The following is a 115,343-nucleotide window of genomic DNA, read 5'->3' on the forward strand; positions in this document are numbered from 1 at the left end:
AATTTAAAAAAGATGACCCCTGTTCAATACAGAGATCATCTTCTTAAAGCTGCCTAGGCTTTTTTTAAATGTCCTTTACAAAGGGTACATTTTAATCTATCTACAAGCTTTTTTATGTGAACAGAAAGATCGATTTAATTAAATTCTCGGTGTCTTGTCAGAGTTCAAACTTTGCAAGCTTTTTCGCCTTCTCCGTATTAGCAAAATGAAGCTTAGTAAACTGTCTGAGGGTTTCAAACCCATGCTTTTTCATTAATTTTGCTGCGGCAATATCCACTTGGGAACCTGCTCCTTTAGGCAGCAATATCCCAGCTTTTTCTGAAAGCTTTTCAAATTCCTTAACAAATGAATATCTTGCGATAATGGACGCTGCTGCGACTGCAAGATGAATTCCTTCCGCTTTTGTGCTAAAATAAGTATTCTCTTTTGTATAGGATTTTCCGTATAAATGCTTAAAATAAATAGCAGGGTCAACAAATTGATCGATCAGCACAGCTTCAGGCTCTTCGGGACCTATCTTCTCTTTTAAATGCCCGATGGCTTGATTATGCAGTAAAGCTTTCATTTTTCCTTGCGACATCCCCGATTGCTGCAAGGTGTTATATTTTTCATTATGTAAAACAAGCAGGCTGTATGGAATTGTATGGATCAAATCTTTTGCAATTGAAATGATTTGGGGATCCTTCAAGTTTTTTGAATCTTTAACCCCAAGCTCTTTCAACAACTCAAATTGTTCCCGCCGGACATATGCAGCTGTGACAGTGATAGGTCCAAAATAATCACCTGTTCCTACTTCATCAGAGCCGATAATAGAAAGCGTTGAAATATTTTTCGGCGGACTAAAAATCGTTGCCGGCTTCGAATGCTTCTTTATAGTCGTTTTTTGTTTTTGCTCAAGTGTTCCCCAAATGGCTGCTTCTGCAAGTGATGCGTTGCCTTGAAAAAGAACTTTTCCTGACTTATAAGCTGTAATCGTGGAACCGTTTTTTTTTGCAGTGAAGACAGCTCCTGGCGGTACTTTTGGCTGTACATATTCCTGGTAATGCTGTTTCATTTTGTTTAATGTAATTGGATCAACCATGATTACTTTATGTGACAAAAACAACAATCCTTTCTTCTTGTGTTTGTCCCGTTTTAAAGGGCAGTCACCCTCTGCCTCAACCTTTGAAGGAATCAAAGAAGGACGGTTGGGGATTTTTGGTTTTTCCCACTTTAACGGGCAATAAAACCCCTCCTCAATCTTCAGAGGAATAAAGAAGAAAGGTGGGGGATAACTTGCCGCAGGGGTCCGGGAAAAAGGCACACAGACTAAAAGCGCCTCGTCCGTGGCAAAGTCTGTGTGCCTCGGGCTCCCAATCAGTGGCGGATGAAGAAAACCCCGCTGATTGAGGTTTCACTTTATCTGAAGGAAGCTGATATTCGATTAGTTTGATGAAGCAAAAGTGTTTCTTCTCTATCTTAACTTGAATGGACACTTCTTTCCATATTGGAAAAAAACATGTTAAGATAAAGATTAGGATTTTCTAGAATGGAGGATTAACGTTGTCTAACCGCCCTAAAACGAAAACCACAGTTGATATATATGGACAGCAATTTTCAATTGTCGGTACTGAAAGCACTAGTCATATGCGCCTGGTAGCCTCAATTGTTGATGATAAAATGCGTGATATGAACAGTAAAAACCCTGCTTTAGATATGAATAAATTAGCGGTATTGACTGCAGTTAATACCGTTCACGAATACTTAAAGCTAAAAGAAGACTATGAAAAATTGGAGAGACAATTAAGAGAAAAGGATTGAACAAACTGATGCTTGATCTCGCTTTAATTGCCATACTGGTAATCGGAACATTGGTCGGATTAAAACGTGGATTTATCCTTCAATTTATCCATTTAACCGGCTTTATAATATCATATATAGTAGCTTATAAATATTATGATGACCTTGCCCCGAAGCTAACTCTTTGGGTACCCTACCCGACCTTTGGGGAAGGTTCAGAGGTAATTTCTTTTCTTAGTGGAGATAACCTCGAAAATGCTTATTATAATGCAGTAGCGTTTGTTCTATTATTTATCGGAACTAAAATTGTCATGCATATTGTTGGGTCAATGCTTGATTTTGTAACACTATTGCCTATATTAAAGCAGCTAAACAGGTGGGCAGGCGGTATTCTCGGGTTTCTAGAAATCTATTTAATTCTTTTAATATTATTATTTATTGGCGGACTTGTCCCAATTGAGCAATTTCAAACTGCATTAAATGGTTCTGTATTTGCTAATTTAATCGTTCATCACACACCATACTTTTCAGATATGATAAATGAATTATGGCTAAAATATGGCTTGAATTCATAGCTGTTCTCTAACTTCTCCGTAGTGAGAAGTTTTTTCGAGTTTTGGAAACATTCAGGCAAAGGTACGAACTGCATTGGTTTGTACGTAAAAAAAGCTTCTCCTATAAAACTTTATTAGGAAAACTCCACTCCTTTCTGTTTGACTTTATACCAGTGATCATAATGAAGTCTAATAGTGATCGATATGTGTTCATAAGCTGCTCATATTGTACTTTTTAAAAAAAGTTTGTATCATTTTGTTTAGTAGATCGTATGTTACCTAAGGAACTAGAGGTGAATGTAATGAATGTTCATAAAAAAGATGTTATTAAACTACTTGAATCCATAGCCATTTATATGGAGCTAAAAGGAGAAAATTCATTTAAAATATCAGCATTTCGGAAGGCGGCAAATGCTCTTGAACAGGATGATAGAAGCCTTTCATCAATTGAGGATTTTACGGCTCTTTCAGGCATAGGGAAGGGAACTGCAGCTGTGATTGAGGAGTTCGTAGATACAGGTGCAAGTCAAACATTTGAAAAATTAAAAGAAGAAGTACCTGAAGGGCTGCTCCCGTTATTAAAACTTCCAGGGCTTGGCGGCAAAAAAATTGCTAAGCTTTATCAAGAATTACAAGTTGATAGTTTGGATGCTTTAAAAGATGCTTGTGAAAACAACAGAGTCCAGCACCTCGCAGGGTTTGGCAAGAAGACAGAAGAGAAAATACTTGCCTCAATTGCTGAGGCAGGGACAAGACCTGAAAGAGTCCCGCTGGCTTGGGCATTGAAGGTGGCAGATCAAATCGAGCTTTCTCTTGAAAAGATGAAGGGGATTAATAGATACTCAAGAGCAGGATCCCTGCGAAGAATGAAGGAAACAGTGAAAGATCTCGATTTTATTATTTCTGCAGACGATGTTCAATCAGTACGAAAGCAGCTAGTTGAGTTACCTAATGTAACGAGTATTATAGCAAACGGAGAGACGAAAGTATCTGTTGATTTAGAATATGATTTTGAAATCAGTGTTGATTTCCGGTTAGTAAAAGAAGTAGAATTTGCAACAACCTTACATCATTTTACCGGCTCAAAAGATCATAATGTAAAAATGAGACAATTAGCAAAAGAACGGAAAGAAAAAATTAGTGAGTACGGAGTAGAAAATTCTCAAACAGGCGAAATCAAGACATTTAAGTCAGAGCAGGATTTTTATAAACATTTTGATTTGCCCTATATCCCTCCTGAACTAAGGGAGGATGGCAGCGAAGTAGAACACTATCAGCCTGATTCAACACTAATAGAGCTCTCCCATATAAAAGGCGATATCCATATGCACTCCACATGGAGCGACGGAGCGTTCACAATTGAGGAAATGGCGGAAGCATGCAGGCAAAAAGGCTATCAATATATAGCGATTACTGATCATTCACAATATTTAAAGGTTGCGAATGGGCTAACACCTGAACGTGTAAAAGCTCAAAGAGAAGAAATTAAGAGAATTAATGAAAAGTATAATGATTTTCACATTTTCACCGGAATTGAAATGGATATTTTGCCTAATGGGACTCTTGATTATGATGATGACCTTCTAGAGGGGCTGGACCTTGTCATCGCTTCCATTCATTCTAGTTTTTCACAGCCGCAAGAAGTGATTATGAGCAGGCTTAAAACAGCCCTTGAAAATAAGCATGTTGATATTATTGCCCATCCAACTGGCCGTCTAATCGGCAGAAGAAACGGGTATGATGTTGACATTGATATGCTCGTGAATTTAGCAAAAGAAACAGATACTGTACTTGAATTAAACGCAAATCCAAATCGGCTGGATTTAAACATGGAGCATTTAAAAAAAGCTCAAGAAGCTGGAGTTAAACTGGTCATCAATACGGATGCTCATAATATAGAGATGCTTGACCATATGACCATTGGTGTTTCAGCAGGAAAAAAAGCATGGTTAAAAGCTGAAAATGTTGTGAATACATGGGATATTGAAAAGCTAAAGAAATTTCTAAAACGCGGATCATAGTTCTTAAATGATCGAGGAGGTTTTAATCTTTGCAACCACGCGTACTTAAGGCGTTAGAATATGAAAAAATAAAGGAACAATTAGTCCAGCATGTATCTTCTTCCTTAGGAAGAGAAAAGGTTGATGAGCTTCTGCCTTTAACAAATTTTGAAGAAGTTGTATCAGCACAGGAACAAACAGACGAAGCTGCCAATGTTTTGCGATTAAAGGGACAAGCTCCATTAGGGGGTCTTGTAGATATTCGATCCTCAGCCAAAAGAGCCAATATCGGCGGAATGCTCAGCCCTGCAGAGCTTACAGAAATCTCTGGAACGCTATATGCTTCAAGACAAATGAAGCATTTCATTGAAGAGTTATTAGAAGAAGAGCTTCCGATTCCACATTTAGATAACCTTGCTCGCGGCATTGTTCCACATACTGATTTAGAACGAAAAATCAATCAATGCATTGATGACTATGGAGAAGTATTGGATCATGCAAGTGACACATTGAGAAATTTGCGGCAGCAATTAAGAACACTCGAGTCCAGAGTAAGAGACAAATTGGAATCAATGATCCGGTCTTCTTCTGCTCAAAAGATGCTTTCAGATGCCATTGTCACAATTAGGAATGACCGGTTCGTCATCCCGGTTAAACAAGAATACCGTTCATCCTACGGCGGCATCGTTCATGATCAATCATCATCTGGTGCTACATTATTTATCGAGCCTCAAGTAGTTGTCGATCTAAATAACACGCTGCAACAGACAAGGGTGAAAGAAAAAGTAGAAATAGAACGGATTTTAAGGGAGTTATCAGACAGAGTGGCTGAGCATACAGAAGAAATCCTTTTTAATGTTAGGATACTTGCAGATATGGATTTCATGTTTGCGAAAGCGAGATATGCAAAGCAAATTAAAGCGACTAAACCTGAAATGAACAATAAGGGCTATGTTCGCCTGATGAAAGCAAGACATCCCTTGCTTTCACCAGATGATGTCGTACCAAATGATATCGAGCTTGGAAAAGATTTTACTACGATTGTTATAACAGGACCAAATACTGGAGGAAAAACGGTTACTTTGAAAGTGATCGGACTGCTTACATTAATGGGACAATCAGGTCTGCAGATCCCGGCAATGGATGGATCAGAGCTTACCGTATTCAAGCAAGTGTTTGCTGACATTGGTGATGAACAATCAATTGAACAAAGTCTCAGTACTTTTTCTTCACACATGGTCAATATTGTTGAAATTTTAAAACATATGGATCATGAGAGCTTAGTTTTATTCGATGAACTAGGAGCAGGTACAGATCCTCAAGAAGGAGCTGCGCTTGCTATTTCGATTTTAGATGAAGTGTATAACCGGGGAGCAAGAGTTGTCGCAACTACCCATTATCCTGAATTGAAAGCTTATGGATATAATCGAGAAGGTGTTGTTAACGCAAGTGTTGAATTTAATGTCGAAACATTAAGTCCTACCTATAAACTTCTCATTGGTGTGCCAGGAAGAAGCAATGCGTTTGAAATATCAAAACGACTGGGGCTAATGAATTCTGTAATCAGCAGGGCAAAATCTCATATGAGTGCAGATCAAAATGAAGTCGATTCAATGATTGCTTCTTTAGAGGAAAGTAAAAAAGGTGCCCAAAGCGAACTTTCAGCTGCCCATGAGCTTAGAAAGGAAGCTGAACAGCTTCATAAAGAGCTTCAGCAGCAAATCCTTGAACTGAATCAACAACGGGATAAACTATACGAAGCAGCTGAGCGTAAAGCGGAAATGAAGCTAAATGAAGCGACTGAAGAAGCAGATAAGATTATCCGTGAACTGCGCAAGATGAAAAAGGAACATCATGCTGAGATTAAAGATCATGAATTGATTGAAGCGAAAAAACGGCTTGAGGGTGCTGTTCCTTCATTTGATAAATCAGCTAAGGCCATTTCGAAACAAAAAACGGCAGCGCAAAAGCTATTGCCTGGAGACGAAGTGAAGGTCCTTACATTCGACCAGAAAGGTCATCTCGTTGAAAAAGTTGGGGGCAAAGAATGGCAAGTTCAAATGGGCATTATGAAAATGAAAGTGAAGGAAAAAGATCTACAATACATTAGCCGTCCGCAAAAAGTAGAGCAAAAGCCTCTGGCGACTGTTAAGGGCCGGGATTATCATGTTTCACTTGAACTCGATTTACGGGGAGAACGCTTTGAAAATGCCTTATTAAAAGTTGAAAAGTATCTAGATGATGCTGTATTAGCTGGGTATCCAAGAGTTTCGATCATTCACGGAAAAGGAACTGGTGCTTTAAGAAAAGGTGTTCAAGAGCTGTTGAAAAATCATCGAAGCGTTAAAAATTTAAGGTTTGGTGAAGCTGGGGAAGGTGGAACCGGAGTAACGGTCGTAGAACTAAAATAGGGAGATAATTATGAAAACTTTTTGGGAAAATGATTTAGTTCAAAATGCAGCAAACTACAGTGTGGCCATCCTTTGTGCAGTTTTATTTCTTACCATTTTTGAGTTGGTAACAAAATATAAAAACTGGGAAGAAATTCAGAAAGGAAATATGGCCGTGGCGATGGCAACAGGCGGAAAAATATTTGGGATTGCAAATGTGTTCAGCCATTCAATTAGTCAGCATGATACATTGTTTCAAATGATCGGATGGGGACTTTTTGGCTTTGTGCTTTTATTGCTGGGTTATTTCATCTTTGAATTTCTAACTCTAAGGTTTAAAATTGACGAAGAAATAGAAAACGATAACAGAGCTGTAGGTTTTATTTCATTGGTTATTTCAGTAGGACTGTCCTATGTTATAGGAGCAGGGATTTAAGAGGAGGCTGTATGTGGAAACGTTGGCAAAGGTTTTGCTTACTTGTTGCGGAGCATTTATTTTAATCGGAATTATCTTTTTATTGTTTTTAGCCTAAGCTTGCGGGGGAATCCCCGCTTTTTTAAATTTGTGAAACGGCCTATCATACTCATAATCTAATTCAAGAGCTTCTCTTAAATTGCTCAAAAATCTAAAAATATTTATATTTCTGAATATACTCTGATATACTTAACTATAATCCGAAAGTCTTGAAAGATAATAAAGGGGAGGAATTCGGATGGACAAAGGGAAAATTTGGGCTAAAAATTACCCGGAAGAAATACCGTATGAGCTTGTAATTGAGCCTAAGCCATTGCAAAGCTATTTGACACGGTCCGCAGTAAATTATCCACATGAAACTGCTATTCATTTTATAGGGAAGGAATTAACCTTTAGAGAAGTCTACGAAAAATCGTTAAAGCTGGGGAATTATTTGCAAGAGCTTGGTCTGCAAAAAGGGGAGCGAGTCTCCATCATGCTTCCAAACTGTCCCCAAGCTGTGATTGCCTATTACGGTGTACTATATGCTGGCGGGATAGTTGTCCAAACGAATCCACTTTATATGGAACGAGAGCTGGAATATCAAATGAAAGATTGCGGGGCAAAGTATATCATTACATTAGATTTGCTTTATCCAAGGGTTTCAAAAGTGAAAGCGCTAACATCGTTGAAGCATATTATTGTAACCGGAATAAAGGATTTCTTACCCTTTCCTAAAAATATACTCTATCCTTTTGTTCAGAAAAAGCAAAATCAACTAGTAGTCAAAATTCAACACAATGATAATACTCACTTATTTACTTCAATTATGAAACAAGCAAAACCTTTTGTTAAGGAGATAGAAATAGATACAGAACAGGATGTGGCTCTTCTCCAATATACTGGCGGAACCACCGGTTTGCCAAAAGGTGTCATGCTCACACATCGAAATTTAGTTGCCAATACACAAATGTGTGCCGCATGGATGTATAAATGTGAAGAGGGAAAAGAAACAGTGCTGGGATTGCTTCCATTTTTCCATGTATATGGAATGACAACTGTCATGAATCTTTCGATCATGAAAGGTTTTAAAATGGTATTACTCCCTAAATTTGATGCTGCTGATACGTTAAGAGCGATTCATAAGCAAAAGCCAACCCTTTTTCCTGGAGCACCTTCTATCTATATAGCTTTATTAAATCATCCTGACCTTAAGTCTTATGACCTCTCTTCAATTGATTGTTGTATCAGCGGATCTGCACCTCTTCCTATTGAGGTTCAGGAAAGATTTGAAAAGCAAACAGGCGGGAGATTAGTAGAGGGCTACGGGTTATCAGAAGCATCTCCTGTTACTCATTCTAATCTTTTATGGGAAGAGAAGCGAAAGGGAAGTATTGGAATTCCTTGGCCAAATACAGATTCAATCATTATATCATTGGAAACGGGTGAAAAAGCTGCTCCAAATGAACTTGGCGAAATTGCCATCTCAGGTCCACAAATCATGAAAGGATATTGGGGAAAGGAAATGGAAACAAATGCTGTCTTAAAAAACGGATGGTTATTAACAGGAGACATTGGTTACATGGATGAAGATGGTTTCTTTTATATCGTTGATCGTAAAAAAGACATGATTATTGCAGGCGGTTTCAATATATATCCAAGAGAAATCGAAGAAGTTCTTTATGAACATGAAAAAGTTCAAGAAGTTGTTGTTGCAGGAATTCCAGATCCTTACCGCGGGGAAACGGTAAAAGCTTATATCGTATTAAAAGAGGATGTGAATGCAACAGAAGAGGAATTTAATGACTTTTGCCGAAAGCATCTTGCAGCGTTTAAAGTACCAAGAATTTACGAATTTCGCAGCAAATTGCCGAAAACAGCTGTCGGAAAAATTTTAAGAAGAGCTCTGATTGATGAAGAAAAAGAAAAATTAAAAAACGCGAATTAATCATTCGCCGTCTATTAGGCGGCATTGTTCTTTTATATAAAAAGCTTAATTAGCATCGAAGTAGCAATCGATGGCCTGCACTTTTCAACATAGCCCTCCTCTCCCCCTCCTGGGGAGCTCAAGCAAACAAAAGGTTAAGAATCCTTTCTGCCGACTCGTCTTATTCCGGATCACAAATGGACAATCGCTCTGTGATCATTATTTAATGAATTGACAAAAATAATGAAAAAATTGTTTCATGCTTGACAGAATAAGAAATCCTTTTTATGATTAATTTATGAATGACTATTCATTCATTATTTTGAAAGGTAGCGAGGATACATTGAGACAACAAAAACCGAAATATAAGCAAATAATTGATGCAGCTGTCATTGTAATTGCCGAAAACGGATACCATCAGGCACAGGTATCCAAGATCGCTAAACAAGCTGGAGTAGCAGATGGAACCATTTATCTTTATTTTAAAAATAAAGAAGATATACTGGTTTCACTGTTTCAAGAAAAGATGGGTGTGTTTATCGAGAAAATTCGTTCTGAAATAGCAGGAAAGACATCATCAGCAGAGAAATTATATTTGTTAGTTGAAAAACATTTTACCTGGTTTGCAGAAGAACCTCATCTAGCGATTGTCACACAGTTGGAATTGAGACAGTCAAACAAAGATCTTAGGCTTCGTATAAATGAAGTTTTGAAGGGCTATTTAGATGTTGTGGATGAGATTATTCAGTCAGGCAAAAGAGCTGGTGAATTTAGAGAAAGCCTAAACCTTAGGTTAACAAGGCAAATGATCTTTGGAACCATTGATGAAATGGTAACGACCTGGGTCATGAACGATCAAAAATATGATCTGGTAGCAACGGCGAAAGAAGTTCATGAACTGATTGTGTCAGGGTGCGGGAATCATTAATCCTGCATCCTAATAATTTATTGTTTTTATTCACCGATTTTCATAAAAAGGGGAATGTCTAATGCAATACTTGCGAGTAGAAAAGGAACAATACGTTGCAACAATAACAATTCAGCATCCTCCAGCTAATGCCTTGTCATCTAAAGTTTTGAAAGAGCTTTCATCTTTGTTGGATGATCTGGAGCATAACCGGGAGGTAAGGGTAATTGTAATGCATGGAGAAGGAAAATTCTTTTCGGCAGGTGCCGATATTAAGGAATTTACAACTGTAGAGAATGGAATTGAGTTTTCAAAACTGGCGAAAAGAGGCCAACAGCTTTTTGAAAGAATTGAAACTTATTCCAAACCGGTTATAGCTGCTATCCATGGAGCTGCATTAGGTGGCGGATTGGAGCTGGCGATGGCATGTCATCTCCGTTTGGTCACAGAGGATGCAAAGCTTGGACTGCCAGAACTTCAATTAGGATTGATTCCAGGGTTTGCAGGAACTCAGCGGCTGCCGAAATATGTCGGCACTGAAAGAGCAATTGAGATGTTGCTGACAAGTGAGCCAATTACCGGAAAACAAGCTGTTGAATATGGTTTGGCAAGTCGTACAGTATCGGAGGTCAAGCTATTAGCAGAAGCAAAGAAATTAGCTGAAAAATTTGCTTCGAAAAGCCCGATTTCAGTACGTGCAACTATCGACTTATTGAATGCAGCAAAGCCGCCATCATATCATGATGCTGTAACAAAAGAATCCGACTACTTTGGAGAAGTATTTGAAAGTGCTGATGCAAAAGAGGGAATACAAGCCTTCTTGGAAAAAAGAAAGCCGTATTTTAAAGGGGAATAATTGCTTTCAAATCAATTTGTTCTATTCATTTATTATTGTTTATAGGGTGGTTTATTGAATAAGGAGTCGGTTCTTTCGCCGATTTCATCAATTCCCACCTCTAATATAACTTCAAAGAAGACTCGAAAAGCTTTTTTCTAATAATATGTCTTAACGAATACAGGGGGAAAGACGATGAATATTTATGTCATTATGAAAAGAACATTTGATACAGAAGAAAGGCTGTCTGTGAGCAATGGACGAATTTCCGAAGATGGAGCTGAATTCATTATTAATCCATATGATGAATATGCGATTGAAGAAGCGATCACTATACGTGATGCTGAGGGTGGAGAAGTGACGGTAGTAACAGTTGGCGGAGAAGAGTCTGAAAAAGAATTAAGAACAGCTCTTGCCATGGGATGCGACAAAGCGGTTTTAATAAATACAGAAGATGACTTGGATGAAGGGGATCAGTATACAACTGCAACGATTTTAGGAGAATATTTTAAAGGCAAGGAAGTTGACCTTATTCTTGGCGGAAATGTTGCCATCGATGGAGGGTCTGGGCAAGTTGGGCCTCACTTGGCAGAATTGCTGGATATTCCGTATGTAACAACTATTACAAAGCTTACGATTGAGGGGAACAAAGCAACAATTGTTCGTGATGTTGAGGGGGATCAAGAAGTCATTGAAACCACTCTGCCTTTACTTGTAACAGCACAGCAAGGTCTTAACGAGCCTCGTTATCCATCCTTACCAGGAATTATGAAGGCGAAGAAAAAACCATTGGAAGAGCTTGAATTAGATGATTTAGATCTTAATGAAGACGATGTCGAGGCGAAAACGAAAACATTGGAAATTTTTTTGCCGCCAAGCAAAGAAGCTGGAAAAGTATTGCAGGGGGACATTGAAGACCAAGTAAAAGAATTAGTTTCACTCCTCCGTACAGAAGCGAAAGTTATTTAAGGGTGGCTTTTTTAATAGAAATTGGCTCATCGGCAAATTTTCTTAATATCAGAATGTTTAAGCTCACCATCAAGTATTAAAGGGGTAGGGTGGTTTTTAAAAAAGAAACCGGCATTTTCGCCGATTACATCACTTCACACCTCTGATTTCTAGAAAATGCGTCAGCATTTTTTCAGGGAGATAACACGGAGAATATTTTTACAGGGGGAAACCATTATGGCACGAAAAGTTTTAGTTTTAGGAGAAGTAAGAGAGCAAACTTTAAGAAATGTATCCTTTGAAGCGCTCGCTGCTGCAAAAACCGTTGCAGAAGGCGGAGAAGTGGTTGCTGCGCTTGTAGGAAAGAATATTTCAAGCTTAGCCGATGAAATGCTTCAATACGGTGCAGATAGAGTTGTCAAAATAGAAAATGAAAAGCTAAAAGCTTATACACCAGACGGATATTCACAAGCATTGCTGGCAGTAATCGAAAGTGAAAAGCCGGGCGGGATTGTATTCGGTCATACAGCCTTAGGAAAAGATTTATCTCCAAAATTAGCAGCCAAACTGAATACTGGATTAATATCTGATGCAACAAATGTAGAAATAGCAGGTGGAAACATAGTTTTTACCCGTCCTATCTATTCCGGTAAAGCATTTGAGAAGAAGATTGTAACGGGAGATATTATTTTTGCTACGATAAGACCAAACAATATTGCTTCCTTAGAAAAGGATGAGTCACATACAGGTGAGATCTCTTCCTTATCTGTTGATATTAAAGACCTTCGAACCATTGTAAAAGAGGTTATACGCAAAGCGACGGAAGGGGTTGACTTATCTGAAGCAAAGGTTATTGTTGCTGGAGGGCGCGGAGTGAAAAGCTCGAATGGTTTTGAGCCTTTAAAAGAGCTTGCAAATGTTTTAGGCGGGGCCATAGGGGCATCGCGGGGTGCTTGTGATGCGGATTATTGCGATTACTCTCTGCAAATAGGTCAAACTGGTAAGGTCGTTACGCCTGACTTGTATATCGCATGCGGGATCTCTGGTGCAATTCAGCATCTGGCAGGAATGTCCAACTCTAAAGTAATTGTTGCGATTAATAAAGATCCTGAAGCAAATATTTTTAAAATAGCTGACTATGGAATCGTAGGAGACTTGTTTGAAGTAGTACCATTATTAACACAAGAATTTAAAAAGTTAAATGTCCATTCATAAAAAGCAATCATAAACGGCTGCCAAAAACTTGGCAGCCGTTCCATCAATATGGTCACCAATGCTGCAATTCAACATCTCCGTCAATCATTGATTTAGCGGAATATCCTGCAATTACTAAAGAAATTGTTTTTTATCCTTTAAAATAGGGAATTATAAAACACGAGCATATTATTAGCGCTTAAAACCACAGAGGTGCTATACTTAAGACCATTATTTAAGCTTTAAGCTTTATAGGAGGTATTTTAATGGCGATTACAAATGTATCAGATCAAAGTTTCAGCACTGAAACTAGCGAAGGTGTTGTGTTAGCGGATTTTTGGGCTCCTTGGTGTGGTCCTTGTAAAATGATTGCTCCTGTATTGGAAGAGTTAGATCAAGAAATGGGAGACAAAGTTAAAATCGTAAAACTAGACGTAGACGAAAACCAAGAAACAGCTGGAAAATATGGTGTAATGAGCATTCCAACTTTACTTGTTTTTAAAGATGGTGAGGTTGTTGATAAAGCAGTAGGCTTCCAGCCTAAAGAAGCTTTAGCAGAATTACTTACAAAACATGCTTAATCAATTAATTGATAAAACAGTCTCTCTCTGGAGGCTGTTTTTTTATCTGTTAAGAATAGTTAATTAAAGTATTAACATGATAACGAGTGGTATCATTGTCCAGCGCAGGCGGACAGGACAGCAAGAACATCATTATTTCTGGGAGTCTTATGTGTGCTGGTCCTATGTTGGAGGAGATGTCCAGAGATTTAAATGATTCTATAGTCAAAACGACCTATTGCTTGGGAAATAAATAAAAATGGTTTTTTGATTCCAAAAGAAGAATTTTGGAGAGATTTCATGTAAAATAAAGGTCTATTATGTTATTTTGAGGGTGGTTTAAGGTGAATCAGCATATAAAAGAAAAATTGACTCTTTTGCCAGACCAGCCAGGCTGTTACTTAATGAAGGATCGGCAAGGAACGGTCATTTATGTAGGAAAAGCGAAAGTGTTAAGGAATCGCGTTCGTTCTTATTTCACAGGATCTCATGATGCTAAAACACAAAGGCTGGTCAATGAGATTGAAGATTTTGAATACATTGTAACCTCATCTAATATTGAAGCACTTATTTTAGAGATGAATTTAATAAAGAAATATGATCCTAAATATAATGTGATGCTGAAAGACGATAAAACCTATCCTTTTATTAAAATTACAGCAGAGAGGCACCCGCGACTGATCGTCACAAGAAAAGTCAAGAAAGATAAAGGGAAATATTTTGGTCCCTATCCTAATGTTCAAGCTGCAAGGGAAACAAAGAAATTGCTCGATAGACTTTATCCATTGCGGAAGTGCAATACTTTACCTGATAAGGTTTGTCTATATTATCACCTGGGGCAGTGTTTAGCACCATGTGTCAAATCTGTATCAGAAAAAACAAACAAACAGCTTGTAGAAGAAATTTCAAGGTTTTTAAATGGCGGATTCAAAGCGATTAAAGCAGAACTAACCTCAAAGATGCAAGAAGCTGCCGAGGCCCTTGATTTTGAGAGAGCAAAAGAATTTCGAGATCAGCTTGTTCATATTGAAGCGACAATGGAAAAGCAGAAAATGACATTAACGGATTTTGTAGACCGAGATGTGTTTGCCTATGCGTATGACAAGGGATGGATGTGTGTACAAGTTTTCTTTATCAGGCAAGGGAAATTGATTGAACGGGATGTTTCGATGTTTCCGTTGTATCAAGAGCCTGAAGAAGAGTTTTATACATTTATTGGTCAATTTTATTCGAAAAATGCGCATTTCTTACCGCGTGAGATTTTACTTCCCGACAGTGTTGACCACGAATTAATTCATCAATTATTACAAGTCCAAGTATACCAGCCAAAACGCGGAAAAAAGAAAGACTTGCTGCTATTGGCCCATAAAAATGCAAAAATGGCACTTCAAGAAAAGTTTTTTCTAATTGAGCGTGATGAAGAAAGAACAATCAAAGCAGTTGAAAGCCTTGGAAACGCTCTTGGAATTTATCCACCGCTTCGAATTGAAGCATTTGATAACTCGAATATTCAAGGAACAGATCCAGTTTCGGCAATGATTGTGTTTATAGACGGAAAGCCGGCTAAAAAAGATTACAGAAAATATAAAATCAAAACAGTCAAGGGTCCAGATGACTATGACTCAATGAGAGAAGTTATTAGAAGAAGATATACACGTGTATTGAAAGAAGGTTTGCCCCTGCCAGACATGATTTTAATAGATGGAGGAAAAGGTCAGTTAAGTGCTGCGAAGGAAATTCTTGAAAATGAACTTAACCTTGATATTCCAGTAGCTGGATTGGTAAAAGATGAAAAGCACCGGACCTCCAACTTGCTTATTGGAGATCCTCCTGAGCTAATTGGACTTGAAAGAAACAGCCAGGAATTTTACCTATTGCAAAGAATCCAGGATGAGGTCCATCGATTTGCTATTACATTCCACAGGCAGCTGAGGGGGAAGAGTGCGTTTCAATCTGTTCTTGACAATATACCCGGGGTAGGAGAAAAACGCAAAAAGATGTTATTAAAACATTTCGGTTCTATAAAAAAAATGAAAGAAGCAACCTTGGATGACTTGAAAAAAGCAGGCATTCCTGCTGCTACAGCCAAAGACATCCTAGAAAAATTAAAAAAATAGATTGCCATTTTTTAGATTGTCTGATAAAATCATAACTAATTTCATACTTTGATCGTTTAGTTCGTTAAATGAAGATAGAGGTGCGAGCTTCAAGAGTATGTTATGTGAGGTGAATGGAAGCCTGAGAGCATAACAGAAAGGGGAGAGTCGCCGAAGTGAAGGGAATTCCATTATTTCCCTTTTCTGGTTCTGTATTGAATAAGTGCAGAATTGTCAAGAATTTATTTCTTGGAGGGCTATCTCATTGTGTGAGCGGATAATTTATTCGTTTTATATGCAATGGGATTACAAGTCTCATTGCTTTTTTGCATTTACATAAGTTTCAGCTCAGCTGTTCTTAGGCATACGGTCAGGTGAAATAGGTTTTTTTCTAAGCAATTCGTTTCTTTTAGGCATCAATAAGGTTTATGAAAACATCTTTAAATAAGTAAAGAGGGTGAAAGGTACTAATGGGTCTAATTGTCCAAAAATTTGGAGGAACTTCAGTTGGTTCAGTAGAAAAAATTCAAAATGCAGCTAATCGGGTTATTCAAGAGAAACAAAATGGTCATAATGTCGTAGTTGTCGTTTCAGCAATGGGAAAAACAACAGACCAATTAGTCTCTATGGCAGAAACAATCAACAGCCATCCAAGCAAAAGAGAAATGGATATGCTATTAACAACTGGCGAGCAAGTCACGATTTCGCTCCTATCAATGGCATTAAAAGCAAAAGGGTTTGATGCAGTCTCTTATACTGGCTGGCAAGCTGGAATCGAGACAGAACCTATTCATGGAAATGCGAGAATTACCGATATTGATACAACAAGAATTCAAGATCAGTTAGGATGCGGTAATATCGTCGTTGTTGCTGGATTCCAAGGAGCCTCTATTGACGGTGAAATAACGACTTTAGGCAGAGGTGGTTCAGATACGACTGCTGTTGCATTGGCCGCTGCGCTAAATGCTGACAAATGTGATATTTATACAGATGTAACAGGTGTATTTACAACAGATCCGCGTTTTATTAAAGGAGCAAGGAAGCTTGCTGGGATTTCCTACGATGAAATGCTGGAGTTGGCAAATCTAGGTGCCGGTGTTCTACACCCCCGTGCAGTTGAGTTTGCAAAAAATTATCATGTTCCTCTAGAAGTTCGCTCCAGTTTGGAACATGAAAATGGAACTATAATTGAGGAGGAGACCACATTGGAACAAAACTTAGTTGTAAGAGGAATTGCATTTGAAGATCAGGTAACACGTGTGACTGTATGCGGGCTTCCAAATGAGCTCACCACATTATCTACAATTTTCACAACATTAGCGGCTAACGGAATCAATGTGGATATTATTATTCAATCTTCAACAAGCCAAGAAAAGACATCTATTTCATTTTCCGTAAAAACAGGTGACCTTGACGAAACTGTAAAGGTACTTGAACAATTTAAAAATAATTTGAACTATGAAAAAATCGAGACAGAAAAAGAATTATCAAAAGTTTCCATTGTTGGGTCAGGGATGATTTCGAATCCAGGAGTTGCTGCTGAAATGTTTGAGGTTTTAGCAAATGAAGGTATCCAAGTAAAAATGGTGAGCACATCAGAAATTAAAGTATCTACGGTAATTGAGCATGAAAAAATGGTAAGAGCAGTAGAAGTTCTGCATGAGGCATTCCAATTATCAAAACAAGAGGCTGTCGTTTAAACTAAAGCTTTATTCTAAGAACTTAATATATAAGAGAAGTTGAACGAAAAGCGCAAAGGGTTAATCGCATAAGATGAGCCGTCAAAAAGGTGCTTTTTAACCTTTTTGACGGATAAGGTTGTGACCTCAGGCGGGATAGGTGCTGGCCAACGAGGATTAACTTTAATGCATTAATTAACTGAAATATCCTGAACTATAATATTAAGGCAATCAGTGAAAATACCGATTGCCTCAAGTGATTCAAAAGTGTTTCAATCACAACAGAGCCTGCGTAAACAGCCTAAGAAATAGAGGGAGGCGCTATAGTAAGCCTGCCTCGTAATTGTGTGGAAGCCTATTACATATTAGTCAAATCTTTGTGATCCCACTTTACTGTAAAAACAGCTTTATTAGCTCGTCTTTTTATTTGTTCATATGTCTCTGTTATTTGGTTGTTGAGCTGCTCCATCTGTTGGGCTAGAAAGCCTGCTTCAAGCTGGAAGAAGGGCTCTTTTTTCGCTTTAAAGCGTGCCTGGATGAGTTCACCCTCCAGCTCAAATTCCATTTCTGTACCTTTTTTATGTACAATACTTAGTTTTCCCCAACCTGCACAATGGAAAAATGATATCACCTCTTCAAGTGAATTAAGAGGGTATTTGCGTGCAAGGTTTTTTCCAGCCCAATAAAGCATTTGGGAGCTTTCTTTGCCTAAGATATCTGGAATTAAAACTTCACGCATCAACTCAAAGCCAAAAGCAGGTACTTCTATGTCTTGTAGTTTTTCAAATTCAGACCGAAATAAATTTTTGTTCATTTTTTCCCCTCTTTCCTTCAATTTATTATATCGTATCTTGAAAAAAGAAAAAATGATACAAAAGTTAATTTCTATTTGGAAAACGACGGTAATAATATATTGATAAAGTAAAAATTAATACAAAAAATGATATTTCAAAAAATTAAAATTTATGAACACGTTTTCTTGACGCTATACCTGTATGGGAGTAAAATAAATTTGTCACATTTTATCAGTAAATATTTAAATTCTAATGAAAGAATGGACATTTGAATTCAGCAGGTGCTCTTCTTTTCCCGAAAAGGGACCCAAAGGTAGATCACCACTTGAATTTGTTTAATTCTTCACAAAAGAATCTTTTTGCTGAAAGATGGAAGTTTAAAAGAATCGATCTAAAGAGTGTACTTATTTGATTAGGGGGTAATGTAAGATGGCTGGAAACAAGGAGTTTATAAATCGAAGACTTCACTCTTTATTGGGAGTTATTCCGGTTGGTGTATTCTTAATTCAGCACCTTGTAGTAAATAATTTTGCTACAAAAGGAGAAGAGGCATTTAATAATGCTGCTCACTTTATGGAAAGTCTTCCATTTAGGTATTTATTGGAAATAGCAATTATTTTCCTACCGCTTTTATATCATGCAATCTATGGTATTTATATTGCTTTTACTGCTAAAAACAATGTAAGCAAATACGGATACTTTCGCAACTGGATGTTCATGCTGCAGCGTGTAACAGGAATTATTACGCTTGTGTTTGTTTCCTGGCATGTATGGGAGACGAGAATTGCGGCCGCATTTGGGGCAGAAGTAAACTTTGATATGATGGCTTCTATTTTTAGTAATCCATTTATGATCGGCTTTTACTTAGTTGGAGTTATTTCAACCATTTTCCACTTTGCGAATGGATTATGGTCTTTTGCAGTGAGCTGGGGATTGACGGTTACCCCGCGTTCACAACTTATTTCCACGTACGTCACGATTGGAATTTTCCTTGCACTTTCCTTCGTAGGTGTTCGGACTATCTTTGCTTTCGTTTAAATAGAGGGAATTAGCTAACTAAAGGAGTGGGCCTTATGAGTAATAATAGAGTAATAGTTGTCGGAGGCGGTTTGGCCGGCTTAATGGCGACAATTAAAGCAGCAGAAGCAGGCGTTCAAGTAGACTTATTCTCCTTAGTTCCAGTCAAGCGCTCTCACTCAGTATGTGCACAAGGCGGAATTAATGGAGCTGTAAATACAAAAGGGGAAGGAGATTCCCCTTGGGAACATTTCGATGACACAGTATATGGCGGAGATTTTCTTGCTAACCAGCCGCCTGTTAAAGCAATGACAGAAGCTGCACCAGCAATTATTCATCTCCTTGACCGTATGGGGGTAATGTTTAACCGTACACCTGAAGGTCTTCTAGACTTTAGACGGTTCGGAGGAACACAGCATCATAGAACAGCTTTTGCAGGTGCAACAACGGGTCAGCAGCTGTTATATGCATTAGACGAACAAGTTAGACGCTATGAAGTAGCAGGATTAGTTACAAAATATGAGGGATGGGAATTTTTAGGCGCAGTTGTTGATGAAGACGGTGTTTGCCGGGGAATAACTGGACAAGACTTAACATCGATGGAAATTAAATCATTCCGAGGGGATGCCGTTATTATGGCAACAGGCGGACCTGGAATTATCTTCGGAAAATCAACTAATTCTGTCATTAATACGGGATCAGCAGCGTCAATCGTTTATCAACAAGGTGTTTCCTATGCGAACGGAGAATTCATTCAAATTCACCCTACAGCAATCCCAGGAGACGATAAATTACGGCTTATGAGTGAATCAGCACGTGGTGAAGGCGGCCGTGTTTGGACTTATAAAGATGGGAAGCCATGGTATTTCTTAGAAGAGAAATATCCGGCGTATGGAAATCTTGTTCCTCGTGATATCGCAACAAGGGAAATCTTTGATGTATGTGTTGAACAAAAGCTTGGAATCAATGGTGAAAACATGGTGTATTTGGATCTTTCCCATAAGGATCCGAAGGAGCTTGATATCAAGCTGGGTGGAATTATTGAAATCTATGAAAAGTTTATGGGTGATGACCCTCGTAAGGTCCCAATGAAAATTTTCCCTGCTGTTCACTATTCAATGGGCGGGTTATGGGTAGATTACGATCAAATGACAAATATTCCTGGACTGTTTGCTGCTGGAGAGTGTGATTATTCAATGCACGGCGGTAACAGATTAGGAGCAAACTCCCTATTGTCGGCGATCTACGGGGGGATGGTTGCAGGTCCTAAAGCTGTACATTATATTAATGGCTTGGAGAAGTCTGCTGAAGATCTTTCTTCTGCTTTATTTGATGGCTATGTCAAACAAGAAGAAGAAAAATGGAATGATATATTAAGTCTTAATGGTACAGAGAATGCCTATGTTCTTCATAAAGAGCTTGGAGAATGGATGACAGATAATGTAACAGTTGTCCGCTATAATGACAAGCTTTTAAAAACAGATGAAAAGATACAGGAATTGTTAGAAAGATATAATAATATCAACATTAATGATACAGCTAGATGGAGTAACCAAGGGGCCACATTCACAAGACAACTGAAAAACATGCTTCATCTTTCTAGAGTAATTACAATTGGAGCTTACAATCGTAACGAAAGCCGTGGAGCACATTATAAACCGGAATTCCCTGATCGTAATGATGAGGACTTCTTAAAAACGACTATGGCTGCTTTTGCCGGCGAGCATGAAGCGCCGAAGTTTCATTATGAGGAAGTAGATACTTCACTTATCGAGCCTCGTAAACGTGACTATTCCAAAAAGAAAGGGGAGAAATAATAATGAGCGAAAATAAATTAGTTCGTTTTATTATTACAAGACAAAACAGTCCTGAAGAGGCCCCTTACGAAGAAACATTTGAAATCCCGTACCGCCCAAACATGAACGTCATTTCCGCCTTAATGGAAATTCGGCGTAATCCAGTCAATGCAAAAGGTGAGAAAACAACTCCGATTAACTGGGATATGAACTGTTTGGAGGAGGTTTGCGGAGCTTGCTCAATGGTTATAAATGGTAAGCCGCGACAATCTTGTACGGCCCTCGTTGATAAGCTGGATCAGCCAATTCGCCTTGAGCCAATGCGTACATTCCCAGTTGTTCGTGACCTGCAAGTAAACCGCAGCCGCATGTTCGACTCACTTAAAAAAGTAAAAGCATGGATTCCGATCGATGGCACCTATGACTTAGGACCAGGTCCGAGAATGCCTGAGAAAAAGCGTCAATGGGCTTATGAACTATCTAAATGTATGACATGCGGAGTTTGCTTGGAAGCATGTCCAAATGTAAACAGCAACTCTAATTTCATTGGTCCTGCTCCTCTATCACAAGTAAGATTATTCAATGCTCATCCAACAGGTGCTATGAATAAAGCCGAGCGTCTTGAAGCTCTTATGGATGATGGAGGTCTTGCAAACTGCGGTAATTCACAAAACTGCGTCCAATCATGTCCAAAAGGGATCCCGCTTACTACATCGATTGCAGCATTAAATCGAGATACATCCCTGCAAGCTTTCCGCAACTTCTTTGGAAGTGATCAAGTGTAAAAAATATAGAGTGAAACTTCCATCAGTGAGAGGTATTCTTCATTCCCACTGATGGTTTGTAATCCAATCCCTCACCTATCTTCTTTATTTCTCCGAAGATCGAGGCGGGGGTATTCCTGCTCATTAAGAGTGGAATAAATGGAAAAGTGCCTGGTTTTGTAACCAGGCACTTTTTAAATTAAGAAAAGGAGTAAAAAAATGAAAAGCATTATTTATATCCAACCTGATTATCAAACATGGAAAAATGGGTTCACCTTTTTCCAGCAAGTAAAAGTCAGATTTTCTGAAACAGACTTATTTGGTCATATGAATAACGTTTCACCGATTCTATACTTTGAAGAAGCACGAATAGAGTTTTTTAAGCATATAGGTATGATGGAAGAATGGATGAAAAAAGACAGCGAAACCATTCCAGTAGCCGCTAATATTCAATGTGATTATATGAAGCAAGTTTATTTCAATGAAGTGATTCAAATCTTTGTAAAAGCATTTGAAATCGGAAATTCTTCAGTCAACCTTCACTATCTAGGGTTGAATGAAAATCAGGAACCATGTTTTGCAGGACAGGGTACAATTGTCCAAATTTCAAGAAGATCTGGTAAGGCAGTTAATTGGCTGGAATCAGACAAGAAACGCCTGTTTGAAAAGAATAGTGTCAAGTTATAAAAATAGACGGAGTCCAATCTCTTAATTCCTTGTTAAAATCAGTCACAGCAGGCTCTACAGACACATATGATATGGTGACTAATTATATATCCATTCGCTATTACCAGCTCTCACCTTAGCAAGGAGGGTTACAATACTTGAAGGAGAAAGATTTTCAATCAAAGCCACTACTGACGAAAAGAGAGAGAGAAGTCTTCGAATTACTAGTTCAGGACAAAACAACAAAAGAGATAGCTAATGAGCTGTTTATCAGCGAAAAAACGGTTCGCAATCATATCTCGAATGCGATGCAAAAGCTTGGGGTTAAGGGGCGTTCGCAAGCGGTTGTAGAGCTCCTTCGTATGGGTGAACTTGAGCTCTAGTTTTCGACCGGCACACCTTATTTGATTTTGGTGGCCGGTCATTAATTTTGTTTCTTTCTATAGACCTTATTGTTCCTAAAGCAAAGATAATGAATGAAGAATTTTCCTGTGTGGAGATGTAGCGTATAGTAATTTAACGGTCGGTTATTCGTGTAATTGCCTTTCCTCTCAAACAGCAATAATCTTTTAGCATATGGGTGCACTTTGTTTATCAGATAAACAATCCCTAAAAAGTCAAACTTTAGACTTTTTATTGTCGATATTCATGGTCATATGCTAACATTATTGGTAAAACAGATGTGAGCCTGTTCATACATATCTGAAGAATTCATTAGTGAGGTATGTCAATGTTGAGTAAAAACCTAAACGGGACAAAGGTTGCAGAAATAGAAAAATCGTTGCGCCATATATCCGGTATTATCAAACAAAAAGGCAGAGAAATATTAAGTCAATATACAATCACCCCTCCTCAGTTTGTTGCATTGCAATGGTTAATGGAGCACGGTGATTTAACAATAGGGGAACTATCTTCAAAAATGTATTTAGCATGCAGTACGACGACAGATTTAATCGATCGTATGGAAAAAAATTCTCTCGTTGTAAGGGTTAAAGAGCCTAATGATCGGAGAGTTGTCCGAATTCATTTATTAGAAGAAGGCGAAAGAATAATCGAAGAGGTTATTGCAAAAAGACAACATTACTTAACAGATGTTTTAAATGATTTCACAGAAGATGAAGTAAATTCTCTTCAAAAATCGTTAGCAAAGCTGCAACAAGAAATGAAGGATGAATGAGGCGATTTTTTGAATAGACCAATTGGAGTAATAGATTCTGGAGTAGGCGGATTGACGGTCGCAAAAGAGATCATGAGGCAGCTCCCAAAAGAAGAAATTATTTATATAGGAGATACTTCTCGTTGTCCTTATGGACCTAGACCTAAAGATGAAGTTCACCAGTTTACATGGGAAATGACAAACTATCTATTAGCTCATCACCATATTAAAATGCTTGTAATTGCTTGTAATACGGCAACTGCAATTGTATTAGAGGATATAAAGGATAAGCTGGACATTCCTGTGATTGGGGTTGTAATGCCTGGAGCAAGAACGGCGATAAAAGTAACAAAAAAAAGGCATATTGGTGTGATCGGCACCGAAAATACGATTGCAAGCCATGCCTATGAAACAGCCCTCAAAACATTAAATAAAAACGTGGTTGTAGAAAGCCTGGCATGCCCGCTTTTTGTGCCCTTGGTTGAAAGTGGAGAGTTCGAGGGAATAGAGGCAGAAGAACTTGTCAAACGTTCATTAAAACCAATAAAAAATACAAAGATTGATTCGCTTATATTAGGATGTACTCACTATCCAATATTAAAGCAGCAGATTGAAAAATACATGGGGACAAATGTAAAAATCATTTCCTCTGGGGATGAGACTGCAAGAGAGGTCAGTACAATTTTATCTTATCAAGATCAACTAAATAAAGACGATATAAATAAACAACATATTTTCTTAACAACAGGTTCTAAACAATTATTTGAAAAAATAGCTTCTAAATGGTTCGGCCAGCCAGTTGAAAATGTCCATAAAATAACCCTAACCTAACTAATCACCTTTCCGAGTGCCAGGCACCTTAATCCATTTTTTTAGTAGTACTAAATTGGTGGATATGGTTCCTGGTACTTTTTTGTTTTATCAGAAAAGCAGTTTGAATTTATTTAATTAATAATGCAATATCGTTTCCCCGCTCCACAATCGACTGTCCCCAAGTCATAAGCCTCACCGTCAGCGAATTATTTGCACCGTTATCGAAATAAATTCACCATCAGCAAATTTGTTCCGTCAAAATCTCTATTCCAGGTTGTCTCATCAATTAAACGATTTGCCATTCCCTTCCGCCTATCAACGGAACTAAGGTCTTGTCCATGCTATGGATATTACTCAAGCAATTCAAGGTCAAATTAAGTAAAGTTTATTAAGTTAGCGCATATCTATCCAAAATTGTTTTTCAAAAACGGTCTAATTCAAAAAATAGCTCGTATACATAGTAGTACAAACTGCCTTAGGAGGGACCTTTATGGCGAAAAGCGGAAAAAAGAAAGTAGCAGCAACGGTTGTAGTATCAACAATGTTATTATCAGGATGTGGGATGTTTGGTGGTGAAAAGACTGCTAAAGAAGTAGATCCGCCTCAGGATGTCTCATATTTAGAAGAGGAAGATAAATCTGAGAAAGAATCTAATGTAGAATCTAGTCAGGAAGACACTAAGAGTGAAAAGAAAGAGGAGCAAGCTGCAGAAACAGTAAAAAGGGAATTGTATTTAATTGATAGCAAAGGACTTGTAGTTGCCCAAACTGTTGATCTCCCAAAACAGGATGGTGCAGCCAAACAAGTAGTCGAATACTTAGTTGAGGGTGGACCAATATCAAATATGCTTCCAGATGGGTTCAGAGCCGTTCTGCCTGCAGATACAGAAGTAAAAGGGGTTTCGATAAAAGACGGAACGGCCACTGTAGACTTTTCTAAAGAATTTGAAGATTATAAACCTGAGGACGAGCAGAAAATTCTTCAAGCAGTAACATGGACCCTTACTCAATTTGATTCTGTTAAAAACGTTAAATTTTGGATTAATGGTCATGAGCTTAATGAAATGCCTGTTGGGGGCACGCCAATCTCTGATGAACTTAACCGTGAAACTGGAATTAATTATGACACAAGCGATGTCATTGACATCACAAATTCTCATCCGGTTACAGTGTATTACTTAGCAGAAAATGAAGATAAATCCTACTACGTCCCAGTAACAAAGCGGGTTAGTAACAAAGAAGAAGACCCAATCGTTTCAGCTGTTAATGAACTGATCGAGGGGCCGGCAAATAGAAGCGGCCTGTTATCTGGATTCCAAAGCGAGGTTGAATTATTAAGCGCTCCTAAAAATGAGGATGGAAAAGTAACATTAGATTTTAATGAAGCCATTTACGGAGCTTTTGATGAAGATAAAAAGGTGATTTCTAAACATGTTTTAAATTCTCTTGTTCTAACCTTAACAGCGCAAGAAGGAGTAGAGAGTGTAGCCGTCACGGTCAATGGAAAAGCTGATTTAGTAAATGAAGACGGAAAGAAGCTGTCAGAACCAGTAACAAGAACTGATATTGTGAATACAGGTAGTTTTTAATCTTATATTTTTGATATACTATATAGTGCAAATAAAAGAGGTACGCTTACAAAAAGCTGCCTCTTCTTTCGTGTTCCATACAAGAAATTTAGGTAAAGGTGTTTTCGAAAATTTTGTAGTTTATTAAAAAAAGCACAAGGTGCTAGTCCTTCGATGACAAGCATAAGACTAGCCGGGTACTGCAGCCCCTGAGCTGGACAATTCTGAAATAAAGCCCTATCACTCTCAATGGCTTATGTATCTCAAGATGTGAGATTTCGGATGTGAGACTCGAAGCAGTATGGTATTTCACCAGCTGCCAGTAGTCTCTAATAAAGCAAAAGCTACAATTTCATAGAAAAGATACTTTTTACATGATTCTATGCTTAGCCTGGAGGTAAAAAAGATGAGAAATGATGGCCGACAATACGATCAAATAAGACCAGTAGAAATAAAGACAAATTTTATTAAGCATCCTGAAGGATCTGTCCTTATTACAGTTGGGGAGACTAAAGTCATTTGCAATGCCACAATTGAGGACAGGGTTCCTCCATTTATGCGGGGTGAAGGTAAGGGATGGATTACTGCCGAGTATTCCATGCTTCCACGAGCAACGGAGCAGCGGACGATCAGAGAATCTTCAAAAGGGAAAATTTCTGGAAGAACGATGGAAATACAGCGTTTAATAGGTCGTGCTCTTCGGGCGGTTGTAAACTTAGAAATAATCGGCGAGAAAACAGTTTGGATTGACTGTGACGTGATCCAAGCAGATGGAGGCACTCGAACCGCATCTATCACAGGAGCTTTTGTTGCCATGACTATTGCTTTGGGGGAGCTTTATAATAAGAATGGAATAAAAGAGTTTCCTATTCAGGACTACCTCGCTGCAATTTCTGTAGGGATGACTAAGCAAGAAGGAGAAATTTTAGATTTAAATTACATAGAGGATTCAGCCGCCGAAGTGGATATGAATGTTGTCATGACAGGTAACAGAGAATTTGTTGAGCTGCAGGGTACAGGAGAAGAAGCAACTTTTACAAGAGCACAGCTTGACGCTTTGCTCGAATTAGCTGAAAAAGGGATCGGCAGTTTAATTGAGATACAAAAACAGGCTCTTGGTGATCTTGCCTTAAAAATTGAAAGTAATTTGGGGGCGAAAAAAAAATGATAGATGAAGTGATAATCGCCACCAAAAATGAAGGGAAAGCAGCCGAATTTAAAACGATGCTTGCACCTCTTGGAGTAAAAGTACGTACATTATTGGATTTTCCTGAAATAGAGGATATTGAAGAAACTGGTCACACTTTTGAAGAGAATGCTGTTTTAAAAGCGGAGGAGACAGCTTTTGCTCTGCAAAAAATGGTGATCGCCGATGATTCAGGATTATCCATTGAATACCTAGGTGGAAAGCCAGGAGTTTATTCTGCAAGATATGCCGGGGAACAAAAAGATGACGCGAAAAACATTCAAAAAGTTCTACAAGAATTAAAAGGCGTTCCTCATGAAGAAAGATCAGCCCGTTTTCACTGTGCCCTTGCTATCGCAGCTCCTGGACAAGAAACAATAACGGTTGAAGGAACTGTAGAGGGCATTATTGCAGAAAAACCTGAGGGAATGGGCGGCTTTGGTTACGATCCCATTTTTATAGTTAAAGACAAGGGGAAAACTATGGCACAACTCACCAAAGAAGAAAAAAATAAAATTAGCCACAGAGCAAATGCGCTTAATAAGCTTCAGCTTCTCCTTCAACACGAGGATTCGGTCTTCAGAGGAAACAAAGAAGACAGGTGATGGATGTTATATGTCCTGTGGTTTTAGGTCTATTATGCCGAAGTTAGAATGGCATCCAACCTTTTAAATATAGTTACTATTTCGTATTTAGAAACTTCACTTTTAGGTGGATTGAAATTACAACTTAATTACGTGCGCAGACTGCCATTTTAATGTTAAAATTCCCATATGAACAGAATCATACCTAATTAGGGAGAGTTAAACATGAAAGCACTAATTATGAGCGACAGTCATGGTCTTACTGAAGAAGTTCAATTAATAAAAGAACGTCACCAGGGAGAGGTAGATGCCGTATTCCACTGCGGAGACTCAGAATTGCCTCTTTGTGAACCTACTCTAGAAAAAATTCATATTGTCATGGGGAATTGTGACTATGATCAAAAGCTCCCTGAGGAAATAATTGTTGATATAAAAGGAGTTCGCTTCTTTGTGACTCACGGACATTTACATAACGTCAAATCTACCTTAATGAATGTAAAATACCGAGCTGAAGAAACAAACGCACAAGTTGTTTGCTTCGGACATTCTCATATAGCTGGCGTGGATTATATAGACGGTATCTTATTTCTAAACCCTGGAAGCATTCACCTTCCCCGGGTGCGAAGGGAAAAAACCTATGCTATACTGGAAATAGAGGAAAATAAAGCTACTGTGCAATTTTTTGAAGACTCAGGTAAGCAAGTTAATGAATTAACACATCACTTTTCATTAGCATAAAAAGGGAGAGAAGAGAAAATTTCTCTTCTCTCAAAAAAGTTTTAAAAAATTATTGACTTTCTATTTGTATATGAATATAATAAAACTTGTCGCTGATACAACTTGATGAATGAAAACAAGTCCCAGTAGCTCAGCAGGATAGAGCAACGGCCTTCTAAGCCGTCGGTCGGGAGTTCGAATCTCTCCTGGGACGCCATATTCTATTACATATAAAACTCTTTTGGATATTCCAAAAGGGTTTTTTTATTTTTTAATCTAAGCTGAGTGGTCAATTCGCCAATCTTCTGTGAAGTATATACATAAAAAGGGGATTTAGCGGTTAAGTTAAGTGCATAAGTCAAAGTGTTTGTAATAGTAGGAAGAAAAAGTCTGAGACTCTAATCACATTTTAGCAACCTGACTAAATCAGGGTAGTTTTAGCATCTGTTCCAATCATTACCGTTTTGACACTAAAAAAAGGATCAATTATAAGGAAAGAAATTGGAAACCAACCCATAGAAAGGAAATTAAATAATCCAAATAATGATCCTCCCAAGACACAAAATGAAAATATTTATTATATACCAAATACCCTTTTCACTCCCTAACCTTGTAAGATAAGTTTACCTCAAAAGAAAATTCAAAAAAAATTTTAAATGGACGATCCGCATTAAATCAATGATGTAAGCGGATACAAATTGATAAACAAATCAAAATTATCTAACAATTCACGAAACTGGTGTTGACACTCGCTTGAAACGAGCGTAATATAAGCTCAAACATTAATTACATGAAGATGAAAGGTTACTCAAAAATATCCGATAACAAATGTTATAAGGATCTTTTTTACAACTTGTATTTCAATGATTTAAAGTGGTTTAACTTAAAAGGAAAGGTGTGCACATGATGAGTGACCAGTGGATCTTTCTAAACGATGATTTCGTAAAAAAAGAAGATGCAAAAGTTTCAGTATACGACCATGGCTTCTTATATGGAGATGGAGTCTTCGAAGGAATTCGAGTCTACAGCGGTAATATATTTAGAATGAAAGAGCACATGGATCGTTTATTCCAATCTGCAAAATCAATCCTCTTGTCAATTCCTTATACCCATGAAGAGCTGACAGATCTCGTTGTCAAAACAGTTGAGAAAAATGGATTGAAAGATGCATACATTCGACTAGTAGTTTCTAGAGGTGTTGGTGACCTCGGACTTGACCCATATAAATGTAAACGTCCTAACATAGTCATTATTGTAGAACCTCTGGCAATTTTCCCAAAACACCTTTATGATACAGGTGTTGACATTGTCACTGTTCCTACAAGGCGGAATCGTCCAGATGTATTAAGTCCAAAAGTGAAATCTTTAAACTATTTAAATAATGTATTAGTAAAAATCGAAGCCCATTTAGCAAATGTAAGTGAAGCTCTTATGCTCAATGATCAAGGCTATGTAGCAGAAGGCTCTGCGGATAATGTTTTCATTTACAAAAATGGAAAATTGCTGACACCGCCCGGCTACTTAGGAGCACTAGAGGGAATTACAAGGAATGCGATCTTAGAAATTGCAAATGAACTGGGATACGATGTTCGGGAAGAACCTTTTACCCGTCATGATGTATACACCGCAGATGAAGTATTCTTAACAGGTACAGCAGCTGAAGTCATTGCTGTTGTAAAAGTTGATGGCCGCGAAATTGGCGATGGAAAGCCTGGAGAACACACGAATCGATTACTCGAGAAGTTCAGACAAAAGGTTATAAAAGAAGGTGTAAAAGTTAACTATAATGACCAAGGATTAAATGTAAGTTAACTGCCTTTTAAGCTTAACAATTGAAAAAGTAAAACGGTGATGAGGATAAGTAGCGGTTAGGTAAAGTATCTCACAGAGAGCCGGGGTAGCTGAAAGCCGGTGATACCCCTAAACGTGAACTCGCCTCAGAGTGTCAGCTTGAAAAACAGTAGAGCTGGCCGAGTACAGACTTTGGTACTCGTTATCAAAACAGGATCTTACCTAAAGATCCATAAGGTGGTCACTTTTGACCATGAAAAAGGGTGGTACCGCGTAGAGTTAGTGAATAAACCTCTTCGCCCCTTTGACCTAGAAAATAGGTCTATGAGGGGACGGAGAGGTTTTTTATATTTTTTAAAAAACAATGAATGACAACCTTATTGGAAGAAGGGATTAAATATTAGCATTAAAGGAGGAAAAGAAATGAGCGCAAATGTACAGTTGGACCAATCAGCTGCCAAATGTACAATGACCATGTCAGGATCCAAAATGCTTATCGAGGCATTGAAAAAGGAAAAGGTGGAAGTCATCTTTGGTTATCCTGGCGGAGCTGTCTTACCGATTTATGATACTCTCTATGATTCAGGAATGTTTCATGTTTTAACAAGACATGAACAGGGAGGTATTCACGCTGCAGAAGGATACGCTCGTATTTCAGGTAAGGCGGGTGTTGTAATTGCAACTTCAGGACCTGGGGCAACGAACTTGGTTACCGGCTTAACAGATGCGATGATTGATTCCTTACCGCTTGTTGTTTTTACAGGTCAAGTTGCTTCATCTGTGATTGGTTCTGATGCTTTTCAGGAAGCAGACATATTAGGTATCACAATGCCGATTACTAAGCATAATTACCAAGTTAGAGATGTTAATGACCTGCCGCAAATTATAAAAGAAGCATTTCACATTGCAACAACTGGAAGACCAGGACCTGTGCTTATTGATATCCCTAAAGATATAGCAATTGCTGAAGGTAAATTTGATTACAATAAGCCAATTGACCTGCCGGGATATAACCCTAAAACAGAGCCGAATTACTTGCAAATTCGCAAGCTGGTAGAAGCTGTTAGCAGTGCTAAAAAACCTGTTATTCTTGCAGGAGCCGGTGTATTGCACGCGAAGGCTGCAAATGAACTGAAGGAATATGCAGAGCAGCAGCAAATTCCTGTCGCAAACACATTACTCGGACTCGGTGGATTCCCAGCAGATCATCCACTCTTTTTAGGAATGGCAGGTATGCATGGTACCTACACAGCAAACATGGCGATCTATGAAAGCGACCTTTTAATCAGTGTTGGTGCAAGGTTTGATGACCGGGTAACTGGTAATTTAAATCATTTTGCAAAGCATGCCACTGTCGCCCATATTGATATTGACCCTGCAGAAATTGGAAAAAATGTTCCAACGCAAATTCCTGTTGTTGGAGATGCAAAAAATGTGTTAAAACAATTGATTCAACAAAACGGAAAAGTATGTGATGCGAAGGAATGGCACGAAAAATTAAACAATAATAAAACAGAATTCCCATTATGGTATACAGAGGGCAAAGAAGAGTGCAAACCGCAGGAATTAATTAAATGGATCTATGAAAGCACAAAAGGTGAAGCAATTGTTACAACAGACGTTGGCCAGCATCAAATGTGGGCTGCTCAATACTATCATTTTAATCAAGCAAACAAATGGGTAACATCTGGTGGACTTGGCACGATGGGATTCGGCTTGCCAGCAGCAATTGGAGCACAGTTAGCAGACCGAAATGCCACAGTTGTATCAATCTTGGGTGACGGCGGTTTTCAAATGACTTCACAAGAGCTCGCAGTCATTCATGAACTTAACTTGCCGATAAAAGTAGTTGTTTTGAACAACCGATCTCTTGGGATGGTTCGACAGTGGCAAGAAATCTTCTACGAAGAACGGTATTCCCATTCAAAATTCTCTACACAGCCTGATTTTATTAAATTAGCTGAAGCATATGGGATGAAGGGTCTTCGAATTACAGCTAAAAATGAAGATGCTAAGCAGCAATTAAAAGAAGCACTGCAGTCTGATCAGCCAATGTTAATCGATGTTCAAGTTTGCCAAGAGGAAAATGTTTATCCGATGATTGCACCTGGTAAAGGTATACATGAAATGGTGGGTGTCAAAAAATGAAACGGATTATCACAATAACAGTTCATAACCATTCAGGAGTTTTAAACAGAATTACAGGTCTTTTTACAAAACGACACTATAATATTGAAAGTATTACAGTCGGTCATACAGAAGTTGAAGGAATTTCAAGGATGACTTTTGTTGTAAATGTGCAAGAAGAAAAAGAAGTTGAACAAATGACTAAACAGCTTAATAAACAAATTGATGTTTTAAAAGTAAATGATATTACGAATCAATCAATCGTTGCAAGAGAGCTGGCCTTAATAAAAGTAGTCTCGGCTCCATCGACTAGAATGGAGATATATGGTGTAATCGAACCATTCAGAGCGACTATCATTGATGTAAGTAAAGATAGTGTAGTGATTCAAGCTACAGGGGAATCAAGCAAAATCGAGGCATTAATCGATTTATTAAAACCCTATGGAATTAAGGAGATTGCCAGAACGGGTACAACCGCATTTACCAGAGGAACACAGAGACAGCAAAATTATGAAAAAACAATTTCAATTGTTTAACTAAAATATATGAATTCAGAATAATCAATCAAAAGGGAGCGAATTAAAAATGGCAAAAGTATATTATAACGGTGACGTAAATGATCAAGTATTAGCAGGTAAAAAGGTAGCAGTAATCGGATACGGCTCGCAAGGTCATGCACATGCTTTAAATTTAAAAGAGAGCGGTGCGGATGTTGTAGTTGGAGTTCGAAAAGGTAAATCATTTGATAAAGCCGTAGAAGATGGACACAATGTATACACAGTTGCAGAAGCAGCCGAGCAAGCAGATGTTATTATGGTACTTTTGCCTGACGAGCAGCAGCAAAAGGTTTACGACGCAGAAATCAAACAGCATTTAACAAGCGGAAAGGCTCTTGTATTTGCACACGGCTTTAATGTTCATTTCCATCAAATTGTCCCTCCAAGTGATGTAGATGTGTTTTTAGTAGCTCCAAAAGGACCAGGTCATTTAGTAAGAAGAACTTATGAAGAGGGAGCAGGAGTACCAGCACTCTTTGCCATCTATCAAGACGTGACAGGAAAAGCAAAAGATTTAGCCCTCGCTTATGCAAAAGCAATCGGTTCAGCCAGAGCAGGAGTTTTAGAAACATCGTTTAAAGAAGAAACTGAGACAGACCTATTTGGAGAACAAGCGGTTTTATGCGGTGGTTTAACATCTCTTGTTAAGTCAGGCTTTGAAACTTTAGTAGAAGCAGGTTACCAGCCTGAATTGGCTTACTTCGAATGTTTACACGAATTAAAGCTAATCGTTGACCTTATGTATGAGGGCGGACTAGAGGGAATGAGATATTCAATCTCGGATACAGCTCAATGGGGTGACTTCGTTTCTGGTCCAAGAGTAGTAGATGCAAAAGTTAAGGAATCGATGAAAGCTGTTTTAGAAGATATTCAATCAGGTAAATTTGCAAAAGATTGGATTGTTGAAAACCAAGTTAACCGCCCTCAGTTTAACGCAATCAACCAACGCGAAAATGAACATCAAATTGAAAAAGTCGGCCGTGAGCTTCGCGACATGATGCCATTTGTTAAACCAAAAAAGAAAGAAGCGGTGAGCGCTGGTGCAAAAAATTAATGTTTTTGATACAACGCTAAGAGATGGTGAACAATCTGCCGGAGTCAACCTAAACTCTCAAGAAAAAATGACGATTGCAAAACAATTGGAACGTCTTGGAGTAAACATAATGGAGGCTGGATTTCCAGCTTCCTCAAGGGGTGACTTTCAATCTGTTCAAGATATAGCGAGAACGATCAAAAACAGTTCGGTTACTGGGCTTGCAAGGTCAGTTAAAGCTGATATCGATGCTGCCTGGGAAGCTTTAAAAGATGGGGCAGAGCCTAGATTACACGTATTTATTGCTACTTCTGATATTCATTTGAAATATAAATTAAGGCAAACACCCGCTCAAGTCGTCGAAACCGCTGTTCAATCCGTTAAATATGCAAAAAAGTTTTTTCCGATCGTCCAATGGTCTGCTGAAGATGCTACCCGTACTGATCTTCCTTTCTTAGCACATATTGTGGAAAAGGTTATTGCTTCTGGAGCTAGTGTTATTAATATTCCTGATACGGTTGGATATACTACTCCAAAAGAATACGGGGAAATCTTTTGTTATTTAAAAGAAAATGTAAAAAATATTGATAAAGTAATTTTATCAGCACATTGTCATGATGATTTGGGTATGGCAACAGCTAATTCACTTTCAGCGATTGAACATGGAGCAAACCAAATTGAAGGAACAATAAACGGAATTGGTGAGCGTGCCGGGAATGCATCCTTAGAAGAAGTTGCGGTAGCCTTGCATATTAGAGGCGATTATTATCAAGCGAAAACCACTTTAAGCCTTCAAGAAATTAAACGAACAAGTGATCTTGTCAGTAATTTAACTGGAATGATCATTCCAGGGAATAAGGCAGTTGTTGGCAGAAATGCATTTGCTCATGAATCAGGTATTCACCAAGATGGAGTCCTGAAAGAAAAAACAACTTATGAAATTATTACACCTGAACTCGTCGGTGTTAAAACAAATTCCATGATACTTGGAAAACACTCAGGAAGACATGCATTCAGAGATCGATTAGAACAGTTAGGGTTTAAATTATCTGAAGAAGAAACAAACCATATTTTTAAGCAATTTAAAGAGCTGTCAGAGAAGAAGAAGGAATTTACGGACGAAGATTTAATTTCTCTTGTTCTTGAGGAAAAGTTAGCAAATGGTGAAGCAGCCTATGAATTATTATCCTTACAAGTCAATTATGGAACAGCTCAAATACCGACTGCAACTGTAACATTAAAGAACCGGGCTCAACAAGAGGTTCAAGAAGCAGCAACTGGGGCAGGAAGTGTTGAAGCGATTTATAACACATTAGAACGTTGTATAGGATCCTCTATTAAACTTTTAGATTATAGAATTCAATCAAATAGCAGCGGCAGAGACGCATTAGCGCAAGTTTATGTAAAAGTAAATTTCAATGGACTTGAATCAAGTGGAAGAGGTATGGCGCAGGATGTTTTGGAAGCTTCTGCAAAAGCTTATTTAAACGCAATCAATCGAATCGTTGTTTTAAATTACGGAACCGAAAAAATAGAAGCAACTGTATAACAATTTTTAATAAGGGGATGGCCATCATGAAGAAAAAAATTGCTCTTTTACCAGGTGACGGAATCGGAAAAGAAGTGATGGAAGGTGCGGTTGATTTGTTGAAATCAATTGCAGAGCATTACCATCATGAATTTGATTTTGAGTACGGTTTAATTGGTGGTGGGGCGATTGATCAAACAGGAGATCCCCTGCCAGATGAAACATTAGAAATATGTAAGGCGTCTGATGCAGTACTTTTAGGGGCTGTTGGTGGACCAAAATGGGATGAGAACCCGGCCGAGCTGCGTCCCGAAAAAGGTCTGCTAAAGCTTCGTAAAGAGCTTGATTTATATGCGAACTTAAGACCTGTTCAAGCATATGAGAGTATTGCTGATCAATCGCCGCTTAAGGCGGAAATATTAGAAGGGGTAGACCTTTTAATTGTTCGCGAACTTACTGGAGGCTTATATTTTGGTAAACCCAGCGAAAGATCTCACCATAATGGGGAAGAATCAGCAGTTGATACTTTATTCTATAATCGGAATGAAATCGAACGAATCATTGAAACAGCCTTTAAATTAGCTAGGGAGCGACGTAAAAAAGTCACTTCTGTCGATAAGGCCAATGTCCTTGAATCAAGTCGAATGTGGCGTGAGGTTGCGGAAGAGGTCGCTTCTAAATATCCAGATGTAGAGCTTCAGCATATGCTAGTAGACAATGCAGCCATGCAGCTTATTCGGTCTCCGAAACAATTTGATGTCATCGTAACAGAAAATATGTTTGGAGATATTTTAAGTGATGAAGCATCAATGCTGACGGGTTCATTAGGTATGCTGCCTTCAGCAAGTCTTTCTGAATCAAGCCTGCATTTATATGAGCCTGTTCATGGTTCTGCCCCAGATATTGCAGGTCTTAATAAAGCTAATCCTGTTGCAATGATGCTCTCTGTAGCGATGATGCTCCGTCATTCCTTCTCACTAGAAGAAGAAGCAAATGCAATCGAGCTTGCAGTTAAGCATGTTTTTGAAAGTGGCAAACGGACGGCTGATTTAGCAGATAAGAATCACGAAAGCTTAACGACAAAGGCTATGGTAGAGGAAGTTAAGGAAGCTATGGCTGATGATCATGCAATTTTTAATATTATGACAGCATATTCTTAAATTTCAGGGGTTGATCCAGAATCTTTATCACTGGATCATCCCCTCTTTATTAAAGAGGCTTAATATCACTTTTAAATAATGGCAAATCGGCGAACTTCCGATTGCTTGTAACCACACATTAATCCTCTCACCTCTGGGGGTTACTTAAACTCTCTGGAGAGATAAGCTTTGTTTCAATGTCGCAGCAAAGCTTAAAATCATCCTTAAAATATGCAGGAGGGATCCAGGTGAAACCGAAGACAATTATCGAAAAAATATGGGATAAACATGTCGTTCATCAAGAAAAAGGAAAGCCTGATTTACTATATATTGATCTTCATCTTATTCATGAAGTTACATCACCACAAGCTTTCGAGGGTCTGAGACAAAATGGACGGAAAGTAAGAAGACCTGATTTAACATTTGCAACGATGGATCATAACATTCCAACAATCGATCGATTCAACATTAAAGATCAGGTTGCTAAAATGCAGGTAAGTGCTCTGGAAAAAAACTGCCGGGAATTTGGAGTAAGATTAGCTGACCTGGAAAGTGAAGATCAAGGGATTGTTCATGTAATCGGACCAGAACTAGGCTTAACATTGCCGGGAAAAACAATTGTTTGCGGCGACAGCCACACATCAACGCACGGAGCTTTTGGGGCCCTTGCATTTGGGATCGGAACAAGTGAAGTGGAACATGTTCTGGCAACACAGACGTTATGGCAATCAAAACCAAAGACTCTCAATGTACAAATTGAAGGAGCGTTGGAAAAGGGAGTAACAGCCAAAGATGTTATCCTTTATTTAATCGGACAATATGGTGTGAAATTTGGCACAGGTTACTGTATTGAATTTTCGGGGGCAGTAATCGAGAACATGTCGATGGACGAACGTATGACAGTTTGCAACATGTCAATTGAAGCAGGTGCAAGAGCTGGATTAATTGCTCCAGATGAAACAACTCTTTCCTATATTAAAGGAAGAAAATATGCACCACACCCTGAACAATTTGAAGAGGCTGCAAAAGAATGGTTGAGCTTGAGATCAGACGAAGGAGCAGTGTTTGATCAAACGATTTATTTAAATGGTGCAGACATTGCCCCAATGGTAACATGGGGAATCAACCCTGGAATGGTCCTTCCAGTTACAAAAACAATTCCAAACTCGGCTGATTATGAAGATGAGAGTGATCAGAAGGAAATAAAACGGGCATATGAATATATGGGTATAGAGGCTGATCAGCCAATACAAAGTATTGAAGTAGACCATGTATTTATAGGCTCTTGTACAAATTCTCGAATGACAGATTTGCGGCAAGCGGCAGACATTATTAAAGGGAAGAAAGTATCAGCAGCAGTAAGAGCTATTGTTGTACCTGGGTCTCAGACGGTAAAGCAACAAGCTGAAAAAGAGGGATTAGATATCATTTTTAAGAATGCAGGGTTCGAATGGAGAGAATCTGGATGCAGTATGTGCTTAAGTATGAATGATGATGTGGTGCCAGAGGGGGAACGCTGTGCCTCGACATCTAATCGGAATTTTGAAGGCAGACAAGGAAAGGGAGCCAGAACTCATCTTGTCAGTCCGGCCATGGCGGCAGCTGCAGCCATTTACGGAAAATTTATTGATGTGCGTGAGCTATATAATGAAAATATTATTTCGGTATAAACGGCGGCCCGCAAACTTTCTGTTATTTAAATGCATGAGGTGAATGTAGTTTGTTCCTCTATCTGGGGAGTTCTGAACGATTGTCACACAATGATAGAATTTTTACTTTATAAGGAGGGATTTTCATTGCAGCCATTTACAATACACAAAGGAAAAGTTGCTGTATTAAATCGAAAAAATGTGGATACCGATCAAATTATTCCAAAACAATTTTTAAAAAGAATTGAAAGAACAGGGTATGGCAGATTTGCTTTTTATGATTGGAGATATCTTTCAGATGGTTCGAACAATCCAGAATTTGAATTAAATAATCCAATTTATCAGGGAGCTTCCATTTTAATAGCCGGAGAAAACTTTGGCTGCGGTTCTTCAAGAGAGCATGCACCTTGGTCATTAGGGGATTATGGATTTCGTGTAATTCTTGCTCCTTCCTTTGCAGATATTTTCTACCAAAACTGCTTGAAAAATGGTATTCTCCCGATACGCATGTCCCATAACCTTTCAAACGAAATTATGACACAAGCAGCGGACAAAGAATATTACTGCCAAGTTGATTTAGAAAATCAAATGATTACAGATGATAATGGCAATGCCCATTCATTCGAAATAGATCATCATTGGAAAGACATGCTCTTGCATGGCAGGGATGAGATTTCTCTTACACTGCTGCTTGATGAACAAATAAAACAATATGAATCAGAAAATAGAGTGTGGTAACATGCACTCTATTTTTATTTGAAAGAAGAGAGAGTCAAGTCTTGCTTGAATTGTTAAGTTAAAATGAATGACATAATCTTTTTAGTTGTTTCAGGTTACTCTGCTAATTCAGATCCTTCTTGTTTTCTTATGCTTTCATTGATAAACTTGATGAAAATAAGCGCTGGAGTTGAGCGGTCAAGATGAAGAAAGATAAGCGTTCTAACGTTGTACCCTTTCCAAACTTAAAGGAAAGGCTTGTCGATAAAGGAATGGCGGCATTAAAAAGTAAACACTACCAAGAAGCGTTGGAATTATTTTCTGAAGCAAAGAAAATGGAGGAAGATAAAGCTGAAATTCATTTAGGAATTGCGCTTTGTTTAATGGAACTTGGAGAATTAGAAGAAGCAAAGAATGTTTGTAAAAAAATGCTGCAGGAAGACCTGGGCCATTATTATACTGTTATGCAAATTTATTTAACCATTTTGATTCAGCTTAGAGAATATGGTGAAGTTCAAGCGACAATCGAGGCAGTCCTAGAGGAAAATCACCTGCCTGCAGAAAGTGCAGAGCATTTTTATAAGCTTTTAGAATTTAGCCGAAAAATGAATACAAATAAAGAGATTGAATTTGAAGATGTAGAAGTAGAAGCAAGGAATCCACAATTTGAAAACCTCCTTCAGAATACTGCGGCTCAAGTGGAATATGTTCATTCATTAAAAGATCTTAATATTACGAAGCATCTTGGAGTGCTGCAAACGATATTGGCTGACCCGCAAGGCCACCCTGTTGTAAAATCGATGATCTTACAACTAATGATGGAAAATGAAATATCTAAGAAGGTAACTGTTACGAAATTTGGGGAATCGATGATTATTATTCCTGATCAGCTGGAGGATTTGGCCGATCTGCCCTTTACAAAAAAAATAATCAGCATGTTGGATGATACGCTTGGCAATGAAAATCCTACATTGTTTGAAGCGGCTAAAGATTTATGGATTCGCCATATGTATGTCCTTTACCCGTTTTTGCCCCAGCCTGCAGATGTAAAGCTATGGGCCGCAGCCGTACATAAAGTGGGTTATGAAATGCATGGGATAGAAATCGAGGAAGCAGAGCTTAATGAAACATATAACTTAAATCAAAAAGGATTAACAAATGCATGTCAAAAAATAATGGATATAGAAAAAATTTCTTATTTGTAATTATAGGTGTATTTGTTGAAAGAGATGCATTGTATGTTATAATATAATGGTTGCAAAGTGGAGTTTTTTAGAATGAAAGCTAAAAATCATTCTCTTTTTGTTTGGTTTTGCTCCATACATAAGGGTATAACAAATATTTGCTTTGTATAAAATGATCAAAGCAAACCTTTTCTAATTAGGCGCAATATTAGCCTTAAAACACTAAGACCAACAACTATTCAATAGATTTTTGGAGGGAAACACATGTCAGTTAAATGGGAAAAGTTAGAAGGTAATGAAGGCGTTCTAACTGTAGAAGTAGATGCAGAAACATTTAATACCGCATTGGATTCTGCATTTAAAAAAGTAGTAACAAAAGTAAACATTCCAGGCTTCCGTAAAGGAAAAGTTCCACGCGGGCTTTTTGAGCAGCGCTTTGGTGTAGAATCTCTTTATCAGGATGCTTTAGATATTATATTACCGGTAGAATATCCAAAAGCAGTCGATGAAGCAGGTATTGATCCAATTGATCGCCCGGAAATTGATGTCGAGCAAATTGAAAAAGGCCAAAACCTTATTTTTACAGCAAAAGTGACGGTAAAGCCTGAAGTTAAATTAGGCGAATATAAGGGTCTTGAAGTTGAAAAGGAAGATGCAGCTGTTTCGGATGAGGACATTGAAAACGAGTTGAAAACTCTTCAAGAGCGTCAAGCAGAATTAGTTGTGAAAGAAGACGGAAAAGTAGAGGAGGGCGATACTGTTGTCCTTGACTTTGAAGGTTCTGTTGATGGTGAAGTGTTCGAAGGAGGAACTGCTGAAAACTATTCACTAGAAATTGGTTCTGGCCAGTTTATTCCTGGTTTTGAAGAGCAATTAGTCGGCTTGGAAGCAGGGGGAGAAAAAGATGTTGAAGTTAATTTCCCTGAAGAATATCATGCTGAAAACCTTGCTGGTAAACCAGCAGTATTCAAAGTGAAAATACATGAAATCAAAGCAAAGGAACTTCCTGCTTTAGATGACGAATTTGCAAAAGATGTAAACGAGGAAGTTGAAACTCTTGAGGAATTAAAAACAAAAACAAGAGAGCGTTTAGAAGAATCAAAGAAAAATGAAGTTGAAGCAAAGCTTCGTGACTCATTAGTTGAAAAAGCTTCTGAAAATGCTGAAGTTGATATTCCAGAAGTTTTAGTCGAAAACGAAGTAGACCGTATGATGAAGGAATTTGAACAACGTCTTCAAATGCAAGGGATGAACCTTGAGCTTTACTTCCAATTCTCAGGTCAGGATGAAGAAGCATTAAAAGCTCAAATGCAAGAAGATGCTCAAAAGCGTGTGAAGTTCAATTTAACACTTGAAGCAATTGCTGCAGCAGAAAACTTGGAAGTAAGCGATGAAGATGTGGAGAAAGAACTTGCGCACATGGCAGAAATGTACAAAATGCCTGTTGAAAACATTAAGCAAGCGATTGGATCTACTGACAGCTTGAAAGAGGATCTAAAAGTTCGAAAAGCGATCGATTTTCTTGTGGAAAACTGCTCATATGTTGCATAATAATAAATAAGAGAACAGGGCGCGATTTGATCGTGCCTTGTTTTATACAATCAAACATAGCTTATGGAGCTCTAACCTGCTTAATCAGAGGGTTATTGGTTCTCTTTACCTACATTCTATTTCAAACATAAGCGTTATTTTTTACATTAGATGGGGTACTATATATAATAATCTATACATAACAGTTAATGATTCCTTTAAATCGTAATATTACCTTAATGGGTAAAGATGTGATAAAATGCAATACATACTTAAGTAACTGAAATTTTCAAACTACCCAATTATTATAAAACATTTACATGACTGAGAAAGCAGCTTGTTTTTATAAATTGGGATGATTGTTAGAGACAAAGATATAAGGGGTGAATGTGTATGTTTAAGTTTAATGATGAAAAAGGACAGCTAAAATGTTCGTTTTGTGGTAAAACTCAGGACCAAGTTCGTAAACTTGTGGCAGGTCCAGGTGTATATATATGTGATGAGTGTATAGAATTGTGCACGGAAATTGTTGAAGAAGAATTAGGAACTGAAGAAGAAGTAGAATTTAAAGACGTACCTAAACCTAGAGAAATTCGTGAAATCTTAGATGAATATGTTATTGGGCAGGATCAAGCGAAAAAATCCCTTGCTGTTGCTGTTTATAACCATTACAAGCGGATTAATTCCAATAGTAAAGTCGATGATGTAGAGCTTGCAAAAAGTAACATTTCGATGATCGGCCCAACTGGAAGCGGTAAAACGCTGCTTGCTCAAACATTAGCACGAATCTTAAATGTTCCTTTTGCTATTGCTGACGCTACTTCTTTAACTGAAGCCGGATATGTCGGGGAAGATGTAGAAAACATCCTGCTTAAATTAATCCAGGCAGCAGATTATGATGTGGAAAAAGCTGAAAAAGGAATCATCTATATTGATGAAATTGACAAAGTTGCACGTAAATCAGAAAATCCTTCAATTACACGTGATGTTTCTGGTGAAGGGGTGCAGCAAGCTTTGCTCAAAATTCTTGAAGGGACAGTTGCAAGCGTTCCTCCACAAGGCGGAAGAAAACATCCGCATCAAGAGTTTATCCAAATTGACACAACAAACATTCTATTTATTTGCGGCGGTGCGTTTGATGGAATCGAACAAATTATTAAACGCCGCCTAGGCAAGAAAGTGATTGGATTTGGCTCAGACAATAAACAAGAAGACTTGGATCAAAAAACTCTTTTATCAAAGGCGCTTCCTGAAGACCTATTAAAATTTGGTTTAATCCCAGAATTCATTGGCCGCCTGCCAGTCATTGCAAGTTTAGAGCCGTTGGATGAGGATGCTTTAGTTGAAATTTTAACAAAGCCTAAGAATGCGCTTGTGAAGCAATTTCAAAAAATGCTTGATCTTGATGGTGTCGAGCTTGAATTTGAAGAAGATGCTTTAGTAGAAATATCAAAAAAAGCGATTGAACGTAAAACAGGAGCGCGCGGTCTCCGTTCCATTATTGAGGGGATCATGCTTGATGTTATGTTTGATCTGCCGTCTCGTGAAGATATTACAAAATGTATCATTACAGCGGATACTGTTACGAAAAAAATCCCTCCAAAACTATTGATGGACGACGGAACAGTTGTTGAAAAAGACAAGAAAACATCTGCATAATTGAACGATAGGGTAAGCTCTAAAAAGCCAGGTTCTAAATAGGACTTGGCTTTTTGTGTTTTAAAAGCTTAAGTTCATTAAAATTTAAAGAGTGCAACGTAGTTTTTATCGTAGAAATCAGCTTTTTCGCTGGTTTCATCTAATCCCGCCTCCGACATCAGTTCTAGAGGTGAGAGGTGAGAATAGAAACAATCGGCGAGGTACCGATTACCTTCATTTAGAGTTAAAGTTCCCCAAAGGATAGGTTATTTTCAGTTTTTTCGCTGGTTTCAGCCAATCCCACCTCCCACCTTTCATTTCTAGAGGTGAGAAGTGAGAGGTAAGATGAAGCAATTGGCGAGACACCGATTGCCTTCGTTTAAAGTTTAAAGTTTCCCAAAGGATAAGGGTGAATTTTTTAGAAAAGAAATCAGCTCTTTCGCTGATTTCATCTAATCTCACCTCCGATCCCTCACCTCTAGAAAGATGTGCAGTGTTTTTCTAATTAGGTAAGATATTCCTCCTTAATGAATTTCCCATTCAACGTTTATTCCTACAACCCCTCGGAAATACTAGCAAATACAATAAGTGAAAGCGAAATGGAAACTTATTTACAAAACAAAGCATACATAGCAACTATTTTATTTTTTACCCTATTCTAATGGTGGGTGAGACTCCTGGCTTTACTAAGTGGGCACAGCTGCTCATAAGAAAATAACTGCAGTGCCCAGGATAAAGAAAAGCCCCGCTGAAGTTTCACTTTACTATTATTTGAATAGGACAAATCTTAAAGGAGCGGTAAAGAAAAACTAAGCCGCTTATCACATGCTGGAGGGACCTTTATGAGTTGGACTGGAATTGCATTGTTTATTCAACTATTTTTTGGGATTATTATTGGTTTATACTTTTGGAACTTATTGAAAAATCAACGTACACAAAAAGTATCGATCGATAGAGAATCCAAAAAAGAAATGGAGCAGTTACGAAAGATGAGAGCAATAAAATTAACGGAACCATTAGCAGAACGTGTTCGGCCAAAAAGCTTCAACGATATTGTGGGACAAGAGGATGGAATACGTGCTTTAAAAGCAGCGTTATGCGGACCTAACCCGCAGCATGTTATTGTATATGGCCCTCCTGGTGTAGGAAAAACTGCTGCAGCCCGTCTAGTTCTCGAAGAAGCAAGAAGAAATCAAAAATCACCATTTAAACCTCAAGCTGTATTCGTTGAATTAGATGCTACAACAGCCCGATTTGATGAAAGGGGAATAGCAGATCCGTTAATTGGCTCCGTGCATGATCCGATTTATCAGGGGGCTGGCGCTATGGGACAAGCAGGAATTCCTCAGCCAAAACAAGGAGCAGTTACCCATGCACATGGTGGTGTTCTATTCATTGATGAGATCGGCGAATTACACACCATTCAAATGAATAAATTGTTAAAAGTACTTGAAGATCGAAAAGTACATCTAGAAAGTGCCTATTACAGTGAGGAAAACACACAAATACCAAACCATATTCATGATATCTTTAAAAATGGACTACCAGCAGATTTCCGCCTAATTGGTGCCACGACAAGGACGCCGAATGAAATTCCTCCTGCCATAAGATCAAGATGTCTGGAAGTTTTCTTCCGTGAGCTCGATCAAGCAGAATTAGCTGTCGTAGCAAGAAAAGCAGCTGATAAGATTAACATGAGCGTAACAGATGAGGGGATTACCAAGCTTACATCCTATTCCAGAAATGGCAGGGAAGTAGTTAACATGATGCAGATTGCAGCAGGAATTGCTATGGCTGAAGAACGAGATTTTGTAACAGTAGAAGATATTGAATGGGTCATTCATTCCAGCCAGCTCACACCTAGGAATGAAAAGAAGGTTGGTTCTAAAGCAGAGGTAGGGCTCGTAAACGGTCTAGCGGTATATGGACCAAACACCGGTGCTTTGCTTGAAATAGAGGTCAATGTCATTCCTGCAAAAGATAAAGGAACGATTAACATTACAGGAATTGTGGAAGAAGAAAGCATTGGTGATAGAGGAAAAAGTATTCGCAGAAAAAGTATGGCGAAAGGTTCGATAGAAAATGTGCTGACCGTTCTTCGTTCAATGGGGCTTAACTCAGGAGATTATGATATCCATGTGAATTTTCCAGGGGGTATTCCAATTGACGGTCCTTCCGCAGGAATTGCTATGGCAACAGGTATTTTTTCAGCGGTTCATAAAATTCCGATCGACCATACTGTAGCGATGACAGGGGAGATCAGTATCCATGGGAATGTGAAGCCAATTGGAGGGGTAATTCCAAAAATAAAAGCAGCAAAGATTGCTGGTGCAAAAAGGGTTATTATTCCGGAAGAAAATATGCAATCTATTTTGAAAGAAATAGACGGGATCGAAATCCTCCCAGTTTCACATCTTCAGCAAGTTCTTGACTTAGCTTTAATTAATCCACCTACAGAAAACGAACAGCCAATTATTATGCCAGCTGCAAATCAAATTCAAAGACAAGAATCTGTTTGAAAAATGGCTTTTTTCAAAGGGATTTATTAACATACAAATTAAGATGGCTATTAAACAAAGGCATCGATGAATCGGCAATTGCTTCTAGCCTTCCTTATGATCTCTCAGCTTCTTTAGAAACGCTAACTGGGAGTACAACATGCAGCAGCGAAAAGCAGCCAATAAAAAAGGCAATCCTTCAATGGATTTTGCCTTTTTCATTTAATCCATAATATAAAGGATGGAAGCTTCACCGTATTATAAATCAGCCTATACCAGCTTAAAGCTGTTTAATCAATATGTTTTAAAAAGAACAATTGAGGTCCAGCATTTCAAAGGGAACTGGAGTTATAAGACATTTATATTTATAAAATAACTCACAATTTTCTTTTTCTTATAGTGGATAAAGGGTATACTACGTAATGAGTGTCTTAAATAGACACTGGTATTAGAGATAGGTTAGAATTGAACAAGATACAAAGAGAATCTGAGAAATTATGCTACTATTGTCCTGGAGGTGTTTTTAGAGCATGGCGAAAAAAGAACAAACTATCGTCCCCCTCCTTCCTTTAAGGGGTTTGCTAGTTTACCCTACAATGGTCCTTCACTTGGATGTGGGCCGAGATAAATCAATTCAAGCCTTAGAAAAGGCAATGATGGACGACCATATGATTTTTTTGGCAACTCAAAAAGAAATTTCAATAGATGAACCAAATATCGATGAAATCTACCGTATTGGCACACTGACTCGCATTAAACAAATGCTGAAGTTACCAAATGGGACCATTCGTGTTTTAGTTGAGGGAATACAGCGGGCTGAAATTATCCATTATTATGAAACGGAAGAATTATTAGAGGTTGAGATTCAGAAATTCGAAGAGAATGTATCGAAAGATGCAGAAGATGAAGCATTGATGAGATCAATGCTTGATTATTTTGACCAATACATAAAGCTTTCAAAGAAAATTTCTCAAGAAACCTATGCAACTGTTGCAGATGTAGATGAACCGGGACGAATGGCTGACCTTATTACATCACATTTACCTTTGAAACTAAAAGAGAAGCAAGAAGTTCTTGAAACAGTAGATGTGAAAAAACGGTTAAACAAAGTCATTGATATTATCAATAATGAAAAAGAAGTATTAAATCTAGAAAAGAAAATCGGTCAGCGTGTTAAACGCTCGATGGAACGAACACAGAAAGAATACTACCTTCGCGAGCAAATGAAAGCTATTCAAAAAGAACTGGGTGATAAAGAAGGGAAAACAGGAGAAGTTTCCAGTCTGACTGAAAAAATCGAGGAAACAGGTATGCCAGAGCACGTGAAGAAGACTGCTTTTAAAGAGTTAGAAAGGTATGAAAAAGTACCTTCCAGCTCTGCCGAAAGTGCGGTCATTCGTAATTATTTAGATTGGCTTATTTCCCTGCCTTGGTCAAAGGCAACAGAGGATACGCTTGATATCCAGAACGCTGAAAAAATCCTGGAAGATGAGCATTATGGTCTGGAAAAGGTAAAGGAACGGGTATTAGAGTATTTAGCTGTCCAGCAATTAACGAGCTCCTTAAAAGGACCAATTTTGTGCTTGGCGGGACCTCCTGGTGTGGGAAAAACCTCTTTAGCCCGCTCGGTTGCGAAGTCATTAAACCGCAACTTTGTTCGAATTTCCCTTGGCGGTGTTCGAGATGAATCAGAAATTCGTGGTCATCGCCGGACATATGTCGGGGCAATGCCTGGTCGAATCATTCAAGGAATGAAAAAAGCCAGCACCATTAACCCGGTATTTTTACTTGATGAAATTGATAAAATGTCTAGTGATTTCAGGGGCGACCCTTCTTCTGCCCTGCTGGAGGTACTCGATCCAGAACAAAATCATACCTTCAGCGATCACTATATTGAGGAAACCTATGATCTCTCTAAAGTAATGTTTATTGCAACTGCCAACAATTTAGCGACGATTCCCGCACCTCTGCGTGATCGAATGGAAATCATCACGATTGCAGGGTATACAGAGCTTGAAAAAGTTCATATTGCAAAGGAACACCTGCTTACAAAACAAATGAATGCACACGGTTTAAAGAAATCCCAGCTTCAAATTCGCGATGATGCGATGAAAAGTGTAATTCGCTATTACACAAGGGAAGCAGGTGTCCGTGGTTTAGAACGTCAGCTGGCAGCTGTTTGTCGAAAAGCAGCTAAAAAAATTGTTTCAAATGAAAAGAAAAAAATCGTGTTAACAAACAAAAACATTGAAGATTTTTTAGGGAAGAAACAATTCCGATACGGCCAAGCTGAATTTGAGGACCAAATTGGAGTTGCTACAGGGCTTGCATATACAACGGTTGGAGGAGACACGTTGTCAATTGAAGTCTCTTTATCGCCAGGAAAAGGGAAGTTAATTTTGACAGGTAAACTTGGAGACGTTATGAAGGAATCAGCCCAAGCTGCATTCAGTTATATCCGGTCGAGAGCAAATGATTTGAAAATTGATCCCGATTTTCATGAAAAACATGACATTCATATCCATGTTCCTGAAGGTGCTGTTCCAAAGGATGGGCCATCTGCAGGTATCACGATGGCAACTGCATTGATTTCAGCTCTGACAGGAAGACCTGTCCGTAAAGAGGTTGGCATGACAGGGGAAATCACACTTAGAGGGCGCGTACTGCCAATCGGCGGATTAAAAGAAAAATCTTTGAGTGCCCATCGTGCTGGATTGACAAAAGTAATTGTTCCAAAGGAAAATGAAAAGGATTTAGACGATATCCCAGAGAGTGTAAGAAACGAATTAAAGTTTGTTCTTGTTTCACAATTAGATGAAGTTTTAAAACATGCATTGGCAGGAGAAGTAAATGAAAGTAACTAGCTCAGAAATTGTAATAAGTGCCGTCAGACCTGAGCAATACCCTGAGGGTGATCTGCCTGAAATTGCGCTTGCAGGCCGATCAAATGTCGGAAAATCCTCCTTAATAAATAAGCTGTTAAACAGAAAAAGTCTTGCAAGGATCTCTTCAAAGCCAGGCAAAACACAAACATTAAATTTTTATCTTATCAATGAAGTGATGCATTTTGTAGACGTTCCCGGCTATGGCTATGCAAAGGTTTCTAAAAAGGAACGGGAAGCATGGGGTAAAATGATTGAAACTTATATCACTACCCGTGAGAATCTCCGGGCAGTGATATTAATCATAGATGTTCGCCATGACCCGACTTCAGATGATGAGATGATGTATCATTTTCTTAAACATTATGAGATTCCTGCAATTGTTGTAGCAACAAAAGCAGATAAAATCCCTAAAGGAAAGTGGCAAAAACATTTAAAAGCAGTCAAAGAAAAGCTGCAACTTGAAAAAACGGACTCGCTTATTTTATTTTCCTCAGAAACAGGCCAAGGGAAAGACGAAGTATGGTCGACCATTAAAAATTATATTTCATGATAAAAAGCTCTGCTCTGAGACGGACGTAGGATCTCAGCAGAGCTTTTTTTGTTTGCTTTCGGTGCTTTTGTGGTAATAGCTAACAAGGTATCTGATATCGAGAAACTAAAAGCATGTTCTGCCTGTTGATTACATAAGAAGTAATAGGTAGGAAGATTGATTATTCATTGTCGAATTAAATCGAAAAAGGAGGAAAGTTAAGGGATTGAATGGATTAATAAGTATGGTCATCGTAATGAACTGTAAATCGTTCAGGAGAATGATAAGAAAAGATTATTACGAAATATTACTTTTGTAATAAAAACTTATTGTTTGTAAAATGAGAAAAGGTAAAAAATTCTGTTTATAATAGGGGGACAAACATCAATGAAGAATCGAATGATTATTTCAATCATCTCAGTACTCACAATTGGACTTTTGGCTGCTTGCGGGAGCTCATCAAGTTCAGGTGAGGGAGGGATGGATCTAGTTGAGGCAGATAAATTTACATTTGCTTCTTCAGGAGAATTTAAACCGTTTAGTGTGACTGAAGGCGGGGGAAAAATGTCGGGCTTTGATATTGATGTAGCAGAAGCTGTTGCAAAAGAGCTCGGATTAGAGCCTGTACAAAAGAAATTTAAATTTGCCGGTATAGTCGAGGGGGTTAAAACAGGTCGGTTTGATGCAGCTGTCGCCAGTCATACGATAACAGATGAGCGTGCTGAACATGTTGATTTTTCAACTCCTTATTACTATTCGGGACCTCAGATTTTTGTTCGGCCAGATAGCGACATCGAAACAATCGATGATTTAAAAGACAAAGAAGTAGGTGTTTCCAAAGGGTCTACCTATGCAAAGCTTGCATCAGAGAAAACACCAAACGTTGTGGCATATGATAGTGATGTAACAGCCCTTGAAGCTTTAAGTAAAGGGAAACACGACGCTGTTATCACAGATTCTGTAACAGGTGCAGAAGGTATTAACTCTGGATTTAAAATAGAAGGAAGAGAACTGATAGGAAAGAGTGAGCAGGCAATCGCTGTAGCAAAAGAAAATGAACAATTATTAGATGAGATAAATAGTGCTCTTAAAACATTGAAAGAGAACGGTACGTTAAAAGAGATCAGCGAGAAATACTTTGGGAAAGACATCACAGTTAATCCTGACGAGAAGTAAAATCGACGGTTGCCTAAGGCCAAACTGGAGATGCCAGGCTCCTCGAATGAACACTCTGTCTATATGAGTGTGTTAGTCGAGGATAATGGCATCTTGTTTTTTCACTGCCCGTATTTTAAAGCAAGGACCACGAATAGCAAGGAGTGAACAACTATGCCTAGTTTCATGCGTATTGTTGAGGAATTCGGAAATACTTTTGATATATTTCTAAAGGCCATGCTAGTCACTTTGCAAGTTACGGCGATATCCGTATTGATTGCAGTGGTTATCGGCTTGTTTTTTGCATTCTTAAAAATATCTAAAATGAAAATCCTCACATTGATTGCCGATTTTTATATTTATATTGTTCGCGGAACACCTCTAATTGTTCAAATCTTTATTTTCTATTTCGGGCTTACTTCACTAAATATTTCACAATTTTGGTCTGTTGCATTAGGACTAGCTTTTCATAATGGTGCTTACATTGCTGAAATATTCAGGGGATCCATCCAATCAATTGATAAAGGGCAAATGGAGGCCGGAAGATCTCTTGGGATGAGTAATTTTCTTACAATGAGACGAATTATACTTCCACAGGCATTTCGCAGAGCCCTGCCGCCGCTTGGAAATCAGTTTATTATTGCATTAAAAGATTCGTCATTAGCTGCTTTTATAGGTATGAGCGAACTATTTAACGTCGCAACAACACTAGGGGCAAATAATTTCGACAATATGACCTATCTCATAATTGTGGCGGTATATTACCTATTCCTTGTCCTCTTGTTGTCGTTACTTGTTCGTTTTATTGAGAAGAAAATGTCCGCAAGTGACTAAAGGAGGCTCTCAAATGGAAAAGAAAAAAATAGTTGAAATAGAAAAATTAAATAAATCGTTCGGAGATCTTCACGTCTTAAAGGATATCGATATGAAAGTTTATGAGAATGAAGTGGTTTGTTTAATAGGGGCGAGCGGTTCTGGTAAAAGTACACTTTTACGATGTGTCAATTTTCTAGAATTAAAAGAGAGTGGAAGAATTATCTTAGAAGGTCAGGAAATAGACAAAAAGAATAACAATTTAAACGAAATCCGCCAACAGGTTGGTATGGTTTTTCAGCATTTTCATCTGTTTCCGCATATGAGCGTTATTGAAAATATAATAGAGGCGCCTGTACACGTAAAAAAAGTGAAAAAAGAGGTAGCTGTGAAAGAGGCAAGAGAACTTCTTCAGAAGGTAGGACTGCAAGATAAAGAAAATACCTATCCATCAAAACTATCAGGCGGACAAAAGCAGCGCGTTGCTATCGCACGTGCACTTGCGATGAAGCCTAAGGTCATGCTGTTTGATGAACCAACGTCTGCACTAGATCCTGAGCTTGTTGGGGAGGTCCTCTCAACAATGAAGCAGCTTGCGCAAGAAGGAATGACAATGATCGTTGTCACTCATGAAATGGGCTTTGCAAGAGAAGTGGCAGATTCTGTCGTCTACATGCATGATGGAAAAATTGTCGAAGTCGGACAGCCAAATCAGCTTTTTGATGACCCAAAAGAGCAGCGAACAAAAGAATTTTTGCAGGCTGTATTATAAATCGGATGTGGGAGGTCGGAAGTGAGAATAGATGAAATCAGCGAAAGAGCTGATTTCTTTTTTAATTCAAGGTGCCAGGCACCAAATTTTCAATTTGGTGCCTGGCACCTTGAATAGTTTATTTCCTTTTTATAAATAATAAGTAAAAAGCGGTAACAATTAGCAGGATTGGCCAGTATTTATCAAAGTACGCGCGATATGGCTGGATAAAGGAAAAACTATTTATGACTTGTTCATAAAAATGTATAAATAACCCAACTGCCAGCACCACAACACCGGGGAAATATCCATTTTTTCTTCCTTTACCGAGAGCAAATAAGGAGAGCGCGATGATAAGGATGAAGGCAGGTATCGTATCAGGCCAAACTGAATAATGCTGCAGAAGTAAAAAATGGAGCCCGATCCCTGAAAGTGCAATGCCCGGCAAAAAATAAGAAGCCTCTCTCTCTGTTCTTGCAGTAATAAGAAACGAGATACCAAAAAACAACAAAAGCATTTGCCAATGGTTTTCAGCTTGCAGCTTTAAATAGTTGAAAGTTTGGAGGAAATAAAAGGTACCAATACTCAATAGCATATATGGTATAATAGTAGAAATATTTTTCATTTTTAACACCTCGTATGTAAGTTGTTTCTCTTGATTGAAAGCCCTTTTTTTGATATTGTACAAGTTGATTGTTGAAATGAAACGGTATAGAATTTGTCATATGAGTTTTCTGTTCTTACTATATCATAGACATCTACACTTGCGACTTTCATTTTCTTTTCACATTTTACAATCATGCATTTTCTTTTGCATGTTATAATAGTACTAGTTATATTGTTTCTGGGGGTGTGAAAACACACATGCATATTTTAGTTGTCGGCTTAAATTATCGTACGGCCCCTGTCGAAATTCGGGAAAAATTGAGCTTTAATACAAGTGCTCTTGGGGATGCCATGAAGGAATTAAAAAATCAAAAGAGCATTCTTGAAAATATAATTGTCTCTACTTGTAATCGAACAGAGATCTATGCCGTCGTTGATCAGCTTCATACTGGTCGATACTACATGAAAAGATTTTTGGCAGACTGGTTTGAAATGGAGAAAGAAGATATTTCTCCCTATTTGACATTTTACGAAAATGAAGGGGCTGTAGAGCACCTTTTTAGAGTATCGTGCGGCCTGGATTCAATGGTACTTGGAGAGACTCAAATTCTCGGCCAGGTTAAATCAAGCTTTTTGCTGGCTCAGAAAGAGGAAACAATCGGGACTGTTTTTAATCATTTGTTCAAACAAGCAGTGACAGTGGCAAAAAGAGCCCACAACGAAACAGATATTGGCTCTAATGCGGTATCTGTGAGCTATGCAGCAGTGGAGCTGGCTAAAAAGATTTTTGGCCAATTATCATCTATGCATGTTCTCATCCTAGGTGCTGGAAAAATGGGGGAGCTTGCTGCTCAAAATTTGCATGGCAATGGTGTTCGAAAGGTAACTGTTGTCAATCGGACAATTGAAAAAGCTGAAGAGCTTGCAAAACGGTTTTCTGGCGACGCCAAATCAATAAATGAGCTGCAAAGCGCATTGGTTGATGCTGACATATTAATTAGCTCAACTGGTTCGAAAGATTACGTTATCTCGAAAAAGCTAATGGTGAAGGTGGAAAAGTTAAGAAAAGGCCGTCCTCTTTTCATGGTAGATATTGCTGTTCCCCGCGACCTTGATCCAGCATTAGCTGAATTAGAAAGTGTTTTTCTTTATGATATAGACGATTTAGAAGGAATTGTGGAAGCGAATCTTGTGGAGCGTAAAGTGGCTGCTGAACAAATTGAACTGTTAATCGAAGCAGAAATTGTTACCTTTAAGCAATGGTTAGGAACATTGGGAGTTGTTCCTGTCATTTCTGCGCTCAGAGAGAAAGCTTTGACAATCCAAGCTGAAACGATGCAAAGCATTGAACGGAAATTGCCTAATCTTACTGAACGTGAAATAAAATTACTTAACAAACATACAAAAAGCATTATTAATCAAATGCTTCGTGACCCGATCTTAAAAGTAAAAGAATTAGCTGCAGAAGAGGATGCAGAACAATCTCTTGATTTGTTTATGAAAATTTTTGATATTGAACAGGCAGTTAGAGAACTGTCTAACCACGATGAATCGGAAGCTTCTTTTATTAAATCAAACCGGGTAAAAGAGAAGAAAGTTTCACTTCAATTGTAAGTGAAAGGAATTTTACTATGATAGATACAAGTTTGCGGCTCAATGAAGTCACCCTGATCATCTACGCTGTCAGTGTCTTATTGTATTTTATAGATTTTCTCCATCACAACCGGAAGGCGAATCAGTCAGCTTTCTGGTTGCTTTCTATTGTTTGGATTTTACAAACAATTTTTTTGTTTTATCAGATGTATACAACAGGTAGATTCCCAATTTTAAATATTTCCGAAGGACTCTATTTTTATACTTGGGTACTAGTCACTCTTTCGCTAGCGATAGCTAAATTCCTTAGAGTAGAGTTCATTGTATTTTTTACGAATATTCTTGGTTTTATGATGCTCGCTATACATACATTTTCTCCATCAGAGGGTCAATCGGCTGCAGTATCAGGTCAGCTAGTATCAGAGCTGTTATTTATTCACATTACCATGGCGATTTTAAGCTATGGAGCGTTTTCAATATCCTTTGTTTTTTCAAGCTTGTATTTGCTTCAATATAATCTGCTGAAAAAGAAAAAATGGGGTAAACGGCTTTTAAGAATTGAAGATTTGTCAAAGCTGGATCATATGTCGTATGTTTTAACTGTTATTGGAGTACCTATGCTGTTATTAAGCCTTATACTCGGAGCGGTTTGGGCATATATTAAACTTCCTGAATTTCATTGGTTTGATACAAAAGTACTTGGCTCGTTTTTGGTTTTGGGAGCCTATAGCGTTTATTTGTATAAAAAAACGGTTACCGGTCTGCAAGGAAGAAATATTGCATTATGGAATGCTGCATCTTTCCTTGTTCTACTAATTAACTTTTTCTTATTTGGAAGTTTATCTAATTTTCACTGGTTTTCATAAGGTTCAGTCACAAGTAGGAGGATTTGTTACATGCGAAAAATTATCGTAGGTTCCAGAAGAAGTAAGCTTGCTCTTACACAAACGAATTGGTTTATTGACCAATTAAGACAATTAGGGCTGCCGTTTGAGTTTGAAGTAAAAGAGATCGTCACAAAGGGTGACCGTATTTTAGATGTTACGTTGTCTAAAGTTGGCGGGAAAGGCCTTTTCGTAAAGGAAATTGAACAGGCAATGCTTGACGGTGAAATTGATATGGCTGTACACAGTATGAAGGATATGCCAGCAGTATTGCCTGAAGGACTTACGATTGGTTGTATTCCTGCTCGAGAGGACCATCGTGATGCCCTTATTTCAAAAGACCATAAAAGCCTTGCTGAATTACCTGCAGGAGCAGTTATCGGCACAAGCAGCTTGCGTCGCGGTGCGCAGATTTTGGCTAGACGCCCTGACCTTGAGATCAAGTGGATTAGAGGAAACATTGATACAAGGCTTACTAAGCTGAAAAATGAAGAATATGACGGGATTATTCTGGCAGCTGCAGGCTTATCCAGAATGGGATGGAGCAAAGATGTTGTGACTGAATTTTTAAATCCTGATGTATGTTTACCTGCAGTTGGACAAGGTGCTTTATCCATTGAATGCCGAAAAGATGATAAAGAGCTGCTTGGATTACTTGCTCATGTTCAGGATGAGATCACGGCTAAAGCTGTTTATGCGGAAAGGGCCTTCCTTCATAAAATGGAAGGAGGATGTCAGGTTCCGATTGCGGGATATGCAACCGTAAACAAAGGAGAAGTGACATTAACCGCTTTAATTGCTTCACCAGACGGAAAAACTATTTATAAAGAAATGGAATGTGGAAAAGACCCTATCGAGGTGGGCCATGCTGTTTCGAATAGACTAGCAGGACAAGGAGCAAAAACACTGATCGATCGAGTGAAAGAGGAGCTAGGGCAAGGATGAGGTCTGTTAAAGAGCCGTTAAAAGGGAAGAAGGTATTAATCACCAGAAGCAGAACACAAGCCGCTCCATTTGTTGAAAAAATTGAGAAGTTAGGTGCTGAATCGATTTTAGCGCCGCTTATATCATTTAAGCCTGCACCCGAATCGGAAGAAATTCAAAGCGTATTTCGTAACCTGCATACTTATAAGTGGCTTATTTTCACGAGTGTAAACGGTGTTCGCTATTTTTTTAAGCTGTTTGACAAATATGGGTTAAGCAAAAGCCTGCTTAAGAATCATCTAATAGCAGCTGTGGGAGAAAAAACAAAAGCCAGCCTTGAAAAGCTTGGTTTTTTTGTAAGAGTAACCCCAAATGAGTTTGTGGCTGAAAGATTAGCGGATGCTTTAACGGCTGTTATTAATAAGGATGAGAGTGCTTTGTTGATTAGAGGTAACTTATCTAGAGAAATCATTATTGAAAGAATGCGTAATCATCATATTAATATCACGCCATTAACGGTTTATCAAAATGTACATAACGATGAAGCTATTTCCATTCTAACTGATTCGCTCGCAAAGAATGAAATAGACTATATAACATTTACAAGCTCTTCAGCTGTAGACCGGTTTATGGACGTCATTCGTAAAAGTGAGCTCGAAGCTTTATTAAAATCAGTTCATTTTATTTGTATTGGCCCTATTACTAGAGATACATTAGAGAAGTATGGATATAAAGGATATATGCCGGCAAAATATACAATTGATTGCATGATTGAATTGATGGCTACTTTTGAAAGATCGTAGAGGAGGAGCTGTAAGATGGACTTACAATTTAATAGACATCGCAGGTTAAGAAACAGCGCTGGAATGAGGTCGCTTGTAAGAGAAACCCATTTACGTACAGAAGATTTTATTTATCCGATTTTTGTTGTGGAAGGGGAAAAAATTAAGAAGGAAGTCCCTTCTATGCCAGATGTATATCACATTTCTCTTGATTACCTAAATGAGGAAATCGATGAGCTGGTGGGCCTTGGAATCCAATCCGTGATTGTTTTCGGTGTTCCGGCCGAAAAAGATGAAGTTGGTTCTCAGGCATATCATGACCTTGGAATTGTACAAAAAGCAATCTCTCAAATTAAAGAAAGTTTTCCAGAACTGGTTGTTGCAGCAGATACATGTTTATGCCAATACACCAGCCATGGGCACTGCGGGATTGTGGAAAACGGGAAAATTTTAAATGATCCTACTCTAAACCTTTTAGCTAAAACCGCAATAAGCCAAGCGAGAGCGGGTGCAGATATTATCGCACCTTCTAATATGATGGACGGCTTCGTTGCTGCAATCAGACATGGTCTTGATGAAGCTGGGTTTGAAGATGTTCCAATTATGTCCTATGCTGTGAAATATGCGAGTGCTTTTTATGGACCATTCCGTGATGCTGCGCACAGCACACCTCAATTTGGAGATCGTAAAGAATATCAAATGGATCCGGCTAACCGAATGGAAGCCTTGAGAGAGGCTGAATCTGATGTGATAGAAGGAGCGGACTTTTTGATTGTCAAGCCTGCTTTATCTTATTTGGATATTATTCGCGATGTTAAAAACAACTTTAATTTACCTGTAGTAGCCTACAATGTAAGCGGAGAATATTCGATGATAAAAGCAGCAGCACAAAATGGCTGGATTGATGAAAAAACAATTGTAATAGAAATGTTAACAAGTATGAAGCGTGCTGGAGTAGACTTAATTATCACTTATTTTGCAAAAGATGTTTCACGCTGGCTTAAACAAGAATAAAGTGAAACTTCCATCAGTGGTTTTTCTGATGGTCAGTCTGAGGCCCACAGGATGTTGGTCACACAGACGTTGCTGCAGAATGTCGGGTTCTTAGTCTGTGTTCCTTTTTTCTTGACTCTTGCGGACAGTTGATTGATCTTTCTGCCATTTATAAGTAGGGTAAAGTGAAATTTGCAGGCAAAGCATGGGGTTCATGTATACAGGATGTGCAAAAGAAGACATATGGGACATGACAATTTTGTCTTCTTTTCATTAATATTCCACTGTTTATCATCCAGTGGCCCACAGGCTGCGGCGTTTTTAGGGTAAGTTATCGTGACTTCTTTTTGCTTCGTTAGAATCTAGAGGCGGGCTGCATATTCACGTGAAAATAGTCATTTTCATCATTATTGATAAAGCTTTATTTCATGGTTTGGCTGTTAAGAGCGGCATAACCTCAAATCTATTAACAAAGGGGTTCTAAATGATGAGAAACTTTCAAAAGTCAAAAACTGCCTTCAAGAAGGCAAATAGATTAATGCCTGGCGGCGTAAATAGTCCGGTTCGGGCATTTAAGTCTGTAAACATGGATCCAATTTTCATGGAGCGTGGAAAGGGTTCTAAAATTTATGACATTGATGGAAACGAGTATATTGATTATGTTCTTTCCTGGGGGCCTCTCATCCTCGGCCATGCAAATGATCAAGTAGTTGAATCAGTGAAAAAAGTCGTTGAATCCGGAACAAGTTTCGGTGCTCCTACAGAAATTGAAAATGAACTTGCAAAGCTAGTGATTGAACGAGTACCATCAATTGAAATTGTCAGAATGGTCTCTTCAGGTACAGAAGCGACGATGAGTGCTCTTCGTCTTGCAAGGGGATATACGGGCAGAAATAAAATTGTTAAGTTTGAAGGATGTTACCATGGACATGGTGACTCTTTATTAATTAAAGCTGGTTCTGGTGTTGCGACATTAGGTTTGCCTGATAGTCCAGGGGTTCCTGAAGGAGTAGCCAAAAATACTATTACAGTCCCTTATAATGATTTAGAAAGTATTCGCTATGCATTTGAGCAATTCGGTGACGATATTGCTGGTGTGATCGTAGAGCCGGTTGCAGGCAACATGGGAGTCGTTCCTCCACAACCCGGGTTTCTGGAAGGCCTAAGAGAGATAACTTCTCAGAATGGCTCTTTATTGATATTTGATGAAGTTATGACTGGTTTCCGGGTAGATTATCACTCAGCTCAAGGATATTTTGATGTGACTCCCGACTTAACATGTTTAGGAAAAGTAATTGGAGGCGGGTTGCCTGTTGGAGCTTATGGGGGCAAAGCAGAAATCATGGAACAAATTGCCCCGAGCGGTCCGATCTATCAGGCGGGGACACTTTCCGGAAATCCTCTTGCCATGACAGCCGGGTTTGAAACATTAAAACAATTATCTCCTGCCAGCTATCAAGAATTTAATCGAAAAGCAGAATTTCTTGAAAATGGGCTGAAAAAAGCTGCAGAAAAATATCATATTCCTCACGCTGTTAATCGTGCAGGTTCTATGGTAGGATTCTTCTTCACAAATAATTCAGTCACTAATTTTGAGAAAGCTAAAACTTCTGATTTAGCGATGTTTGCTGTTTATTATCGTGAAATGGCGGAGAAAGGTGTATTTTTACCTCCTTCCCAATTTGAAGGACTATTTTTATCAACAGCACATACAGATGAAGATTTGGAAAAAACAATTCAAGCTGCTGAGGAAGCTTTTGCAAAGATTGCTAGATAAAGACCTGGGATCAGGCACCATAAATTATATTGGTGCCTGATCCCTTATTTAGTTATCATATTTTATCCTTTTGTCACATAAACCTTTAATGTCATAGTATTCGTTTGTTTGATTGACGAAAGGAGGATTTTATTAATGTCACAGGAATCACCTCTACGTTTCTCAGTAGAAGAATCTGTATGGTTTCAAAAAGGACAGGAAGTCTCAGAGCTATTATCAATCTCCTTAGATCCCGACATCGCCATTTATGAGCATGATCAGTATATTTCCATCCGAGGTGCACTCAAACTTCATGGTGAGTACAAAATAGATGAAGAGCAGGACGGGGCGGAAGAATCGTTTGAGTACTCGCATTATCGGTATGTGAATGAGGTCTCAACTAGAGAAGATGGAATTAGTATCCTATCACATCGTTTTCCGGTAGATATTACAATTCCTAAAAATCGGATATCCAACCTGGATGATGTGTATGTCATGATTGAATCTTTTGATTATGAAATTCCTGAACAAAAGTGTATAAAGCTGGTGGCAGACTTATCAATATGCGGAATTTCAGATCAAGAAGCTGAAAGAGTGGATGAAGATCAAGAAATGCAAAGTATCAAGCTTGAAGAAGAAATCGAAGAAGAAATAGAAGATAATGAACCTGTAGAAGCGGCAGAAGAAGAATTGGAAGCTCTCTACAGAGGTCCTCAAGCGTTAGCTTATGAAGAAGAGAAATTAGTTGATGAAGAAGAAGAAAAGCTTGAAGAAAAAACCTATTCGAATGCCGCAATTGAATCACCTTATGAAGATGAATCTGTTCAAGAACATGTTTATGAACCATTCGAAGTAGAAGTAAGAAAGCAGATCCTTGAAGAAAAAGAGGAAAAAGACCAAGAACCAGAAGTTCATTATTCTTCTCATTTTTATAGTGAACCCAAGCAAGACAAAGCAGAAAAGGAAGGGCGGGAAGAACAAGAAGAGATTGTTTCGAAAAAAGAGAGTGATAACTCACTGTATCTAACAAAGCTGTTTGAAAGAGAAAATGAAGAAGAATTTTCAAAACTGAAAATTTGTATCGCTCAGCAAGGTGATACAGTCCATACGATTTGCGAACGGTATGATATCACGCTCCAGCAGCTAAGCAGAGTGAATCAGTTCGGTGCTGATCAAGATGTTTACGAAGGACAGATTGTATATATACCGGCATATGTAGGGAGCTGAAATTTAGAGTATCATTGATATTTAAATAAAGACAATCGATACTTCATCGATTGCAGAGTGATAGGCTTTGCTTCAAATAGAAACAAAGTTTGCGAAAACAGCCATTGGAAGAAACAGCTGAATCGTTATTCATGCTGTTTTTTCCAATATATACTGTTTAAAATAATGGAAAGTGTTTATGTTTATCACTATAGTAGCCCTTATAGAGGAGGATCATCCGTTAGAAAGGGATGAAGGAGAGGCTGCGTAATGGCAAAAGAGTTGACTGAAAAGATTAGAGCAATAGTTTCTCATTATGGTTTGGATATAGAATATGTTGAGGTAATTAGTAAAAAAGTATATAAAGTCTACACTGCACAAGGATCTTTTGCATTAAAAGAATTATCATCAGCAAGAAATCAGAGATTTTTTGAAACATACGAAAATCTATATAAAAGTAATTATCAATCGTTTGTCCCCATATTCTCAACAAAAGAGCAACATCCAATTGTAACGGATGGGGAGAAACAATACTACTTAATGCCCTGGTATTTGCCTTTTCAAGATGAAGAGCGAGATGAGCGCCACAAATACCTTTTTAAAGAGGCGGCAGAACTTCATAAAAAAACGATAAAAGAAATACCATTAAACAAAGAAGAAACAAGAATATACTATGAAAAGACAAAGCAGTTATGGAATGAAAATAAAATGAATTATGAAAAATTTGTCGACAAGTCTGAGAAGAAATGGTATGTATCTCCTTTTGAATTGCAAGCACTGACCTATTATATTGAGGCTTCTCGAGCAACAGACTTTGCCCTTGAAAAGCTGGATGAATGGTTTGAAGCTGTGAAGGATCTGGAAGAAACGAGAATTGTTTATATTCATGGAAGATTATCAGCTCATCATTTTTTATATGATGATGAGGGGACAGGACATTTTATTAATTTCGAACAAGCTGCATATGCACCGCCGATAAATGATCTTCTTCTCTTTTATTTTCGAACTTTAAACTCCTATCCTGTTACATGCAATGAATGTGTCGACTGGTTTTATACGTACTCTGCAAACTTTCCGTTGAAAGAAGAGGAGAAAAACCTCTTTTTAAGCTATCTTGCTTATCCAAACTCAATCTATAAGGTTGTGCAATCTTACCAGAAAAAAAATCGGTCAAAAAAATCACAATTAGAAGAAACAAAAGAAATTACAAAAGCCTATTGGCAGTTCAAAAATATTGAACATTTGGTAATGACTATATCAGATATCGAAGCAAGGAAAAAAGCTGAGCAAGAAGCGGCTGAATCTTAAATTGTAACGCCGGCACCAGTAGTTTAGGTGCTATTTTTTTGTCGTTTCAGAAAGTTTAAGATGATTAAAGTTGTAACGTATTATAGGTTTAGTATAAAAGATATACCCTTCAACATTACGACAGTAGAAGGGTTAAAACACTTCAAAATGAAAGGCGAGGGCAAGAAGTATTAAAATAGCAAGCAGGAACACATCAAAGGTGGTTGGGAAAAATAATGTCCGTATACCCTGGAATATGGTTAAGGGGATGATTATCTGGACTCCGACTGACCGCACTTGTCTTACCCATGATGGGAGAGTATAGCGGTTAAACTTTTGTCTCATGCTAGTTTCCTCCATAATCATTGTTACAGTAATCTTATGTATAAGAGGAAAGACAAGTGCCTGTCTAGGCAAAGATTAATAGGTAAGTATCCAAAGTCCAGCATTTGTTCATTACAAGGTTCGTTCCGCTAAATTCAACGTTCATTCCACCGAGCTGTAAGTTGTAGTATGAATGTAACAATCCTATTTGCTTATTACTTAACATTTTATTTTTAGTATAATTTTCACCTAAAATGGGAAAGATGATTGACGAAAAAAAGGTTTTTTAATACTATACATATATACATATTGATATGCATGCACAGATTGGGAAGAGTACGATGAAAGAGGCTTTTCAGAGAGGGAAATCAAAGCTGTGAGATTTCCTAAGCCGTCGCATTGGAAGGTCGTCCATGAGCAATTTCCTTGAAAACAGTAGAGGAAATCGGTTTGAACCGTTATCTTTTTAAGAGCACAGAAAAGCTTTTTTTCTGTGAAAAAAGGTGGTACCGCGAAATTTCACTCCTTTCGTCCTTTTGGATGGAGGGAGTTTTTTATTTTGGCTCTTTTCTAAGAGTTGTTGCTGCTTAACATAAAGGGACCAGTGAAAGCCAATAGGCTAAACGTCAATTGCTTCTAGTCACACTTCAATTCCCTTACCTAGGGGAGGTATTTTAATCCCAAGTTGTAAACTTTGTTGTAAGAGCAATAAATTTGGATGAAATCAGCCTTAAATACAGGAGGTAAATAATGGAGAACAACGAAAGAACATTACCAACAAAATATGATCCAAGCGCCATTGAAAAGGATCGTTATGACTTTTGGATGAAAGGTGGGTTCTTTGAAGCTGCAAATGATCAAGATAAGGAGCCTTACACGATCGTTATCCCGCCTCCAAATGTAACCGGAAAGCTTCATTTAGGCCATGCTTGGGATACAACCCTACAAGATATTATGACACGTATTAAGCGTATGCAAGGTTTTGATGTATTATGGCTGCCAGGAATGGACCATGCTGGGATTGCTACTCAAGCAAAAGTAGAAGCAAAGCTCCGTGAGGATGGAAAATCACGTTATGATCTTGGACGGGAGAAGTTTATTGAAGAAACATGGAAATGGAAAGAAGAATATGCAGGTCATATAAGAGAGCAGTGGGCGAAAATTGGGCTGGGGCTCGATTATTCACGAGAGCGTTTTACATTAGATGAAGGCCTTTCAAAAGCAGTAAGAGAAGTATTTGTTAATTTATACAGGAAAGGTCTTATCTATCGCGGGGAATATATTATTAACTGGGATCCTGCAACAAAAACAGCTTTGTCTGATATTGAGGTTATATATAAAGATGTTCAAGGAGCGTTCTACCATATGCGTTATCCGCTGGCAGATGGATCCGGTCATATTGAAATCGCCACAACGCGGCCGGAAACAATGCTTGGGGATACTGCGGTTGCAGTACATCCAGAGGATGAACGATATAAGCATCTTATTGGAAAGAAAGTTATCCTCCCAATTGTCGGCAGAGAAATTCCGATTATCGGCGACGATTATGTTGATATGGAATTTGGATCAGGTGCTGTGAAGATTACTCCAGCCCATGACCCGAACGATTTTGAAATTGGAAATCGTCATAACCTAGAACGAGTACTTGTAATGAATGAAGATGGAACAATGAACGCAAATGCAAAAAAATATCAAGGAATGGATCGCTTTGAATGCAGGAAGAAAATCGTTCAGGACCTTAAAGAAACTGGCGTTCTTTTCGAGATAGAAGAGCACATGCACTCTGTAGGACATAGTGAACGAAGCGGATCAGTTGTAGAGCCGTATTTATCCACGCAATGGTTTGTTAAAATGCAGCCGCTTGCTGATGCTGCTGTTGCATTGCAGAATAAAGAAGAAAAGGTTCATTTCGTTCCAGACCGTTTTGAGAAAACTTATTTACGCTGGATGGAAAACATTCGTGATTGGTGTATTTCTCGTCAATTATGGTGGGGGCACCGTATTCCTGCTTGGTATCATAAAGAAACCGGTGAAGTATATGTCGCTCATGAGCCACCTGAAGACTTAGGCAACTGGGAACAGGATAATGATGTATTAGATACTTGGTTTAGCTCTGCGCTATGGCCATTTTCTACAATGGGCTGGCCTGATACAGAATCCATTGATTATCAGCGTTTTTATCCGACAGACGTATTAGTAACGGGGTATGATATTATCTTTTTCTGGGTATCAAGAATGATTTTCCAAGGGCTTGAATTCACAGGGAAACGCCCTTTTAAAGATGTACTTATCCATGGACTAGTACGCGATGAACAAGGTCGTAAAATGAGTAAGTCGCTTGGAAATGGTGTAGATCCGATGGAGGTAATTGAAAAATATGGGGCAGATTCCCTTCGTTATTTCTTGTCAACCGGCAGCTCGCCAGGACAGGATTTGCGATTTAGCTTTGAGAAAGTAGAAGCAACATGGAATTTCGCCAATAAAATCTGGAACGCTTCCCGGTTCGCTTTAATGAATATGGAGGGCTTAAAACACGAAGAAATCGATATTACAGGAGAAAAGTCTGTAGCTGATAAATGGATTTTAACTCGTTTAAATGAAACGATTGAAACGGTGACTCATTTAGCCGAACGCTACGAGTTTGGGGAAGTCGGCCGTCATTTGTATAACTTTATTTGGGATGATTTCTGTGATTGGTATATTGAAATGGCAAAATTACCTCTTTATGGGGATAATGAAGTCGCAAAAAAAACGACTCGTTCAATTTTAGCTCATGTTCTTGAAGAAACGATGAAGCTTCTTCATCCGTTCATGCCGTTCCTTACCGAAGAAATCTATCAAAACCTTCCACACAAAGGAGCATCCATTACAGTCTCTAACTGGCCAAAAGTAAAACATGAGCTTACTGATGAAGCAGCAGCTAATGAAATGAAGCTTTTAGTTGAGGTAATTCGGTCTATACGTAATATTCGTGCGGAAGTCAACACACCGATGAGTAAACAAATCGAACTTCAAATCAAGGCAAAGTCAGCTGAGGTGAAAGAGCAGCTGGACAAAAATCGCTCATACCTAGAACGATTCTGTAATACTTCTTCATTAACGATTAAGACAGAGCTTCCAGCAGTTGAAAAGGCAATGACCGCTGTCGTGACAGGTGCAGAGCTTATTCTTCCGATTGAGGGACTTATCAATATCGAGGAAGAAGTAAAGCGTCTGGAAAAAGAGCTGGATAAACTTAACAAAGAGGTAGAGCGTGTTCAAAATAAATTAGGAAATGAAGGATTCCTGAAAAAAGCACCTGCTCAAGTTATTAATGAGGAAAAAGCAAAAGAAAGTGACTATGTTGAAAAACGTGCAGCAGTGCTTGCAAGAATTTCAGAATTAAAAGGATAAAGTGAAACTTTAATCATCAGGAGTTTCTTTATTCTCTGCTGACTGATCGTTCCGCACCATTCAGTCAACTTCGGTTAAGTTATCCCCCCATATTTTTTGAAAAAGATAAGGCATGAAGATTTACTATCTATTCATTAATAGGGGATAAATGGTAAACTCGGGTGAATTTTCGTTCACCCGAGTTTTTATCATCATTTCAGATTACAGGTTAAATTATTTACTCATTATTTGAGTCATCTTTTGACAAGGTCCAGTGGGTGATAAGGGTACAAATAAATCTTCCCAAATAGGAAAAGACTTCCTTTTCGTGAGCTCGTTTTGTGCTCGATCTAGGTCACTAAAGAATTAGCGCCTTACGTTTTTCTTTTGCCTTAGGGCTACATTACAAATACAGTTTATAAAAAAAGAAATTGGTTCTAAGAAGTGAGGGTTGAAGGATGGCATTTACATATGAAGAAGCAGTCGACTGGATCCATTCACGTTTGAAGTTTGGGATAAAGCCTGGTTTAGAAAGAATGAAATGGATGATGAAGGAGCTAGGTAATCCTGAAAAAAAAATACAAGCTATACATGTTGGCGGAACAAATGGAAAAGGTTCGACAGTTGCTTACTTAAGGAATATTTTAAATGAGTCCGGTTATTCAGTTGGAACATTTACTTCTCCATATATAGAAACGTTTAATGAACGAATAAGTATAAACGGCTTACCAATTGAAGATCAAAATTTAACGAATCTTGTTGAAGAGATCAAACCGCTTGTTGAAAAACTTGAAAAAACACATTTAGGTTCTCCAACAGAATTTGAAGTCATTACAGCAATGGCTTTTCATTACTTCGGTAACAGGATAGAAGTTGATGCTGTTTTGTTTGAAGTGGGTTTAGGAGGGCTTTATGACTCTACTAATATTGTTGAGCCTATAATGTCAATCATAACAAGCATTGGCCATGATCATATGAACATTTTAGGAAAAAGCCTTAAGGAAATTGCAGGACAAAAAGCGGGAATTATTAAGCCAAATATACCGGTTATTACCGGTGTTCAAGATGATGACGCACTAAAAGTCATTCTTGAAAAAGCAAACCAAAAGGACTCACAACCGTTTGTTATAGACAAGGATTTTTATGTTCATGACATGGAAGTCTTGAATAGTGGTGAGCTATTTTCTGTAAAAACTCCTAATCATAGCTATAAAAGCGTTAAAATCAACATGCGGGGCCTTCACCAAATTCATAATGCTTCCCTTGCTGTCATGGCTGCTGACCTGCTCAACGCTAACAATTTATTTACAATGAATGATGAATCGATTCGAAGAGGGTTAATGAAAACGAGCTGGATAGGCAGATTTGAACGAATCCATCAAAATCCTGAAGTGATTATCGACGGTGCACATAATCAAGAAGGAATTGATAGCTTAGTTTCTGTATTAAATAGACATTATAAAGACCGGAGCATTCATATTTTATTTAGTGCATTAGAAGATAAAGACTTTAAAGAAATGGTTTCGAAGTTAGACTCTATCGCTAAAACGATTTCTTTCACAAGCTTCCCATTTCCAAGAGCAGCAAGTGCTCATCAATTGTATGACGCATCAAAGTCAATGAAGAAATTCCTTTTTGAAAATTGGAAAGAAGCAATTGACTCTGTCGTTCGACAAAAATCACAGGAGGATGTCATTATCATAACAGGTTCACTTTATTTTATTTCCCTTGTTAGGAGATATTGTCGAAAAAAGCTATAATGATATTAGGTAAAAAGTCCCGAAAAAATAAGACAAATAAATGGATATTTGATAAAATAAAACATATATGAAGCTTAGGCCTGAGGGGGTGATGGACATTGAATTGAAGTGGAAACTCATTTTGTGGGCTTGTTGGGGAACATTCCTGCCGATCATTCTCTTTAGTACATATCAACTAGTTCCCCCGCCAGTCTTTCAATTTGAAATGGTTGCTTTCCTTCTTTTAATGTGTGTCGTCACCTTTTTTCCGATTATCGTTAATGAAACACCCATTTTTTTTGTGCAAGGTGTATCAATCGCTGTATTTTTATTTTTTGGTTTATTCGTGGAAATGATTTTCATGCAAATTTCGATTTTGGTTCTTATGTTTAAATTAAGAGTAGGAAAGAGAGATATCCACCGTTTGCCTACTAACTCTCTTATGTTTCTAATCGTCTCGCTTGTAAGCGGCTTAATTTACTATGCAGTAGGAGGAGAAACCGGTGAAAATGATTTTTCTTTTTTCTTTTTGGGAGCCATCCTACTATATGGATTATCTGTCTTTCTGACAAACCATTTTTTGCTTAGGTTGATAAGAAAGATTTTTTATAAACGAAATGATCGATTTATTACAAGAGACTTTTTGTGGGAAATCTACTCCTCACTATTAATCTACCCGGTTGGAGTTGTACTGTATTTTCTGTATGTTGAGACAGGGGTAAAAGCTTTACTAGTTGTGGGCGTTCCTTACTTAATTCTTTCTCTTATTATTACCCTCTATTATTCAAGTCAAAGGTTAAATAGATATTTAAAAAGAACTAGTGAATTTGGTCACCAATTAACTGAGAGGCTCAATGTTGACGAAGCATTAGATCTCTTTATTAATCATTTAATGTCGATGATCAAGTCTGATTATACCTTTGTAATAGATGTAGTGGATACTCATCATATAGAAGTCATAAGAAAAGCGGAGCAAGGAATGCTATCTGACCAAGAGGAGCCGTTATTCCTGATAAATGATGAAATTAGTAATCTTGTTATTAACTTGAAAAGAGGAATTCTTTATAAAAAGAGGCAGCACTGGAATCATATCACCTGCACATTATTTGCAAATTCAATTGAAAGCATAATGGCCGTTCCAGTATTACGGAATCAAAAAGTTACAGGAGTTGTTCTTCTCGCCTCAAAACAAAAAAGGGCATTTCTGCAGGATCAGCTCACAATTGTAGAGCTTATTACAGCTCATTTAGGTGTTGCCCTTGAAAACGCCAGAAGCTATGAAGAAACGCGTGCTCAAAGTGAACGCTGCCCTTTAACGAACGTTTACAACTACAGATATTTAGAACAGCTGCTATTAACGGAATTTGAACGCTTAAAATATGGACATACAGCTACATTGTCTCTCATTCTTTTAGATATTGATTTTTTCAAATCTGTAAACGACAACTATGGACACCAATCAGGCAATACCGTCCTAGTTCAATTGGCGGAAAGACTTTCTGCTTTTGTTGGCAATAAAGGGACAGTTGCAAGATATGGGGGCGAAGAGTTTGTAGTATTGCTTCCAAACGTTGAGAAAGAAGCTTGTTATATAGAAGCCGAGGGAATAAGGCAAACGATTGCAAATAAATCCTTTTTAATCGAACCAGCGCTGGGTGATATAGAAAGGAAAGAATCGATTCAGCTTACTGCCAGCATTGGTTTTGCTACAGCTCCATATGATGCGAATAATCCGTTCGAGCTGCTTCGTCATGCCGACCGGGCCATGTTATATAGGAGCCAAAAAGGCAGGAAGAAATCGTGTTTCTGAATATGTGAAATAGGCAAAACGAAAGCAGTTGTCCGAAAAGTAGAGTTGACACCTAATAAGGATTTAGGTGTTTATTTATATGTTTAGAAATTCTGGTAAAGACTATATTCATACAAACAACAAAAATGTATCTTATTGAAATGGAGAATTTTTAGCCTCTCCATGTTAATTCGAATCTGTGTGTTGAACGGAGGTCCAAAAATTCTATCTTCCCCATGTACACAGCTTTTTTTGTCAGGTGGACAATGAGACTATCCTTTAAATAGAATAACCACCTAATTTTACTTAAAATTAACAATATATTTGTAATTAGTCGTGATATAATCATAGAGAATGCACGGAAAAGGTAAAATAATCCAGTCAAAAAGGAGATGACATGTGCTGAAAAAAATAATGAAAAGTCAAAAAGGGTTATCTTTAATCGGGTTACTTTGTATTATTGTTTTACTAGGGATGATTGCGGCTATTGCTGTTCCTGTAATTGGAGAGATGTTCGGGAATACAAAAGCAGAAGCTGATCAATTAGTTGAAACTCATCAGCCTCAGACAGAAGTGCTGAACGAACTGGATATTATTAAGAACTTGGATCTTCCAGAGTATCAAGATCATTCAGCTGAATCAAGAGTTTTTTTATGAGTTATTTTCTAGGCTATTGCCTTTTGGCAATTCTCGGTCTTCTTTTAGGCTCCTTTTATAATGTAGTCGGTCTGCGAGTACCAGCTAACAAATCGATTATTGCTCCCCGATCTTCATGCCCCTGTTGTGGTCATATGTTAACTTCAATGGAATTAATTCCAATTTTCTCGTATCTTTTTCAAAAAGGAAAATGCAAAAAGTGCAACATGCCTATTTCTCCTCTATATCCGATTATGGAATTGCTAACCTCTTTGCTCTTTACGATTTCCCCTGTACTCATAGGATGGACAGCCGAACTGCTAGTGGCGCTGACGTTTATCTCACTCTTTATCATTTTGTTTATTACCGACCTTACTTATATGATCATACCTGACAAAGTACTATTATTTTTCTTCTGCTTCTTTATTATTGAACATTTATTTATTCCGTTTGTTTCATGGTCTGATTCTTTAATAGGGGCGATTGTTGGTTTTGGTCTGCTTTTATCGATTGCTTACCTTTCAAAAGGGGGCATGGGTGGAGGAGACATAAAGCTATTTGCCCTGCTTGGATTTGTATTAGGATGGAAACTGGTTTTACTAACCCTTTTCTTAGCTTCTCTCCTTGGAGCAACAGCAGGCGGAATAGGATTACTTGCAGGGTATATAAATCGGAAAAAGCCGATCCCCTTTGCTCCATTTATTATGACAGGTGCTTTAGCTGCCTATTTCTTCGGCGACGAAATGATTAGGTGGTATTTGCAAATATCTTTTAATATATAAAATTTTGTCATTCTGTCTAAATATCTGCACTTCTGAAAAAGGTGACGAATACCCATATTATTTGACGAAACCTTTATGGACAAGACGACAAATGTCTTGTTCTTTTTTTCTTTAGATATGATAGGATGTTTACAATCATAAGATGAACGTGTGAATAATAAGGGCGGTGTAACATATGGACAAGCAAAAAAACAGTGATTTGAAGATAAAGATAAATGGAAAAGAGAATGAAGTAACAGAAGCATCCGGCCAATTAGAAAAACCATTGAACGATACAAGTGAAGATTTCACTGTCTCTACATGGGAAGAAAAAGTGAACGCAGAAAAAGAAACCGCCGCTGCTAAACAGCCTGGGTCTAATGAAGAATCATTTCCATGGCTTCTTCCGGATGAGGAGGAAGTATTTAAAGAAGATCCTAAAGTAGTTATTCCAACAACTAAACGGAAAAAGAAAAATCAATCTCCTTATTTTTCACAAAGTAAAAAGAAACAACCCATTCACTTTCCGTTAAAAAAGTTTATAACAACGATTCTATTGGCGGTCGTGTTAGGTGTAGGCTTTGGTACGATTGCTTTGCAATTTATGTCAAATGAAGATATGCCTGTCTTTGCTTCTTTACAAGGAGAAAATAAAGATACACCCAGCTTGACAGATACAGAAGAAAAAGCGGATGAAAAAGGAGACAAGGAATCAGCTGGAGCTGCAAGTACTTATGAGGGGTTTGCTGTTCAAGCTGGCAGCTTTACTTCTAGAGACGGAGCACTTTCCGTTGCCGAAGATATAAAAAGTAAAGGGTTGCCAGCCATTGTACTTCCTGACGGTGAAAGGCAGGTTGTCTATGTTGGGATTGGAAATGAGAAAGATGATACAGAATCTATTAGCAGCATTTTTCAACAATCTAGTGAAGTGGAACCCTGGGGAGGGAAGCAATTATCCCTAGAATTGTCACTAACTGAGGAAAGCCAGCCATTTATGGAAATTATTAAAGGCCTCGCAACTCTTTCAACGCAAACAATTAACGAACAACCAGTAAAAACAGATGAACTTGCATCCATAACCGAACAGCTGGAGAAATCCTCTCCAAAAGAAGAAACACCGAAAAAAATAAAAGAAAATCTTACAAATGCTCTAAACGGTATCAAGAAGGAAACAAAGGAAGGCGGATGGTCTGCCCAGCAAAACCTCTTAGATAGTTTATCCTTACTAGTGGCTAAATAAAAAGACTCCTAGGATGAGATTACATGAAATTTAAAAATACAAATTAATAATCAAAGCCTGATCGTTTAGCGATGAATGCTAAAAATCAGGCTTTTTTCAATGAATCTTAAAGTCATGCAGTAAAAGGAAAGTGTGTGATTCATTATCCAGATATTCCTAATAATGCAAGTCGCCTTTCCAGAAGGCTTGCCCTATTCCTTTTGTAGAATTTAATCGAAATTTAACTTAATCGATATGGATTCCTAGGAAAATGTTTGGTAGGATAAGCTTGTATCTCCAAATTTCTGAAACATTTTACATAGAAAGGATGGCGCTCTTGAAACAACACCTCATACTTGCATCTGGATCTCCCCGAAGAAAAGAACTACTCGAAAATATTAATATTCCCTTTACTGTAATTGTCAGTGACGTAGAGGAGACACTGGATAACACATTATCTCCTGAAAAATTAGTTATGTCTCTTGCAAAACAAAAAGCAGATGCTGTCGCTGATCGTTTTCCTGATTCGTTTGTCATTGGAGCCGATACAATTGTTGCTAAGAACGGACAAATGTTAGGAAAGCCTCATAATGAACAAGAAGCATATGACATGCTATCCATGCTTTCCGGCGATACCCATGAAGTATTTACTGGTGTGTGTATAAGAAAAAATGATGTGGTAAATTGCTTTTATGGAAAAACAACTGTCACATTTTGGGCTCTGTCAGAACAGGAAATCAAACAGTACATTCAAACAGGCGAGCCTTTCGATAAAGCCGGATCCTATGGAATTCAAAAAGCGGGGTCAGTGTTAGTTAAAGAGATTGCCGGTGATTATTTTACTGTTGTCGGCCTTCCCGTATCCCTTACTGTTAGAGAGCTAAGAAAAATGAATTTTTCCATTTAAATAGACATGTTTCTTGGAGGAAGGGGAAACAAGGAGGAACCAAAGTGGATGTATCCGCATTAAAAATCCGAGATTTCCCAGAAGATGAAAGACCTAGAGAACGGCTGTTAAAGGATGGCCCTCAAAGTCTTTCTAATCATGAATTGCTGGCTATATTACTGAGGACAGGAACGAAAAAAGAGTCTGTTCTTCAATTATCAAACAGGCTGCTAAATCATTTTGAAGGTTTAAGGTTACTAAAGGAAGCAACAGTTGATGAAATTACAAGCATTTCAGGAATTGGAAAAGCTAAAGCCGTTCAAATTCTTGCTGCCTTAGAGTTAGGAAGAAGAATTAGTAATTTGGTTTATGACGACAAATATATCATTCGTTCGCCGCAGGATGGTGCAGATTTTTTAATGGAGGAAATGCGGTTTTTAACGCAGGAGCACTTCGTCTGCCTTTATTTAAATACAAAAAATCAAGTCATTCATAAACAAACGATTTTTATTGGCAGTTTGAATGCATCGATCGTCCACCCTAGAGAAGTTTTTAAAGAAGCTTTCAAACGTTCTGCAGCTTCCTTAATTTGTGCACATAATCACCCGTCTGGAGACCCTTCGCCAAGCCGTGAAGATATAGAGGTTACGAAACGTTTGGCTGAATGCGGAAGGATGATCGGAATTGAACTGCTTGATCATCTTATCATTGGAGATCGAAAATTTATTAGTTTAAAAGAAAAAGGATATGTGCAATAACACTTTTTTTTTTGATTAATTGCGCTATAATAAGGGTTATGAGTTTTTTTATGTAAAGCAATTTGTTTCAGAAAGGGAGATACATAAAATGTTTGGAATTGGTACGAGAGACCTTGGTATAGATTTAGGAACAGCTAATACACTTGTATTTGTGAAAGGCAAAGCAATTGTTGTCAGGGAGCCGTCTGTAGTCGCTTTGCAAACTGATACAAAACAAATTGTAGCAGTCGGAAATGATGCGAAAAATATGATTGGCCGTACGCCGGGTAATGTTGTTGCCCTTCGCCCAATGAAGGACGGGGTAATTGCGGACTATGAAACAACAGCGACAATGATGAAATATTACATTAAACAAGCAACGAAGAACAAGGGGTTTTTCTCTGGAAAGCCTTATGTGATGGTATGTGTGCCATCTGGAATAACAGGAGTTGAGGAGAGAGCAGTTATTGATGCAACCCGTCAAGCAGGTGCTCGTGATGCTTATACGATTGAAGAACCATTTGCGGCTGCAATCGGGGCGAACTTGCCTGTTTGGGAACCGACTGGGAGTATGGTCGTTGATATCGGCGGCGGTACGACAGAGGTTGCGATTATTTCTCTTGGGGGAATAGTGACATGTCAATCTATTCGAGTTGCTGGTGATGAAATGGATGAAGCGATCGTTCAATACATCCGGAAAACGTACAATCTAATGATTGGTGACCGTACTTCAGAAGCTATTAAAATGGAAGTAGGTTCGGCCGGGTCTCCTGAGGGTGTTGAAAATATGGAAATTAGGGGACGCGATTTGCTTACAGGACTGCCAAAAACGATTGAAATAACGGCAAAAGAAATTTCAGACGCCCTGCACGACACAGTATATACGATTGTCGATACTGTGAAAAATACGTTGGAAAAAACTCCTCCAGAGCTTGCAGCAGACATTATGGACCGCGGAATCGTGTTAACTGGTGGTGGAGCATTACTGCGAAATTTAGACAAAGTCATTAGTGAGGAAACGAATATGCCTGTTCTTATTGCTGAAAATCCGCTTGATTGTGTAGCGATTGGAACAGGCAAGGCATTAGAGCATATTCATTTGTTTAAAAACAAATCAAGAAACAGCCGCTAAATACAACAATAAGAAGGTGTAAATCATGCCACAGTTTTTTCTAAATAAGCGACTCATATTATTGCTCGTAAGCATTATTATTTTAGTGGCATTGATTGGTTTTTCCTTAAGAGATGACCGAGAGCTAAGTTGGCCCGAAAAATTTGTTAAAGATTCAACTGGACTCTTTCAAACTGTTTTTCATCGGCCCGCACAATCTGTAGCGGGCTTCTTTGAAAATGTTGGGGAGCTGAAAAATACATATGAAGAAAACAAAAAATTAAAAGCTCGCCTTGAGGAGCAGATGCAGCTTGAATCTAATCTACAAGATGTTTTAAAAGAAAATAATTCTTTAAAAGAAGAGCTTGGGAGAGCTGATAGTCTTAGAGATTATAATCCGATTTATTCGAATGTTATCGGCAGAAATCCAGACAGATGGTATGAACTTGTAACCATTGATAAAGGGTCACAGCATGGCGTAGAAGAGGATGATGCTGTGATCACATCAAAGGGCCTTATCGGGAAAATAAAAAGTGCTTCAGAATTCACGTCCACTGTTCAATTATTAAGTGCGCCGGATCGGAAAAACCGTATTTCTGCAGAAGTGCAAGGAAAGGACGGGAAGAATGTTTTTGGTCTGATTGAAGGATATGATAAGGAAGCGGGAGCTTTGCTCTTAAGGCGGATTGAATCAAGTGCCAAAGTGGAGAAAGGTCAGAAAGTCATCACCTCTGGGAAGGGCGGTCTTTTTCCAAAAGGTTTATTGATTGGAGAAGTCACGGATGTTCAACCTGATTCCTATGGACTCACGAAAATGGCCTTTGTAAAACCTGCAGCAGATTACTATGACCTTGAACAAGTTATAGTCGCTAAAAGAACAGCACCTAATGTAGATACTGAAGCAATGTTTGAGGAGGAAGATAAATCATGAAGAAGTTTATCTTTTCGTTTATCTTTCTCTTTTTCTTTATTATGGAGAGCACATTCGTTCATTTAGTAAAATTCACTTTTGTGCCAGAAGAATTAATTTTAGTGCCTCGTATTGTTTTTTTAATTATTGCATTTATAACAGCTTATGTTGGCCAAACCTATGGTCTAATTTATGCAATGGTGTTCGGATTACTATATGATATTGTTTATACTGAGGTAATCGGGATTTATTTATTTGCTTTTACACTTTTTTCTTATTTACTAGCAAAAACCCTTAAAGTGCTTCATGGCAATGTGTTAGTCATTATTTTCTTGAGTATCATCTCTATTGCTCTGCTTGAGTTTTTAATTTATGGTATTCAGCTTTTAATCAGCTCTTATTTAATGACATTACATGAATTTACAAATTTACGATTGTTGCCAACATTAGCACTTAATTCAGTGCTTGCGATTCTGTTAATCTATCCTTTTAAGAAATTTTTAACAGAGCTGCGTAATGAACAAAATGATGATTAAACGATTTGAACAAAAAGGACTTTGTGATGGTTCTGTCGAATTAGATAAGTCATTGAGGTGAACATCGTGAAGGCACAGAAACAGCAGTTAGTAACAATCAAAGGAACGAAGAATGGATTATCCTTAAATCTTGATGATGCGTGTTCTTTTGAGGATTTGCTTCACAATTTAGAAGGCATGCTTTCTTTAAAACAATATATCCAGGATGACGGACCAATTATTCATGTTCATGTAAGGGCAGGTAACCGTTTACTTTCAAGTGAGCAAGAAGAAATAGTGAAAACCGCTATTCAGAAGAGACAAAACCTTGTTGTAGAGACAATTGACAGCAATGTCATGACGAAAGATGCAGCAATGCAGCTTAAACGTGAAACAGAAATTAAATCAGTTGCTAAGATTGTCCGTTCTGGACAAATTCTTCAAGTAGAAGGAGATTTACTTTTAATTGGTGATGTGAATCCAGGCGGAACTGTGATTGCTGGTGGCAACATTTTCATCATGGGTGCTTTGAAGGGAATAGCTCACGCAGGTATTGGCGGCAATAAAGAAGCAGTGATTTCTGCATCCTTATTTAACCCCACACAGCTTAGAATTTCTGAAGTTCTAAACAGGGCACCAGACCATATTCCTTCAACTGGAATAGAAATGGAATGTGCCTACCTTGATGAAAATGATGAAATGGTGATCGAACGATTGCAGCAGCTGACTCATATAAGACCTGCTTTAACTAGGACCTGAGGGAGGAATGTAACCGTGGGAGAGGCTATCGTAATTACTTCTGGTAAAGGCGGTGTTGGGAAAACAACAACTTCAGCAAATGTTGGGACAGCCTTAGCAATTTTAGGGAAGCGTGTTTGTTTAGTTGATACTGACATTGGTCTTCGAAATTTAGATGTAATCATGGGACTGGAAAACCGTATCATCTACGATCTAGTGGATGTGGTAGAAGGCAGATGTAAAATTCATCAAGCTCTTGTAAAAGACAAGCGTTTTGAAGATCTTCTCTATTTGTTGCCTGCAGCCCAAACAAGTGATAAATCAGCTGTAAATCCAGAACAGATGAAAAAGCTAATTGAAGAATTAAAGCAAGAGTATGATTATATTGTTATTGACTGTCCTGCCGGAATCGAACAAGGATATAAAAACGCTGTAGCAGGTGCAAATAAAGCTGTTGTGGTAACAACTCCAGAAGTTTCAGCAGTTCGCGATGCTGACAGGATCATTGGCCTGCTCGAAAAGGAAGAGAATGTGGAGCCGCCTAGGCTGGTAGTGAACAGAATCCGTAATCATCTTGTAAAAAACGGTGACATGCTTGAGATCGATGACATTGTCAATCATTTGTCGATCGATTTGCTTGGAATTGTTGCAGATGATGATGAAGTGATTAAGGCTTCAAATAGTGGAGAGCCGATTGCAATGAACCCCAATAATCGAGCTTCCATTGCTTATCGCAACATTGCCCGCCGTATATTGGGAGAATCTGTTCCTCTTCAATCCTTTGATGACCAAAACAAAGGAATGTTCTCAAAAATCAAAGCATTTTTTGGTGTGCGAGTATAAGTTGATGAATCTATGAAAACAGTAATCTACAAAGATTACTGTTTTTTTAATAGGAGGGGGTACCAGGTACCCTTAAAAAACTTCGGCCCACTAAGTCATATTAAAAATGGACAAGACATAAACTTTTACAAAGCTTTGAAAAAGGGATGGGTGGGCAGATGAGTCGAAGAGCGGAAGAAATAAAGAAACGGATTGCGCAAAGGAAAAAAAATAAAGCATCTTACAGTAAAACAGATCCTCCTATAAAGAAATCTTTGCCTTTGTTTATATCTGATGAGGAAAAGTATCATTCTGGGACAACACCATATGATTTTAGCCAGGATAAAAGTGAAGGCAATCACCCGCTGTTTCGTGCAGATCTTTTTATACTAAAGGTGCTTATATCTGCCGTCATTGTTTTAGTAGTAGCTATTCTCGATAAAAATGATCATCCTGCGCTGCAAACGGCTAAAATGGCTGTTTCACAAACATTTGAACAAGACTTTCAATTTGCGTCTGTTTCATCATGGTATAGAGACACATTTGGAGATCCGCTTGCACTATTCAACACAGCGGAAAAGGAAGAATCTAAAGAAACGGATCAGCAAAAAATGGCATTGCCTGCTTCAGGGAAAGTACTTGAAAGCTTCGAGGATACCGGAGGACAAGGGATCATGGTAGAAACATCCAGTCAGACTGTTAAATCAGTAAATGAAGGAATTGTTGTAGAAACAGGAGAAAAACCCGATATCGGTTTAACTGTAGTACTGCAGCATGCTGACGGCAGTTATTCATGGTATGGAAATTTGGAAAAAGTTAATGTGCCCCTCTATGAATACGTAGAATCAGGTAAAGAAATCGGTCAGATTAAAGGCGATAAGAATGATAAAGGGACCTATTATTTTGCAATAAAAAAAGGTGAAAACTTTATTGACCCCATACAGGTGATATCAAGTGACTAAATATGTTCATTTATTGACAAAAATTCATATCCATCCTATTCTTTGGATGATCATTGGCTTAAGCGTGATTACAGCACAATTTAAGCCTTTGTTGTTTTTATTCCTCATCGTCTTTATTCACGAAATGGGTCATGCAATTTGTGCTGTCTTCTATAAATGGAGAATCAAGCAAATCATGCTATTGCCTTTTGGCGGGGTAGCGGAAATGGACGAACATGGAAACAGACCTTTAAAGGAAGAAGTAATTGTAATCCTTGCCGGGCCTGTTCAGCACTTTTTTATTCAAGCTCTGTTAACAATTGCTTGGCAGTTTCACGTTCTATCAACAGAAGATTATCAACTGTTTTCAACTTACAATTGGACTCTTTTCTTTTTTAACCTCATCCCGATTTTCCCATTAGATGGAGGGAAAATTCTATTTGTAATTATTTCCTATTTAAAGCCATTTTCAGAAGCGCAGCGAATCACCCTGCTCGTTTCTATTAGCTGTTTAATTGTTTATATTACTGCATTTCTAATTTTTGCTCCCAATCAGCTAAATGTATGGATTATTGCGACATTCCTCATTTATTCTTTATACACAGAATTTAAACAAAAAGACTATACGATGATCCGATTTTTATTAGAGCGATATTATGGCAAAAAGGAAAGTGTTCATCAGTTAAAACCAATCATAGTAAATGAGGATGAATCCATTTTTAAAGTATTATTAAAATTTCAAAGAGGCTGTAAACACCCAATATTAATTGAAAAAGAGGGAGTTAAGATTACACAGCTTGATGAAAATGAATTACTGCATGCTTTCTTTAGTGAAAAACGAACAAATGCCACAGTTGGGGAGCTCATTTATTCATATTGATGATTATGACAATAATAAGTAAATAGTTGGAGGAGCGTGATTTATTTGTTTCTTTTATATGATTCAATTTCAATCTTTGCGAGCCAGTTGAAGCAATTTTGATCGAAGGTTCGATGTGAATGGGTTGTATGATCCAAATAAATTATGTTTCATCTCAGGTAATGCATACGAAAGCAGTTATTTATTTTTAAAAGAGATTTAAAAAAAGTGTATAGGTGTAAAAGGAAAATCAGCTCTATCGCTGATTTCATCCCTTCTCACCTCCAGAATTGACGTTTAGGATTAAAAATGAGTAAATAGAGATGATTGATTGAATTTTAAACTCAATTCAGAAATTTGAAGAGAGCAGAGTTTTTAAGGTGTTGATTTAAATAGGGAATCAGCTTTTCGCTGATTTGAACAATTTCCACCTTTGACTTTCCATATAAAGAAAGAGGGGCCATTTTTGCAAAAAATAATTTTTAATATGAAAGGTATAGAAAAGAGATGTGCTGTTATCGAAGATGATAAGCTTGTCAATTTATACATGGAACAGCCGACAAAGAAAGAGATTGTCGGTCATATTTATTTAGGACGAATTACAGATGTGAAACCAGGCATGCAGGCAGCTTTTGTTGATATAGGTATGGAGAAAAGCGGCTATCTACATAAAAATGACATTATAAAGCCTGACCACGAAAGAGAAACATCGATTTCTAAGCTTGTCCATGAAGGAGAAACGGTTCTTGTCCAGGTTAGCAAAGAAGGCAGTGAATTTAAAGGGCCAAAGCTTACAACAAATATTGAAATTAGCGGAAATTATCTTGTTTATATGCCTAATGGGAATTATGTAGCAATCTCAAAAAAAATAGCAGATGAAGAAAAACGAACACGTTTAAATCAAATAGGCGATGATTTATTGAGAAAACAAGAGGGCTTGTTGTTTCGCACAGCTGCAATGGAAGTAAATGATGACATATTGATTGAAGAAATTATCCAGCTTCAAGCTTCCTTTGCTAAGATTCAAAAAAAAACCGCCATAGAGACTGTTCCATCCTGTGTTTTTGAAGGTACTTCCTTTATCGAACGTGTATTACATGAGCATCCTTTAGCAAATGTGGATGAAATTATTTGTGATCAATCGGCTATTATTAGCGAGTTAAAAGCGTTACAGGTTGAAAAAAATGGCATAAAAATCCATTATTTTCACAAAAAAGAAAATGTATTTTCACATTTTCATTTGGATGGAGAAATCCAAAAGCTTGTGAAACAAATTGTTTGGCTTGATAATGGTGCATATATTGTCATTCAAGAAACGGAAGCTCTAACAGTTATAGATGTTAATAGCGGCAAATTCACCGGGAAATATTCGATGAGAGATACTGTCATGAAAACAAACATGGCTGCCGCTAAGGAGGCTGCTCATCAGATTAAGCTTCGAAATTTAAGCGGAATGATCTTAATTGACTTTATTGACATGAGGCACAGGGAGGACAAGGCCAAGTTACAAAACTATTTTGCCTCTCTAGTGAAGAATGAAAGTCGGTATACGAACGTTCTTGGATTTACTAATCTGAATATCTTAGAAATTACCCGGAAAAAGGTAAAAGAGCCAATCCATAAATTGCTGACAGATCCATGTCCTACATGTCAAGGAACTGGTATTGTTCCAGCTGCTGATGCTGTTGCTTTTCAATTGGAAAGAATGTTGTGGGAACATCAATATATGGATCATGAAGCAATTTGGATCGAGACAACGAAAGAGGTTTATAACTACTTAAAAGGAGACAAAACAAATCATATTCTCAGACTTGAGGAAGCATTGAAATTTAAGATTTATATTACAATTGCAGACAAAGTCTTGCATGAGTTTACGATTAAACAAGCAGGTAAAATCAAGGATATTGAAAATAGAATTCGATCTTAAAAGATGAATAAGAGAACTTTAAATCATGGAAATTTGTCATTCGTCGATTGCTTCCCATCTCAAACCCACATCTCACCTTGGGAAGAGATTAACTATTTTTCAATCACAGCCAAGCTCTGCGAAAATAGCTAAACATATTGACAGGGGAGATAGATCTTTGGTAATATCGATATGTTATTGTTTGTAGCACCCATGCTACAACCGCTCAGAAAAGGTTTTTGTGAAGCTTCAGCATAGCTGAACACCTGGTAACTGGCGAGTCTTAGATAAATAGGAGGTGCAGAGAATGTACGCAATTATTGAAACTGGTGGAAAGCAAATCAAGGTTGAAGAAGGTCAAGCAATCTATATTGAGAAAGTTGCCGGCCAAAATGGTGACACAGTTACTTTTGACCGTGTTCTATTTGTAGGCGGAGACAACGTGAAAGTTGGCAGTCCAATCGTGGATGGTGCGACCGTAACAGCAAAGGTTGAAAAGCAAGGTCGTGCGAAAAAGCTTGTTGTTTTCAAATACAAAGCTAAGAAAAACCAACATAAAAAACAAGGTCATCGTCAGCCGTATACAAAAGTTGTTATTGACAAAATCAACGCGTAAGGCAGTTAAAGATGATTAAAGCGACTTTTTTTCGATCGGTAGATGGCTCGATTGAAACATTTCATTTAACCGGACATGCTGATTTTGCGGAGCATGGAAAGGATCTAGTTTGTGCTGGAGCATCAGCAGTAGTATTTGGTTCGATAAACGCGATCTTAGCATTGACGAAAATTGAACCGAAAAAACTGGATCTTGGACCTGACGGCGGATACTTGAACTTTGAATTGCCGGATCATCTAGATGGAAAGGTTCAGAATAAAGTTCAGATATTACTCGAAGGAATGCTCGTATCCCTGCAGACAATTGAAGCAGATTACGGTGAACATATTCAGGTTATCCAAAATCACTTATAGGAGGTGGATTTCATGTTAAGATTAGACCTTCAATTTTTCGCATCTAAAAAAGGTGTAGGTTCTACAAAAAATGGTCGTGACTCAATCGCTAAGCGCCTTGGTGCTAAACGTGCAGACGGCCAATTAGTATCTGGTGGTTCTATTTTATACCGTCAACGCGGTACAAAAATTTATCCAGGTGAAAACGTAGGACGCGGCGGAGACGATACTCTTTATGCTAAGGTTGACGGTATCGTACGTTTCGAACGTTTCGGCCGTGACCGCAAAAAAGTGAGCGTATATCCTGCAGCTCAAGAAGCTTAAGAATAAAAAACTCCAGCCAAATCGGCTGGAGTTTTTTCATTCATACGGTAAGATAGTTTAATATGATTAAAGTGTTAATTTGGTGATTTTAAAATTTCTATAATATGGAATATTGATTTGAGAAAGAATGCTGATCTTGAACAATTACTCCATTAAGCCAAGCAGGGTGGAATAGGTTTTTCATAAAAAGACGTTTTTATTATGAAAGTTTGTCTGTTATAATTTTAAATACAGCATGTTAGGAAGCTCCTAAAGTGGGAAAAAAATGTTGGGAGTGCAATAGATGAAATATAGCCAAAAGGATTGGAGCATCGTTGATCTTCTTAGTCATTCCAGGCATGATTGGATGAACAAGCTTCAATTAATTAAGGGAAACTTATCTTTAAATAAATATGAACGTGTACATAAAATCATGGAAGAAATTGTGATTGAGGCTCAGCATGAGTCAATGTTGAGTCACTTGAATATGCCTGAATTTTCCTGTTTATTAATGACATTTAACTGGCAGCCCCATAACTTTTCCTTAGAATATGAAGTGATTGGGAAAACGCTGGATTTATCGGATTATGACCAAACAGTGACAGCTTGGTGTCTTTCTTTTTTAATGACTTTAAATGACTCTGTTGAAAAGGGGGCAGAGAATCATTTAATTCTCTCTATTGGAACAAGTAATGAAAAGGACCAAATCCGTTTGTTTTTTGACTTTAATGGAACAATAACGGATAAGAAAAGCTTAGAGGGATTTTTTGTTGAGACAAAAAGTGCCGAAGTATCAAATCCTTTGATTCATGATCAAGAATTATCGGCAATGGTACATTTTAAATAAGAATACATGGCAGATTGAGTAGATGTCAATTTGTTGTTTGTTAGAAAACGGAGGAAGGATCATGTTTGTCGATCAGGTCAAAATATATACAAAAGGCGGAGATGGCGGAAATGGTATGGTTGCCTTTCGTCGTGAAAAATATGTGCCTAAAGGCGGTCCTGCTGGAGGAGACGGGGGAAAAGGTGCTGACGTTATTTTTCGGGTTGATGAAGGATTAAGGACACTCATGGATTTTCGCTATAAAAAGCATTTTAAAGCAACACGCGGAGAGCATGGAATGTCTAAAAATCAGCACGGTAGAAATGCTGAGCCCATGGTCATAAAAGTACCGCCCGGTACTGTCGTAATTGATGATGACACGAAGCAAGTTGTCGCTGATTTAACCCAAGAAGGGCAACAGGCAGTCATCGCCCGGGGGGGAAGAGGAGGACGCGGGAATACACGCTTTGCCACCCCGGCTAACCCGGCACCTGAACTTTCTGAAAACGGAGAACCTGGAGAAGAGAGATATGTTGTACTAGAGCTTAAAGTATTAGCTGATGTTGGATTGGTTGGATTCCCCAGCGTAGGAAAATCAACTTTACTTTCTGTCGTGTCTTCAGCTAAGCCTAAAATTGCTGAGTATCACTTCACTACACTTGTTCCGAACCTAGGTGTAGTGGAAACAGAAGATAATCGGAGCTTTGTTATGGCTGATTTGCCAGGATTGATTCAAGGGGCTCATGAAGGGGTAGGACTTGGCCATCAATTTTTAAGACATATTGAGCGGACACGTGTCATTGTTCATGTAATTGATATGTCAAGCCTTGAAGGACGAGACCCTTATGAAGACTATGTTACCATTAACGAAGAATTAAAAGAATATAATCTCCGTTTAACAGAGCGGCCGCAAATTATTGTTGCCAATAAAATGGATATGCCTCAAGCAGAAGAGAATTTACAGATTTTTAAGGAAAAGCTGGAGGATGAACATAAAATTTTTCCGATCTCTGCAATAACTAGAGAGGGTGTAAGAGAATTGCTGTTTGAAATCGCTTCTGCTCTTGAAAAAACACCAGAATTCCCGTTGTACGATGAAGAAGTGGAGCAGGGCGGCCATAGTGTTCTTTATAAGTTTGAAAAAGAAGGACCTGATTTCACAATTACACGTGATCCAGACGGAGCTTTTGTCCTAACAGGTGAAAAGGTAGAAAAACTGTTTGTTATGACAGATTTTTCTCGTGATGAATCAGTCCGGAGGTTCGCTAGACAACTGCGTGGTATGGGAATCGATGATGCTCTTCGTGAACGTGGTGCCAAGGATGGGGATATCGTTCGTTTGCTAGAGTATGAATTTGAATTTATTGAATAGTAGATCGGGGGGCACAAAGCGGCTCTCCGATTTTTCTAAACAAATCGTAATTTCATTAGGCTCTTTTCTAAGTGATTGTTGCTATTAACTTATAAGAGGCATTCGAATAACGGCAATCGGTGAGTCGCCATTGCTTCAAGTCTTACATCACGCCTCTTACTTCCAGAGATATCCTAAATCTCGAAGTGATAGACTTTGTTTCCATAGCAACAAAGTTTGTGAAAACAGCCTTTCATTATGAGAGGGGGGAATACGCCATATGAAGGATGAAACGTTCTTTTTGGTCCGGGAAGACGTTTTACCTGAAGCTATGAGAAAAACGTTAGCTGTCAAAAAGCTGATTGAGCGAGGTAAAGCGGAATCTGTTGCTGAAGCAGTTCAACGAGTGGATATGAGTCGCAGTGCATTTTATAAATACCGAGACGCCATATTTCCTTTTCACACGATGGTAAATGAAAAACTAATTACACTGTTTTTTCAACTTGAAGACCGTTCAGGGACACTTTCCGATTTACTTGCAGTTGTTGCACAAGCAGGATGTAATGTCCTGACTATTCACCAAACCATTCCCCTTCAAGGGAGGGCGAACGTATCTTTATCCTTAAATACAAATGGGATGATTGAAGACATAAATACCTTAATGACTAAATTAAGGAGATTGGAATTTGTCGAAAAGGTTGAGATCTTAGGGCAAGGAGCATAAGGAGTGAAGATTAATTGATTCAAAAGGTTGGCTATTTAGGTCCGAAAGCAACATTTACACATTTGGCGGTGAAAAAATTTTTTCAAGATAATCAAGTTGAACAAATTCCATTTTCGACTATTCCTTCTTGTATGGATGCAGTCGCGAATGGAGACATTGATGCTGCTGTCGTTCCCACAGAGAATGCATTAGAAGGCTCTGTTAATTTAACAATAGATTATTTAGTTCATGATCAGCCGCTGTACATTGTAGGAGAAGTGATCGCACCAATTAAACAGCATTTAATGGTTCACCCGAGCAAAGCTTTATGCTGGGAGAAAATTGATCGTATTTATTCGCATTCACATGCGATTGCACAATGTCATAAATTTTTACATCACTCATTCCCTCATGTAGTCCATGAATACGCAACTTCTACAGGGGCAGCAGCAAAATACATAAGCGAACACCCTGAGGAAAATATCGGTGTGATTGCAAACGAGTTAGCTGCTAAGGAATATAAATTAAAGATTGTTAAAGAAAATATTCATGATTATGATTACAATCATACAAGGTTTGCAATCCTTTATCCTGAAAAGGAGGCTGATTTACCACCTCTGGATGGCTTTACACCTAGGGAAAAAACTACTTTGATGATAACGCTGCCTTCTGATCAATCGGGTGCTTTGCATCAAGTACTATCAGCTTTCACCTGGCGCAAACTGAACTTATCCAAAATAGAATCCAGACCGATGAAAACAGGCCTGGGAAATTACTTTTTCATAATTGATATCGAAATGAGCATGGATGAAATTCTAATTCCAGGAGCGATTGCTGAATTAGAGGCATTAGGATGTGGAGTAAAGCTGTTAGGAACATATTGTGCTTATGACTTAAAATAAGAGTTTCCCCCTTGGGAAACTCTTATTTATACTAGAAAAGATCGTCTTGGTTTATATTTATAAAGAAGTTTACGTTTGCCAGCTTGGCATCTACCCTGATTTATAAGGGACAAACAAGTAACCCCTATTAAAGAGAAAATGCCTCTCTTACCCTAGATGTTAAAATGGATACTGATCTTTTTACCCTTGAATGAACAATTTAACTTGTATCTTTTCTAAAGAAAAGAATTTAGTGAACTAAGAAGCCGGCCTTATCTAATGAAGTGCATACTTCGTCTAAGGTGCTATCGCTGCTTGCGACCAGCGTATGCAAATGTAATCCATCTGTCAACTGAGAGAGGAGTGCTGCGTTAGTGGATCGCATTTTGTTGAAGAACTCTTTTACTTCCTTTCGATTGCTTACATGTATCGATGCCTTCAAATCTCCATAGACTGGGTGTTCGATTGTGACATCCAGCACCGTGACTCCGTGATCGACGATTAAATTTAATTCTTTTTCCGCATCTTCAGGAGAATGTCTACTGGCGATGATCCGTTCAAATGTTTTATCTTGTTCCCCTTTTGGACGAAGGTAAAGGTATCCCTGACTGGTTGCAATAATTGGTTCATTTTGTGCTTTTAATAAAGAGACATCTTGTACAATTACCTGGCGGCTTACGTTTGTTTTTTTTGCCAGGTCACTTCCTGTTAAAGGATAAGTAGTTTCTTTTAACCATTGCAGAAGAAGAGCCCTTCTCTCATCACCTAAAATCTTTTTTTCCTTCAATCTTGATCATCCCTTCATTTCTTAATTATTAACAGCAAGTAGCTTAAGAACAACCCTAGTATCAGAAGTATTGTGTTTCTGGCGCTTTACGTTTTACTGTTTATATGATTAAAGTGTTAATTGCTTTAAAAGAGCTATTGCCTGCCCGGCTGCAGCGCCTAGCCCGCCTTAGGTCATAAGCCAAACCACCCGTTAAAGTGAATGAAAAACCTTCCATCCGGCTCGCCCCGAATGGATGTCGCCCGAAGAACTAGTGCCTAGCACTTTTCTAATGGTATTCCTCTCTGATTTGACTGAATGCTTCTACAAGTTGCAAAATATCCTCTTCCGTTGTTCCAATTCCTAAAGACACTCTAATGTATTGAGCTGCTTCCTCTTTTGTTCGGTCAAGAGAGATTACGGTTCGAGACGGCTCTTGCATACCAGCTTGACAAGCACTTCCCGTTGAGATCGCGATCCCTTTTCGATTACATTCAAGCATAATATATTGACCTTCAATTCCTTTAAAAATGCATCCAATAATCGCAGGAAGCTGTTCGCTTTGAGGTGTTCCTAACACTTCGATCGGCAATTGTTCTTTTGCGATCAATTCAATAAATAGTTTTCTAAGCTTGGTAAATTGAGATTGCAAAGCTTTCATTTCATCATGCAACGATTTCGCAGCTATTGTAAAAGAAGCAATACCCGGTGTATTAATTGTGCCAGGGCGAAAGCCTTTTTCGTGAGTTGTTCCTTCTATAATCGGCACCCAATAAACAGATGGATCGATATAGACTGCCCCAACTCCTTTTGGTCCGTATATTTTATGGCTGGAAAATGATAAAGCATCAATTTTCATTTTTTCAACATCAATTGGTACTTTAGCGAAGGTTTGTACACAATCGCTATGAAATAAAATTGCTTTTTCTTTAAGAAAAGAACCAATTTCCTCGATGTTTTGGATAATCCCTATTTCAGAATTTCCGTGTTGAATAGATACTAAAGCTGTATCATTTCGTATCATTTTTTCCAATGAGTTTATCGTAATTCTTCCATGTTTATCAGGTCTTACAAACGATACAGTATACCCGTTATTTTGTAAATTCTTCAAAAAGTTATGAATAGAAGAATGCTCGATCGTGCTTGTGACAATATGTTTTTTAGCTTGTTCTGTCCCATTTAATAATGATTGGATCGCGAGTATATTTGACTCACTTCCCCCGCTTGTAAAGTAAATTCCCTCGTGATCTCCGTTTATTAGCTTCGCTAGAATTTCACGACAATGATTTAAAAGCTGCTCTGCATCACCGCCAAAATCGTGAAGGCTTTTGCTATTTCCAAAATGTGATTTGGCATATTTTACATATGCTTCTAATGCGGTCTCGCTAATCGGTGTTGTAGCAGCAAAATCTAAATATATCATAAAGTAAGTCTCCTTTTTCTTTTTCGCTAGAAAAAAATCTCTTGAGTTTATTTTATTTTTATGTAAATATAGGTGTCAAGACATGTGTAAAGGAGGGAGCATTTTGCCTCGTTCAGACATACTAATTATTGGCAGTGGAATTGCAGCGCTGACTGTTGCCTATCATACATGTAAAACGTATAATGTGACAATCTTAACAAAGGGTGCTTTAAAAAGTAGTAATTCGGCCCTCGCTCAAGGCGGGGTTGCAGCAGTGGTCAGTGATACCGATACATGGCAGTCTCATTACAAGGATACAGTGACAGCCGGCTGTTATCATAATGAAGAAGCACTGACAAAGTACCTTGTCAAGCAAGGAAAAGAAGAAATACTGTCTCTCTTTAAAAAAGGAGTCCCATTTGATATAGATCGTGCAGGAAATCTGCTGCTCGGAAAAGAAGGGGCACACTCATTAAATCGAATCGTACATGCAGGGGGAGATGCTACCGGCAAAGCGTTAGTAGATTTCATGTCTGAGAGAATCAAAGGAAAAGTGAGAATTCATGAACATACGATGGCTTTGAACCTCATGAAAAAAAATCAACGCTGTGTGGGAGCTATTGCTCGGAATAAAGAGGGCGAGCTTATTGAATATAGTGCTCAGCATATTGTCTTGGCTAGCGGCGGATGCGGTCAGCTTTATACCCATACTTCAAATCATTCATTCATGACTGGTGATGGTCTTGCAATGGCATACAGAGCTGGAGCTGAGCTTGTCGACTTAGAGTTTATCCAATTTCATCCGACCATGCTTACTTTAAAAGGAGCTACAATTGGATTAATTTCTGAAGCAGTAAGGGGAGAAGGAGCGGTCCTTGTTGACGAACAAGGGAGAAGGGTTATGGAAGGGATTCACCCTTTGGAAGATCTTGCACCCAGGGATGTTGTCTCAAGAAGAATTTTTTCTTGCATAAAGGAAGGCAGAACGGTATTTCTTAATATACAGCATATCCAGAACTTTAAAGTGCGATTTCCGACTATTGCCAAAATGTGCAGTGATCACGGTGTCGATTTGAAAAAAGGCCTCCTGCCAGTTTCTCCTGGCATGCACTTTCATATGGGAGGTATTAAATCTAATTTGTCCGGGGAGACATCTGTACCAAATCTTTATGCTGTAGGGGAAGCGGCATGTACAGGAGTTCATGGAGCAAATCGGTTAGCAAGCAATTCATTACTAGAAGGGATTGTTTTTGGGAAAAGAGTTGCTGAGGTAATCTGTTCTAAACCGAGAGAACAAACGAAAAGCGAGAATTCTCTAAGAAAGGAGACAAGCGGGCTTTTAAGCATTTCATTACCAGCGAAAAGCGAAATTCAAAAAATGATGACGAACTATGTTGGCATTGTTAGAGAACAATCAGGATTACAGATCATTTTAGATTGGTTTGAATCCATGATCAGCCCACTGCTTTTTCAGCCTATAAATGTGAACAATTTCACAAATGAACAATTTGAAAGATTAAACATGTTGACTCTAGGGTACCTTATTTCACGATCTGCTATGCAAAGAACGGAAAGCAGGGGAGCACATTTCAGAGCCGATTTTAATAGAAAAGATGACCGAAAATGGTTGAAAAAACAAGTGGCGCATAATAAACAAGTAAATCTGAAACAAGAGGTCTTAATAGGGGTGAACTAATTGAATAGACTGCAAATAAAAAAATCTGTAGAATTTTTTCTACTTGAGGATATTGGATACCGTGATTTGTCATCATCTATTTTTTTAAAGGATTCGACAGGAGAAGCTTATATACTAGCAAAAGAAGATGGAGTCCTTTCGGGAAGTGATGTAGTTGGAGTTTGCTATGAATTGCTAGATTCGTCACTGAAAATTGATTTGTTAAAAAATGATAGGGAACGATTCACAAAAGGAGAAAAGATAGCGAGTATCAAGGGACCTATGGCTTCTATTTTAAGCGGCGAAAGAGTCGTCTTAAATCTTCTGCAAAGAATGTGTGGAATAGCCACATTAACTGACTTAGCTGTTAAAACATTGAATTCTACGCACACAAAAATTTGTGATACTCGAAAGACAACACCTGGATTAAGGCAATTTGAAAAATATGCAGTTAGATGCGGCGGCGGACATAACCACCGTTATGGGCTGAGTGATGCTGTAATGATTAAAGACAATCATATCTCATTCAGCGGGACAATTGCTAAAGCGGTTAATGCAGTCAAAGAGAAAGTTGGTCATACGGTTAAAATTGAAGTAGAAATAGAGTCGGAGAAACAGCTTTATGAAGCTATAGATGCTGGAGCGGATATCATCATGTTTGATAATCGGTCACCTGAAGAAGTAAAGCGGTTCGTTGAAATTACGCCGTCGCATATTGTGACAGAAGCATCTGGAGGAATAAATTTGGAAAACTTAGCTGATTATTCTCATACAGGTGTTGACTATATTTCTATGGGTTTATTAACACATTCGGTTAAGGCTCTGGATTTAAGCATGTATGTGAAGGAAAGGGGACTTTAAAATGGATGTACTTGATATGTTGGAGCATGAAAGTCAAGAGGCAATGCCGGAAAGCTATAAGACTAGAAGTCATAATGAAATGACCGAAAAAGTAAGAGAAATTAAACAGAGCTTTGGAAACCGGCTTTATATTCCCGGTCATCATTACCAAAAAGATGAAGTGATTCAGTTTGCAGATATAACTGGTGACTCTCTTCAATTAGCACAAGCAGCCGCTACGAATAATAAAGCAGAATATATCGTATTTTGTGGAGTTCATTTTATGGCAGAAACTGCTGATATGTTAACAGCGGATCATCAAAAAGTAGTCCTGCCGGATATGAGAGCAGGCTGTTCGATGGCTGATATGGCAGATATTCATCAAACGGAGCGGGCATGGAAAAGCTTACAAGCTTTGTTTAACGACACCATCCTGCCTCTCACCTACGTGAATTCTACGGCTGCAATTAAAGCATTTGTAGGTAAAAATGGAGGGGCAACGGTTACTTCAAGCAACGCCAAACAGATGCTGAAATGGGCCTTCAAGCAAAAGGAAAGAATATTATTTTTACCTGACCAGCACCTTGGCAGAAATACGGCATTCGACTTAGGTATCCCGCTTGAAAAAATGGCTGTATGGAATCCGCATACAAATAAATTAGAATATGAAGGAAACCCAGAAGATGTAATCGTTATTTTGTGGAAAGGCCATTGCTCGGTTCATGAAAAGTTCACTGTTAATAATATTCAGCACCTCCGAGAAACAAAGCCTGATATGACAATTATTGTACATCCTGAATGTACACAAGAAGTAGTTGCCTTATCTGATGAAAACGGATCGACTAAATATATTATTGATACGATTGAAAAAGCGCCAAGTGGAAGCAAGTGGGCAATCGGAACTGAAATGAACCTAGTGAACCGATTGATTGTGCAGAATCCAGATAAAGAAATTATTTCTTTAAATCCTTATATGTGTCCTTGCCTAACGATGAACCGAATTGACCTGCCGCATTTAGTATGGTCACTCGAAGAGATAGAAAAAGGGAACATATTGAATCAAATCACTGTTCCTAAAAAAATTTCCGACCTAGCAGTATTGGCTTTGGAGAGAATGTTAATGCACGTTTAAATAACCGCAAAGTGCCAGACACCCTAAATTTGGGGCTGCAGCACTTTGTGGTTTTTTATAATTTCTGAAAGTTTAAGTTGATTAAAGTATTAACGTATTCAGGTTAATTATCAATGTCCTGTTCCAGGCGCCATTGGCGCTTTGGTCATAATCCAATCCGTCAAAAAGGTTAAAGAACAATCCTGCTGCCGGCTTGCCCGAATGCTTGTCACCGAAAGACTCGCGCCTTGCGCTTTTCTTATAAAATTTTTGTTTGTCTATCTTTTAATCATAAAAAGGATTTTCTAAGCATAAGTTGTGGTGAAGAATCATGCATTAATACCAATCTTTTATCCTGTTCTAACGGGCGGAAAGCTGTCCTAAGAACCCGATTGGTTCATCTGACCATCAGTTGGCGGGGTTTCGTTTATTGATGGAAGATTCACTTTATAGGTTGTAAAGTTTTTGCATAGGAGGGGGAAACGTTGAAAATCCATATCGTGCAAAAAGGCGATACATTGTGGAAAATAGCCAAAAAATACGGCGCTGATTTTGAAGAATTGAAGAAAATGAATTCACAGCTTAGCAATCCTGACCTCATCATGCCTGGAATGAAGATAAAGGTTCCAACCGGAGGGGTACCTGTCAAAAAAGAAACGCAAGTAAATTTTGGCTCAAAAAAGGAAATGCCGATTCAAAAGGAAGCACCAAAAGTACAACATCCTTTTGCAAAGGAAAAACCGAAGTCAGTTATCGATGTAGAAGATATAAAACCAGCAGAAAAACCAGCAAAAAAACCAGCAGAAAAACCAGCTGAAAAGGCAAAAGAAAAGGCAATAAAACCATACGTACCACCAGTTCCAGAAATGAAACAGCCGAAATATCCTGAAATGGACATCAATAACTACTATAATATGAATATTTCAATGATGCCGAATCAGCCTCAGGTTCCGCCAAAGCCGACAAATGTTTTTCCTAATATGATGAAGCCGATTGAAGAGGTGAAGGGAAAGGAAAAGCCTAAAAAAGAAGCACCAAGTAAAGTTTCACCTGCAAAAAAAGAAGCACCAAGTAAAGTTTCGCCAGCCAAAAAAGAGGAGGCTCCAAAAGAAATGGAAAACAAGCCCAATATGCCAAATATGAATATGGGTCAAATGCCAAATATACCGAATAATGTGGCAGGAGCAGAAGAAAACAAAATGCCGCAAATGGTAGCACCAGCTTACCAGCAGCCGCCATATATGATGCCTGTCTCTCCAGTAATGCCAGGAACAGGCCTATGCTATCCTTGTGCACCATTTCCACATTATCCTGCTGCAATGCCTTATGGCCACGGTATGCCAAATATGCCTTTCCCATCCCAGGTTAGTCCTGCTGAATATGATGATGACGATGACATGGATTATGATAATGCACCACACATGATGCAGCCAAATATGCCGCAAATGGTAGCTCCTGCCTATTCGCCTGCTCCAGCGTATCCGTTTATGCCTTATCATCCAGGATGCTTTTATCCGGTCTCTCCAGTAATGCCGGGTACAGGCTTGCATCAGCCTCAAGTGATGGGAACATATAATAACATGCCACCTGGAGTGATGGGCGCCTATGAGAACAATATGCCTCAAGGAGTAATGGGGGCCTATGAGAACAATATGCCTCAAGGAGTAATGGGCGCCTATGAGAACAATATGCCTCAGGGAGTAATGGGGGCCTATGAGAACAATATGCCGCATGGGGTAATGGGAGCTTATGAAAACAATATGCCGCATGCAGTAAGTCCTGAAATGGACGATGATGACTGCGGGTGTGGAGGTCCACCACAAGGTACGATGCCATATTATCGAGGATATCCGATGATGCCTTCATATGGTCAGCCATACTATGGCCAGCCGTATTACGGCGGACCGCAAGGATTCGATCAACAGCAAGGTCAAATGTTTGCACGTCCAAATACAGATGATGATGGAGAAGAAGACTAATCCTATTTTTTGAGGCGATAATCTAAATCGTCTCTTTTTTTTGCTTTTAACGGTACCAGGTACCGAAATCCCGAAATTGTATCAAAATGGTATTAATGTTTATAATATAACCTTTAGGGTAAAAAAATTGTAAGATACGGATGAAAATGATATGGTAAATATAACAATATCATGTTAAAAAGGAGTACATATCATGGAAGATAAAATAACAAAACTTGTTGAATGGATTCAAAATCAAGTTAAAGATGCTGGCTTGAAAGGTGCTATTGTAGGTGTAAGCGGAGGAATTGATTCTGCTGTTGTTACTTATTTGATAAAACGTGCGTTTCCTGAAGACTCGTTAGGAATAATTATGCCATGTAAAAGTAACCCGAAAGATCAGGAAGATGCATTGAAGGTCATTGAAGGCTGTGGAATTAACCATCATGTTGTCGACTTATCAAATACCCATGAGACATTATTCAATGAGATAGAAAAACAGCTGAAAGATAAAGGGGAATGGAATGAAGAGGCTGCCCGCCTAGGTGACGCAAACGCCCGAGCACGCTTACGCATGACAACCCTATACGCTGTAGCTAATAATTATGGCTATCTGGTTGTAGGTACGGACAATGCAGCTGAATGGCACACTGGATATTTTACTAAATATGGGGATGGCGGTGTTGATCTTGTTCCGCTTGTCCATTTTACAAAAGGTGAAGTTCGTGAACTGGCAAAAGTATTAGGAGTACATGATGATATTTTAACTAAAGCTCCAAGCGCAGGACTTTGGGAAGGTCAATCAGATGAAAATGAAATGGGAACAACTTATAATAAGATAGACAGTTATCTAAAAGGGGAAGAAATCCCTGAAAAAGATAAGCATATAATTGAAAACATGCATAAGCGGACAGAGCATAAACGTCATTTAGCTGCTGCCCCCCCTAAATTTTAATAAAATTTGCCGATAACTAACAGAAATAATGCCCTCCTCAACGTGCAACCTAAAGATGAGCGATTATTATTCGCTCTACAAAGGTAAACCAACAGGGGGGTTTTTCCATTGAGGAAAAAAGTATATGGATTAGCGGCATTTACATTGATCTCAGCAAGTTTAGCCGCTTGTAATACAGATCAAGGCGCAATGGATACTAATGATAATAATCGCACACAACCAATTGGTTTTTATTCCAATGAGCATATAGGGAATAATGGCGATGGTGTTGATAATGATGGTCCTGTTACAGAAATGATGGAAAATGCGAATAATGGAAATGGGAATAGAGAAGGGGCAAATAATGGCCGATTAGATAACCCAACGGTTCCTTTGGCTGATGGAGACAGAGGGTTTGAGCGAGATAACCGGTTTAATCGCGGTGATACCAACTATCATAATCAAGCAAATGAAGCTGGTTATTACAATGAGGGCGATCAACAAATAGCAGATAAAGTTTCAAACAAAGTAAAAAAGATGAAAAACGTAGATGATGCCCGTACACTTGTGACTAGGGATAATGTTTATGTAGCGATTGATACAAAAGATCGCAATAACAAGGATGTGAAAGATAAAGCACTAAAAGCTGCTCGTGAAATAGCAAACGGCAGGAATGTCCAAGTTGTAACAGATGAAGGAGCATTCAATCGCATTCGAAATATTGATAATGATATCAGAAACGGAAATGATCGCAAAACGATTGATGCATCTATACAGGACTTTATGAACGACATGGGAGATGCTGCAAGAGAACCCGTTCAGGAACTAAGAAATATGACACGTTAGTTAGTAATGAGAGGCCAATTATTTAATTTATAGGCCTCTCTTTATGTTTAGAGATTGGAAGTGGGAGGTCAGAATAGAAACAATCGGCGAGACACCGATTGCCTTAATTAATTCCACTAACATTTTGGTTTATAGATAAAATTTCAATGGGAAATATGAGTTCTTAATATGCCCTTGAAAATGAATCAAGCCTTCTATGTATTATACGATACCTTCAAGACATCTTTGATAGCTAAGAACAAACAATACACCTTCTTATCTTCAGCTTGTTGCCGGTACCCCCAACAAATCCTTTTTACAGATCTTTTTGATCTACATTTAGTTCGATTAAATTCCCATCAGGATCTGTACAAAAAATTTGCGCAAACCCGCTTGTGCTATTTGGTTTTTCAAGAATTTCTATCTTATTTTCTTTTAACCAGTTTAACGTATCATAATATCTTTCCACTCTTAGTGCGAAATGCCCTTCCCTGCTGTTTAAGCTTTTGTCTAGCCGAATCGTTTGAGAGGACTGATGAACGATAAGGTGAAGCTGCTGCTTGCCAATTTCATACCATGCACCGGGGAATGGAAAATTAGGGCGCTTTATTTCCTTTAAGCATAAGATCCGGCTATAGAAATTTTTTGAGTGCTCTAGGTTTGTAACAGTAAGACTAACATGATGAAGTTCACTATATTTAATCAAAATCGTTCTCCCCTTTTAAAAAATGAGTAGCTAATCGTACACTAATAGTAGCATAGTAAGAAGTGGTATGTTGATTAAATCCAGGCAAAAAATTAAGAAGAAGGAAACTTGAAATTTCTGGTTGTAAACAAAAAAACTCTGGATAAAACTTCTATTTATGGTCAAACTGTTAATGGTAAGAACCTTTAGATAGATGCTTGATTGATTTATGCTCTTTTCTAATAAATGGTTCCTTTTGTCATATTAATGAGACCATCAACAGCGATTTATGCAGCGGCGAGTCTCACATCTTACCTCTCATCACGGTGAGACATTAACTATTGAAGTGTAAGGTCTTGTCTCGGCAGCAATCTTTATAAAAAGCCATTATTTAAAACTGAGGTGACTCTTATGAAGCAAATACATGCGATTTTGCTCATGTTTACCGCTCTTTTTCTCGGTATTATACTTATTACAGATATTCAGACAGGATTTGCGATAGAAGCCTCTCAGAAAAGGGATCAGCAAGCAAAAGAAGTGACAGGACCTCTTGAAGTAACAGTTGTAATGGAAAGGGTCTATTTGGATGGGGAAGTAAGTGAAGAGATTAAACAGGAAAAGATCCTTGCTATGGAAGATTTCTGGGCTGAGTATAAAGATTGGCAGTTGGTATACCAAGATGAAGACCAAATAGTATTTCAGCAAGAAATTAATGATATTTCTCCTTTGCTGAAGTCTAACGGGTATTTCGGGGTAACCGAGGATGGAACTCTATCCATTTTTAATGGCAAACCTAACGAGACGAATGAAATCATTCAATCCTTTTTTCAAATAGATGTGAAAAAGCTTGAAAGTCGCAAGCACTCTGAACTGCGCAAAGGAATTCGTGTCAATTCTAAAGAAAAATACGAAAAAGTTTTGAAAGCATATAAACCATATTCTTCTTCATTTAAACAATAAGAAGATGGGTTGAAGTTCACAGCTTTGTTATTAATCCTGTCTAACTAAATAGGCGGAGGAAACTTGCCAGAAATTCAAGATATCTACCGCCATCCAGCATGGAGAAACCTTACTATGGAATTCCCTGTAATTTCGTGCCGATAACAATTTGCGCTTGATTTTCCTAATAGGAGCTGTGGACAAAGGAGATTCCTTTCATTCAGCTCCTTTGTCCTTTATAAAATCTGCCCGTGCTTTATCTTTAAAAACCGAACACATGTTAACCTTTTTATGTTAAAATGAGGGGTACAGATAAAGAGGTGAATAGGTTGTTTGAGTTTGTTCGCGGTACAATTGATTATATTACCCCAGAGTATATTGTGGTTGAAAATCATGGAATCGGGTACCAGATTAACACACCGAATCCATTTATTTTTCAACTGAATGAAACGTATACTGTTTATACATATCATTATGTCAGAGAAGATATTTCCGCGTTGTACGGATTTAAATTGAGAGATGAAAAGTCCTTATTCTTAAAATTGCTTAATGTCACAGGAATCGGTCCTAAGGGAGCACTGGCTATATTAGCATCAGGAAACCCTTCTCAAGTCATTCAAGCAATTGAAGATGAAGATGAAAAGTTTCTTGTGAAATTCCCTGGTGTAGGAAAGAAAACAGCCCGTCAGATTATCTTGGATCTAAAAGGTAAACTTGGTGGTGCCGTACCTTCTATCGCACCCGATTTATTCAATCATGAAAGCCATGAGGAAAAAGACAAGCAATCGCAAGCGCTTAGCGAAGCGGTGGAAGCTTTAAAAGTGCTGGGCTATGCTGAGCGCGAAATTAACAAATTACTTCCTAAGCTGGAAAAAGAGGCTTTAACAACCGATCAATATGTTAAAAAAGCTTTACAGATGATGTTAAAGTAGGGTGATCATAAATGAATGAAAGGCTAATATCAAGTGAAGCGGACCTGAATGAAAGTTATTTGGAACAAAGCTTGCGGCCTAAAACACTCACACAATATATTGGACAAACAAAGGTCAAGGAAAATTTGAAGGTTTTTATTGAAGCGGCTAAATTAAGAAATGAGCCGCTAGATCATGTTCTTTTTTATGGTCCGCCAGGGCTTGGAAAAACGACATTGGCTGCGATTATTGCCAATGAAATGGGTGTGAATATTAGAACCACGTCTGGCCCTGCTATCGAAAGGCCTGGTGATTTGGCGGCTATTTTATCTGCACTTGAGCCTGGAGATGTGCTGTTTATTGATGAAATTCACCGCCTGCACCGTTCAATTGAAGAGGTTTTATACCCGGCAATGGAGGACTTTTGCCTTGATATTGTGATTGGAAAAGGGGAGACTGCCAGATCTGTCAGATTAGACTTGCCTCCATTTACATTGGTAGGTGCTACTACCCGAATCGGGTTACTAACTGCTCCACTTAGAGACAGATTTGGTGTATTGAGCAGGTTAGAGTATTATAATGAAGAACAGCTTGCTGATATTGTGGACCGAACAGCTGAATTATTGCAAATTGGAATGGATCGCACGGCAGCGCTTGAAATTGGTCGGAGGTCAAGGGGAACGCCAAGAATTGCGAATCGATTATTAAGAAGAGTAAGGGATTTTGCACAGGTTCTTGGTTACGAAAAGATTTCTGAAGAGAACGCGGTTGAATCACTTGAACGATTGCAGGTTGATAAGCTTGGATTAGACCATATTGACCACAAACTGCTGCTTGGAATTGTTGAAAAATTCCAAGGCGGCCCAGTTGGGGTAGATACTATTTCCGCTACCATCGGCGAGGAATCCCATACAATCGAAGATGTCTATGAACCATATTTGCTTCAAATTGGCTTTCTCCAGAGAACTCCTAGAGGCAGATTAGTGACACCGGCTGTGTATCAACATTTTCAAATGGAGGTGCCGAAAAAATGATGGAGCTACCCAAAATACTAATGATTATGGGTGGATTACTTCTTATAGTTGGTTTTGTCATGCAATTTATTGGCAAAATACCTGGGGATTTTGTTTTTAAAAAGGGGAACACAACCTTTTATTTTCCAATTGTGACTTCAATTATCATCAGTATTTTGTTAACTGTTTTATTTTCAATTTTCGGCAGGTTTAAATAGATAAAAGTCTCTCTGGTCATAAGTCAATCCGTCTGAAAAGGTTAAAGAACAACCTCCTTCATGCTTCCCTGAATCTTAGCCTGAATGCTTGTCGCGGAAGGGTGTGTCTTACGCTTATCCTTGTGGTTTCAGAAAGTTTTAGTAGATTAAAGTATTAACTCATTAAATTTAGTTATAGTTGTCCAGTGCACGCGGACAGGACGTCCTAATGCTGTGCTGGCCAGTCGCCATAGGCCCTTAGGTCATAAGCCAATCCGGCAAAAAGTTAAAGTACAACCTTTCTGCCTGCTCGCCCGAATGCTTGTCGCCGAAGGACTAGTGCCTTGCGGTTTTCTAATTAAGAAGCAAAAAACCCTTTACATAAGAAATAAGGTGAAAAATTTGAAAGTAGATTTGTTTGATTTTCATCTCCCTGAGGAATTGATTGCTCAGGTTCCTTTAAAAGAAAGAGATGCATCTAGACTTATGGTGTTAAATAGAGAGACAGGAAGTATTGAACATAAAACATTTCGTTCCATCGTTGATTTTTTTCAGCAGGGTGATTGTCTTGTTTTAAATGATACCCGAGTCCTGCCGGCAAGGCTTTATGGAATGAAAGAGGATACAGGGGCGAATGTGGAGATTCTTCTTTTAAAACAAGAGGAAAATGATACGTGGGAGACTCTCGTTAAGCCTGCTAAACGTGTGAAAAAGGGGACTATCGTTTTGTTTGGAGACGGTCGTCTTAAAGCTGAATGTGTCGGTGAAGCAGATCATGGGGGAAGATTATTTGATTTTAAGTATGAAGGAATCTTTTATGAAGTGCTCGAATCTCTTGGTGAAATGCCGCTGCCACCCTATATAAGAGAACAACTGGATGATAGGGAACGGTATCAAACCGTTTTTTCAAGAGAGAGCGGATCTGCAGCAGCTCCTACTGCAGGCCTGCACTTTACTGAAGAGCTTTTAAATGAAATGAAAAGCAAAGGTGTTCATATTGCTTTTATTACTTTGCATGTTGGCCTTGGAACCTTTCGGCCGGTAAGTGCGGATACGATAGAAGAACATGAAATGCATGCTGAATTTTATCAGATGACTAGTGGAACGGCCCGATTATTAAATGAGGTGAGAGACCAAGGAGGACGCATTATCTCTGTTGGCACCACGTCTACGAGAACACTAGAAACGATTGCCTCTAAAAATAACGGTTTCTTTACCGATGAGAGCGGCTGGACAGATATTTTTATTTACCCAGGATATACATTTAGAGGAATAGATGGGATGATAACAAACTTCCATTTACCAAAATCCTCTCTTATCATGCTTGTTAGTGCGCTGGCAGGAAGAGAAAACGTTCTACACGCCTATCATACTGCCGTTGAAGAGAAATACCGATTTTTCAGCTTTGGCGATGCTATGCTGATCGTATAGATTTTACAGAATTAATAAGGAGGAAAAAAGGTGTCACAACCACCGATTAGATATGAATTAATTAAAACGTGTAAACAAACAGGAGCTCGACTTGGAAGAGTACATACTCCGCACGGTTCTTTTGAAACTCCTGTGTTTATGCCCGTCGGAACTCTTGCAACTGTAAAAACAATGGCCCCGGAAGAGTTAACTGCAATGGGGGCTGGGATTATTCTAAGCAATACGTATCACCTATGGCTTCGCCCTGGACATGATATTATTAAAGAAGCGGGCGGCTTGCATCAGTTTATGAATTGGAATGGATCTATTCTAACTGATTCAGGGGGCTTCCAAGTTTTTAGTCTTAGTGAGTTTCGTAAGATTGAAGAAGAAGGCGTCCATTTTCGCAACCATTTAAATGGGGATAAATTATTTTTATCTCCAGAAAAAGCTATGGAAATTCAAAATGCACTAGGGTCCGATATTATGATGGCGTTTGATGAGTGTCCACCATATCCTGCAGAATATGATTATATGAAACGGTCCGTCCAGCGGACAAGCCGCTGGGCTGAACGTTGTCTAAAAGCCCATGTTCGTCAAGAGGATCAAGGACTATTTGGAATCGTTCAAGGTGGAGAATATGAAGATTTACGCCAGCAAAGTGCAAGAGATCTTGTTTCTCTAGATTTTCCTGGCTATGCGGTTGGCGGCTTATCAGTTGGTGAACCGAAAGATGTTATGAATATGGCACTTGAGTTCACAACTCCTTTGCTGCCGGCAAATAAACCAAGATATCTAATGGGTGTCGGTTCTCCAGATTCTTTGATTGATGGAGCGATCCGTGGAATTGATATGTTTGATTGCGTTCTTCCGACTAGAATTGCACGAAACGGGACATTAATGACAAGTGAAGGAAGATTAGTTGTTAAAAATGCAAAGTATGCTAAAGATTTTGGACCACTGGATCCGAATTGTGATTGCTATGCATGCCAAAATTATTCAAGAGCTTACATTCGCCATTTAATTCGATGTAATGAAACATTTGGTTTGAGACTTACTTCTTATCATAATCTTTATTTTCTGTTAAAATTAATGGAGCAAGTAAGACAAGCCATCCGCGAGGACCGACTTGGTCATTTTCGCGATGAATTTTTTGAGCGCTATGGTTTTAACAAACCGAATGCAAGAAATTTCTAATGTATGATAATGGCAAAGTATAGTTTAAACTAAGAGATATAAGCTCTTCTTGCGATACCACTGCTTGAAAGGGGTGAAAACATGGAATTACTAGGAACAGTATTACCGCTTGTGCTAATGTTTGCGATTTTTTACTTCTTATTGATACGTCCGCAGCAGAAACAGCAAAAGAAAGTCCGTGATATGCAATCAAGCCTCCAAAAAGGCAATAAAGTTATTACAATTGGCGGGATGCATGGATTTGTCGATTCTATTGATGAAGAAGTTGTTGTAATTAAAGCAGGTGACGGATCACGTTTAACTTTTGACCGTCGAGCTATTCGCGAAGTTGTAGACCAAGCTTAATTTAAGGCGGTATTTGAAAAACTTTGTTGCTATTAAAAAAAGTCTGTCACTTCTAGAGGTAAGGTATCTCTCATTGAGGTGAAAGATTAGTGAGACTACTAATAATCGGCAATTTACCGATGGCTCTTATTAAACAAACTATGTTAATAGCAACAACCTTTTAGAAAAGCGCTTCAATGGACATACATAAGCTTAAAAAGGAAGCACAATTTGATGTGCTTCCTTTTACTTTGACGTGGTTAAGTTTACTCCTGCGACACCTCCGAGCATGGCTGTGGCCAAAAAGCCCGCATGGTACATTGTTTGTTCTAATGTAAACACCTTCCCAAACCCCAAATATTGAAATAAAAAAACGATAATTGTATAGGAGAGTGCGGTTATGCCTCCGATCATCCAGCCTCTTTCTTTTCCTTTTCCTCCAGCAACAAATCCGCCAATAAAAACTGCGATAAATGATAAGGCTTTGATCATCCAAGAAATAGATTCTTCAGTTAATCCTGTAAATTTTAATATAAGGGAAAAAATGAAGCTAACAGCTAGTGCCATAATAAATATTGTCAAAAGGCCAAACACGATCCCTTTTCCCCATCTTTTCGTTTCGATTGTATCTCTCTCCCTTCAAGCATGCTTGTTTTGGCTCGTCTTATTTCATGCATATTCTGAAAGGCAAAAAAATAGAATATAAATATTTTATCGGACTTGCTTCATTCATAATCAAAAGGGCTAGCATGTCCGATTTAACGTGTTTTGCATCAGCTAAGAGCAATTCTAATCTTACTGTTAACATATTACGAGTACAAATTTGAAGAAGTGTTCTTGCAAGTGGAATGGAAAATTCTATTTTTCTATAACCAAGCTCCTATCAACTTTAAATATTAATATTCGTTATTTACTTTTGCATTTTCATACATCAAAATGACCGCACTGTACAGACTACGATATAGCAATGCTCTTTCATAACGTGAGACTTCCATTGGTGAGGGTATTCTTTATCACCCGCTGATGGTTTGTTGAATCAATCGGACTCATGTGGCAATTTATTCCCGCCTATCATCATTTTTTCTCTGCAGTTTGAGATAGCGTGGTATTACCTCCCGTTAAGAGTCGGATAAAGGGGGCTGGAGGCATCCAATGGAAGTATATATCGCAATCGTTATCAGAACGATCTTTTTGTACTTTTTAATATTGTTAATTTTTCGGTTGATGGGTAAAAGGGAAATTGGTGAATTAAGTATTTTAGACTTGGTTGTTTTTATAATGATTGCAGAGATGGCAGTCATGGCCATAGAAGATACTAATGATCCGCTCCTCCATTCTATTGTTGCTATGTTTTTATTGATGGGAATTCAATTAGGCTTAGCATATTTAACATTAAAGAGCCAAAAAGTCAGGAATATTATTGATGGTAAACCTACCATCATTATTGACAGAGGAAAAATCGATGAAAATGCAATGCGAAAACAGAGGTATAATTTCAACGATTTGATGATTCAGCTGAGGGACAAGGATGTAAATAATGTGGCAGATGTGGAATTTGCTATATTAGAACCATCAGGTAAATTATCTGTTTTTCAAAAGGAAAGAAATGAGGAAGAACCTGATTTACATATGCCTTTAATTATAGATGGTGTAGTCCAGGATGAAAATCTTCACAAAATTGATAGAAATAATTTATGGCTTCGTCAACAACTAAGAAAATTAGGCTACCCAGAATTAAAAAACATATCCTATTGTACCTTTGGAAACGGAATGTTTTACGTTGACTTAAAAGATAAGAATTAAAAAAAGGGTACCAGGTACCCTTTTTTTAATTCTTTCTAGGAATCAATAATGCCAGATAGGATCCAATGAAGGGAATTCGCTGTATTTCTTCTTTTTCCACTAACCTGAAGGCAATAAGAAACAGGCAGTAACTGACCGTTGTGAAGCTGATACAGATGACTAAATTTAGCGGAGGTGAGTCCACAAATACGAGGTTTTTATAAAAAACATATCCGATAAGACCTGATAATGCCATTGTGATCAAGCATTTTGTATACTGGCGGATATGAATGGTAAAGGATATGACTTTTAAAACGGTTGCAAAGTGCAAAAGAGTTACAACCATCATTCCAACCACGATTGCCAGTGCAGCACCCATGATTCCGAGTGACGGTCTTGATGCAAGAATAAAAATAAGCCCTGTTTTTATAACGGCCCCGATAAAGCTGTTGATCATAGCAGCTCTCGCTAAATTCAATGCTTGGAGAGAGGCTTGAAGCGGTCCTTGCAAGTAATAAAAGATAAAAAATGGAGCCATAATCTGCACAAAGATCGCAGAATTATTATTACCATACAATACCTCCATAAGAGGACTCGCATAAATATATAAAATGACAACTGCCAGTCCACCAGTAACAAACGATAGCCTTAAAGCTTGCTGGAGTCTGTATTCCACTAATCGAAACTTTTTTTGTGCCATTGCTTCACTTATAGCTGGAACCAAAGAAGTTGATAACGAATACGTGATAAAGGAAGGAAGTGTAAGCAAGGTTACAGCGTATCCTGTTAACGCCCCGTACTGCTTTGTAGCAAGAGAGGTCGCAACACCCGCAATGGCAAGACTTTGAGCGACTACTATTGGCTCGAAAAACCAAGCTACAGACCCAATCAGCCTGCTTCCTGTCGTGGGTAAAGCAATAGCCAATAACTCATGCATAGTTGCTTTTCCATTTTGTATGGATTTGAAAAAATTTTTCCGAATTCGTACCTTCTTTTTAAGCTTAAACATCGCGAATAAGTACAATAAAGAGATAAGCTCGCCAACTACTGCCGAAGCCATGGCGCCTGCAGCCGCATACTCTATTCCGTATGGTAAAAATGCTTGCGTAAAGATAGCAATTAAGGAAATTCGAACCACCTGCTCAAGAATTTGGGAATAGGCAGCAGGCTTCATGTTTTGCTTCCCTTGAAAATAGCCTCTTAAAACACTTGAAATCGCAATAATAGGAACAACTGGTGAAATAGCGAGAAGAGGATACAATGTTCGCGGATCTGTAAAAAAGATCTCAGCTAAAATAGGTGCAAGAAAAATGATAGCAGGTGTAAACAGAATACTTAAACTCCCTGTGATAGCTAAGGAGACAACAAGTATTTTTTTTATTTTCCGCCGATCATTTTGAGCCTCTGCTTCTGAAACAAGCTTTGAAATGGCAACTGGGAGACCAAGCTGAGTGATGGTAATGATCAGCACAAGGGAGGGGACAGCCATCATATACAGTCCTACCCCTTCTTCACCGACATATCTGGCAAGCACAAGCCTGTTAATAAATCCTAGAATTTTTGTAATAAATGCCGCAACAATTAAGGTTAGCGTGCCTTTAATAAAAGTTTGTTTTGACATTTTTATACCTGCCTTCTCAAATAACGTGGAATCATATACAATTACTATATGCACGTGATTTGGCCAAGCATGACAAGTTCTATCGTTTTGACGATAAAAAGTAAAGATATGAACTTACTATATGAGGAGTGAGGAAGCCGGTGAACCATCCAGCAGATCAATATCGTCATCATTTAAAACCATTTATCATAAGCAAATTGGAAGAGTTTAAGCTCCTTGGTTACGGTGAGGTGAAAGTAGATGAATTTTGGACTTATTTAATAAGCAAAAAATGGAAAAAACAAAAAGAAGAACTGCAAATGCATGAAATCGTTTCTGATATTCTATCTGTGAAAGCCAATGATTTTATGAATTATGCCACGGTAGAATCATTTAAAACATCCAGTTGGATGGGAAGCGAGGAAAATCAAAGGCTCTTAAAAGAACTTATTTAGAGGCTACCATGAGTTTTACGTAAAGCTAAGGAGGATACATACATGGTCAAAAAAGGCCGTATTATAGCATTTTTTCTTATCATAATTATAGCAGGAGTATTAGTTGGTCTAAATTCAAACAAAGCGGCCAATAACATTAGCCTTGGGCTTGATCTTCAAGGAGGATTTGAAGTTTTATATGAAGTGAAGCCTGTAAACAAAGGAGAAAAGATTGAACAAAGTGATTTAGTAAGTACTGTTAGAGCGCTTGAACAACGTGCTAACGTACTTGGGGTTAGTGAGCCTAATATTCAAATTGAGGGAGACAACCGGATTCGTGTTCAACTTGCTGGCGTAGAAGATCAGAATAGAGCACGGGAAATCCTGTCTACACAAGCAAAGCTGACTTTTCGTGATGTGAATGATAAAGAAATGATGAATGGGGCAGACCTTCAGCAAGGTGGAGCTTCTCAATCATTTAGCGAAACGAACCAGCCAATTGTGCTAGTTAAATTAAAGGATGCCGAAAAATTTGCAAATGTTACTCAACATATATTGAGTTTGGAGCCCAATAATCAGCTGGTTATCTGGCTTGATTATCAAGAGGGTGATTCCTTTAAGGAGGAAGCAGGGAAGGAGAATCCTAAGTTTCTCTCTGCTCCGAATGTAAGTCATGTTTTAAACACGACAGATGTTATGATTGAAGGCGATTTTACGATTGAAGAGGCAAAGGATCTAGCCAATCTGCTAAATGCAGGGGCTCTGCCGGTTAATCTTGATGAAATGTATTCCACTTCAGTAGGGGCTAAATTTGGTGAACAGGCGCTAGATCAAACAGTTTTGGCGGGGATTATTGGCATCGGGATCATTTTCTTATTTATGCTGCTATTTTACCAATTGCCTGGGTTCATTGCGATTGTCACCTTGAGTGTTTATATTTATCTTATTTTGCAAGTGTTTGACTGGATGAACGGGGTTTTGACACTGCCTGGGATTGCAGCGATTATACTAGGCGTAGGCATGGCAGTTGATGCGAATATTATTACATATGAGCGGATCAAGGAAGAATTAAAGCTGGGAAAAACAGTCAGGTCTGCCTTCAAGTCAGGAAATAGACGATCGATTGCTACCATTTTGGATGCAAATCTTACAACAATTTTAGCAGGAGTTGTTTTATTTATCTTTGGAACAAGCTCGGTTAAAGGATTTGCAACAATGTTAATTTTAAGTATATTAGCAAGCTTTATTACAGCTGTTTTCTTAGCACGTATTCTTCTTGGGCTTCTTGTTGAAAGCCGTTTACTTGATAAGAAAAAAGGTTGGTTTGGTGTTAAGAAAAGTGAAATTCTTGATATCGCCCAAACGAATGAACATACAGAAGTTCCGACAAAATTTAGTAAATGGGATTTTGTTAATAAACGAAAGCTTTTCTTTATGATTTCCTCTTTAATGGTTGCAGCAGGTATTATTATTCTATTTGTTTTCCGCTTAAACTTGGGAATTGACTTTGCGAGTGGAACAAGAATAGAGATACTATCTGACAAACCGCTTACAGCAGAAGAAGTGGAAACAGAGCTTAATTCACTTGATGTTGAAGTAAATGAAGTGGTTTTATCTGGGGAAAATAATGAAGTCGGTGTTGCAAGATTTGTAGGGGTACTAAGCCAAGAAAAAATTGCAGAAGTGAAAACTCATTTTAATGAGAAATACGGCTCAGAGCCAAATGTTTCTACAGTATCGCCAACAGTCGGAAAAGAACTTGCCCGCAATGCCTTAATTGCAGTTTTGATTGCTTCTGTCGGGATTATTATTTATGTCTCTTTCCGGTTTGAATTTTATATGGCGCTTGCTTCAATCATTGCGCTCTTGCACGATGCCTTCTTTATCATTACGTTCTTTAGTATCACCCGGTTAGAAGTAGATATCACATTTATTGCTGCCGTTCTTACGATTGTCGGGTACTCGATAAATGATACCATTGTAACCTTCGATCGTATTCGCGAAAAAATGAAGAAAACAAAGGCTAAAACAAAAGAAGATCTTGCGAATATTGTTAATCGCAGCTTGCAGGAAACTTTCACACGTTCTATTAATACAGTACTTACTGTGGTCATAGCTGTCATAGCGCTTATCATTTTTGGAGCAGGCTCTATTTTGAATTTTTCTATAGCTTTATTGATCGGTTTAATTTCGGGAACCTATTCCTCTTTATTCATTGCTGCTCAATTATGGCTTGTGTGGAAAGGAAAGCAATTAGAAAAGAAAAAAGCAGAAGTTATTGAAGAAACTTAATATCATTTTCAGAACCGCGAGTGAATCGCGGTTTTTTCTGTTCTCAAGGAAAGAGGTAAGTGTTTTAATAATGGTATCCTTAGGGTATAAGTAATAAAAGTACTTATATAATAAGTTCAAAGATTATGGCTGGCTTATAAGGATAAAAGAAAGTAAGTAAAAGCATTCGGCATATCACCGTCCTTCAATTTATCCGAGTGATGAACGATGTGTCGATTGCAGCTAATTTGTGAAAACAGCCTATACACAAAAGGAGAGAAACAGATGAAAAAACAAAGGAGTTTACTTTTCGCCTTTATTTTTATTATTATTGTAGCTGTTTTTGCGGTTATTAACGTTGAACCTGTTCAGGTTGATTACTTATTTGGACATTCACAATGGCCCCTTATTTTAGTGATTTTAGGCTCAGCTTTTTTAGGCGGGTTAATCGTATCCATGACTGGTATTGTTCAGATCTTTAATCTGCAAAGAAAAATTAAAACACTTCAGAAAGAAAAGACAGCTGTTCAAGGTGAGTTAAACAAAGTTAAGGTCGGCCATGAGACAAACCGCACAGCAACAGAGCATCAACTTACTGAAAAAAAGGGAATGGGAACAGATAACACGATAGAAATGAAATAATTCAATTTGAAACCCCTCTGGTCATTCTTGTATAATAGGATGACTAGAGGGGTGAATTTATGTTAAAAGCGAAAACACGTTGGAGTGTTAAGGCCTCGGACGAAGAAAATTTGAGAGCTCTTGTTGAGCAGTTAAATATATCTTCTTTAGTAGCATCATTGTTAGTAAATAGAGGAATAGAAGATGCGGAAACAGCAAAAGAATTTCTACATATTGATAAACCAGAATTTCATAATCCCTTTCTTTTAAAAGGAATGGTAGAAGCGGTTGAACGAATACAAAAGGCTATTGATAATCATGAAAAAATGATGATTTTCGGGGACTATGATGCAGACGGTGTCAGCAGCACGACTGTATTATTGTCAGTATTGAAGAGATTAGGTGCAGATGTTGATTTCTATATCCCAAACAGATTTACAGAAGGGTATGGACCTAATGAAAATGCATTTAGGCACATTCGTTCCCAGGATGTTACATTGATCATAACAGTTGATACAGGAATAGCAGCTGTAAAAGAAGCGGAAGTTGCAAAGGAATTGAATATCGACCTTATTATTACAGATCATCATGAACCAGGTCCTATTCTTCCGGATGCTTACGCTATTATTCATCCAAAGCAGCCTGGCTGTTCATATCCTTTTAAGGATCTGGCTGGAGTGGGGGTGGCTTTTAAACTTGCACACGCTATGCTTGGTAAAGTACCACAAGATTTATTGGATGTAGCCTCGATTGGAACAATCGCAGATCTCGTTCCATTAAAAGGAGAGAATCGTCTGATTGCTAAAGAGGGAATAAAATATCTGTCTGACACAAACAGAGTCGGCTTAAAGGCGCTATTAAAAATTGCCGGCGTAGACAGTCAGCTGGTGAATGAAGAGACAATCGGCTTTGCTTTAGGTCCTAGAATAAATGCAGTTGGCCGCCTTCAGTCAGCAGATCCTGCTGTTAAGCTTCTCATTACTGATGATGAATTCGAAGCAAAGACATTAGCAGAAGAAATCGACCTTCTGAATAAAGAAAGACAAAAACTGGTAAGCAAGATGACTGAAGAGGCAGTCAGACAAGTAGAGGAACAGTTTCCGATTGAAAATAATCCTGTCTTAGTCATTGCCGCAGAAGGATGGAATCCGGGAGTGGTCGGGATTGTTGCTTCAAGGCTTGTGGAACGGTTTTACAGACCAACAATTGTCCTGAGTATGGATCAGGAAAAGGGAATCGTCAAAGGATCGGCAAGAAGCATCGCTGGCTTTGATTTATTTGAGAGTCTTTCCACATGCAGGGACATTCTTCCTCACTTTGGCGGGCATCCAATGGCTGCAGGAATGACCTTGAAAATAGAAGATATTAATCAACTGAGAGAACGATTAATTCAGCTTGCTAAAATAAACCTGACCGAAGAAGACTTTACTCCAATAACTCAAGTAGATGCAGCATGTGAACTCAAGGAAATCACCCTTGAGACTATAACAGAAATGAATAAGCTTGCCCCGTTTGGGATGGGAAATCCAAAGCCGGTTGTTATGATACAGAAAATCCAGCTCGCTAATATGCGTAAAATCGGAGCTGATCAAAAACATATAAAAATGACGTTTCAGGAAAATGGAAGCCAGTTAGATTGCGTGGGGTTTGGGTTCGGTTTTTTACATGATGAAATCGCTCCAATTTCAGAGCTTTCTGTCATTGGAGAATTATCAATAAATGAGTGGAATAATCATCGAAAACCTCAATTAATGCTTCATGACGCCTCAATTGCAAGTTGGCAGCTTTTTGACCTTAGAGGGGTCAGGGATAAAGAGAAAGTAATTGGGAGCATTGATCGCAAGAGCCGTGTTCTTATTACCTTTCAACCAGATACAAGAGGGGTTTTTTCGCAATTTTCTGAGGAAATAGTATGCTTGTCCTCAAATGAGCAAGCGAGAGAATTTGATTTAACAGGCAAATATGCAGTTCTTTTAGATGTTCCTAAAGACTCGACGGTTTTAAAAGAGCTTTTGGTGAATAAATTGCCGGAAAGAATCTATGTCCTCTTCCATCAATCAGAAGATCACTTCTTCTCTACATTGCCGACTAGAGATCATTTCAAATGGTATTATGCTTTTTTAACAAAAAAAGGGTCTTTTCATTTGGAAAAACAAGGAAATGAATTGGCAAAATACCGCGGCTGGACAAAAGATACAATCATTTTTATGTCACAGGTGTTTTTTGAATTGGAATTTGTTAAAATAGAAAATGGCATTATTTCGATAAATCATGATTCTAAGAAACGCGATCTTTCAGAATCGGAAGCTTATGCTAAGAAACAAAAACAATTTGAGCTAGAGAAATTGTTCATATATTCATCATATCAGCAGCTAAAAGAATGGTTTGACAAGCAGATGCAGCAATCATCTGTGTTTTTGAACGTATGAGGAGGACAAAAGGGAATGGATTTAAAACAATATGTAACAATTGTGCCTGATTACCCTAAAAAAGGCATAAAATTCAAGGATATTACCACCTTAATGGATAAAGGGGAGGTTTACCGTTATGCAACAGATCAAATTGTTGAGTATGCACGTGAGAAGGCAATTGATCTTGTTGTAGGACCGGAAGCAAGAGGCTTTATCATTGGGTGTCCGGTTGCATATGCAATGGGGATAGGCTTTGCACCTGTGCGTAAAGACGGGAAGCTTCCTCGCGAGGTTGTAAAAGTAGACTACGGTCTTGAGTATGGGAAAGATGTTTTAACCATTCACAAAGATGCGATTTTGCCTGGTCAGCGGGTATTAATTACAGATGATCTTCTTGCAACAGGCGGTACAATCGAAGCAACAATTAAGCTGGTTGAAGAGCTTGGCGGAGTTGTAGCAGGAATTGCTTTCCTTATTGAATTAACATATTTGGATGGCCGTGATAAACTAGATGGATATGACATATTAACTCTTATGAAATATTAAGGTAAGAGGAAAGGCACTCGGACTTGAGTGCTTTTTTCTTATATTTCAAAACAGGATCAGAAAATTTGAAAAATACACAAATTGAGCGCACTCATCAAGTACAAATCCGTTTTTTGGATTTGTCAAAACGAGCTTTTTTTTTGATGATTATGAAACTCTTCCAAATATTGTTTTAATAGCAAGAAAACTTGCCCTTTACATCTGTGAGTTTTTTCATGATAATAATTACAATATAGTGAATGTTTTTAAATAAAGAATTATAATAAATGTTTATATAAATGTTTAAAAGGTTTAGTTTAATGATCCAAGACTTAAAAAAGGTGATTGAATGGCAAATGAACAAGTACTTACAGCTGAACAAGTAATTGAAAATGCCAAAAGCTATTTGTCGGAAGAACATATAGAGTTTATCCAGACTGCATATGACTTTGCCGAGGAAGCACACAAGGAGCAATATCGTAAATCTGGAGAGCCTTATATTATTCATCCTATCCAAGTGGCTGGTATTCTCGTTGATTTGGAGATGGACCCTGCCACAATCGCTGGCGGTTTTTTACATGATGTCGTAGAAGATACAGAAGTTTCACTAGATGACATTAAGCAGACATTTAACGATGAAGTAGCCATGCTTGTCGACGGGGTAACAAAGCTCGGGAAAATTAAATATAAATCACAAGAAGAGCAGCAAGCGGAAAACCATCGCAAAATGTTTGTAGCTATGGCTCAAGACTTGCGCGTAATCCTTATTAAATTGGCTGACAGACTGCATAATATGCGAACATTAAAGCATCTTCCGCAGGAGAAGCAAAGGCGAATTTCAAATGAAACATTAGAGATTTTTGCCCCTTTGGCCCATCGTCTTGGAATCTCAAAAATTAAGTGGGAGCTTGAAGATACAGCTTTAAGGTATTTAAATCCGCAGCAATATTATCGAATTGTCAACTTAATGAAAAAGAAAAGAGCAGAACGGGAGCAATATTTAGAAGAAGTAATTTCTGAGGTGAAAGAGCAAGTAAATGAGGTTAAAATTAGAGCTGAATTCAATGGAAGGCCAAAACATATTTATAGTATCTATCGAAAGATGGCTCTTCAAAATAAACAATTTAACGAAATTTATGATCTTTTGGCAGTCCGGATTATCGTAAGCAGCATTAAAGATTGCTACGCAGTTTTAGGCATCATTCATACATGCTGGAAGCCAATGCCAGGCCGATTCAAAGATTATATTGCTATGCCAAAGCCGAATATGTACCAGTCTCTTCATACGACCGTTATTGGACCAAAAGGTGATCCGCTTGAGGTTCAAATTCGTACAACAGATATGCATCAAATCGCTGAATATGGGATTGCTGCTCACTGGGCTTACAAAGAAGGAAAAGAAGCAGGGGAACAAGCTTCTTTTGAAGAAAAGCTTACATGGTTTCGAGAAATCCTTGAATTTCAAAATGAAACGAATAATGCAGAAGAGTTCATGGAGTCTCTTAAAATTGATTTGTTTTCAGATATGGTCTTTGTTTTTACACCAAAAGGTGATGTCATTGAGCTTCCGTCTGGGTCTGTGCCAATTGATTTTTCATACAGAATCCATTCAGAGATTGGGAATAAAACGATCGGGGCTAAAGTTAACGGCAAAATGGTTACTTTGGATTACAAATTAAAGACTGGCGATATTGTTGAGATCTTAACTTCCAAACATTCGTATGGGCCAAGTCAAGATTGGATTAAGCTGGCTCAAACATCTCAAGCCAAAAATAAAATCCGGCAATTTTTCAAAAAGCAGCGTCGTGAAGAGAATGTGGACAAAGGAAAAGAGCTAATTGAAAAAGAAATTAAGGGAATGGATTTTGATGTAAAAGAAATTTTGACAACAGATAATCTCAAAAGAGTTTCAGAAAAGTTTAACTTTTCAAATGAAGAAGATATGTTTGCAGCTGTCGGCTATAATGGGATTACTGCCTTGCAGGTGGCCAATAGGCTATCGGAAAAATGGCGCAAAAAACGGGATAAGGAACAAGAAACAACAATAGAAGAGACGATAACGGAAACGCGTCCATATTCAAATAAAAAAAGGGATGCGGGAGTGCGGGTAAAAGGTATTGACAACCTATTAATTCGTCTATCGAAGTGCTGCAATCCAGTCCCAGGAGATGATATTGTCGGATTTATTACGAAAGGGAGAGGGGTCTCCGTCCATCGTGATGACTGTCCAAATGTTGTCGAGGAAGTCGCTAAAGAACGTCTTATTCCTGTAGAATGGGAGCATCAATCCATCAATCGCAAAGAATATAATGTCGAAATTGAAATACTTGGCTATGACCGCAGAGGCCTGTTAAATGAAGTACTGCAGGCTGTTAATGAGACAAAAACAAATATTTCCTCTGTCTCTGGAAAATCAGACAGAAACAAAATGGCCACAATCAATATGGCAATATCTATTCAAAATATCAATCATTTGCATAAAGTAGTCGAACGAATAAAACAAATTTCAGATATCTATTCGGTTCGAAGAGTGATGAACTAGAAAGGAAGTTGTTTCTTTGAAGGTAGTCGTTCAACGAGCCCGGCACGCAAAAGTAAAGGTGGAGCAAACAGTAGTCGGGGAAATTGAAAATGGTGTTATGCTGCTTGTCGGTGTTACACATGATGATCAAGAGAAGGATGCAGATTATTTAGCTGATAAAGTAGCTAACCTCCGAATTTTTGAAAATGAAGCAGGTAAGATGAATGATTCTTTGCTGGACATTCACGGAGAGGCTTTATCGGTTTCACAATTTACTCTTTATGGGGATTGCAGAAAAGGCAGGCGGCCCAATTACATGAGTGCTGCAAAACCAGAACATGCCGAAAAGTTGTATGAACATTTTAACGAAAAGCTCCGCCAAAAAGGCATTAAGGTCGAAACAGGATCATTTGGTGCCATGATGGATGTTGAATTTATAAATTCTGGTCCTGTCACGTTGATAATAGAAAGTAAGTAATAAGCATTCAAAGATTACAGGAAGTGAAAGAGGTTGGGCGTCTTATTTGATACCCAGCTTCTTTTTTTTATCACAACAAGCATATGTATAGAGGATTTTGGATCCAATAAGTATCTGAACATAGTCGAACACAACAATATATGGATTTTCTTCTTTTACTTATAATGGAAAGGTACATATATTGTCATATTTTATTTCTCTTCATCATAAGGAAAAAAGAACATTCTATAAGGGGTTGATCTTTATCTTTATGAGAACAAGCTACAGGAAATGGACAGAACACCCTTACCCGGGAGAG

102 protein-coding genes, 1 tRNA gene, 1 pseudogene, 1 riboswitch and 3 other annotated features (1 of these 108 running past the window's edge) are annotated in these 115,343 nt (G+C 38.2%); of the genes and pseudogenes, 95 read left to right on the forward strand and 9 right to left on the reverse strand.

Annotation, left to right across the window (positions count from 1 at the left end; all coding sequences use genetic code 11):
• Positions 1-157: 157 nt before the first annotated feature.
• On the reverse strand, positions 158-1,099 hold the full coding sequence (rnhC, locus tag IC621_RS12955; protein ID WP_318153039.1) for a ribonuclease HIII: 942 nt from the start codon (positions 1,097-1,099) through the stop codon (positions 158-160).
• Between the two features lie 443 nt (positions 1,100-1,542).
• Between rnhC and zapA the strand changes: the two genes are divergently transcribed.
• The 13 genes from zapA to IC621_RS13020 all read left to right on the forward strand — a co-directional run bounded on the left by zapA (position 1,543) and on the right by IC621_RS13020 (position 17,344).
• Complete coding sequence (gene zapA / locus IC621_RS12960) at positions 1,543-1,800, forward strand: cell division protein ZapA (RefSeq protein ID WP_191158741.1); 258 nt, start codon at positions 1,543-1,545, stop codon at positions 1,798-1,800.
• 8 nt (positions 1,801-1,808) lie between these two features.
• Entirely contained in the window at positions 1,809-2,354 is a 546-nt protein-coding gene (locus tag IC621_RS12965) for a CvpA family protein (protein ID WP_191158850.1), read from the forward strand.
• A 281-nt stretch (positions 2,355-2,635) separates the two neighbouring features.
• Positions 2,636-4,354: a DNA polymerase/3'-5' exonuclease PolX gene (gene polX / locus IC621_RS12970; protein WP_191158742.1), complete on the forward strand. Its 1,719-nt coding sequence runs from the start codon at positions 2,636-2,638 to the stop codon at positions 4,352-4,354.
• Positions 4,355-4,383: 29 nt separating this feature from the next.
• Positions 4,384-6,744 carry an endonuclease MutS2 gene (locus IC621_RS12975; RefSeq protein ID WP_191158743.1) on the forward strand — a complete coding sequence of 787 codons (2,361 nt, stop codon included), beginning with the start codon at positions 4,384-4,386 and terminating at the stop codon, positions 6,742-6,744.
• A 10-nt stretch (positions 6,745-6,754) separates the two neighbouring features.
• Positions 6,755-7,159, forward strand: a complete 405-nt coding sequence (locus IC621_RS12980) for a DUF350 domain-containing protein (protein ID WP_191158744.1) — start codon at positions 6,755-6,757, stop codon at positions 7,157-7,159.
• Between the two features lie 277 nt (positions 7,160-7,436).
• Positions 7,437-9,125 carry an AMP-binding protein gene (locus IC621_RS12985; RefSeq protein ID WP_191158745.1) on the forward strand — a complete coding sequence of 563 codons (1,689 nt, stop codon included), beginning with the start codon at positions 7,437-7,439 and terminating at the stop codon, positions 9,123-9,125.
• A 322-nt stretch (positions 9,126-9,447) separates the two neighbouring features.
• Positions 9,448-10,032 carry a TetR/AcrR family transcriptional regulator gene (locus IC621_RS12990; RefSeq protein ID WP_191158746.1) on the forward strand — a complete coding sequence of 195 codons (585 nt, stop codon included), beginning with the start codon at positions 9,448-9,450 and terminating at the stop codon, positions 10,030-10,032.
• A gap of 61 nt (positions 10,033-10,093) precedes the next feature.
• The gene (locus IC621_RS12995; RefSeq protein ID WP_191158747.1) at positions 10,094-10,867 is read left to right on the forward strand and encodes an enoyl-CoA hydratase; all 774 of its coding nucleotides are present in this window, start codon (positions 10,094-10,096) and stop codon (positions 10,865-10,867) included.
• 174 nt (positions 10,868-11,041) lie between these two features.
• Positions 11,042-11,815, forward strand: a complete 774-nt coding sequence (locus IC621_RS13000) for an electron transfer flavoprotein subunit beta/FixA family protein (RefSeq protein ID WP_191158748.1) — start codon at positions 11,042-11,044, stop codon at positions 11,813-11,815.
• Positions 11,816-12,031: 216 nt separating this feature from the next.
• A complete protein-coding gene (locus IC621_RS13005; protein ID WP_191158749.1) occupies positions 12,032-13,009 on the forward strand; it encodes an electron transfer flavoprotein subunit alpha/FixB family protein in 978 nt (325 codons plus the stop codon).
• A 245-nt stretch (positions 13,010-13,254) separates the two neighbouring features.
• Positions 13,255-13,569, forward strand: coding sequence for a thioredoxin (gene trxA / locus IC621_RS13010; protein WP_191158750.1), 315 nt, complete (start codon positions 13,255-13,257; stop codon positions 13,567-13,569).
• Positions 13,570-13,892: 323 nt separating this feature from the next.
• The gene (gene uvrC / locus IC621_RS13015) at positions 13,893-15,665 is read left to right on the forward strand and encodes an excinuclease ABC subunit UvrC (RefSeq protein WP_191158751.1); all 1,773 of its coding nucleotides are present in this window, start codon (positions 13,893-13,895) and stop codon (positions 15,663-15,665) included.
• Between the two features lie 67 nt (positions 15,666-15,732).
• Positions 15,733-15,912: riboswitch (Lysine riboswitch) on the forward strand.
• 202 nt (positions 15,913-16,114) lie between these two features.
• Positions 16,115-17,344 (forward strand): aspartate kinase, encoded by a 1,230-nt coding sequence (locus IC621_RS13020; RefSeq protein WP_191158752.1) that lies wholly within the window; start codon positions 16,115-16,117, stop codon positions 17,342-17,344.
• 337 nt (positions 17,345-17,681) lie between these two features.
• Here IC621_RS13020 and IC621_RS13025 read toward each other — a convergent pair whose 3' ends face one another.
• Entirely contained in the window at positions 17,682-18,137 is a 456-nt protein-coding gene (locus IC621_RS13025) for a YslB family protein (protein WP_191158753.1), read from the reverse strand.
• A 409-nt stretch (positions 18,138-18,546) separates the two neighbouring features.
• Here IC621_RS13025 and IC621_RS13030 point away from each other — a divergent pair, with 409 nt between their 5' ends.
• The 29 genes from IC621_RS13030 (at position 18,547) to IC621_RS13170 (ending at position 51,928) form a co-directional block, all read left to right on the forward strand.
• The gene (locus tag IC621_RS13030) at positions 18,547-19,155 is read left to right on the forward strand and encodes a succinate dehydrogenase cytochrome b558 subunit (protein WP_191158754.1); all 609 of its coding nucleotides are present in this window, start codon (positions 18,547-18,549) and stop codon (positions 19,153-19,155) included.
• Between the two features lie 35 nt (positions 19,156-19,190).
• Positions 19,191-20,951: a succinate dehydrogenase flavoprotein subunit gene (gene sdhA, locus IC621_RS13035; protein ID WP_191158755.1), complete on the forward strand. Its 1,761-nt coding sequence runs from the start codon at positions 19,191-19,193 to the stop codon at positions 20,949-20,951.
• A gap of 2 nt (positions 20,952-20,953) precedes the next feature.
• The gene (sdhB, locus tag IC621_RS13040; RefSeq protein ID WP_191158756.1) at positions 20,954-21,715 is read left to right on the forward strand and encodes a succinate dehydrogenase iron-sulfur subunit; all 762 of its coding nucleotides are present in this window, start codon (positions 20,954-20,956) and stop codon (positions 21,713-21,715) included.
• Between the two features lie 198 nt (positions 21,716-21,913).
• Positions 21,914-22,381: an acyl-CoA thioesterase gene (locus IC621_RS13045; protein ID WP_191158757.1), complete on the forward strand. Its 468-nt coding sequence runs from the start codon at positions 21,914-21,916 to the stop codon at positions 22,379-22,381.
• 137 nt (positions 22,382-22,518) lie between these two features.
• A complete protein-coding gene (gene gerE, locus IC621_RS13050; RefSeq protein WP_191158758.1) occupies positions 22,519-22,743 on the forward strand; it encodes a spore germination transcription factor GerE in 225 nt (74 codons plus the stop codon).
• Between the two features lie 347 nt (positions 22,744-23,090).
• Entirely contained in the window at positions 23,091-23,537 is a 447-nt protein-coding gene (locus IC621_RS13055) for a MarR family winged helix-turn-helix transcriptional regulator (RefSeq protein WP_191158759.1), read from the forward strand.
• Between the two features lie 9 nt (positions 23,538-23,546).
• Positions 23,547-24,347 (forward strand): glutamate racemase, encoded by an 801-nt coding sequence (gene racE, locus IC621_RS13060; RefSeq protein WP_191158760.1) that lies wholly within the window; start codon positions 23,547-23,549, stop codon positions 24,345-24,347.
• 472 nt (positions 24,348-24,819) lie between these two features.
• Entirely contained in the window at positions 24,820-25,917 is a 1,098-nt protein-coding gene (locus IC621_RS13065) for a GerMN domain-containing protein (RefSeq protein WP_191158761.1), read from the forward strand.
• A 385-nt stretch (positions 25,918-26,302) separates the two neighbouring features.
• A complete protein-coding gene (rph, locus tag IC621_RS13070; RefSeq protein ID WP_191158762.1) occupies positions 26,303-27,064 on the forward strand; it encodes a ribonuclease PH in 762 nt (253 codons plus the stop codon).
• Positions 27,064-27,687: an XTP/dITP diphosphatase gene (locus IC621_RS13075; protein WP_191158851.1), complete on the forward strand. Its 624-nt coding sequence runs from the start codon at positions 27,064-27,066 to the stop codon at positions 27,685-27,687. Before rph ends, IC621_RS13075 begins: the two co-directional genes overlap by 1 nt.
• A 204-nt stretch (positions 27,688-27,891) precedes the next feature.
• The gene (locus IC621_RS13080) at positions 27,892-28,404 is read left to right on the forward strand and encodes a metallophosphoesterase family protein (RefSeq protein WP_191158763.1); all 513 of its coding nucleotides are present in this window, start codon (positions 27,892-27,894) and stop codon (positions 28,402-28,404) included.
• A 119-nt stretch (positions 28,405-28,523) separates the two neighbouring features.
• Positions 28,524-28,600: transfer RNA gene (locus IC621_RS13085), tRNA-Arg, on the forward strand.
• A gap of 689 nt (positions 28,601-29,289) precedes the next feature.
• The gene (ilvE, locus tag IC621_RS13090) at positions 29,290-30,195 is read left to right on the forward strand and encodes a branched-chain-amino-acid transaminase (protein ID WP_191158764.1); all 906 of its coding nucleotides are present in this window, start codon (positions 29,290-29,292) and stop codon (positions 30,193-30,195) included.
• A 27-nt stretch (positions 30,196-30,222) separates the two neighbouring features.
• Positions 30,223-30,481 (forward strand) — a binding site (T-box leader).
• Positions 30,482-30,597: 116 nt separating this feature from the next.
• Positions 30,598-32,322 (forward strand): acetolactate synthase large subunit, encoded by a 1,725-nt coding sequence (ilvB, locus tag IC621_RS13095; RefSeq protein WP_191158765.1) that lies wholly within the window; start codon positions 30,598-30,600, stop codon positions 32,320-32,322.
• Positions 32,319-32,837 (forward strand): acetolactate synthase small subunit, encoded by a 519-nt coding sequence (ilvN, locus tag IC621_RS13100; RefSeq protein ID WP_191158766.1) that lies wholly within the window; start codon positions 32,319-32,321, stop codon positions 32,835-32,837. Before ilvB ends, ilvN begins: the two co-directional genes overlap by 4 nt.
• 49 nt (positions 32,838-32,886) lie before the next feature.
• On the forward strand, positions 32,887-33,912 hold the full coding sequence (gene ilvC, locus IC621_RS13105) for a ketol-acid reductoisomerase (protein ID WP_191158767.1): 1,026 nt from the start codon (positions 32,887-32,889) through the stop codon (positions 33,910-33,912).
• Complete coding sequence (locus tag IC621_RS13110) at positions 33,899-35,440, forward strand: 2-isopropylmalate synthase (RefSeq protein ID WP_191158768.1); 1,542 nt, start codon at positions 33,899-33,901, stop codon at positions 35,438-35,440. Before ilvC ends, IC621_RS13110 begins: the two co-directional genes overlap by 14 nt.
• 26 nt (positions 35,441-35,466) lie before the next feature.
• A complete protein-coding gene (gene leuB / locus IC621_RS13115; protein ID WP_191158769.1) occupies positions 35,467-36,579 on the forward strand; it encodes a 3-isopropylmalate dehydrogenase in 1,113 nt (370 codons plus the stop codon).
• Between the two features lie 227 nt (positions 36,580-36,806).
• Positions 36,807-38,228: a 3-isopropylmalate dehydratase large subunit gene (gene leuC / locus IC621_RS13120; RefSeq protein ID WP_191158770.1), complete on the forward strand. Its 1,422-nt coding sequence runs from the start codon at positions 36,807-36,809 to the stop codon at positions 38,226-38,228.
• 126 nt (positions 38,229-38,354) lie between these two features.
• Positions 38,355-38,945, forward strand: coding sequence for a 3-isopropylmalate dehydratase small subunit (gene leuD, locus IC621_RS13125; protein ID WP_191158771.1), 591 nt, complete (start codon positions 38,355-38,357; stop codon positions 38,943-38,945).
• A 182-nt stretch (positions 38,946-39,127) separates the two neighbouring features.
• The gene (locus IC621_RS13130) at positions 39,128-40,129 is read left to right on the forward strand and encodes a tetratricopeptide repeat protein (protein WP_191158772.1); all 1,002 of its coding nucleotides are present in this window, start codon (positions 39,128-39,130) and stop codon (positions 40,127-40,129) included.
• A gap of 243 nt (positions 40,130-40,372) precedes the next feature.
• The gene (gene tig, locus IC621_RS13135) at positions 40,373-41,659 is read left to right on the forward strand and encodes a trigger factor (protein WP_191158773.1); all 1,287 of its coding nucleotides are present in this window, start codon (positions 40,373-40,375) and stop codon (positions 41,657-41,659) included.
• 372 nt (positions 41,660-42,031) lie between these two features.
• Entirely contained in the window at positions 42,032-43,297 is a 1,266-nt protein-coding gene (gene clpX / locus IC621_RS13140; protein WP_191158774.1) for an ATP-dependent protease ATP-binding subunit ClpX, read from the forward strand.
• Positions 43,298-44,118: 821 nt separating this feature from the next.
• Positions 44,119-45,795, forward strand: coding sequence for an ATP-dependent protease LonB (gene lonB / locus IC621_RS13145; RefSeq protein ID WP_191158775.1), 1,677 nt, complete (start codon positions 44,119-44,121; stop codon positions 45,793-45,795).
• A 509-nt stretch (positions 45,796-46,304) separates the two neighbouring features.
• Positions 46,305-48,638 carry an endopeptidase La gene (lon, locus tag IC621_RS13150; protein ID WP_191158776.1) on the forward strand — a complete coding sequence of 778 codons (2,334 nt, stop codon included), beginning with the start codon at positions 46,305-46,307 and terminating at the stop codon, positions 48,636-48,638.
• Complete coding sequence (gene yihA, locus IC621_RS13155; protein WP_191158777.1) at positions 48,625-49,209, forward strand: ribosome biogenesis GTP-binding protein YihA/YsxC; 585 nt, start codon at positions 48,625-48,627, stop codon at positions 49,207-49,209. Before lon ends, yihA begins: the two co-directional genes overlap by 14 nt.
• Positions 49,210-49,575: 366 nt before the next feature.
• On the forward strand, positions 49,576-50,364 hold the full coding sequence (locus tag IC621_RS13160; RefSeq protein ID WP_191158778.1) for a transporter substrate-binding domain-containing protein: 789 nt from the start codon (positions 49,576-49,578) through the stop codon (positions 50,362-50,364).
• 153 nt (positions 50,365-50,517) lie between these two features.
• Positions 50,518-51,177 carry an amino acid ABC transporter permease gene (locus tag IC621_RS13165; RefSeq protein ID WP_224752515.1) on the forward strand — a complete coding sequence of 220 codons (660 nt, stop codon included), beginning with the start codon at positions 50,518-50,520 and terminating at the stop codon, positions 51,175-51,177.
• 13 nt (positions 51,178-51,190) lie between these two features.
• Positions 51,191-51,928: an amino acid ABC transporter ATP-binding protein gene (locus IC621_RS13170; protein WP_224752516.1), complete on the forward strand. Its 738-nt coding sequence runs from the start codon at positions 51,191-51,193 to the stop codon at positions 51,926-51,928.
• Between the two features lie 118 nt (positions 51,929-52,046).
• Here the strand turns inward: IC621_RS13170 and IC621_RS13175 are convergent, their stop codons facing one another.
• On the reverse strand, positions 52,047-52,532 hold the full coding sequence (locus IC621_RS13175) for a LiaF transmembrane domain-containing protein (protein WP_191158779.1): 486 nt from the start codon (positions 52,530-52,532) through the stop codon (positions 52,047-52,049).
• A 239-nt stretch (positions 52,533-52,771) separates the two neighbouring features.
• On the opposite strand from IC621_RS13175, the gene hemA reads away from it, so the two are divergent.
• From hemA to ysxE, 8 genes are all read left to right on the forward strand, one after another.
• On the forward strand, positions 52,772-54,127 hold the full coding sequence (gene hemA, locus IC621_RS13180; RefSeq protein WP_191158854.1) for a glutamyl-tRNA reductase: 1,356 nt from the start codon (positions 52,772-52,774) through the stop codon (positions 54,125-54,127).
• A 17-nt stretch (positions 54,128-54,144) separates the two neighbouring features.
• On the forward strand, positions 54,145-54,972 hold the full coding sequence (locus IC621_RS13185; protein WP_191158780.1) for a cytochrome C assembly family protein: 828 nt from the start codon (positions 54,145-54,147) through the stop codon (positions 54,970-54,972).
• A gap of 30 nt (positions 54,973-55,002) precedes the next feature.
• Positions 55,003-55,935, forward strand: coding sequence for a hydroxymethylbilane synthase (gene hemC, locus IC621_RS13190; RefSeq protein WP_191158781.1), 933 nt, complete (start codon positions 55,003-55,005; stop codon positions 55,933-55,935).
• The gene (locus IC621_RS13195) at positions 55,932-56,717 is read left to right on the forward strand and encodes a uroporphyrinogen-III synthase (RefSeq protein WP_191158782.1); all 786 of its coding nucleotides are present in this window, start codon (positions 55,932-55,934) and stop codon (positions 56,715-56,717) included. The genes hemC and IC621_RS13195 overlap by 4 nt, the downstream gene beginning before the upstream one ends.
• Positions 56,718-56,732: 15 nt before the next feature.
• Entirely contained in the window at positions 56,733-57,710 is a 978-nt protein-coding gene (gene hemB, locus IC621_RS13200) for a porphobilinogen synthase (RefSeq protein ID WP_191158783.1), read from the forward strand.
• 466 nt (positions 57,711-58,176) lie between these two features.
• Positions 58,177-59,466 carry a glutamate-1-semialdehyde 2,1-aminomutase gene (gene hemL / locus IC621_RS13205; protein ID WP_191158784.1) on the forward strand — a complete coding sequence of 430 codons (1,290 nt, stop codon included), beginning with the start codon at positions 58,177-58,179 and terminating at the stop codon, positions 59,464-59,466.
• A gap of 135 nt (positions 59,467-59,601) precedes the next feature.
• Positions 59,602-60,672 (forward strand): stage VI sporulation protein D, encoded by a 1,071-nt coding sequence (gene spoVID / locus IC621_RS13210; RefSeq protein ID WP_191158785.1) that lies wholly within the window; start codon positions 59,602-59,604, stop codon positions 60,670-60,672.
• 249 nt (positions 60,673-60,921) lie between these two features.
• The gene (gene ysxE / locus IC621_RS13215) at positions 60,922-61,959 is read left to right on the forward strand and encodes a spore coat protein YsxE (protein ID WP_191158786.1); all 1,038 of its coding nucleotides are present in this window, start codon (positions 60,922-60,924) and stop codon (positions 61,957-61,959) included.
• 132 nt (positions 61,960-62,091) lie between these two features.
• Here the strand turns inward: ysxE and IC621_RS26505 are convergent, their stop codons facing one another.
• Entirely contained in the window at positions 62,092-62,283 is a 192-nt protein-coding gene (locus tag IC621_RS26505; protein WP_224752517.1) for a hypothetical protein, read from the reverse strand.
• A 293-nt stretch (positions 62,284-62,576) separates the two neighbouring features.
• Positions 62,577-62,801, forward strand: a binding site (T-box leader).
• Between the two features lie 211 nt (positions 62,802-63,012).
• Between IC621_RS26505 and IC621_RS13220 the strand changes: the two genes are divergently transcribed.
• The 23 genes and pseudogenes from IC621_RS13220 (at position 63,013) to pheA (ending at position 86,236) form a co-directional block, all read left to right on the forward strand.
• Positions 63,013-65,655, forward strand: coding sequence for a valine--tRNA ligase (locus tag IC621_RS13220; protein WP_191158787.1), 2,643 nt, complete (start codon positions 63,013-63,015; stop codon positions 65,653-65,655).
• A 437-nt stretch (positions 65,656-66,092) separates the two neighbouring features.
• Entirely contained in the window at positions 66,093-67,394 is a 1,302-nt protein-coding gene (locus IC621_RS13225; RefSeq protein WP_191158788.1) for a bifunctional folylpolyglutamate synthase/dihydrofolate synthase, read from the forward strand.
• A 91-nt stretch (positions 67,395-67,485) separates the two neighbouring features.
• The gene (locus IC621_RS13230; protein ID WP_191158789.1) at positions 67,486-69,183 is read left to right on the forward strand and encodes a sensor domain-containing diguanylate cyclase; all 1,698 of its coding nucleotides are present in this window, start codon (positions 67,486-67,488) and stop codon (positions 69,181-69,183) included.
• Between the two features lie 378 nt (positions 69,184-69,561).
• Positions 69,562-69,819 carry a type II secretion system protein gene (locus tag IC621_RS13235; RefSeq protein WP_191158790.1) on the forward strand — a complete coding sequence of 86 codons (258 nt, stop codon included), beginning with the start codon at positions 69,562-69,564 and terminating at the stop codon, positions 69,817-69,819.
• On the forward strand, positions 69,816-70,580 hold the full coding sequence (locus IC621_RS13240; protein ID WP_191158791.1) for a prepilin peptidase: 765 nt from the start codon (positions 69,816-69,818) through the stop codon (positions 70,578-70,580). The genes IC621_RS13235 and IC621_RS13240 overlap by 4 nt, the downstream gene beginning before the upstream one ends.
• A gap of 175 nt (positions 70,581-70,755) precedes the next feature.
• The gene (locus IC621_RS13245; protein ID WP_191158792.1) at positions 70,756-71,799 is read left to right on the forward strand and encodes an SPOR domain-containing protein; all 1,044 of its coding nucleotides are present in this window, start codon (positions 70,756-70,758) and stop codon (positions 71,797-71,799) included.
• Positions 71,800-72,106: 307 nt separating this feature from the next.
• On the forward strand, positions 72,107-72,685 hold the full coding sequence (locus IC621_RS13250; protein WP_191158855.1) for a Maf family protein: 579 nt from the start codon (positions 72,107-72,109) through the stop codon (positions 72,683-72,685).
• Between the two features lie 44 nt (positions 72,686-72,729).
• Positions 72,730-73,422 (forward strand): RadC family protein, encoded by a 693-nt coding sequence (gene radC, locus IC621_RS13255; RefSeq protein WP_191158793.1) that lies wholly within the window; start codon positions 72,730-72,732, stop codon positions 73,420-73,422.
• Positions 73,423-73,510: 88 nt separating this feature from the next.
• Complete coding sequence (locus IC621_RS13260; RefSeq protein WP_191158794.1) at positions 73,511-74,533, forward strand: rod shape-determining protein; 1,023 nt, start codon at positions 73,511-73,513, stop codon at positions 74,531-74,533.
• 25 nt (positions 74,534-74,558) lie between these two features.
• Entirely contained in the window at positions 74,559-75,443 is an 885-nt protein-coding gene (gene mreC / locus IC621_RS13265; RefSeq protein ID WP_191158795.1) for a rod shape-determining protein MreC, read from the forward strand.
• Positions 75,440-75,958: a rod shape-determining protein MreD gene (gene mreD, locus IC621_RS13270; protein WP_191158796.1), complete on the forward strand. Its 519-nt coding sequence runs from the start codon at positions 75,440-75,442 to the stop codon at positions 75,956-75,958. Before mreC ends, mreD begins: the two co-directional genes overlap by 4 nt.
• 66 nt (positions 75,959-76,024) lie before the next feature.
• A pseudogene (minC, locus tag IC621_RS13275) lies at positions 76,025-76,709 on the forward strand (septum site-determining protein MinC).
• Between the two features lie 2 nt (positions 76,710-76,711).
• A complete protein-coding gene (minD, locus tag IC621_RS13280; RefSeq protein WP_191158798.1) occupies positions 76,712-77,518 on the forward strand; it encodes a septum site-determining protein MinD in 807 nt (268 codons plus the stop codon).
• 158 nt (positions 77,519-77,676) lie between these two features.
• The gene (locus tag IC621_RS13285) at positions 77,677-78,459 is read left to right on the forward strand and encodes a M23 family metallopeptidase (protein ID WP_191158799.1); all 783 of its coding nucleotides are present in this window, start codon (positions 77,677-77,679) and stop codon (positions 78,457-78,459) included.
• Entirely contained in the window at positions 78,452-79,318 is an 867-nt protein-coding gene (locus IC621_RS13290; protein WP_318153040.1) for a M50 family metallopeptidase, read from the forward strand. Before IC621_RS13285 ends, IC621_RS13290 begins: the two co-directional genes overlap by 8 nt.
• 445 nt (positions 79,319-79,763) lie before the next feature.
• Positions 79,764-81,224, forward strand: a complete 1,461-nt coding sequence (locus tag IC621_RS13295; protein ID WP_191158800.1) for an Rne/Rng family ribonuclease — start codon at positions 79,764-79,766, stop codon at positions 81,222-81,224.
• Between the two features lie 189 nt (positions 81,225-81,413).
• Positions 81,414-81,497 (forward strand) — a sequence feature (ribosomal protein L21 leader region).
• A 13-nt stretch (positions 81,498-81,510) separates the two neighbouring features.
• Positions 81,511-81,819 (forward strand): 50S ribosomal protein L21, encoded by a 309-nt coding sequence (gene rplU / locus IC621_RS13300; RefSeq protein ID WP_191158801.1) that lies wholly within the window; start codon positions 81,511-81,513, stop codon positions 81,817-81,819.
• A gap of 11 nt (positions 81,820-81,830) precedes the next feature.
• Positions 81,831-82,172 (forward strand): ribosomal-processing cysteine protease Prp, encoded by a 342-nt coding sequence (locus IC621_RS13305; RefSeq protein WP_191158802.1) that lies wholly within the window; start codon positions 81,831-81,833, stop codon positions 82,170-82,172.
• 12 nt (positions 82,173-82,184) lie between these two features.
• Positions 82,185-82,475, forward strand: coding sequence for a 50S ribosomal protein L27 (gene rpmA / locus IC621_RS13310; protein WP_191158803.1), 291 nt, complete (start codon positions 82,185-82,187; stop codon positions 82,473-82,475).
• 283 nt (positions 82,476-82,758) lie between these two features.
• On the forward strand, positions 82,759-83,301 hold the full coding sequence (locus tag IC621_RS13315) for a sporulation initiation phosphotransferase B (RefSeq protein WP_191158804.1): 543 nt from the start codon (positions 82,759-82,761) through the stop codon (positions 83,299-83,301).
• Positions 83,302-83,362: 61 nt separating this feature from the next.
• A complete protein-coding gene (gene obgE, locus IC621_RS13320; protein WP_191158805.1) occupies positions 83,363-84,652 on the forward strand; it encodes a GTPase ObgE in 1,290 nt (429 codons plus the stop codon).
• Between the two features lie 259 nt (positions 84,653-84,911).
• Positions 84,912-85,355 carry an ACT domain-containing protein gene (locus tag IC621_RS13325; RefSeq protein WP_191158806.1) on the forward strand — a complete coding sequence of 148 codons (444 nt, stop codon included), beginning with the start codon at positions 84,912-84,914 and terminating at the stop codon, positions 85,353-85,355.
• A gap of 14 nt (positions 85,356-85,369) precedes the next feature.
• Positions 85,370-86,236 (forward strand): prephenate dehydratase, encoded by an 867-nt coding sequence (pheA, locus tag IC621_RS13330; RefSeq protein WP_191158807.1) that lies wholly within the window; start codon positions 85,370-85,372, stop codon positions 86,234-86,236.
• A 229-nt stretch (positions 86,237-86,465) separates the two neighbouring features.
• Here pheA and IC621_RS13335 read toward each other — a convergent pair whose 3' ends face one another.
• Together IC621_RS13335 and IC621_RS13340 are read right to left on the reverse strand one after the other, a co-directional pair.
• On the reverse strand, positions 86,466-87,002 hold the full coding sequence (locus IC621_RS13335; protein ID WP_191158808.1) for a transcription repressor NadR: 537 nt from the start codon (positions 87,000-87,002) through the stop codon (positions 86,466-86,468).
• A gap of 268 nt (positions 87,003-87,270) precedes the next feature.
• Complete coding sequence (locus IC621_RS13340) at positions 87,271-88,404, reverse strand: IscS subfamily cysteine desulfurase (protein WP_191158809.1); 1,134 nt, start codon at positions 88,402-88,404, stop codon at positions 87,271-87,273.
• Between the two features lie 103 nt (positions 88,405-88,507).
• Between IC621_RS13340 and nadB the strand changes: the two genes are divergently transcribed.
• The 6 genes from nadB (at position 88,508) to IC621_RS13370 (ending at position 95,747) form a co-directional block, all read left to right on the forward strand.
• Entirely contained in the window at positions 88,508-90,079 is a 1,572-nt protein-coding gene (gene nadB, locus IC621_RS13345) for an L-aspartate oxidase (protein WP_191158810.1), read from the forward strand.
• A complete protein-coding gene (nadC, locus tag IC621_RS13350; RefSeq protein WP_191158811.1) occupies positions 90,080-90,919 on the forward strand; it encodes a carboxylating nicotinate-nucleotide diphosphorylase in 840 nt (279 codons plus the stop codon).
• 1 nt (position 90,920) lies between these two features.
• Complete coding sequence (nadA, locus tag IC621_RS13355) at positions 90,921-92,030, forward strand: quinolinate synthase NadA (RefSeq protein WP_191158812.1); 1,110 nt, start codon at positions 90,921-90,923, stop codon at positions 92,028-92,030.
• A 464-nt stretch (positions 92,031-92,494) separates the two neighbouring features.
• Complete coding sequence (safA, locus tag IC621_RS13360) at positions 92,495-93,988, forward strand: SafA/ExsA family spore coat assembly protein (RefSeq protein WP_191158813.1); 1,494 nt, start codon at positions 92,495-92,497, stop codon at positions 93,986-93,988.
• 193 nt (positions 93,989-94,181) lie between these two features.
• Positions 94,182-94,922 carry an NAD(+) synthase gene (gene nadE / locus IC621_RS13365; protein ID WP_191158814.1) on the forward strand — a complete coding sequence of 247 codons (741 nt, stop codon included), beginning with the start codon at positions 94,182-94,184 and terminating at the stop codon, positions 94,920-94,922.
• Between the two features lie 108 nt (positions 94,923-95,030).
• Positions 95,031-95,747 carry a YhcN/YlaJ family sporulation lipoprotein gene (locus IC621_RS13370; RefSeq protein WP_191158815.1) on the forward strand — a complete coding sequence of 239 codons (717 nt, stop codon included), beginning with the start codon at positions 95,031-95,033 and terminating at the stop codon, positions 95,745-95,747.
• 295 nt (positions 95,748-96,042) lie between these two features.
• Here IC621_RS13370 and IC621_RS13375 read toward each other — a convergent pair whose 3' ends face one another.
• Positions 96,043-96,432: a VOC family protein gene (locus IC621_RS13375; RefSeq protein WP_191158816.1), complete on the reverse strand. Its 390-nt coding sequence runs from the start codon at positions 96,430-96,432 to the stop codon at positions 96,043-96,045.
• 390 nt (positions 96,433-96,822) lie between these two features.
• Between IC621_RS13375 and IC621_RS13380 the strand changes: the two genes are divergently transcribed.
• From IC621_RS13380 to yajC, 7 genes are all read left to right on the forward strand, one after another.
• Positions 96,823-97,371, forward strand: coding sequence for an intercompartmental signaling factor BofC (locus IC621_RS13380; protein WP_191158817.1), 549 nt, complete (start codon positions 96,823-96,825; stop codon positions 97,369-97,371).
• Between the two features lie 308 nt (positions 97,372-97,679).
• Positions 97,680-98,282, forward strand: a complete 603-nt coding sequence (gene ruvA, locus IC621_RS13385) for a Holliday junction branch migration protein RuvA (RefSeq protein WP_191158818.1) — start codon at positions 97,680-97,682, stop codon at positions 98,280-98,282.
• 11 nt (positions 98,283-98,293) lie between these two features.
• Positions 98,294-99,295 carry a Holliday junction branch migration DNA helicase RuvB gene (gene ruvB / locus IC621_RS13390; RefSeq protein ID WP_191158819.1) on the forward strand — a complete coding sequence of 334 codons (1,002 nt, stop codon included), beginning with the start codon at positions 98,294-98,296 and terminating at the stop codon, positions 99,293-99,295.
• A complete protein-coding gene (locus tag IC621_RS13395; protein WP_191158820.1) occupies positions 99,292-99,492 on the forward strand; it encodes a DUF2905 domain-containing protein in 201 nt (66 codons plus the stop codon). The genes ruvB and IC621_RS13395 overlap by 4 nt, the downstream gene beginning before the upstream one ends.
• A 381-nt stretch (positions 99,493-99,873) precedes the next feature.
• Positions 99,874-100,902: a tRNA preQ1(34) S-adenosylmethionine ribosyltransferase-isomerase QueA gene (queA, locus tag IC621_RS13400; RefSeq protein ID WP_191158821.1), complete on the forward strand. Its 1,029-nt coding sequence runs from the start codon at positions 99,874-99,876 to the stop codon at positions 100,900-100,902.
• Between the two features lie 30 nt (positions 100,903-100,932).
• A complete protein-coding gene (tgt, locus tag IC621_RS13405; protein WP_191158822.1) occupies positions 100,933-102,078 on the forward strand; it encodes a tRNA guanosine(34) transglycosylase Tgt in 1,146 nt (381 codons plus the stop codon).
• 81 nt (positions 102,079-102,159) lie between these two features.
• Positions 102,160-102,423 (forward strand): preprotein translocase subunit YajC, encoded by a 264-nt coding sequence (gene yajC, locus IC621_RS13410; RefSeq protein ID WP_191158823.1) that lies wholly within the window; start codon positions 102,160-102,162, stop codon positions 102,421-102,423.
• A gap of 225 nt (positions 102,424-102,648) precedes the next feature.
• Here yajC and IC621_RS13415 read toward each other — a convergent pair whose 3' ends face one another.
• Positions 102,649-102,996 carry a TIGR04086 family membrane protein gene (locus IC621_RS13415; RefSeq protein ID WP_318153041.1) on the reverse strand — a complete coding sequence of 116 codons (348 nt, stop codon included), beginning with the start codon at positions 102,994-102,996 and terminating at the stop codon, positions 102,649-102,651.
• A 558-nt stretch (positions 102,997-103,554) separates the two neighbouring features.
• Between IC621_RS13415 and IC621_RS13420 the strand changes: the two genes are divergently transcribed.
• Complete coding sequence (locus IC621_RS13420) at positions 103,555-104,205, forward strand: DUF421 domain-containing protein (protein WP_191158824.1); 651 nt, start codon at positions 103,555-103,557, stop codon at positions 104,203-104,205.
• A gap of 25 nt (positions 104,206-104,230) precedes the next feature.
• Here the strand turns inward: IC621_RS13420 and spoVB are convergent, their stop codons facing one another.
• A complete protein-coding gene (spoVB, locus tag IC621_RS13425; RefSeq protein WP_191158825.1) occupies positions 104,231-105,805 on the reverse strand; it encodes a stage V sporulation protein B in 1,575 nt (524 codons plus the stop codon).
• Positions 105,806-105,945: 140 nt separating this feature from the next.
• On the opposite strand from spoVB, the gene IC621_RS13430 reads away from it, so the two are divergent.
• From IC621_RS13430 to IC621_RS13465, 8 genes are all read left to right on the forward strand, one after another.
• A complete protein-coding gene (locus tag IC621_RS13430; protein ID WP_191158826.1) occupies positions 105,946-106,239 on the forward strand; it encodes a post-transcriptional regulator in 294 nt (97 codons plus the stop codon).
• A gap of 42 nt (positions 106,240-106,281) precedes the next feature.
• Positions 106,282-108,510 (forward strand): protein translocase subunit SecDF, encoded by a 2,229-nt coding sequence (gene secDF, locus IC621_RS13435; protein ID WP_191158827.1) that lies wholly within the window; start codon positions 106,282-106,284, stop codon positions 108,508-108,510.
• A gap of 264 nt (positions 108,511-108,774) precedes the next feature.
• A complete protein-coding gene (locus IC621_RS13440) occupies positions 108,775-109,131 on the forward strand; it encodes a LapA family protein (RefSeq protein ID WP_191158828.1) in 357 nt (118 codons plus the stop codon).
• 59 nt (positions 109,132-109,190) lie between these two features.
• Positions 109,191-111,539, forward strand: coding sequence for a single-stranded-DNA-specific exonuclease RecJ (gene recJ / locus IC621_RS13445; RefSeq protein WP_191158829.1), 2,349 nt, complete (start codon positions 109,191-109,193; stop codon positions 111,537-111,539).
• Positions 111,540-111,554: 15 nt separating this feature from the next.
• A complete protein-coding gene (locus IC621_RS13450; protein ID WP_191158830.1) occupies positions 111,555-112,067 on the forward strand; it encodes an adenine phosphoribosyltransferase in 513 nt (170 codons plus the stop codon).
• A gap of 328 nt (positions 112,068-112,395) precedes the next feature.
• Entirely contained in the window at positions 112,396-114,588 is a 2,193-nt protein-coding gene (locus IC621_RS13455; protein WP_191158831.1) for a RelA/SpoT family protein, read from the forward strand.
• 16 nt (positions 114,589-114,604) lie between these two features.
• Entirely contained in the window at positions 114,605-115,045 is a 441-nt protein-coding gene (gene dtd / locus IC621_RS13460) for a D-aminoacyl-tRNA deacylase (protein WP_191158832.1), read from the forward strand.
• Between the two features lie 250 nt (positions 115,046-115,295).
• Positions 115,296-115,343, forward strand: the beginning of a protein-coding gene (locus IC621_RS13465; RefSeq protein ID WP_191158833.1) for a vanadium-dependent haloperoxidase. It continues 666 nt past the right edge of the window; 48 of the gene's 714 nt are visible here — the first part of the coding sequence; it begins with the start codon at positions 115,296-115,298; the stop codon falls past the right edge of the window.

Source organism: Metabacillus arenae (assembly GCF_014773385.1).
GTDB lineage: Bacteria > Bacillota > Bacilli > Bacillales > Bacillaceae > Metabacillus_D > Metabacillus_D arenae.

Bases quoted from the DNA above. Each gene is read 5' to 3' on its own strand.
- IC621_RS13325 (WP_191158806.1), top strand. From the start codon at position 84,912: ATGAAGGATGAAACGTTCTTTTTGGTCCGGGAAGACGTTTTACCTGAA.
- IC621_RS13225 (WP_191158788.1), top strand. From the start codon at position 66,093: ATGGCATTTACATATGAAGAAGCAGTCGACTGGATCCATTCACGTTTG.
- ruvB (WP_191158819.1), top strand. From the start codon at position 98,294: ATGAATGAAAGGCTAATATCAAGTGAAGCGGACCTGAATGAAAGTTAT.
- IC621_RS13395 (WP_191158820.1), top strand. From the start codon at position 99,292: ATGATGGAGCTACCCAAAATACTAATGATTATGGGTGGATTACTTCTT.
- IC621_RS13025 (WP_191158753.1), bottom strand. From the start codon at position 18,137: ATGAACAAAAATTTATTTCGGTCTGAATTTGAAAAACTACAAGACATA.
- IC621_RS13195 (WP_191158782.1), top strand. From the start codon at position 55,932: ATGAGGTCTGTTAAAGAGCCGTTAAAAGGGAAGAAGGTATTAATCACC.
- clpX (WP_191158774.1), top strand. From the start codon at position 42,032: ATGTTTAAGTTTAATGATGAAAAAGGACAGCTAAAATGTTCGTTTTGT.
- leuB (WP_191158769.1), top strand. From the start codon at position 35,467: ATGAAGAAAAAAATTGCTCTTTTACCAGGTGACGGAATCGGAAAAGAA.
- hemC (WP_191158781.1), top strand. From the start codon at position 55,003: ATGCGAAAAATTATCGTAGGTTCCAGAAGAAGTAAGCTTGCTCTTACA.
- rph (WP_191158762.1), top strand. From the start codon at position 26,303: ATGAGAAATGATGGCCGACAATACGATCAAATAAGACCAGTAGAAATA.
- yihA (WP_191158777.1), top strand. From the start codon at position 48,625: ATGAAAGTAACTAGCTCAGAAATTGTAATAAGTGCCGTCAGACCTGAG.
- IC621_RS13315 (WP_191158804.1), top strand. From the start codon at position 82,759: ATGAAATATAGCCAAAAGGATTGGAGCATCGTTGATCTTCTTAGTCAT.
- spoVID (WP_191158785.1), top strand. From the start codon at position 59,602: ATGTCACAGGAATCACCTCTACGTTTCTCAGTAGAAGAATCTGTATGG.
- IC621_RS13420 (WP_191158824.1), top strand. From the start codon at position 103,555: ATGGAAGTATATATCGCAATCGTTATCAGAACGATCTTTTTGTACTTT.
- IC621_RS12985 (WP_191158745.1), top strand. From the start codon at position 7,437: ATGGACAAAGGGAAAATTTGGGCTAAAAATTACCCGGAAGAAATACCG.
- hemL (WP_191158784.1), top strand. From the start codon at position 58,177: ATGAGAAACTTTCAAAAGTCAAAAACTGCCTTCAAGAAGGCAAATAGA.
- obgE (WP_191158805.1), top strand. From the start codon at position 83,363: ATGTTTGTCGATCAGGTCAAAATATATACAAAAGGCGGAGATGGCGGA.
- IC621_RS13285 (WP_191158799.1), top strand. From the start codon at position 77,677: ATGAGTCGAAGAGCGGAAGAAATAAAGAAACGGATTGCGCAAAGGAAA.
- secDF (WP_191158827.1), top strand. From the start codon at position 106,282: ATGGTCAAAAAAGGCCGTATTATAGCATTTTTTCTTATCATAATTATA.
- lon (WP_191158776.1), top strand. From the start codon at position 46,305: ATGGCGAAAAAAGAACAAACTATCGTCCCCCTCCTTCCTTTAAGGGGT.
- IC621_RS13455 (WP_191158831.1), top strand. From the start codon at position 112,396: ATGGCAAATGAACAAGTACTTACAGCTGAACAAGTAATTGAAAATGCC.
- polX (WP_191158742.1), top strand. From the start codon at position 2,636: ATGAATGTTCATAAAAAAGATGTTATTAAACTACTTGAATCCATAGCC.
- IC621_RS13020 (WP_191158752.1), top strand. From the start codon at position 16,115: ATGGGTCTAATTGTCCAAAAATTTGGAGGAACTTCAGTTGGTTCAGTA.
- IC621_RS13045 (WP_191158757.1), top strand. From the start codon at position 21,914: ATGAAAAGCATTATTTATATCCAACCTGATTATCAAACATGGAAAAAT.
- IC621_RS13065 (WP_191158761.1), top strand. From the start codon at position 24,820: ATGGCGAAAAGCGGAAAAAAGAAAGTAGCAGCAACGGTTGTAGTATCA.
- IC621_RS13170 (WP_224752516.1), top strand. From the start codon at position 51,191: ATGGAAAAGAAAAAAATAGTTGAAATAGAAAAATTAAATAAATCGTTC.
- hemB (WP_191158783.1), top strand. From the start codon at position 56,733: ATGGACTTACAATTTAATAGACATCGCAGGTTAAGAAACAGCGCTGGA.
- yajC (WP_191158823.1), top strand. From the start codon at position 102,160: ATGGAATTACTAGGAACAGTATTACCGCTTGTGCTAATGTTTGCGATT.
- ilvB (WP_191158765.1), top strand. From the start codon at position 30,598: ATGAGCGCAAATGTACAGTTGGACCAATCAGCTGCCAAATGTACAATG.
- IC621_RS13380 (WP_191158817.1), top strand. From the start codon at position 96,823: ATGAAGCAAATACATGCGATTTTGCTCATGTTTACCGCTCTTTTTCTC.
- tig (WP_191158773.1), top strand. From the start codon at position 40,373: ATGTCAGTTAAATGGGAAAAGTTAGAAGGTAATGAAGGCGTTCTAACT.
- IC621_RS26505 (WP_224752517.1), bottom strand. From the start codon at position 62,283: ATGAGACAAAAGTTTAACCGCTATACTCTCCCATCATGGGTAAGACAA.
- ilvE (WP_191158764.1), top strand. From the start codon at position 29,290: ATGAGTGACCAGTGGATCTTTCTAAACGATGATTTCGTAAAAAAAGAA.
- IC621_RS13175 (WP_191158779.1), bottom strand. From the start codon at position 52,532: ATGAAAAATATTTCTACTATTATACCATATATGCTATTGAGTATTGGT.
- nadA (WP_191158812.1), top strand. From the start codon at position 90,921: ATGGATGTACTTGATATGTTGGAGCATGAAAGTCAAGAGGCAATGCCG.
- IC621_RS13220 (WP_191158787.1), top strand. From the start codon at position 63,013: ATGGAGAACAACGAAAGAACATTACCAACAAAATATGATCCAAGCGCC.
- IC621_RS13030 (WP_191158754.1), top strand. From the start codon at position 18,547: ATGGCTGGAAACAAGGAGTTTATAAATCGAAGACTTCACTCTTTATTG.
- IC621_RS13000 (WP_191158748.1), top strand. From the start codon at position 11,042: ATGAATATTTATGTCATTATGAAAAGAACATTTGATACAGAAGAAAGG.
- IC621_RS13165 (WP_224752515.1), top strand. From the start codon at position 50,518: ATGCCTAGTTTCATGCGTATTGTTGAGGAATTCGGAAATACTTTTGAT.
- IC621_RS13185 (WP_191158780.1), top strand. From the start codon at position 54,145: ATGATAGATACAAGTTTGCGGCTCAATGAAGTCACCCTGATCATCTAC.
- nadE (WP_191158814.1), top strand. From the start codon at position 94,182: ATGGAAGATAAAATAACAAAACTTGTTGAATGGATTCAAAATCAAGTT.
- IC621_RS12965 (WP_191158850.1), top strand. From the start codon at position 1,809: ATGCTTGATCTCGCTTTAATTGCCATACTGGTAATCGGAACATTGGTC.
- recJ (WP_191158829.1), top strand. From the start codon at position 109,191: ATGTTAAAAGCGAAAACACGTTGGAGTGTTAAGGCCTCGGACGAAGAA.
- IC621_RS13250 (WP_191158855.1), top strand. From the start codon at position 72,107: ATGGCGCTCTTGAAACAACACCTCATACTTGCATCTGGATCTCCCCGA.
- hemA (WP_191158854.1), top strand. From the start codon at position 52,772: ATGCATATTTTAGTTGTCGGCTTAAATTATCGTACGGCCCCTGTCGAA.
- lonB (WP_191158775.1), top strand. From the start codon at position 44,119: ATGAGTTGGACTGGAATTGCATTGTTTATTCAACTATTTTTTGGGATT.
- IC621_RS13450 (WP_191158830.1), top strand. From the start codon at position 111,555: ATGGATTTAAAACAATATGTAACAATTGTGCCTGATTACCCTAAAAAA.
- IC621_RS13130 (WP_191158772.1), top strand. From the start codon at position 39,128: ATGAAGAAAGATAAGCGTTCTAACGTTGTACCCTTTCCAAACTTAAAG.
- IC621_RS13230 (WP_191158789.1), top strand. From the start codon at position 67,486: ATGGACATTGAATTGAAGTGGAAACTCATTTTGTGGGCTTGTTGGGGA.
- IC621_RS13260 (WP_191158794.1), top strand. From the start codon at position 73,511: ATGTTTGGAATTGGTACGAGAGACCTTGGTATAGATTTAGGAACAGCT.
- rplU (WP_191158801.1), top strand. From the start codon at position 81,511: ATGTACGCAATTATTGAAACTGGTGGAAAGCAAATCAAGGTTGAAGAA.
- rpmA (WP_191158803.1), top strand. From the start codon at position 82,185: ATGTTAAGATTAGACCTTCAATTTTTCGCATCTAAAAAAGGTGTAGGT.
- IC621_RS13440 (WP_191158828.1), top strand. From the start codon at position 108,775: ATGAAAAAACAAAGGAGTTTACTTTTCGCCTTTATTTTTATTATTATT.
- IC621_RS13305 (WP_191158802.1), top strand. From the start codon at position 81,831: ATGATTAAAGCGACTTTTTTTCGATCGGTAGATGGCTCGATTGAAACA.
- ilvN (WP_191158766.1), top strand. From the start codon at position 32,319: ATGAAACGGATTATCACAATAACAGTTCATAACCATTCAGGAGTTTTA.
- trxA (WP_191158750.1), top strand. From the start codon at position 13,255: ATGGCGATTACAAATGTATCAGATCAAAGTTTCAGCACTGAAACTAGC.
- spoVB (WP_191158825.1), bottom strand. From the start codon at position 105,805: ATGTCAAAACAAACTTTTATTAAAGGCACGCTAACCTTAATTGTTGCG.
- sdhA (WP_191158755.1), top strand. From the start codon at position 19,191: ATGAGTAATAATAGAGTAATAGTTGTCGGAGGCGGTTTGGCCGGCTTA.
- mreC (WP_191158795.1), top strand. From the start codon at position 74,559: ATGCCACAGTTTTTTCTAAATAAGCGACTCATATTATTGCTCGTAAGC.
- ysxE (WP_191158786.1), top strand. From the start codon at position 60,922: ATGGCAAAAGAGTTGACTGAAAAGATTAGAGCAATAGTTTCTCATTAT.
- IC621_RS12980 (WP_191158744.1), top strand. From the start codon at position 6,755: ATGAAAACTTTTTGGGAAAATGATTTAGTTCAAAATGCAGCAAACTAC.
- ilvC (WP_191158767.1), top strand. From the start codon at position 32,887: ATGGCAAAAGTATATTATAACGGTGACGTAAATGATCAAGTATTAGCA.
- IC621_RS13160 (WP_191158778.1), top strand. From the start codon at position 49,576: ATGAAGAATCGAATGATTATTTCAATCATCTCAGTACTCACAATTGGA.
- IC621_RS13240 (WP_191158791.1), top strand. From the start codon at position 69,816: ATGAGTTATTTTCTAGGCTATTGCCTTTTGGCAATTCTCGGTCTTCTT.
- IC621_RS13055 (WP_191158759.1), top strand. From the start codon at position 23,091: ATGTTGAGTAAAAACCTAAACGGGACAAAGGTTGCAGAAATAGAAAAA.
- mreD (WP_191158796.1), top strand. From the start codon at position 75,440: ATGAAGAAGTTTATCTTTTCGTTTATCTTTCTCTTTTTCTTTATTATG.
- IC621_RS12995 (WP_191158747.1), top strand. From the start codon at position 10,094: ATGCAATACTTGCGAGTAGAAAAGGAACAATACGTTGCAACAATAACA.
- IC621_RS13340 (WP_191158809.1), bottom strand. From the start codon at position 88,404: ATGATATATTTAGATTTTGCTGCTACAACACCGATTAGCGAGACCGCA.
- IC621_RS13080 (WP_191158763.1), top strand. From the start codon at position 27,892: ATGAAAGCACTAATTATGAGCGACAGTCATGGTCTTACTGAAGAAGTT.
- IC621_RS13005 (WP_191158749.1), top strand. From the start codon at position 12,032: ATGGCACGAAAAGTTTTAGTTTTAGGAGAAGTAAGAGAGCAAACTTTA.
- sdhB (WP_191158756.1), top strand. From the start codon at position 20,954: ATGAGCGAAAATAAATTAGTTCGTTTTATTATTACAAGACAAAACAGT.
- IC621_RS13245 (WP_191158792.1), top strand. From the start codon at position 70,756: ATGGACAAGCAAAAAAACAGTGATTTGAAGATAAAGATAAATGGAAAA.